Source organism: Mitsuaria chitosanitabida ATCC BAA-476 = NBRC 102408, assembly GCF_001598255.1.
Lineage (GTDB): Bacteria > Pseudomonadota > Gammaproteobacteria > Burkholderiales > Burkholderiaceae_C > Roseateles > Roseateles chitosanitabidus.
The window spans coordinates 113,176-199,690 of record NZ_BCYP01000024.1; the positions used below are offsets into that span (position 1 = coordinate 113,176).

General features: G+C 70.5%; 67 protein-coding genes, 3 tRNA genes and 1 pseudogene (1 of these 71 cut by a window edge). 44 read left to right on the forward strand and 27 right to left on the reverse strand.

Annotation, left to right across the window (positions count from 1 at the left end; translation table 11 throughout):
- Together MCHT01_RS16270 and MCHT01_RS16275 are read left to right on the forward strand one after the other, a co-directional pair.
- On the forward strand, nt 1-383 hold the 3' portion of the coding sequence (locus MCHT01_RS16270; RefSeq protein ID WP_067066436.1) for a lysoplasmalogenase. Its footprint begins 304 nt before the window's first position; the window shows 383 of its 687 coding nt (coding positions 305-687); the start codon falls outside the window, past its left edge; its stop codon occupies nt 381-383.
- Nucleotides 380-3,046, forward strand: coding sequence for a class-II aminoacyl-tRNA synthetase family protein (locus MCHT01_RS16275; protein WP_067066438.1), 2,667 nt, complete (start codon nt 380-382; stop codon nt 3,044-3,046). Before MCHT01_RS16270 ends, MCHT01_RS16275 begins: the two co-directional genes overlap by 4 nt.
- A gap of 126 nt (nt 3,047-3,172) precedes the next feature.
- On the opposite strand, the gene MCHT01_RS16280 is transcribed toward MCHT01_RS16275, so the two are convergent.
- From MCHT01_RS16280 to MCHT01_RS16305, 6 genes are all read right to left on the reverse strand, one after another.
- A complete protein-coding gene (locus MCHT01_RS16280; RefSeq protein WP_067066439.1) occupies nt 3,173-4,000 on the reverse strand; it encodes a LytR/AlgR family response regulator transcription factor in 828 nt (275 codons plus the stop codon).
- Between the two features lie 11 nt (nt 4,001-4,011).
- On the reverse strand, nt 4,012-4,482 hold the full coding sequence (locus tag MCHT01_RS16285; RefSeq protein ID WP_067066441.1) for a hypothetical protein: 471 nt from the start codon (nt 4,480-4,482) through the stop codon (nt 4,012-4,014).
- The gene (locus tag MCHT01_RS16290) at nt 4,479-5,990 is read right to left on the reverse strand and encodes a sensor histidine kinase (RefSeq protein ID WP_067066442.1); all 1,512 of its coding nucleotides are present in this window, start codon (nt 5,988-5,990) and stop codon (nt 4,479-4,481) included. The genes MCHT01_RS16285 and MCHT01_RS16290 overlap by 4 nt, the downstream gene beginning before the upstream one ends.
- 272 nt (nt 5,991-6,262) lie before the next feature.
- Nucleotides 6,263-6,832, reverse strand: a complete 570-nt coding sequence (locus MCHT01_RS16295) for a YceI family protein (RefSeq protein ID WP_067066444.1) — start codon at nt 6,830-6,832, stop codon at nt 6,263-6,265.
- A gap of 94 nt (nt 6,833-6,926) precedes the next feature.
- Nucleotides 6,927-7,499, reverse strand: a complete 573-nt coding sequence (locus MCHT01_RS16300; protein ID WP_067066569.1) for a YceI family protein — start codon at nt 7,497-7,499, stop codon at nt 6,927-6,929.
- A 178-nt stretch (nt 7,500-7,677) separates the two neighbouring features.
- Complete coding sequence (locus MCHT01_RS16305; RefSeq protein ID WP_067066571.1) at nt 7,678-8,223, reverse strand: cytochrome b; 546 nt, start codon at nt 8,221-8,223, stop codon at nt 7,678-7,680.
- A gap of 365 nt (nt 8,224-8,588) precedes the next feature.
- Here MCHT01_RS16305 and MCHT01_RS16310 point away from each other — a divergent pair, with 365 nt between their 5' ends.
- The 5 genes from MCHT01_RS16310 (at nt 8,589) to MCHT01_RS16330 (ending at nt 18,756) form a co-directional block, all read left to right on the forward strand.
- The gene (locus MCHT01_RS16310; protein WP_067066446.1) at nt 8,589-9,167 is read left to right on the forward strand and encodes an HD domain-containing protein; all 579 of its coding nucleotides are present in this window, start codon (nt 8,589-8,591) and stop codon (nt 9,165-9,167) included.
- 347 nt (nt 9,168-9,514) lie between these two features.
- Complete coding sequence (locus MCHT01_RS16315; RefSeq protein WP_067066447.1) at nt 9,515-11,350, forward strand: ATP-binding response regulator; 1,836 nt, start codon at nt 9,515-9,517, stop codon at nt 11,348-11,350.
- The gene (locus MCHT01_RS16320; RefSeq protein WP_067066449.1) at nt 11,310-15,473 is read left to right on the forward strand and encodes an alpha/beta fold hydrolase; all 4,164 of its coding nucleotides are present in this window, start codon (nt 11,310-11,312) and stop codon (nt 15,471-15,473) included. The genes MCHT01_RS16315 and MCHT01_RS16320 overlap by 41 nt, the downstream gene beginning before the upstream one ends.
- A complete protein-coding gene (locus MCHT01_RS16325) occupies nt 15,470-17,215 on the forward strand; it encodes an alkaline phosphatase D family protein (protein WP_067066451.1) in 1,746 nt (581 codons plus the stop codon). Before MCHT01_RS16320 ends, MCHT01_RS16325 begins: the two co-directional genes overlap by 4 nt.
- Entirely contained in the window at nt 17,212-18,756 is a 1,545-nt protein-coding gene (locus tag MCHT01_RS16330; RefSeq protein WP_067066452.1) for a CYTH domain-containing protein, read from the forward strand. The genes MCHT01_RS16325 and MCHT01_RS16330 overlap by 4 nt, the downstream gene beginning before the upstream one ends.
- A gap of 55 nt (nt 18,757-18,811) precedes the next feature.
- Here the strand turns inward: MCHT01_RS16330 and MCHT01_RS16335 are convergent, their stop codons facing one another.
- From MCHT01_RS16335 to MCHT01_RS16345, 3 genes are all read right to left on the reverse strand, one after another.
- Nucleotides 18,812-19,546, reverse strand: a complete 735-nt coding sequence (locus MCHT01_RS16335) for a site-2 protease family protein (protein ID WP_067066454.1) — start codon at nt 19,544-19,546, stop codon at nt 18,812-18,814.
- Between the two features lie 16 nt (nt 19,547-19,562).
- Nucleotides 19,563-20,477, reverse strand: a complete 915-nt coding sequence (locus tag MCHT01_RS16340) for a DUF2167 domain-containing protein (protein ID WP_067066456.1) — start codon at nt 20,475-20,477, stop codon at nt 19,563-19,565.
- 234 nt (nt 20,478-20,711) lie between these two features.
- On the reverse strand, nt 20,712-24,272 hold the full coding sequence (locus tag MCHT01_RS16345) for an indolepyruvate ferredoxin oxidoreductase family protein (RefSeq protein WP_067066458.1): 3,561 nt from the start codon (nt 24,270-24,272) through the stop codon (nt 20,712-20,714).
- 194 nt (nt 24,273-24,466) lie between these two features.
- Between MCHT01_RS16345 and MCHT01_RS16350 the strand changes: the two genes are divergently transcribed.
- The 7 genes from MCHT01_RS16350 (at nt 24,467) to MCHT01_RS16380 (ending at nt 30,839) form a co-directional block, all read left to right on the forward strand.
- Nucleotides 24,467-25,039 carry an Lrp/AsnC family transcriptional regulator gene (locus tag MCHT01_RS16350; protein ID WP_084452789.1) on the forward strand — a complete coding sequence of 191 codons (573 nt, stop codon included), beginning with the start codon at nt 24,467-24,469 and terminating at the stop codon, nt 25,037-25,039.
- A 330-nt stretch (nt 25,040-25,369) separates the two neighbouring features.
- Nucleotides 25,370-26,254: an EamA family transporter gene (locus tag MCHT01_RS16355; RefSeq protein WP_067066461.1), complete on the forward strand. Its 885-nt coding sequence runs from the start codon at nt 25,370-25,372 to the stop codon at nt 26,252-26,254.
- The gene (locus tag MCHT01_RS16360; RefSeq protein ID WP_067066462.1) at nt 26,254-27,057 is read left to right on the forward strand and encodes a zinc metalloprotease; all 804 of its coding nucleotides are present in this window, start codon (nt 26,254-26,256) and stop codon (nt 27,055-27,057) included. The genes MCHT01_RS16355 and MCHT01_RS16360 overlap by 1 nt, the downstream gene beginning before the upstream one ends.
- Before the next feature lie 142 nt (nt 27,058-27,199).
- Entirely contained in the window at nt 27,200-27,958 is a 759-nt protein-coding gene (locus MCHT01_RS16365) for a hypothetical protein (protein WP_148661565.1), read from the forward strand.
- A gap of 194 nt (nt 27,959-28,152) precedes the next feature.
- Entirely contained in the window at nt 28,153-29,496 is a 1,344-nt protein-coding gene (locus tag MCHT01_RS16370; RefSeq protein ID WP_067066466.1) for a glycoside hydrolase family 18 protein, read from the forward strand.
- A gap of 76 nt (nt 29,497-29,572) precedes the next feature.
- A complete protein-coding gene (locus MCHT01_RS16375; protein ID WP_084452792.1) occupies nt 29,573-30,013 on the forward strand; it encodes a methylglyoxal synthase in 441 nt (146 codons plus the stop codon).
- A 100-nt stretch (nt 30,014-30,113) separates the two neighbouring features.
- The gene (locus tag MCHT01_RS16380) at nt 30,114-30,839 is read left to right on the forward strand and encodes a YciI family protein (RefSeq protein WP_067066467.1); all 726 of its coding nucleotides are present in this window, start codon (nt 30,114-30,116) and stop codon (nt 30,837-30,839) included.
- A gap of 27 nt (nt 30,840-30,866) precedes the next feature.
- Here the strand turns inward: MCHT01_RS16380 and MCHT01_RS16385 are convergent, their stop codons facing one another.
- A complete protein-coding gene (locus MCHT01_RS16385; RefSeq protein WP_067066469.1) occupies nt 30,867-32,366 on the reverse strand; it encodes a M28 family peptidase in 1,500 nt (499 codons plus the stop codon).
- 74 nt (nt 32,367-32,440) lie between these two features.
- Nucleotides 32,441-33,112: a dienelactone hydrolase family protein gene (locus MCHT01_RS16390; protein ID WP_067066471.1), complete on the reverse strand. Its 672-nt coding sequence runs from the start codon at nt 33,110-33,112 to the stop codon at nt 32,441-32,443.
- A gap of 72 nt (nt 33,113-33,184) precedes the next feature.
- Between MCHT01_RS16390 and MCHT01_RS16395 the strand changes: the two genes are divergently transcribed.
- Nucleotides 33,185-34,138: a DUF2157 domain-containing protein gene (locus tag MCHT01_RS16395; protein ID WP_169806148.1), complete on the forward strand. Its 954-nt coding sequence runs from the start codon at nt 33,185-33,187 to the stop codon at nt 34,136-34,138.
- The gene (locus MCHT01_RS16400; protein ID WP_067066474.1) at nt 34,135-35,874 is read left to right on the forward strand and encodes a GDYXXLXY domain-containing protein; all 1,740 of its coding nucleotides are present in this window, start codon (nt 34,135-34,137) and stop codon (nt 35,872-35,874) included. The genes MCHT01_RS16395 and MCHT01_RS16400 overlap by 4 nt, the downstream gene beginning before the upstream one ends.
- Before the next feature lie 167 nt (nt 35,875-36,041).
- Here MCHT01_RS16400 and MCHT01_RS16405 read toward each other — a convergent pair whose 3' ends face one another.
- A complete protein-coding gene (locus tag MCHT01_RS16405; RefSeq protein ID WP_067066476.1) occupies nt 36,042-36,311 on the reverse strand; it encodes a hypothetical protein in 270 nt (89 codons plus the stop codon).
- 11 nt (nt 36,312-36,322) lie between these two features.
- Here MCHT01_RS16405 and MCHT01_RS16410 point away from each other — a divergent pair, with 11 nt between their 5' ends.
- Nucleotides 36,323-36,604, forward strand: a complete 282-nt coding sequence (locus tag MCHT01_RS16410) for a DUF427 domain-containing protein (RefSeq protein ID WP_067066478.1) — start codon at nt 36,323-36,325, stop codon at nt 36,602-36,604.
- Nucleotides 36,605-36,677: 73 nt separating this feature from the next.
- On the opposite strand, the gene mltA is transcribed toward MCHT01_RS16410, so the two are convergent.
- From mltA to apaG, 3 genes are all read right to left on the reverse strand, one after another.
- A complete protein-coding gene (gene mltA / locus MCHT01_RS16415; RefSeq protein ID WP_067066479.1) occupies nt 36,678-37,787 on the reverse strand; it encodes a murein transglycosylase A in 1,110 nt (369 codons plus the stop codon).
- Nucleotides 37,788-38,130: 343 nt separating this feature from the next.
- Complete coding sequence (gene tlpB / locus MCHT01_RS16420) at nt 38,131-40,161, reverse strand: transporter-like protein TlpB (RefSeq protein WP_067066481.1); 2,031 nt, start codon at nt 40,159-40,161, stop codon at nt 38,131-38,133.
- Nucleotides 40,161-40,535 (reverse strand): Co2+/Mg2+ efflux facilitator ApaG/CorD, encoded by a 375-nt coding sequence (gene apaG / locus MCHT01_RS16425; protein ID WP_067066483.1) that lies wholly within the window; start codon nt 40,533-40,535, stop codon nt 40,161-40,163. Before apaG ends, tlpB begins: the two co-directional genes overlap by 1 nt.
- Nucleotides 40,536-40,616: 81 nt before the next feature.
- Here apaG and MCHT01_RS16430 point away from each other — a divergent pair, with 81 nt between their 5' ends.
- From MCHT01_RS16430 to MCHT01_RS16445, 4 genes are all read left to right on the forward strand, one after another.
- A complete protein-coding gene (locus MCHT01_RS16430) occupies nt 40,617-41,489 on the forward strand; it encodes a substrate-binding periplasmic protein (protein ID WP_067066484.1) in 873 nt (290 codons plus the stop codon).
- A 77-nt stretch (nt 41,490-41,566) separates the two neighbouring features.
- Nucleotides 41,567-42,253: a ribulose-phosphate 3-epimerase gene (rpe, locus tag MCHT01_RS16435; RefSeq protein WP_067066486.1), complete on the forward strand. Its 687-nt coding sequence runs from the start codon at nt 41,567-41,569 to the stop codon at nt 42,251-42,253.
- 26 nt (nt 42,254-42,279) lie between these two features.
- The gene (locus tag MCHT01_RS16440; protein WP_084452797.1) at nt 42,280-42,756 is read left to right on the forward strand and encodes a low molecular weight protein-tyrosine-phosphatase; all 477 of its coding nucleotides are present in this window, start codon (nt 42,280-42,282) and stop codon (nt 42,754-42,756) included.
- Between the two features lie 107 nt (nt 42,757-42,863).
- Nucleotides 42,864-43,472, forward strand: coding sequence for a DNA-3-methyladenine glycosylase I (locus tag MCHT01_RS16445; RefSeq protein ID WP_067066493.1), 609 nt, complete (start codon nt 42,864-42,866; stop codon nt 43,470-43,472).
- Between the two features lie 47 nt (nt 43,473-43,519).
- Here MCHT01_RS16445 and MCHT01_RS16450 read toward each other — a convergent pair whose 3' ends face one another.
- The 4 genes from MCHT01_RS16450 to MCHT01_RS16465 form a co-directional block, all read right to left on the reverse strand.
- Entirely contained in the window at nt 43,520-46,660 is a 3,141-nt protein-coding gene (locus MCHT01_RS16450) for an efflux RND transporter permease subunit (RefSeq protein ID WP_067066495.1), read from the reverse strand.
- Between the two features lie 45 nt (nt 46,661-46,705).
- Nucleotides 46,706-48,022 (reverse strand): efflux RND transporter periplasmic adaptor subunit, encoded by a 1,317-nt coding sequence (locus MCHT01_RS16455; RefSeq protein WP_067066497.1) that lies wholly within the window; start codon nt 48,020-48,022, stop codon nt 46,706-46,708.
- A 184-nt stretch (nt 48,023-48,206) separates the two neighbouring features.
- On the reverse strand, nt 48,207-49,169 hold the full coding sequence (locus MCHT01_RS16460; RefSeq protein WP_174549062.1) for a pseudouridine-5'-phosphate glycosidase: 963 nt from the start codon (nt 49,167-49,169) through the stop codon (nt 48,207-48,209).
- An 88-nt stretch (nt 49,170-49,257) separates the two neighbouring features.
- On the reverse strand, nt 49,258-50,376 hold the full coding sequence (locus MCHT01_RS16465) for a carbohydrate kinase (protein ID WP_067066498.1): 1,119 nt from the start codon (nt 50,374-50,376) through the stop codon (nt 49,258-49,260).
- 289 nt (nt 50,377-50,665) lie between these two features.
- On the opposite strand from MCHT01_RS16465, the gene MCHT01_RS16470 reads away from it, so the two are divergent.
- Nucleotides 50,666-52,216 (forward strand): methyl-accepting chemotaxis protein, encoded by a 1,551-nt coding sequence (locus MCHT01_RS16470; RefSeq protein ID WP_067066507.1) that lies wholly within the window; start codon nt 50,666-50,668, stop codon nt 52,214-52,216.
- Between the two features lie 79 nt (nt 52,217-52,295).
- Here the strand turns inward: MCHT01_RS16470 and exaC are convergent, their stop codons facing one another.
- Nucleotides 52,296-53,816 carry an acetaldehyde dehydrogenase ExaC gene (gene exaC, locus MCHT01_RS16475; protein ID WP_067066509.1) on the reverse strand — a complete coding sequence of 507 codons (1,521 nt, stop codon included), beginning with the start codon at nt 53,814-53,816 and terminating at the stop codon, nt 52,296-52,298.
- A 291-nt stretch (nt 53,817-54,107) separates the two neighbouring features.
- Here exaC and MCHT01_RS27845 point away from each other — a divergent pair, with 291 nt between their 5' ends.
- A complete protein-coding gene (locus MCHT01_RS27845; protein WP_084452799.1) occupies nt 54,108-56,252 on the forward strand; it encodes a sigma-54-dependent Fis family transcriptional regulator in 2,145 nt (714 codons plus the stop codon).
- Nucleotides 56,253-56,421: 169 nt separating this feature from the next.
- On the opposite strand, the gene MCHT01_RS16485 is transcribed toward MCHT01_RS27845, so the two are convergent.
- On the reverse strand, nt 56,422-57,417 hold the full coding sequence (locus MCHT01_RS16485) for an endonuclease/exonuclease/phosphatase family protein (protein ID WP_067066512.1): 996 nt from the start codon (nt 57,415-57,417) through the stop codon (nt 56,422-56,424).
- A gap of 12 nt (nt 57,418-57,429) precedes the next feature.
- A complete protein-coding gene (locus MCHT01_RS16490; RefSeq protein WP_067066514.1) occupies nt 57,430-57,879 on the reverse strand; it encodes a hypothetical protein in 450 nt (149 codons plus the stop codon).
- Between the two features lie 226 nt (nt 57,880-58,105).
- Between MCHT01_RS16490 and MCHT01_RS16495 the strand changes: the two are divergent.
- A pseudogene (locus MCHT01_RS16495) lies at nt 58,106-59,545 on the forward strand (aminotransferase-like domain-containing protein).
- On the opposite strand, the gene MCHT01_RS16500 reads toward MCHT01_RS16495, so the two are convergent.
- From MCHT01_RS16500 to MCHT01_RS16510, 3 genes are all read right to left on the reverse strand, one after another.
- Nucleotides 59,467-60,537: a sensor domain-containing diguanylate cyclase gene (locus tag MCHT01_RS16500; RefSeq protein WP_067066515.1), complete on the reverse strand. Its 1,071-nt coding sequence runs from the start codon at nt 60,535-60,537 to the stop codon at nt 59,467-59,469. The pseudogene MCHT01_RS16495 and the gene MCHT01_RS16500 overlap by 79 nt on opposite strands.
- Before the next feature lie 97 nt (nt 60,538-60,634).
- A complete protein-coding gene (locus MCHT01_RS16505) occupies nt 60,635-61,546 on the reverse strand; it encodes a bestrophin family protein (RefSeq protein ID WP_067066517.1) in 912 nt (303 codons plus the stop codon).
- Between the two features lie 13 nt (nt 61,547-61,559).
- Entirely contained in the window at nt 61,560-63,860 is a 2,301-nt protein-coding gene (locus MCHT01_RS16510; RefSeq protein ID WP_067066518.1) for an FdhF/YdeP family oxidoreductase, read from the reverse strand.
- Between the two features lie 342 nt (nt 63,861-64,202).
- On the opposite strand from MCHT01_RS16510, the gene MCHT01_RS16515 reads away from it, so the two are divergent.
- Both MCHT01_RS16515 and gph read left to right on the forward strand, forming a co-directional pair.
- On the forward strand, nt 64,203-65,153 hold the full coding sequence (locus tag MCHT01_RS16515) for a MoeA family protein (RefSeq protein WP_067066519.1): 951 nt from the start codon (nt 64,203-64,205) through the stop codon (nt 65,151-65,153).
- Between the two features lie 23 nt (nt 65,154-65,176).
- Nucleotides 65,177-65,836, forward strand: coding sequence for a phosphoglycolate phosphatase (gene gph / locus MCHT01_RS16520; protein WP_067066520.1), 660 nt, complete (start codon nt 65,177-65,179; stop codon nt 65,834-65,836).
- Between the two features lie 68 nt (nt 65,837-65,904).
- Here the strand turns inward: gph and MCHT01_RS16525 are convergent, their stop codons facing one another.
- Nucleotides 65,905-66,546: a chalcone isomerase family protein gene (locus MCHT01_RS16525; RefSeq protein ID WP_420541800.1), complete on the reverse strand. Its 642-nt coding sequence runs from the start codon at nt 66,544-66,546 to the stop codon at nt 65,905-65,907.
- A gap of 377 nt (nt 66,547-66,923) precedes the next feature.
- Here MCHT01_RS16525 and trpE point away from each other — a divergent pair, with 377 nt between their 5' ends.
- From trpE to MCHT01_RS16600, 15 genes are all read left to right on the forward strand, one after another.
- Complete coding sequence (gene trpE, locus MCHT01_RS16530) at nt 66,924-68,408, forward strand: anthranilate synthase component I (RefSeq protein WP_067066522.1); 1,485 nt, start codon at nt 66,924-66,926, stop codon at nt 68,406-68,408.
- A 20-nt stretch (nt 68,409-68,428) separates the two neighbouring features.
- The gene (locus MCHT01_RS16535) at nt 68,429-69,013 is read left to right on the forward strand and encodes an anthranilate synthase component II (protein WP_067066523.1); all 585 of its coding nucleotides are present in this window, start codon (nt 68,429-68,431) and stop codon (nt 69,011-69,013) included.
- Nucleotides 69,010-70,089: a low-specificity L-threonine aldolase gene (gene ltaE / locus MCHT01_RS16540; RefSeq protein WP_245643354.1), complete on the forward strand. Its 1,080-nt coding sequence runs from the start codon at nt 69,010-69,012 to the stop codon at nt 70,087-70,089. The genes MCHT01_RS16535 and ltaE overlap by 4 nt, the downstream gene beginning before the upstream one ends.
- 12 nt (nt 70,090-70,101) lie before the next feature.
- Nucleotides 70,102-71,142 carry an anthranilate phosphoribosyltransferase gene (trpD, locus tag MCHT01_RS16545; protein WP_067066524.1) on the forward strand — a complete coding sequence of 347 codons (1,041 nt, stop codon included), beginning with the start codon at nt 70,102-70,104 and terminating at the stop codon, nt 71,140-71,142.
- Nucleotides 71,143-71,221: 79 nt separating this feature from the next.
- Nucleotides 71,222-72,013 carry an indole-3-glycerol phosphate synthase TrpC gene (gene trpC, locus MCHT01_RS16550; protein WP_067066525.1) on the forward strand — a complete coding sequence of 264 codons (792 nt, stop codon included), beginning with the start codon at nt 71,222-71,224 and terminating at the stop codon, nt 72,011-72,013.
- The gene (locus tag MCHT01_RS16555; protein ID WP_067066526.1) at nt 72,013-72,714 is read left to right on the forward strand and encodes a uracil-DNA glycosylase; all 702 of its coding nucleotides are present in this window, start codon (nt 72,013-72,015) and stop codon (nt 72,712-72,714) included. Before trpC ends, MCHT01_RS16555 begins: the two co-directional genes overlap by 1 nt.
- A 250-nt stretch (nt 72,715-72,964) precedes the next feature.
- On the forward strand, nt 72,965-73,909 hold the full coding sequence (locus MCHT01_RS16560; RefSeq protein ID WP_067066528.1) for a glucosamine kinase nucleotide-binding domain-containing protein: 945 nt from the start codon (nt 72,965-72,967) through the stop codon (nt 73,907-73,909).
- 16 nt (nt 73,910-73,925) lie between these two features.
- A complete protein-coding gene (locus tag MCHT01_RS16565) occupies nt 73,926-74,669 on the forward strand; it encodes a GntR family transcriptional regulator (protein ID WP_067066530.1) in 744 nt (247 codons plus the stop codon).
- Complete coding sequence (gene nagA, locus MCHT01_RS16570; RefSeq protein ID WP_067066532.1) at nt 74,666-75,805, forward strand: N-acetylglucosamine-6-phosphate deacetylase; 1,140 nt, start codon at nt 74,666-74,668, stop codon at nt 75,803-75,805. The genes MCHT01_RS16565 and nagA overlap by 4 nt, the downstream gene beginning before the upstream one ends.
- Nucleotides 75,795-76,805 carry an SIS domain-containing protein gene (locus MCHT01_RS16575; RefSeq protein WP_067066534.1) on the forward strand — a complete coding sequence of 337 codons (1,011 nt, stop codon included), beginning with the start codon at nt 75,795-75,797 and terminating at the stop codon, nt 76,803-76,805. Before nagA ends, MCHT01_RS16575 begins: the two co-directional genes overlap by 11 nt.
- Nucleotides 76,806-76,925: 120 nt before the next feature.
- Nucleotides 76,926-78,407, forward strand: coding sequence for a beta-N-acetylhexosaminidase (gene nagZ / locus MCHT01_RS16580; RefSeq protein WP_067066536.1), 1,482 nt, complete (start codon nt 76,926-76,928; stop codon nt 78,405-78,407).
- A 53-nt stretch (nt 78,408-78,460) separates the two neighbouring features.
- Entirely contained in the window at nt 78,461-79,792 is a 1,332-nt protein-coding gene (locus tag MCHT01_RS16585; protein ID WP_067066537.1) for an MFS transporter, read from the forward strand.
- An 11-nt stretch (nt 79,793-79,803) separates the two neighbouring features.
- Nucleotides 79,804-80,760, forward strand: a complete 957-nt coding sequence (locus MCHT01_RS16590) for a glycoside hydrolase family 16 protein (RefSeq protein WP_067066539.1) — start codon at nt 79,804-79,806, stop codon at nt 80,758-80,760.
- Between the two features lie 109 nt (nt 80,761-80,869).
- Nucleotides 80,870-81,946, forward strand: coding sequence for an acyltransferase family protein (locus MCHT01_RS16595; protein ID WP_067066540.1), 1,077 nt, complete (start codon nt 80,870-80,872; stop codon nt 81,944-81,946).
- A gap of 143 nt (nt 81,947-82,089) precedes the next feature.
- Entirely contained in the window at nt 82,090-82,797 is a 708-nt protein-coding gene (locus MCHT01_RS16600) for a DUF6445 family protein (RefSeq protein WP_218017908.1), read from the forward strand.
- Nucleotides 82,798-82,921: 124 nt separating this feature from the next.
- On the opposite strand, the gene MCHT01_RS16605 is transcribed toward MCHT01_RS16600, so the two are convergent.
- Entirely contained in the window at nt 82,922-85,549 is a 2,628-nt protein-coding gene (locus tag MCHT01_RS16605; protein WP_067066542.1) for a TonB-dependent receptor, read from the reverse strand.
- A 507-nt stretch (nt 85,550-86,056) separates the two neighbouring features.
- On the opposite strand from MCHT01_RS16605, the gene MCHT01_RS16610 reads away from it, so the two are divergent.
- The 3 genes from MCHT01_RS16610 to MCHT01_RS16620 all read left to right on the forward strand — a co-directional run bounded on the left by MCHT01_RS16610 (nt 86,057) and on the right by MCHT01_RS16620 (nt 86,445).
- Nucleotides 86,057-86,142, forward strand: a tRNA-Tyr gene (locus tag MCHT01_RS16610).
- Between the two features lie 83 nt (nt 86,143-86,225).
- Nucleotides 86,226-86,299: transfer RNA gene (locus MCHT01_RS16615), tRNA-Gly, on the forward strand.
- 71 nt (nt 86,300-86,370) lie between these two features.
- Nucleotides 86,371-86,445, forward strand: a tRNA-Thr gene (locus MCHT01_RS16620).
- Nucleotides 86,446-86,515 lie beyond the last annotated feature (70 nt).

Below are 86,515 nucleotides of genomic sequence, written 5' to 3' on the forward strand. Positions count from 1 at the left end.
ACATCGTCGGCTTCTGCACGCGGGTGCGCCTGGGCGCGATCCGCTGGCCCTTCCTGATGTTCGGCGTGATCGCCGCGATGGTGCTGGGCCGTCTGTGGCCCAACGTGCCCGCCGCGCTGCAGGCGCCGGTGGTCGTCTACGTGGTGTGCCTGGCGTCCATGGCCGCGCAGGCCTGGGCCTGGTGGCGCGCCAGCACCGGCGCGCCCGACGAGCCGCTGGCCCGCTGGGCCGCCTGGGGCGGCACGCTGTTCGTGCTGTCCGACGCGATGCTGGCGATCAACAAGTTCGCCGGCCCGATGGAGATGGCCAGCTTCTGGGTCCTGGCCAGCTACTGGCCGGCGCAGTGGTGTATCGCCAGCAGCCTGGGACGGGCGCGCGCATGAAGTTCGTCCTGCCGTCCCGCGCGTCATCCTTCGGCGCGCTCGCCATCAGCCTGGCCTGCACCGTCGCGGGCCTGTGGCTGTCGCGCCATTACCCGATCGAACCCATCGCCATGACGGCGCTGTGGGCGGCCATCGCCGTGGCCGGCTTCTTCGGGTGGCAGGTGCTGCCGCTGCTGGTGCCCGCCCTGGTGCCCGTCATCGGCTTCGCGCCCTGGACCGGCTGGATCACCTTCGAGGAGCTGGACCTGCTGGTGCTGGCCGTCGCCGCGGGCGGTTACGCGGCGCTGGCGCTGACCGTGTCCTCGCACAAGCCGGTGCCCTGGCGCTACCGCGCGCTGCGCTGGCGCGCGGCGGTGCGCGTGCTGCTGGCGGTGTTCGGGCTGTCGGTCGGCATCGCCGTCTGGCGTGGCTTCGAGCAGGCCGGCGGCCTGCAGTTCGGGTTCTGGCAGGGCTTCCAGGAACCGATGAACAGCCTGCGTGCCGGCAAGAGCTTCGCGCTGGTGCTGCTGCTGCTGCCGCTGTGGCAGAAGGCCTCCGACCTGCGGCCCTCCGCGGTGCAGCGCCTGGCGCGCACGGCCTGGGTGGTCGCGCTGCTGCTGACCTCGCTGGGCGCGCTGTGGGAGCGCTGGGTCTACACCGGCCTGGCCGATTTCTCGACGGACTACCGCACCACCTCCTGGTTCTGGGAAATGAATGTCGGCGGCGCCTCGCTGGACGGCGCGCTCGCGCTGGGCGTGCCCTTCGCGCTGCTGTGGGCGCTGCGGGAGCGGCGCGCCGGCCGCTTCGTCGTCGCGCTGGGGGTGCTGCTGCTGTCCTTCTACGCCTGCCTGACGACCTTCTCCCGCGGCGTCTACCTGGCCATCCCCATCGGCATGGCGCTGTGCGCGCTGCTGTGGGCCGCGCAACGCCGGCTGGGCCTGGACGCGCCGCGCGCCGACGGCTCGCCGGCCTACGTCTATCCGCGCGTCGAGCCGTCGCTGCCGCTGGCCTGGTCGGCCGGCGTGCTGGCGGGCACCGCGGCGGCGGCCTGGATGCTGTTCGGCATCGGCGGGTATCGCGCGATGCTGGCGCTGGCCGGCAGCGTCGCGGTGCTGCTCGCGATGCCGCATGCGCGCGCCGCCTGGCCGCGCGGGCAGACGCGCGCGCTGCTGGTCCTGGCGCCGCTGCCGGCCTTGCTGGTGGCCCTGGTCGGCGGCCTGCTGATCGACGTGCTGCCCAAGGGCGCCTACCTGATCGACGGGATGCTGGTGCTGCTCGGCCTGGGACTCGGATGGCGCTGGCGCGGCGGACTGACGCAGCCCTGGCAGGCCTTCGCGCTGGCGGCGGTCTGGATGGCGACGCTGGCGGGTGCCGGCCTGGTCGCGGCGCACTGGGGCGGCCGCCGGGACCTGGGGCCCGCCGCCGCGATGCTGGCCGTGCTGGCAGCGGCCTGGGTCGCGACGCAGTGGTCGCCGCGCGTGGGCAGCGACCTGCGGACCGCCGGCTGGCGCATCCGCGGCCTGTTGTGGACCGCTTGCCTGCTGGTCTGCGCGGTGGTCGCCGCCCTGAGCGGCGGCGCCTACATCGGTCAACGCATGTCGACCGGCCAGCAGGATTTCGAGGGCCGTCTCGAGCACTGGCGCATCGGCCTGGGCCTGCTGCACTCGATGGACGAGTGGCTGCTGGGCAAGGGCAGCGGCCGCTTCCCGGCGAGCTTCGCCAACGGCGGCCCCTTCGACCAGCGCGTCGGCGAGCTCCGCCTCAACGCGCCGCGCAGCGAGCCCGGACCGGCGCCCGCCGGCATGCCGGCCATCGAGCCCTTCCCGGGACCGACCATCACCCTCACCAGCGGCCTGCACGACATGGGCAACGGCGAGATGTTCCGCCTCAGCCAGCGCGTGCCGGCGGTGGCGGGCGACGTCGGCGCGACGGTGGTGCTGCGCACCCCCTTCAAGTCGCGACTGCGCGTGGAGATCTGCGAGAAGTTCCTGCTCTATCCGCTGCGCTGCATCGACCGCGAGGCCGACGTGCAGCCGCAAGGCGGCGCCTGGCAGACGCTGAACCTGACCCTGGGCCGCGCGCCCGAGGGTTTCGGCGGTCCGGCCTGGGCCCCGCGTCGGCTGATCGCCTCGGTGACGCAGAACTGGCGTGGCGGGGTCTTGGAGATCGCCTCGATCAACCTGGTCGACAGCGTCCATGGTCCGCTGATCCGCAACGGCGACTTCAGCGACGGTCTGGGGCGCTGGTTCTTCTCCAGCGACCGTTTCCACATGCCCTTCCACATGAAGAGCCTGCCGGCGCACGTGCTCTTCGAGCAAGGCCTGTTCGGTCTGGCGCTGTGGATCGCGCTGCTGGTGACGGCGCTGTGGCGCTGCGCCCTGGGCGCCGCGCGGCGGCATCCGCTGGCGCCGGCGGTGGCGGGCGGCCTGCTGGCCTTCCTGGTCGTCGGCCTGTTCGACAGCCTGATCGACGCCCCGCGGATCGCCTTCCTCTTCTACGCGCTGCTCGCGCTGGCGCTGGGCCTGCGGACCCCGTCACGCAAGCCCATCCGCGAAGGCGAGGGCGATTCCTCGCTCGGCATCGAGACCGAGTTGCCGGAGCTGGACTCCGACCTGGACGATGCCCCCGAAGTCCGCCGCGCCATGGAAGCCGCCGGCATCACGAGACCCGCGCCGCTCCGATAAGTGACGAGCCAGCCGCCCCCACGCAACGCGGCCGCGGATCGGGTGTCGGGCTGGGCGCAGACCGGAGCCATAGCAGCGCTATGGCGAGGATCTGCAACACCGCCCGCCACCCGATCCGCGGTCGCGTTACATGCCTTTGAAGAGGTGGGTGTAGCTGCGGCTGACCTCCAGCTTCTCGTCGAGTCCACGCACGCCCACCAGCTGGCGGCCGCGGAAGTCGCGGCTGATGCCGTTGATCGCCTTCACGTTCACCAGCGTCGAGCGGTGGATCTGCCAGAACAGCTGCGGGTCCAGCTCGTCCACGAGTTCCTTGATCGGCTTGCGGATCAAGGCCTCGACCGTCGAGGTCTGCACGCGGGTGTACTTCTCGTCGCTGATGAAGAACAGCACGTCCTCCACCGGGATCATCTGGATGGTCTGGCCCACCGAGGCCTGGATCCACTGCAGGTACTTGGGCGCGCCGCCCGTGTTGTTCACCCGCGCCGACAGCGAGTGCAGCAGCTGCTGCAGCGTGCCGTTGCTCGGGCCCTCGGGCTCGACCTCGCCCGCCCGCTGGGCCAGGCGCTTCTTGATGCGCTCCACGGTGACCAGCAGGCGGTCCCGCTCGGCGGGCTTGAGCACGTAGTCGCACACGCCCTGCTCGAAGGCCTCGACCGCGTATTGGTCGTAGGCGGTGATGAAGACGATCTCGGGCAGGGCCCAGTCGTCGTCGTCGGGCAGCTGGGCGATCTGCTTGGCGGCCTCGACGCCGGTCAGGCCCGGCATGCGGATGTCGAGGAAGACCAGGTCGGGCTTGTGTTCCTTGACCAGCTCGACGGCCTCCAGGCCGTTCTTGGCCTCGGCGACGATCTGCAGGTCGGGCCAGACCTCGGCGATGCGGCTGCGCAGCTGTTCGCGCATCAGGCGTTCGTCGTCGGCCAGGACGGCGCGGGGGGCGGAGGTGGTGTCGCTCATGGGGGGCGATGTTAGGTCAGCGAGGGCTCGGTCGGCGCGGCCGGTCCGGCCGCCAGCGAGGGGGAGGTGGCCTGGGTCGCCGCGGGGGTCGGGGCGACCGGCTTGCGCGGCTTGTCGCGCACCAGCAGCCAGACGATCAGGCCGACGAAGATCGCCGGCGCGCCTAGCACCGCGCCCACGCTCAGCAGGGCCACGATGCCGGCCAGCAGCAGGCCGCCCAGGATCAGCAGCGGCAGGCCCAGGCCCAGCAGCAGCACCAGCGGCACCACCAGGCACATCACCAGGAAGGCGATCATGAGGCCCAGGCCCGCGCCGAAGGCATCGGCCAGGTCCATGCCGGACCACATGAAGTCGTTGCCGTCGATGGTCAGGTGGCCATGCGGCAAGTCGGAGAGGAAGCCCAGCACGCTGAAGCCCAGGATGGACGAGAAGGCCATCATCGCGAGCCCCAGGACGAGGACGATCTTGAACAGCGTTTTCATGCGTGTGCTCCTTGTTCCTGCGCTTGATGGGCCGTCCGGTACGGGACGGTGATGGTGACGACGGTGCCGCTGGGCTGGTTCTCCGCCACGGTGAGGCTGGCGGTCCGGCCGTAGAGCAGGGTCAGGCGTTCGCGGATGTTGGCCAGGCCCACGCCGGTGCCGGAGGTCGCCGCGCGGCCGAAGCCCAGGCCGGTGTCGGCGACGGTGACCTGCAGCTTGCCGTGCACGATCTCGGCCTTCAGCGTCAGGCTGCCGCCCTCCGCCTTGGGCTCCAGGCCGTGCTTGATGGCGTTCTCGACCAGGCTCTGGATCATCATGGGCGGGAACTCCGCCGAGAGCAGGCCGTCGGGCACGTCGATGCGGCTGACCAGGCGCTCCTCCATGCGGACCTGCAGGATCTCCAGATAGGGCCGGATCACGGCCATCTCGCGGCCCAGGTCGCGCACGCCGGTGGCGTTGGTCTCGCGCATGGTGGGCATGGAGGCCCGCAGCAGCGCGATCAGGTTCTTCTGCATCTGCGAGGCGCGCGGCGGGTCGGTCTCGATCAGGTGGTCGATGGAGGCCAGGGTGTTGAACAGGAAGTGGGGCTCGACCTGGGCCTGCATCGCGGCCATCCGGGCCTCGACGACCTGGCGGCGCAGCGACTCGGCCTCGGCGGTCTCGGTGGCCTTGGCGGCCTTGACCTCCGCCTGGAGCCGGCCCTTGTAGGTCGCCTTGATCAGCGCGGAGGCCAGCACGATCAGCACCGCCAGCTTGTCCAGGAAATCGCCCAGGTGCACGGTGCGGTAGCGGGTCTTGCGCGAGGTCTCGCGCTGCGCCTGCTCCAGTTCCTGGCGCGCCTCGTCGGCATCGGCCTTGGCCTGGCGGGCGTCTTCGGCGGCTTCCTCGAGGGCGCGCTTGGCTTCCTCGACCGCGGACCGCACCGCTTCGCGCTGCTTCTCATTGGGCAGCCGGATGTCGAGGGAAGGCAGGCCGGTGGCGTCGGTCGCGTCCGCGTCCGAGGCGGCGGACGCGGCGCTGGCGGCCGTCATGCCGGGCGCGCTGCGCGGCAGGATGCGCACGCCGCGGCTGTCGATCTGGACCTCGTAGCGCAGGCCGTTGACGTCGACGATGGAGCGGCTGTCGGACCCGGCCTTGGCGGCTTCCTTGGCGGCCTGCTTGGCCGCTTCCTTGGCCTTCTCGATCCGCGCGCTGCGGGCGTCGTCGTCGGTGTCGTCCGAATCCTCGGACTTCTGGGCCTTGCGCTCCTTGCGCAGGTCCTTGGGCGCGGCGGGCTTGGAGTGGATGGTCTCGGTGGTCTCGACCGGCAGCTGCCAGCTGAAGGAGAAGGGCGGCAGCGTCTGCAGGATGTTGGCGCCGATGATCAGCAGCACCGCCAGCAGCGAGAAGCGCTTCCAGGTGATGGTCACCAGCCAGCTGCCGTAGGCGTGGAAGCCATGTTCGGCCGCCTTCATGAAGGCTTGCCAGCGCTGGCGCAGGGGCGTGGGGGAGGGGATCGGCGCGTTCATGGGGGGACCTGTCGTATGGCTTCGCACTGTACGCAAGTCCCTCCGGCGCCCAGGCGGCCCGGCGACGCGCCGTGCGGTCGGCGGGATGGACTGCAGTGATCGGCGACAGGCCGGAAGGCCCGCCGGATCCCGGTGGCCGGGGCGCCCGGCCGGGCCGGGAATCCGTCACGGCCGGCGGTCACGCGCCGCGCGGCCGGCCCTCATGCGAAAGGCCCGCCGAGGCGGGCCTTTCATCGGGCGTCGGGATCGCATGGATCCCGCGGCGTCGGGGCTTACTGCTTGATCGCCTCGACCTGGATCACGACCTTGACGTCCTTGGGGAAGCCATAGGCCACGCCGTAGTCGGCGCCGAACTGGGTGCGGTCGAAGGTGGTCTCGAAGTCGCCGCCGCAGACTTCACGCTTGAGCATCGGGTTCTCGTAGCAGTTGAAGTTGTCGGCCTTCAGCGTCACGGGCGCGGTCTTGCCCTTGAGCGTCAGCTCGCCGTCGATCGACGAGACCTTGTCGCCGGTGAAGTTGAACTTCGTGCTGACGAACTTGGCGGTCGGGAACTTGGCGGCGTCGAAGATCTCGGCGCTCTTCAGGTGGCCGTCGAACTTGGAGAAGCCGGTGTTGATGCTGTCCATGTTGATGGTGATCTCGACCTTGCCGGTCTTGGCCGCCTTGTCCAGCTGCACGGTGCCTTCCTTCTTGTCGAAGCGGCCGCGGTTGGTCGAGGTGCCGAAGTGGCGCATCTCGAAGGTGGCGTAAGTGTGGGTCGGGTCGATCGCGTAGTTGGCGGCTTCGGCCTGGGCCAGGCCGGTCACGGCGATCAGGGAGGCCAGCAGCAGGGCTTTCTTCATGGTGGGTGGGTCCTGTTGGAACAGTGAGAGTGAGGAACGGTGGAACCGGGCGGACCCGGACCGGTTGGGGGGAACTTGTCGGGGCGAGGGCGGCTTACAGCGGGCCCATGCCGGTGATGGCGAGCTTGAACTTCACCTGCACGTCGTTGGCGACGATGGAGGTGTCCTTCCACTCGCCGTCACCGATCTTGAAGTCCAGGCGCTTCATCGCGAAGGCACCGGTGGCGGTGGTCGTGCCACCGGCCTGCGTCAGCGCGACCGGCACCACGGTGTCGTGCACCTGGCCCTTGATGCTCAGCTTGCCGGCGACCTCGAACTTGCCGCCGCCCAGCGCCTTGATGGACGTGCTCTGGAAGGTGGCGGTCGGGATCTTCTTGGTGTCGAACCAGTCCGGCTTGACCAGCTCCGCGTCGGTGGCGGCGTCGCCGATGGTGGCGCTGCCCAGCTCGATCGAGAAGCTCACCTTGCCGGCGGCCGCGTTCTTCGGATCGAAGGCCAGCTGGGCATCGAACTTCTTGAACTTGCCTTCGACCGGCACGCCCATCTGGCGGAAGGTGAAGCCGATGTCGCTCTGCGCGGGGATCAGCTTGGCGGCGGCGGCCGGGGCCGCCGCGGGCGCCGCCGTCGTCGTCGCGGCGGGCTTGGCCGCCGGCTTGGTCTGGGCCATCGCCGGCGCGGCCAGGATCAGCGCGGCGCTCAGCACCGACAGGGCGGTGACGGAGAAGTGGGTGGCCAGTCGTTTCGTCATGAGAGTCCTCTTCAATGCGGTGAGGTCTTGAGGGAGCGAGGCTCGCGTCGGGACGCGAGGGTCAGGTCTTGTCTGGGGTGATCCTGGAGCGCCGCGCTCAGGCGCGGCCCGGGAGCATGCGCTGGAGCAGGCCGTCCTTGTCGATGACGACGTGCTTGACCACGGCGCCGAGATGGGCAAGCACCAGCAGGCCCAGCCCGTAGGCGAAGAGGCCGTGCACTTCCTTGAGCGTGGCGGCCAGCGCCTTGTCCGGCGACACGAAGTCAGGCAGTTGCAGCACGCCGAACCACACGATCGGGAAGCCGGCCGCCGAGCTGTAGGCCCAGCCGCTCAGCGGCACCGCGAAGAAGGCGGCGTAGAGCAGCCAGTGCACCGCGTGGGCGCCGAACTTCTGCCAGCCGGGCATCGGCAGGTCCGCCGGCGGGCGATGCGACAGGCGCCACAGCAGCCGCAGCGCCGACAGCGCCAGGATGGTCACGCCGGCCCACTTGTGCCAGTTGAACAGCTTGAGCCGCGTCATCGAGAAGGGGAGGTCGGCCATGTACCAGCCCACCGAGAAGGTGCAGATGATCAGGATCGCCAGCAGCCAGTGGAAGCCCATGGCCAGGCCGTCGTAGCGGGTCTTGGCGGGCTTGCCGGTCATGACGGGGGGAACCGGCGGCGCGGCCTGGGCCGGCGCGGCGGCCGGGATCGGCTCGACGGGCGCGGGCGCGGCGGGGGCGACCGTCGCGGGCACCGGGCTGCCGGCGGGGAGAGAGGCGTTGTCGTCGATCGTGCTCATGGCGGGCTCGCGTCCTTGGGAGAAGTCCTGGGGCTGGCGGGAGATCCAGGGCGTCCGGAATGGGAGCAAGTGTCCGCGCGCCGCACACCCTGTCGGTTCACCGGAACTGAGGTTACTGTTCAGTCGATTTGAATGTAAACCCCTGGGACGCTTCACAGATCCGTCATGGCCCGCATCGAGACTGGCGGCCGCTCCGGTAGGGAGCCGAGAGTTCGGAAGGATTGGCCATGGACCTGATCGCCAAGATCGAGGCGCTGTTCGAGCGCCGCGGTCATCTGCAGTACGGCGACGAGCGTCGCGAACCCGTGACCGCGCTGGAGCACGCCTTGCAATGCGCCCAGTTGGCCGAGTGGGCGCATGCGGAGCATAGCCTCGTCGTGGCGGCGCTGCTGCACGACATCGGACAACTGATGGACGGCGCGCCGACGGCGCCGTTGCGGGACGACCAGCACGAGCTGACCGCGCTCCCCCTGCTGCGCGCGGGCGGCTGCGGCCCGGACGTGCTGGAGCCCATCCGGCTGCATGTCGCGGCCAAGCGCTACCTGGTCAGCACCGATCCCGCCTACGGTCCCAGCCTGTCCGACGCCTCGCGCCACAGCTTGGCGCTGCAGGGGGGGCCGATGAACGGCGAGGAGCGGACGATCTTCATGGCCCATCCGCATGCTGCCGCCTCGCTGCAGCTGCGCCGCTGGGACGACCTGGCCAAGCGGCCGGGCATGCGCACCCCGCCGCTGAGCTACTACCTGGCGCTGCTGGACGAGCTGCTGCGGGACACGCGTGTGCCGCGCCGGCTGAGCATCGCGTGAGTCCACCCCCGTCTCCCTCTTGAGGGGGATTCCGGCCATCGGGAGGCCTTTGCATACTGGCTCCCGATCGCGCGCTGCCTGGACCTCAGCGTCGTGATCAAGGGGAGGAGTGCTATGCCGACCTACCAAAGCCCATCAGGGCGGCGGTGGTCGGCATAGTTTTATCTGGCGCCGGCAACCTGCCGTGTCATCCGTGTCAGGCGCCACGCTCCCCTCGGGACGTGCTCACAGCTTGCGTGCCAACCGCCCTGGCGAGCGCCAGCCGTTCGCGGCCCCGCTTGGGGTGATCGGGGAGGGCGAGCTATATTGCCGGCCCAGTACAAGGTTTACAAAAAACATGCATTTCCATGCGCGGCAGCGGCCAGGCGCTGCCCCCTCCGGCCATGGCGGGTGAACGCAGCGCCGAACAGGCGAGCGTCGACCTCGAACTGCTGCGCCTGATCGGCAAGCAGGGCCGGCGCGTCCCCTATCCCGTGGGCATCGCGGCCTTCGCGCTGGCGCTGATGGCGTCCAACGTCGTGTCCGCGTGGATCGCCTTCGGCTGGCTGGCGCTGGCGTACACCGTGCTGGCCGCCCGCTGGGCCCTGCTGGGCCGTCTGCCGGAAATGCATCAGCGTCCGCTCGAGCAGCGCCTGAACTGGGCCGTCCTGCTGAGCCTGGTCAACGGCGTCACCTTCAGCCTGTCGCTGATCGTCGCGCCCCACTTCAGCGATTTCCAGCGCATGGTGCAGACCATCGTGCTGCTGGGCCTGTGCGCCGGGGCCGTGGCGACCACCGCCGGCCATCGCGTCGTGTTCCAGGTCTTCCTGTGGCCGGTGACGGTCGCCAACGCGCTGGCCTGGGGGCTGTTCCACGACTCGGGCGACTACCGCTGGCTCGACGGCCTGCTGGCCGCCTTGATCATCTTCTTCGGCGTGATCCTGACCGGCCTGGCGCGCGACACCTACCGCGTGTTCGCCGAGTCCGTCCTCATCCGCCTGCAGCAGATCAAGAGCAACCAGCAGCTGCGCGCCGCGCTGTCGCAGGCGGAATCGGCCATGGCGGCCAAGACGCGCTTCCTGGCCTCGGCCAGCCACGACCTGCGCCAGCCCATGCACACGCTGTCGCTGTTCGGCGCGGCGCTGGACAAGCGCCCGATGGACGACGAAGGCCGCGTCATCGTCACGCAGATGAACCTGGCGCTGCAGTCGCTGTCCTCGCAGATGGACGCGCTGCTGGACATCTCCAAGCTGGACGCCAACGTGGTGCCGGTGAACAACCAGGTCTTCGCGCTCCAGCCCTGGCTGGCGCGGTTGCAGCGGGAGTTCCAGCCGGTGGCCCTGCGCAAGCAGCTGCTGCTGCGCCTGGACTGCCCGCCCGAGGCCTGCGTCGAGAGCGACCCGGTGCTGCTCGAGCGTGTGGTGCGCAACCTGATCGACAACGCGATCAAGTACACGCAGCGCGGCGAGGTGGCCGTCGAGGTCAGCCGCGGCCAGGACGAGGACGTGTGGCGCCTGTCGGTGCGCGACACCGGCCTGGGCATCCCCGAGCACGAGCAGGCGCGCATCTTCGAGGAGTTCTATCAGGTCGGGAATCCCGAGCGCGACCGCGCCAAGGGTCTGGGCCTGGGGCTGTCCATCGTCACGCGTCTGGTGGACCTGCTGGACCTGCACCTGGCGCTGCGCTCGGCGCCGGGCCACGGCTCGAGCTTCATGCTGAACGTGACCGCCGCCGACATCAGCGCCGTGCGCCCCGACGCGGCGCCGCGCCACGGGCCCTCGCTGCCGCCGGTGCGGGTGCTGGTGATCGACGACGAGGAGCCGGTCCGCGTGGCCATGCACGCGCTGCTGAGCGCGCACGGCTGCCAGGTGCTGGTGGCCGGCTCGACGCGCGAGGGCCTGCTCAAGAGCATGGGTCAGCAGCCCGATCTGCTGCTGACCGACTTCCGGCTGCGCGGCGGCGAGGACGGCATCAGCGCCGTCCGCTCCCTGCGCAGCGCCTTCCCGGGCCTGCCGGCGCTGCTGATCAGCGGCGACACCGCGCCCGAACGCCTGCGTGACGCCCACCAGGCCGGACTGACCCTGCTGCACAAGCCGGTCACGGAGGAACAGCTGATTAACGCGATGCAGGCCGCGCTGGCCGAGCACCGCAGGGAGGGTTCCGATGTCACGTCCGTTCGAGGAGGCGCCGCCAGCCCGGCCTGATCGCGCCTCGTCTTCACCCCCCGCGCCGCCGGCCGATCCCGGCGGCGCGCGTCCGTTCGCCGCGCCCGACGCGGCCGATGCCTCCACACGCGCGCGCGCCTCGGCGTCGCGGGACGACGCGCGCCCCTTCGGCACGCGCTGGTTGTCGCGGCCGCTCGAGGACTGGATGGCCGAGCGCTACGCCGAGCCCGAGCCCGGCCCCGCGGCGGTCGACGTGCTGGTCGTGGGCAGCGGCTACGGCGGCGCGGCCGCGGCCCATGCGCTCGCCGGCCGGCGCGATGCCGAGGGGCGAGCGCAACGCCTGGTCGTGCTCGAGCGCGGCCGCGAGTACCTGCCGGGATCCTTCCCCAACCGCTTCGCCGAGCTGGCCGGCCACGTGCGCCTCGCCACGGCCGGCGGCGATTCGCCGGCGGGTCGGCGTGAAGGGCTCTTCGACCTGCGCATCGGCCCCGACGTCTGCGTCGCGCTGGGCAACGGTCTGGGCGGCGGCTCGCTGATCAACGCGGGCGTGATGGAGCGCCCCGATCCGGGCGTGTTCCGCGAGCCCGGCTGGCCCCAGGTCTTCCTGGACGAGGACCTGACGCCCTGGTTCGAGCGCGCCGAGCGCCACCTGGGCGTGCGCGACGCCGACGGCGACAACACCATCGAGCGCCTGCGCGGCCACAAGCCGCGCCGGTTGGAGGCGCTGCGCGCGCTGGATCCCGCGCGCACGCGGCCGGTGCGCATCCAGGTGGCCTTCGACGAACAGCCGCGCGGCGCGGCGGCCTGGGCGCATCGCGCCTGCACCGCCTGCGGCGACTGCGCCACCGGCTGCAACCACGAGGCCAAGCAGTCGCTGGACACCAGCCTGCTGCTGCAGGCCTGGCGCCAAGGCGCCGAGCTGGTCTGCGGCGCCAGCGTCGAGAGCCTGGAGGCGGTGCCCGGTGTCGGCTGGCGCGTCCGGGTGCAGCACACCGACGAGCTGCTGCGCGATCGACAGGGCGAGCCCTTCGAGGTCATCGCGCGCCGCGTGGTGCTGGCCGCGGGCAGCCTGGGATCGACCGAGATCCTGATGCGCTCGCGCGATCGCGGGCTACCGCTGTCGCGGATGCTGGGCCAGGCCTTCTCGGCCAACGGCGACGTGATCACCGTCGGCCACGACCTGCCGAAGGCGGTGCACGCCGTCGCCGACGAGCGCCAGCCGGCGCGCGCCCGCGAGGTCGGCCCCACCATCACCGCGATGCTGTCGGCGGGCACCGACCATGTGGTGCAGGACCTGGCGATCCCCGGCGCGCTGCGGCCGCTCTTCGAGGAGAGCTTCGCGCTGGCCGGCACGCTGGACGCGCTGAGCCGCGCCAATGCGGGGCCGCACGAGGAGCGCGAGGACTTCGACGACCCCTTCGCGGTGCGGCCCTCGGTGACCGACCGCTACCTGCCCATGGCCATCATCGGCCGCGACAGCGGCACCGGCCGGTTGACGCTGAAGGACGGCTGCGAGGAACCCGGCAGCCTGCAGGTCGCCTGGCCCGGGTTGCGCGACGAGCCCGCGGTGGCGCGCCGTCACGAGCTGCTCGAGCGCCGCCTGCGGCCGCTGGGCGCGCGGCTGCTGCGCAATCCGATGTGGCAGCTGCTGCCGCAGGAGATGGCCTTCCTGATGTCGGGCGCGCGCGGGCCGATGATCAGCGTGCATCCGCTGGGTGGCTGCTCGATGGGCGACATCGGCGCGGACGGCGTCGTCGATTCCCACGGACGCGTCTTCGCGGGCGAGGGCGTCGCGGTCCACGAGGGGCTGGTCGTGCTCGATGGCGCGATCGTGCCGACCTCGCTGGGCATCAATCCGGCGCTGACCATCAGCGCGCTCGCGGAGCGCGCGCTCGATCGGCTGGTGACGCTCTGGGGCCTGGACGGCGCCGCTCCCGCGCCGACGCGCCGGGAACGTGTGCGACCGCGCTTCAGCGATGTCGCGCGCGACGAGGCCGCCCCCGACTCGCCCACGATCGTCGAGGTGCGCGAGCGGCTGGGCGGCTTCGTGCGCTGGCCCGGCGCGACGGGCTCGCCGCTGAAGTACCTGGAGCTGTGCTTCGTCTATCAGCCCAAGGCGGTGGCCGAGCTGCTGCGGCCGGGGCCCGCGCGCAAGCTGGTCTCGGCGCCCGGCAGCATGCTGCGCGTGTTCGAGGCCCGCGAGACGCGGCCCGGGCACTTCGAGATCGTCGGCCCGCGCGCCGGCGACGGCCGCCTGTGGCCGCACGTCGAGCGCGGCGACGACAACGCGCTGTTCACCGTGCCCATCGTGGCGGGCGAGCTGGCGATCTTCCAGCGCGAGGCCTCCAGTCCGCTGCGACGCCACGCGCGCGGACTCTGGGCCTGGTTCATGAACCGCGGCCTGCGCGACAGCTGGCAGGGTCTGGTCGACTGGGCCGGCGGCCGCAGCGCGCCGAAGGCGCCGGGGGATCCGTCCTCGGGCGTGTGGGCCCGCATCGTCAACGCCTGGCATCTGTCGGGCCACGCGGGCGAGGCGCGCCTGATGCGCTACACCGTCCGCATCGACGACACGGCCGAGTTGCCCGCGTGGGCGCAAGGCCTGCGCCACAAGACGCTGGGCGGGTACAAGCGCATCAGCTACACGCGGCGCGGCAATCCGTGGGCGCAGCTGAGCCGCATGAAGCTCGAGCCGGTGGCCGGCCTAGCGCCGCCGCCGGGGGCGCGCGACATCCAGCTCGACCTGGACCTGCACCACCTCGCGCGCGAGCGCATGCCGCTGCTGCGCATCCGCCAGGCGCGCGACATCCCGTCGGGCGTGCGGGACGTCGGCGCGCTGATGGCCTACATCGCGCGCATGACCCTCGGTCTGCATGTGTGGACCTTCCGCAAGCCCGACACGCCGCCGCCGCGCCGCATCGACCGGCTGCCGGGCAGCGTGCCCGGCCTGCCCGAGCCCACCGTCATCGAGATGGCCACCGGCCGCTGGGGCGATGCCGGCGCGCAGCGCCAGGACCTGGACCGCCCCGCGCGCGACGACGACGACCGGCCGGTCATCGTCCGCCTGACCCGCTACGCGCGGACCGGCGGCACGCCGGTGCTCTTCCTCCACGGCTACAGCGCGAGCGGCACGACCTTCGCGCACCACTCGGTGCAGCCGGGGCCGGCCAAGCTGCTGTGGGACCAGGGCTACGACGTGTGGATCGTGGACATGCGCACCAGCGCCGGCCTGCCCACCGCGAAGCTGCCCTGGACCTTCGAGGAGGCCGCCTTCAACGACATCCCGCTGGCCGTCGACCGGGTGCTGCGCGAGACGGGTCGTGAGCGACTGCATGTCTTCGCGCACTGCATGGGCTCGGTGATGCTGCACATGGCGCTGCTGGAGCCGCGCGAGCAGCCCTGGGAGCGCTTCTACGCGCTGCGTCGCGGGCTGATGGGGAAGATCTCGAAGCTGGTGATCTCGCAGGTCACGCCGCTGATGGTGATGTCGCCGACGAACAGCCTGCGCGGCGTGCTGATGCAGTACCTGCGGCCCTACCTGCCGTTGCAGGACTTCGCCTTCCGGCCCGAGGGCCAGCCCTCGCTGCTCGACCAGGTGACCGACCGGCTGCTGTCCAGCCTGCCCTACCCGGACGCGGAGTTCGACATCGAGAACCCGCCCCCCTGGCCGATCTGGAAGATGAAGCGCACGCCCTGGACGGGGACGCGGCATCGGATGGACCTGCTCTACGGACGCGACTTCGCGATCACCAACGTCGACCAGCCGGTCTTCGATTTCATCGACGATCACTTCGGCCCGCTGAACATGGACACGGTGGCGCAGGCGGTGCACTTCGCGCGCTGTCACGAGATCACCGACTGGCAGGGCGCGAGCGTCTATCTGGACAGCCTGGCCAAGAGCCTGGCGATGCTCAAGTCCTTCCCGGTGCTGTCGCTGCACGGCGAGCAGAACGGCCTGTGCAGCGCCGACAGCGCCGAGCTGCTGGCCGACTACTACGCGCAGTCGGCCCCGGGCCGCTACCACTACCGCGTCATCGCGGGCCACGGCCATCAGGACTGCCTGATCGGCCGCGACATCGAGACCAAGGTCTTCCCCTACGTGCTGGCCTTCCTGGCCGACGAGCACGGCGATCGCGACGGGGCGCGGGAAGGAGAGGGCACATGAGCACGATCACCGCGCCGATGGTGGGCACGACCCTGCAGGCGCTGACGGCGCCGCCCGCGCGCGAGGTCGAACGGACCTTGCTGGTCTGCGCCGACGCGCCCTGGCATCGCGTTGAGCATGCCGCGCCCGAGGGCGACCGGGTGCCGCTGCTCAGCGCGCTGCGGCCGGAGCGCGGCTGGCCGCACTGGCTGCTGCGCGTGCCGATGCGGTGGTGCGGCGACTCGCGCTTCGAGCGCCTGGCCGATGTCGACTGGCAGGTCGAGGCCTTCGTGCCGCCCGCGCTGGGACAGCCGGGCGAGCCCTGGCGCTTCTCGCTCGACGTGACGCGCTTCCCGCCGCCCGCGCCGCGCGCGGGTCGCGCGGCGCCCGAGGACCTGCCCCTCGAGATGAACGGGCTTCTGCTGCTCGGGCTCTATCTGGAGCCGCGCGCCGTCGCGATGGAAGGCGAGCGCCAGGGCGTCATGCACGAGCTCGACCGCGAGGAACTGCGCCAGCAGGTCGACGGGGCGCTGGAGGAACTGCTCGCGCTGCCGCCGCATCGCTGGGCGCACGGCTTCGTGCCCTCGCCGGGCGAGCCCGACGCGCAGGACCGCGCGGCGGCGCAGGCCGATGGCGCGGAAGAGGCCGAGGGCGTGTGCTTCGTCGTGGCCGCCTGCCAGTACCCGCCGGGCATCCTGGACGTCAGCCCCGGCTGCGAGCTGGACCCGGCGCAGGCCGGACCCGCGCTGGCCGCGATGGCCCGCATGCACCGCTTCGCGCGCTCGACGACGCTGGGGCGGCGTTGCTCGCTGGTGCTGTTCGCGGGCGATCAGATCTACGCCGACGCGAGCGGCGGGCTGGCCGACTCGCGCAGCGGCGTCGAGCGGTACGCCCGCAGCTACAACGAGTTCAAGGCCGGTCCGGCGCGCCTGCTGCCGCCGACGGTGGCCCGCGTGGTCCATGGCATCGACGATCACGAGATCATCGACAACTGGGAGCCCGGCCATCGCGACGGCAACGGGCCCTGGTTCCAGGTGGCGCGCCAGGCGGCCTGGGATCACCGCTGGGAGGCCGGCGCGCGCGTCGGCGGCCCCGAGACCCTGTGGCACGACTTCGACTGGCGCGGCGCGTCCTTCTTCATCGCCGACGCGCGCTGCGAGCGCGAGGCCCGGCGCGTCGCGAACTGGTCGACGGCGCGGATGTGGTCCGCGGTGCAGCGCGACGCCTTCGCCGAGTGGCTGGGCCGCAGCGCGGGCCGGCGGCGCTTCATGCTGTGCGGCTCGCTGCCGTTGCCGCGGCGACGCACGACGGCGGAGCATCCGGCCAGCAGCCTGCGCTCCGACGCCTGGGACGGCTACCCGCACAGCCTGCACGAGCTGCTCGGCGAGATCTGGCGCGCGCGCGCCGCCGGGCTGACCTTCCTGTCCGGCGACGAGCACCGCTCGGGCTGGGTGAGCGCCGAGATCTCGGCGGTCGACGGCGAGGCCGCGCCGGTGCGCATCCACTCGGTCCACAGCTCCGCGCTCTATGCGCCGTGGCCGTTCGCGATCACGGCCGCGGAGGAACTCGCCGCGCCGGAGGCCTTCGAGTTCGACGGACCCGACGGGCGGCGCCTGCGCTGCGTGGTCAGCGCCTGGGACGATCACCCCGGCGACGGCTTCGCGGTGCTGCGCGTGCGAGGGAGTGCGGTGGAGCTGTGGTTCGATCGGGCAGGGGCGCCGGTGGACGATGGGGAAACCCCCCATGCGACACTCCCCCGATGAACGAAATCGAGCTCCGCTTCCAGATCCCCGAATCGCAATGGCCGGCCGTGCGGCGCTGGGTCGCGGGGGATGCCCGGTCCACCCCGGTACAGGAGCGGCTGCAGGCCTCCTACTTCGACACCGTGGATCGCGACCTGGCCCATGCGGGCTTCGCGCTGCGCCTGCGTCGCGAGGGCGAGGTCTGGGTGCAGACGCTCAAGGGCGCCGCGCCCGACGGCATGACGCGCCTGGAGCACAACGTGCCGCTGGGCGCCGAGGCGCCCACGCTCGACGTGGCCCGTCACGCGGACCATCCCGCCGGACAGGCGCTGCAGCAGCTGCTGGCCCGACTGCCCGAGGGCGCGCTGCAGCCGCTGTTCCGCACCGACATCACCCGGCTCTCGCGCTCGATGCGCACGAAGTTCGGCACGGTCGAGCTGGCGCTCGATCACGGCGCGCTGCTCGCCGGCGAGGGCGACACGCTGCGTTCGACGCCGGTGTCCGAAGTGGAGATCGAGCTCAAGAGCGGCGAGGCCCGCGCGGTGCTGGAAGTCGCGCGCCAATGGGCGGTCGAGCGCTTCGGCCTGACGCTGGAGCTGCGCACCAAGGCGCTGCGCGGCGACCTGCTCGCGCGCCAGCTGGATTGCGCGCCGGTCTCGGTCTCGTCCGCCCTTCACTGGACCGGCGACATGAGCCGCGACGACGCGCTGCACGTGCTGCTGCGCGAGTCGCTGGAGCCCATCGTCGGCAACGCCTCGCAGATCGCCAGCGGCCGCCACCAGCCGGAGCACCTGCATCAGCTGCGCGTCGGTCTGCGTCGCCTGCGCGCGGGTCTGCGCCTGCTGGCCGAGGACGGGGACGTCGCGCTGCAGGCGCTCGCGGACGGCGCGGGCGCGCTGTCGCGCGACCTCACCGTGGCCCGCGACGCCGATGCCCAGGCGGAAGCCGCGTGGCGCGTGGCGATGCTCGCCGCGTGGCACGCCGAGCGGCCGTCGGCCGCCGTGGAGTCCGGGACCGCTCGACCCGTCGACGTCGCCGCGCTGCTGCACGCGAGGAACGTGCAGGGCTGGATGCTCGCGATCATCGGCTGGCTGGCCCGCCCGGCGCCCGAGACGCACGAGGACCTGGCCATCGTCCACGCGCGCATCGACGCGTGGCGCGCCGCGGCCGACCAGCAGATCAAGCGCTTCGATCGACTCGACACCGAGGGGCGACATCATCTGCGCCGTCGCCTGCGCAAGATCCGTCTGGCGCTCGAGCTCGCGATCGCGCTGCCGGGCGGCGCCGCCGGCGCTCGTCTCTCGAAGAAGGCCTTGGCGTCGCGCGGGCGGCTGCTCGCGCAGGTGCACGAGGCGCAGCAGAGGCTGGGCGCGCTGAACGATCTGGAGGTCGGACTCGCCGAGGCGCGCGAGCAGCTCGCGCTGGCCATGGCCCGGGGCGACGTGCCTGCCGCCGCGCAGGCGGGCTTCGCGCTGGGCTATCTGCGGCCGCGTCAGGCGCAGGCGCTGGAGAAGGCGGCCAAGGCCGTCGGCCGCGTCAAGCCGGTCGGCCGCAAGGGCTGATCCCGGACACCATCGACGGGCGCGCGCCGCGTCGACGGTCCCCGGGAGGGGCGCGTCAGGCGCCGCCGCGGAGGTGACGCAGGCCGCCGAGCATCTCGTGCACGTCGTGCGTCATGACGGCGAGGAAGGCCGCCAGGCCGATGTAGTAGGCGGCGTACTCCCACTTCACGCGGGTCGGGACCGCATAGTAGGTGAGGGCCTCCTCCGAATCGGCCCGGTACTTCCAGGCCTTCATCAGCTGCGGCGCGGCCAGCAGCGCGATCACCAGCAGCATCGGGCTGGGCCGGTACAGGAACAGCGCGATCAGCACCGGCACGCCCGCGAACCAGATCCGCGGCGACAGCACCGCGGTGATGCGGCCGCCGTCGAAGGGCGACAGCGGGATCAGGTTGAACAGGTTCAGGAAGAAGCCGGCGTAGGACACGGCCAACAGCCAGTCCAGGTCCCAGCTGCGCGCCAGCAGGTAGCAGACGGTGGCGCCCACGGTGCCCAGCAGCGGCCCGCCCAGGCCGACGTAGGCCTCGGTCTGCGCGTCGTGCGGCATCTGCTTGAGCTCCACCCAGGCACCGACGAAGGGGATGAAGGTCGGCAGTCCGACGTTCAAGCCCTTCTGGCGCGCCGCGATGAAGTGCCCCATCTCGTGCACGAACAGCAGCGCGATGAAGCCCACCGCGTAGCGCCAGCCGAAGATCCAGGCATAGACCAGCACCGACAGCAGCATGGTCCCGCCGCTGAACAGCAGCTTGCCGAACTTGGCGCCGGAGAAGAGCAGCAGCAAGAGCTTGATCATGTCGGGCGCCGTCCGGTCAGACCGTCTCTTCGCTCTTCTTGCGACCGAAGAACTTCATGATCGCGCCGCCGAAGCCGACCACCGCCAGCACGATGATCTTGGCGAACTTCAGGAAGAAGGCGCCGATCACCGCCAGCAGGCCCAGCTTCTTCGCGCCCACGCCCAGCACCAGCGCGGCCAGGCCGTACTCGGCGACATGGTCGGTGCTGGCGTTGAAGTCGGCGTAGCGCTTGCCGTTGTCGAACTCCAGCGCGCCCAGCAGCTGCTGCGCGTCGGCCTTGTACTTGGGCAGGTCGTCCAGGCCGGTGACCAGGTTCAGGCTCATGTAGCCCTCGCGGCCCAGGGCGTAGGTGTTGTAGTTGACGCCGGCCGGCTCGTTGGCCGGCGCGCCCACTTCGCGCGACTTCATCGCCCAGACCAGGCGGTGCGTGTCGGCCGCGTAGGTCGGCTCCTGCGCCCAGCCGGTGATCTCCAGCGCGCGGCCGCCCATCTTCTTGCGCTCCTCGTTGCTGGCCTCGGTGCCTTCCTTGAAGCTCTTGAGCATGTCGGCGGCGTCCCAGTGCTTGGCGTCGTCGTCCTTGATGTAGCCGGACTTCTCGAAGCGCATCGTCACGAACCAGTCGCCGTCGCCGCGCGGGAACACGATGCCGGCCAGGTCGCTGTAGTCGCCGGGGTTGCCCATCGCGTGCATCAGCTTGGCGGCGTGCGGCTGCGGGATGTAGACCTTGCCCTCGGGCAGGTGCAGCACGGCCTGGCCGGACAGCTTCACGTCCTGCGGACCCTTGACGATGTCGTTCTGGGCGGCGGCGATGACCTGGGCGAACTCGTTGTCGCCGGCCTGGGCCGAGGCGCCGGTGGCAGCCAGCAAGGAGGCGCCGAGCGCCAGGGCGCCGGCCAGGGTCCGCATCCAGCGGAAGGGGGTGGTGGTCATTGGAGTTCTCTCCCTCGAAAAGCCCCCGGGGGTGGGGCATGTATGGCCTCTGCGCGGGCCGAAGGGTGCGAGTCTATCGATGCGAGCCGCAGGGAAAACCTCGGTTCCCCCAACAGAGGGTCACCGGATCCGCACGGATCGCCCCAATGAGACACGGCCCGCCCGGAGATCCGGAGCGGGCCGTGGGGACCCCCGTCGCACGCGCCGCGTGGCGCGTCGGTGCTGCCGTACGGCTTACGCCGCGTCCTGCCAGCGCTTGGTCAGCTGGGCCCACTTCAGGCGGGCCGCCTTGACGTTGCGCTCCTTCACGTGGCCGTAGCCGCGGATGTCCTCGGGGATGCGGGCCAGGTCGACCGCCACCGGCAGGCGATCGGCGCTCAGGCCCTTGGCGAGCACGGCCTCGATGGTCGCGCGGTAGTCGACGATCAGCTGGCGCTCCATCTTGCGTTCCTCGGTGCGACCGAAGGGATCGAAGGCGGTGCCGCGCAGGCCCTTCATCTTGGCCAGCACGCCCATCGCCGGACGGATCCAGGCGCCGAAGGGCCGCTTCTGCGCCTCGCCCTTGTCGTTGGTCTTGGCCAGCATCGGCGGGGCCAGGTGATGCACGACCTTGAAGTCGCCCTCGAACTGCGCCTTGATGCCTTCCAGGAACTTCGGATCGGTGTGCAGGCGCGCGACTTCGTACTCGTCCTTGTAGGCCATCAGCTTGAACAGATAGCGCGCGACCGACTCGGTCAGGCGGGTGCTGTTCAGCGGGGCTTCCGCGGCGCGGACCTTCTCGACGAAGGCGCGGTACTGGTCGGCGTAGGCCGAGTCCTGGTAGCCGATGAGGAACTCGACGCGCTTGGCGATCAGCTCGTCCACGCCCTGGCGCTTGACGAAGTTGATCACCTGCTGCGCGGCGAACAGCGACTTCACCGCGGCCAGGTCATGGGCGCAGCGACGGCCCCATTCGAAGGCCGCCTTGTTGTTGTCGACCTGCACGCCGTTGAGCTCGATGGCGCGCATCAGCGCGGCGTGGCTCAGCGGGACGCGACCCTTCTGCCAGGCGAAGCCCAGCATCAGCGGGTTGGTGTACAGCGAGTCGCCCAGCAGCTTCACCGCGACCTCTTCCGCGTCGAACATGCCGACGTGCTCGTTGCCCACGGCCTTGGCGATCGCGGCCTCGCAGGCGTGGCCCGGGAAGGACCAGTCGGCGTTGTTGACCAGGGTCGCGGTGGGGGAGCCGTGCGTGTTCAGCGCGACATAGCTGCGGCCCTCACGCATCACGGCCAGCGTCGTCTTGTTGGCGGCGACGATGGAATCGCAGGCGATGACCAGGTCCGCCTCGGCGGTGCCGACCTTGGTGCAGTAGATCGCGTCCGGGCTGTTGGCGATCTGGATGTGGCTCCAGGTCGCGCCGCCCTTCTGCGCCAGGCCCGCGGCGTCCTGCGTGATGATGCCCTTGCCTTCCAGATGCGCGGCCATGCCCAGCAACTGGCCGATGGTGATCACGCCGGTGCCGCCGACGCCGGCCACGACGATGCCCCAGGCCTCGATCGCGTTGGGCACGGTGGGCTGCGGGATCGCGGGGAGCGAGGCGTCGAAGGGGCTGACGCGCTTGTCCTTCTTGGGCTTCTTGAGTTCGCCGCCCTCGATGGTGACGAAGCTCGGGCAGAAGCCCTTCACGCAGCTGAAGTCCTTGTTGCAGGTGTTCTGGTTGATCTGGCGCTTGCGGCCGAAGTCGGTCTCCAGCGGCTCCACCGACAGGCAGTTGGACTGCACCGAGCAGTCGCCACAGCCCTCGCAGACCAGCTCGTTGATGACGGTGCGCTTGGCCGGATCGACCATCTTGCCGCGCTTGCGGCGGCGGCGCTTCTCGGTCGCGCAGGTCTGGTCGTAGATGATGACCGTGGTGCCGGGGATCTCGCGGAACTGGCGCTGCAGCGCATCCAGCTCGTCGCGGTGATGCACGGTGACGCCGGCCGCCAGCGGCTTGCCGTCGTACTTCTCGGGCTCGTCGGTGACGATGATCAGCTTGGCCACGCCTTCGCTGATCAGGCTGTTCATGATCTGCGTGACGCTGTGGCCCTCGGGGCGCTCGCCGACCTGCTGACCGCCGGTCATCGCGACCGCGTCGTTGTAGAGCACCTTGTAGGTGATGTTCACGCCCGAGGCGATGGACTGGCGGATCGCGAGGATGCCGCTGTGGAAGTAGGTGCCGTCGCCGAGGTTGCTGAAGATGTGCTGCTCGGTGGTGAACGGGGCCTGACCGACCCAGGGCACGCCCTCGCCGCCCATCTGGGTGAAGGTGGCCGTGTTGCGGCCGGGCATCCAGGTGACCATGTAATGGCAGCCGATGCCGCCCACCGCGCGCGAGCCGTCAGGCACGCGGGTGCTGGTGTTGTGCGGGCAGCCGGAGCAGAACCACGGCGTGCGGTCCGCGCCGCCGGCGGTCTTCTCTTCCGACTTGAGCGACTGCTCCTTCGCGTCGATCAGCGCCACGCGCGCTTCCAGTCGCGCCGCGGTGTCCGCGTCCACGCCCAGCTTCTTGAGCCGCTTGGCGATGGCGCGCGCGATGATGGCCGGCGTCAGGTCGGCCTGCGGGCGCAGCAGCCAGTTGGTGCTGGGATTCGGACGCGACCATTCGCCGCCGCTCTGGTCGCCTTCGGTCTCGTCGAACTTGCCCAGCACGTTGGGGCGCACGTCGGGACGCCAGTTGTACAGCTCTTCCTTGAGCTGGTACTCGATCATCTGGCGCTTCTCCTCGATGACGAGGATCTCCTGCAGGCCCTGCGCGAAGTCGCGGGTGATGGTCGCTTCCAGCGGCCACACCACGTTGACCTTGTGCAGCCGGATGCCCAGGCGGCGGCAGGCGTCGTCGTCCAGTCCCAGGTCGTGCAGCGCCTGGCGCGTGTCGTTCCAGGCCTTGCCGGAGGCGATCAGGCCGATGCGGTCGTTGGGGGTGGAGATGACGTTGTGGTTCAGCTTGTTGGCGCGGACGTAGGCCAGCGCGGCGTACCACTTGAAGTCCATCATCCGAGCTTCCTGATCCAGCGGCGGATCGGGCCAGCGGATGTGCAGGCCGCCCGGGGGCATCTCGAAGTCCTCGGGCATGAGGATCTGGACGCGGTCCGGGTCGACGCTGACGCTGCTCGAGGACTCGACGATCTCCTGGATGGTCTTCATGCCGGACCACAGGCCGGAGAAGCGGCTCATCGCGAAGGCGTGCAGGCCCATGTCCAGGATTTCCTGGACGCTGCTGGGGAAGAAGACCGGGAAGCCGACCGCCTTGAAGACGTGGTCGCTCTGGTGCGCGGCGGTGGAGCTCTTGGCGATGTGGTCGTCGGCGGCGATGGCGATGACGCCGCCGTGCTTGGAGGTGCCGGCCATGTTGGCGTGCTTGAACACGTCGATGGAGCGGTCCACGCCGGGGCCCTTCCCGTACCACATGCCGAAGACGCCGTCGAACTTGTTCTTCTCGGGGAACAGGTCCAGTTGCTGCGTGCCCCAGACGGCGGTGGCGCCGAGTTCCTCGTTCACGCCGGGCTGGAAGACGATGTTCTGCTTGGCCAGGTGCTTCTTGGCGGCCATCAGCGCCTGGTCGTAGCCGCCCAGCGGGGAGCCGCGGTAGCCGGAGATGAAGCCCGCCGTGTTGAGACCGGCGATGGCGTCGCGGGTGCGCTGCAGCATCGGCAGGCGGACCAGCGCCTGGACGCCGCTCATGAAGGCGCGGCCCTCGTCGAGTGCGTACTTGTCGTCCAGCGTGACCTTTTCTAGCGCACGCAGGATGTGTTCGGGCAAGGGGGCGTTCATGCGGGGAGTCTCCTGATGGGTGGCTGACCTCGGTCCCCGCTTGTGACGGGGCCGTGTGCCTTGGCTGCCGACGCGTCGAGTATGGCGCCGTGAGTCCAGTGTAGGAAACAAGCCCGGGCGAGTGCTTGCTTGTTCTGCCCCGGCGGATGTCGTTTGAGCAAGAATCTTTCCCAGAACATCGACACGGAGACGAAATGGCATCGAAAAATGTGGCTTCAGGGAAAACCATGAGGCGCCCGGCGGGATCGCCGCCGGTCGAGGAGGCGGACGAGGGCGGCCCGGCGGGGGGCGAGCTGGACCGGTATCACGTGGCCATCCTGGCGGAGCTGCAGCGCGAGGCGCGGCTGTCGAATGCGGAGCTGGCGGCGCGGATCGGGCTGTCTCCGGCGCCGACGTGGCGGCGGGTCAGGTGGCTGGAGGAGCAGGGGTTCATCACGGGTTATCGGGCGGTGATCGATCGGCGGCGCTTGGGGCTGGGAGTGCTGGCCTTCGTGCGGGTGGATGCGGATCGGAACAACGGGTCGGCGACCAAGGAGCTGGAGGAGGCGATCCGGCAATTGCCCGAGGTGATCGCGTGTCACTACATCAGCGGGGCGGGGACCTTCGAGCTGGAGGTGATGGCGACGGATCTGGATGCGTTCAGCCGGTTCTCGATCGATACGCTGCTGAATCTGCCGAATGTGAAGGACATCCATACGAGCTTCTCGCTGGGGGAGGTGAAGGCGGGCGGGGCCTTGCCATTGGGGCATTTGAAGCCGAAGGGGTAGCGCGCTCGGTGGCCGGTGGCCCCCTCGCCCACGGAGTGGGAGAGGGCGGGGGGTGAGGGCCGTCGCAGGCTGCGGAGCGTCAATCGCAGGGGCTTTGCTTCGACGGGGGCTCTGGTCTGCGCCGGCCCTCACCCCAACCCCTCTCCCGCAAGCGGGCGAGGGGCAAGAAGACTCCCTCGCCCGCATAGCGGGAGAGGGATTCAAGGACACCGAGCGCCTTGGCGCTCGGCACTTCCGCTGTACTGGTCGCCCTCGCATCCCCCTGTACGGGGCGCTAACCGCGACCCGCTGGCATAGTCGGCGATCCCCCTCGCATCCGCTCCGGCCGCCATGACGCTTCCGCTCCGCCACTTTCTGCTCGCGCTGTCCGTGGTCGCCATCTGGGGCAGCAACTTCGTCGTCATCCGCTGGGGCCTGAACGCCTTCCCGCCGCTGCTCTTCGCGGCGCTGCGCTTCACCTTCGCCGCGATCCCGGCCATCTTCCTGCTCCCCAAACCCAAGATCGGCTGGCGCAACCTCGCGGCCTACGGTGGCTTCGTCGGCGTCGGCCAGTTCGGCCTGCTCTACCTGGCGATGCGCTCCGAGATCTCCCCCGGCCTCGCCTCGCTCGTGATCCAGACGCAGGTCTTCTTCACGCTGCTGCTGGCCATGCGCATGAGCGGCGAACGCGTCCAGGGCTTCCAGTGGCTGGCGCTCGCGATGGCCGCGGGCGGCATCGGCATCATCGCGTCGCACACCGACGGCTCCACCACGGTCCTGGGCCTGGCGATGGTCCTGGTGGCCGCCTTCAGCTGGTCCAGCGGCAACATCGTCGGCAAGCGCGCCGGCGCGGTGAACATGCTGGCTTACGTCGTCTGGAGTAGCGTCTTCGCCGCCCCGCCGCTGTTCGCGCTCTCGCTGATCGTCGAGGGGCCCCAGCAAATGGGCGAGGCGCTGCGCCACGCCGGCCTCGGCGCCTGGGCCGCCGTGCTGTGGCAATCGGTGGGCAACACGATCTTCGGCTACGGCGCGTGGAGCTGGCTGCTGTCGCGCCACCCGGCCGCGACCATCGTGCCGATGGCGCTGCTGGTCCCCGTCTTCGGCATGAGCTGCTCCGCGCTGCTGCTCGGCGAGGGCCTGCCCGGCTGGAAGCTGATGGCCGCCGCGCTGGTGATGAGCGGCCTGGCGGTCAACCTGCTGTGGCCGCGCGTGCGCGGCGTGTTGCGAGCCGCGTGATGACGCGCCGCGAGGCCGCCCCGTCTCCGGATTCGTCGACGCGCCGGTCGCTCGCCGGTCTGGCGGCGCGCAGCGCCTTGGCCGCCTTGATCGCGTTCGTCGCCTTCATCCTGGCCGCGGTGATGCTGCTGCTCGTTCCCACGAGCGCGAGCGCCCAGCTCGTGCCGCCCGAGAAGACCGAGCCACGCCAGCCCACGCTGCCCGCTCTCCGCGACCAGGAGATCGCCCAATGCCTGCCCGGCGAGATCCGCACCTGGGGCGATGGCCGCGATCGCCCGATCGCCACGCGCGCGCTGCGCTTCGCCTATCGGCATGAGGCCGCGCCGCCCTGGTTCAGCGAGGGGCAAGTCCTGACCCTCGTGCGCCAGTCCGCGCAAGCCTGGTCCGCTTGCGGCCTGCGCCTGGACGTGATCGCCGTGCCGCGCGGCCAGGTCCCGCCCGAGGACGCGATCCAGGTCCTCTGGAGCGACGCCGGCAGCCGCGGCCAGTTCGCGCTGGCCAACGTGACGGCCCGCAGCCTGTCCATCAGCCCCGGCCTCTTCGCGCTGCTGCGCGAGCGCAACCCCAAGTACCCCGCCGACCAGACGCTGCAGATGGTGCTGTCGCACGAGATGGGCCATTTCCTCGGGCTGATGGCGCACTCGCGGCGCTGCGTGGACACCATGTCCTACTACGACAACGGCAAGGGCGAGCGCTGCGCGCTGCGCGATCCGAAGAGCTGGGGCTCGGTGATCGAGTACCGGTCCATGCTGCCCACCGCCTGCGACATCGATCGCTGCAAGGCGCTCAACGCGCCGCGCTGAGCGCGCCGACCGCTGATCGCTGATCGCTGATCGCTGATCGCTGATCGCTGACCGCGCGGCGGCTCATGCGGCTCCCGCGAATCGCGCGAAGCGTCGCGGCCAGGGTGGCGCGGGCCACGGCACGCGGCGTATGCTGCCCCGCATGCATGCCCATCGCCGCCTCCCTCGCCGTCGCTTCTCGTCGCTCGGGGCGCTGATCGCCGCCGTGGCCCTGGCGCCGTCGCTGGCCTTCGCCGCCGGCCCGAAGCAGAACCTGCAGGTCGAGCTGCGCTGGGTCGAGTCCGAGCTCAGCCCCGCCGCCGTGTCCGGCATCCGCGATGGCGGCACGGTGGTGAGCACCGGCGGCAGCGTGTCCTCGCGCGGCGGGGTGACGCTCTCGACCGAGAACCGCGAGCAACGCCAGCAGCTGTTCCCGCGCATGCTGGTGCTCAACGGCTCGCAGGCCTCGTTCACGATGACCGAGACCACGCCGGTCCAGTGGGTGGACGTGGCCGTCGACCGGCAGCAGGGCGCGCAGGACCGGGTGGTCGTGGTGCCGCGTCAGGGCGTGTCGGAGCGGGTGCGCGGCTTCAGCGTCAAGCCGAACTGGCCGGGCGGCCGCAGCCCGGTCAATGTCGAGGTCCGCGCCACCGACCAGTCGCAACAGCCGCAGGGCCAGTACGGCGCGCAGTACGGCACCGCCGGGATGGGCTCGGCGGGCTACGGCACGTCGACCGTCGACCCGCAGCAGCGACCGTCCACCGACGTGCTGAGCACCGTGCAGGCGCCGCTGGGCGTGTGGGTCACCATCGCCCGTACCGGCAACGCGGCGATGCCGTCGCCGCGCGGTACCTACAGCACCCGCGACGCCGAAGTGCAGCGGCTGCGGGAACTCCAGTTGCGGGTCGACGTGGCGCCCTGAGCGGTCGGACTCCACCTCGCCGAGCCAGCCTGCCGCCAAGCCACCGAGCCATCGCATCGCCGCGTGATCCGCGGATCGGCGAAAGTGGCTCCATAGAGGTAGCTTCGTTTTCTCCTGATCAGTCGAATTGGTATTTGACTGGTGTTGACATCGCCAAGCTTCCGTTAAGCTGCGGCGTCCTTTGGAGGCCCCGCATGTCCGTTCGAGTCCTGTCCCGAGTCGCCGTCGCGCTGTCCGTCCTGTCGGTCGGCGCCGCCTTTGCCGCCGATGCCCCGGCCGCCGCCGCGAAGCCCGCCGCCACCGCGGCCGAAACCCCCGGCTATCCGCTCTTCGGTGGCCGTCCGGTCGAGTTCGAACGCGCGGGCGGCAAGATCGTCGGCATGTACGTGCCCAACTGGGAGCCGGTCGACCTGATCGAGCGCGTGCCGCCGCAGAACCTGACCCACGTGCTCTACGCCTTCCTGCGCCTGTGCGGCCCGGGTCAGCTGGAGAAGGACGCCGCCAAGTGCGTCGGCAAGAAGGACTTCGAGATCGGCACCGGCCCCATCGACGAGCGCTTCAACGAGGCCTTCCAGCGCTACAAGCAGCGCGCGCCGCATCTGAAGATCGTCGCGTCGGTGGGCGGCTGGGGCGGGTCTGACCCGATCTTCCACCTGGCCAACGACGCCTCGCGGCGCGCGGTCTTCGCGGCCTCTGCGCAGCGCTTCCTGCGCGACCACCCGGCCTTCGACGGCATCGACATCGACTGGGAACACCCCGGCAACAACGGCGCGGCCAATGGCGTGCAGCTGGGCAGCTCGCAGGACGGGCAGGGCTATGCGGACCTGATGGCCGACATGCGCCGCGCGCTGGACGCGCTGACCGCCGAGACCGGCCGCCCGTACCTGCTGACGACCGCCGTGAATCCGATGTCGCCCATCGTCGACCGGATCAATTTCAAGCAAGCCGCGGGGCCGCTGGATCTGGTCTTCATGATGAGCTACGACTTCTACGGCAACTGGTCGCCGGTGGCCGGCCATCACACCGCGCTGCGCAGCTCGGCGCCGGAGGCCGACGACAGCCTGGAGCGCGCCGTCCGCAACCTCACGAGGGCCGGCGTGCCGGCGGGCAAGCTGGTGGCCGGCGTCGCCGGCTATGGCCGCGGCTTCACCGGCGTGACCGCGACCCGGGCCGGGACCGCCAAGACCGGGGCCTACCCGGGCAGCGACGGCTCGCAGGGCTATCGCGAGTTCGCCGGCCGTCTGATCGACGCGCAGGGTAGGGGCCGCCAGGGCTACGAGGTCCGCTTCGACGCCGTGACCCAGTCCTGGTCGCTCTACAACCCCAAGCTCCAGCTCTGGTTGGGTTACGACGACCCGCGCGCCGTGCTGGCCAAGGGCCGCTTCGTGCGCGATCACGGCCTGGCCGGCGTCTTCGCCTGGGAGCTCAGCCAGGACAACGGCGACCTGTTGAACGCGATGAATCGCGGCGTCGGGAATCTGGTCCTCGCGCCGGCGTCGACGACCGCCAAGCCCAAGGCCGCCGCGGCCAAGCCGTGAGCGCGGCGGGGCGGGCTCGCGCAGAAAGAACCGTCGCCGTAACCCGGGCGGCATCGTCGCCACCTACCATCGCGTCATGACTGCTCCGATCGCCTCCACCGCCTCCGACGAGGTCCCCGTCACCCCGGTCTCCACCGGTCCGCTGCGCATCGCCCTGATCGCCCACGACGGGAAGAAGGACGAGATGGTGGTGCTCGCCAACGAGTTCGCCGGCTTCCTCTCGGGCTGCGAGCTCGTCGCCACGGGCACCACCGGGGCGCGGCTGAACGCGGAGGTCGGCCTGACGGTCGAGCGCATGCTGTCCGGCCCGCATGGCGGCGACCTGCAGATCGGCGCGCGGCTGGCCGTGGGCGGCGTGGACGCGGTCGTGTTCCTGCGCGACCCGATGACCCCGCAGCCGCATGAACCCGACATCAACGCGCTGGTGCGCGCCTGCGACGTGCACGACGTCGCCTGCGCCACCAACGTCGCGAGCGCGCGCCTGATGCTGCGCTCGCTGCAGGCCCTGCACGGCTGAGGGCCGCGGCGCGACGGCCCGTCGCGCGGGAGTAGAGTCGTCGGATCGCGGCCTTCGCGCCTCCTCGGCGCGGACGGTCTCGCGGCCCAAGGAGACTCCCATGCAACGACGCTCCCTGATCGCTGTCGCGGCCGGCCTGTCGGCGCTTCCCGCGCTGTCCGCCTTGCCCGTCTCGATGGCCCGCGCGCAGTCCGGCAAGCCGGACGCGACCCCCGCCGGCGCGCGGTCCTCGTTCGCCGCGGACACCACCTTCTTCATCTTCCTGGAAACCGGCCGTCCGGTGCCCGAGGACAAGGCCGCCGTCGAGGCCATGCAGCGCGGCCACCTGGACAACTTCAAGCGCCTGTTCGGCGAAGGCAAGCTGCTGTCGGCCGGGCCGCTGCGCGACCCGTCGCGGGCGAAACGCGGCATCGTCGTCGTGAAGGCGCCGAGCCGGCAGGTGCTGATGAACTACTTCGAGCCCGACGCGTATGTCCGCGAGGGCTACATGACGGTCGATGCACAAGCGGCGGTGGTGCACCAGGGGCTGAACCACACCGGCATCGATCCCGAGGCGGGCATCGAGGAGCACCGGATCGTGCTGCTGTCGCGCGCGGAGGAGAAGGACAAGGCGGACGTGCCGGTGTTCCTGCAGCGCGCGCTGGACGAGGGCGTGATCGGGGCGTGGTACTCGCTGGAGGACGGGCCGGTCGGCGAAGTGCTCTTCATGCGCGGCACGGACGAGACCGCGCTGCGCAAGGCGATGGTCGAGTACCCCGGGCTGTCGGATCAGCGGGTGACCATGAAGATCTGGTCGCAGTGGCTGGGGAAGGGCGTCTTGAAGTGAGCGGGTTGAGGTGAGGGTCTTCTTCTCTCAGCGCGACAACGGCAGCGGGAAGCTCGCCAGGCTCGCGTGTCCGGACTTCGAGAGGGCCTGCACGCCGAAGATCAGGTTGTCCTTGGACAGCGGCAGCGTCACCGTGGTCACGTTGCCCACGTCCTTCGCGCCTTCCCAGCCCTGGGACTCGCTGCGGCGCCAGACGACGCGGTAGCCGGCCAGCTCCGGATCGGTGCTCGCCGTCCACAGCAGCGTGGTGTCGTTGGTCAGCTCGCGCGCGTCGATGCGCGCGCCCTTGACCGGTGCTGGCGCCCAGGCCAGCGTGGCCAGGCCGATCAGGTTGATCCGGGCCACGTCCGCGACGTAGCGGTAGTCCACGAACTCCGGCAGGTCGCCGTAGACGACGCCGTTCTCCGTCCGCAGGTTCTGATGCTGATGGCGGAAGTCCTCGAAGGGCTCGGAGAAGCGCACCGCGGCGTAGCCGCGCTCGAGGAAGGGCAGGTGGTCGCCACCGCGCAGGTAGCGGTCGCGACGCTGGATCAGATCCACGTGGAAACCGGGCAGATTGCGCTCGCCCTCGGCCTTCAGATGGCGACCGAACTGCTGCGTCGGCAGGTCCTCGCCGCCACCCGCGACGGCCAGCGGTTGCAGCTGCGCGCGGATCGCGGCATTGGTCCTGGCCTCGTCCTCGGTCGCCGGGCTGTTGCTGTTCGCGTTGACCAGCAGCCGCAGCAGCGGATCGAAGCCGTCCGCGAACAGGCGCAGGCGCTTCGGGTCGTACTCGCCCTTGTCGCCACGCGAGCTGCCGACGATGTCATTGGTGATCATCCCTTCGACATTGAGGCCTTGCGCGCGCGCGCGTCGGGCCCAGTGCCGCGCACCGAGCAGCCCCTGCTCCTCGCCCGGCACCGCCATGAACACGAGCGTCGCGTCGTAGCGCTGCGCCGCCATCGCGCAGGCCATGGCCATCACGGCCGCGGTGCCGGAGGCGTCATCGTTCGCGCCGGGCGCCTCGCCGCTCGCGTCCATCACGTCGCTGTTGCGCGAGTCGTAATGCCCGCTCACCACCAGCACCCGCTCGCGCGGCGTGCCCGCCGAGGCGCCCGGCAGCGTGGCCACCACGTTCACCAGCTCGGTGGGCTGCGGCAGGCGCGGGCCGGGCGGTTCGATGAAGGCGTCCATCGTCACTTGCAGCCGGCCGCCGGTGCGGGCGCTGCAGTCCTTGAGCTGTTGCTCGATCCAGCGCCGCGTGGCGCCGATGCCGCGCGTCTCGCTCTTCGTGTCCGACGCCGTGTGGCGCGTGCCGAAGGCGGCCAGCTTGCGGATGGTCTGCTCGATGCGCTCGGCGGAGATGTCGGCCAGCAGGGGCGCCACGCGCGGATCGAGCGGCGCGGGCGCCGTCTCGGCCGCCGCGCGGGCCGTCGCCGTCGAGGGGGCCGACGCGGGGCCCGACGAGGACCTGACCTGCGCGCAAGCGCCCAGGGTCAGCAGGGCGGCGCTCAGTGCGATGACGGTGGGGACGTGGTGACGGTGCATGGTCGGCCCGGTGGGTACAGCGCGGTGATGGACGGAACGATTCGGCGCCGGCGAGGCGCCGGGACGGCCAGGGCTCAGCCCAGGTGCTTCTTCAGGAAGTCGAGGGTGCGGGTCCACGCCAGCGCGGCGGCGTCCGCGTCGTAGACCTCGGGGCGGGTCTTGTTGGAGAACGCGTGATCGGCGACGTAACGGTGGATGACCGGGTGATGGCCGCCGGCCTTCATGCGGGCCTCGAGCGCGTCGACCTTCTCCGGCGTGCACCAGTCGTCGCGCGTGGCGAAGTGGCCGAGGAAGGGCGCCTCGATCTTGGCCGGATCGGCGAACTCGGCCGGCGGGATGCCGTAGTAGCAGACCGCCGCCTGCAGGTCCCGGATGAACACGCCCGAGGTGATCGTCAGCGCGCCGCCCATGCAGTAGCCCATCACCCCGACCTTGCCGCAGCCCAGCTCGTCGCGCAGATAGTTGAGCGCGCCCTGCAGGTCCTGCGTCGTGGCATCGGCGAAGTCCAGGCCGTTCATCATGTGGCTGGCCTCGTCCGCGTCGGCGGCGATGCGGCCGCGATACAGGTCGGGCGCCAGCGCGGTGATGCCGGCGGTCGCCAACTGCTCGGCGATGTCCTTGATGTGGGGCTTCAGCCCCCACCATTCCTGGATCAGGATCATGCCGGGGGCGCCCTGGCCGCCGCCGGCGAGGTAGCCGCTGGTGGTGCCGCCGTCCGGGCGGGCGAACTCGATCATCTGACCCATGTTGAACTCCTTCGTATCATCGACGCCCTCAAGGCCGTCGCGACGAGCGGTCGCATCCTGAGGGAGGAATCTGTGAGTCTGCACGAGCAGTTGTACCAATGGACGGCCCGTCAGGGCCTGGATGCGAGCAGCGCACGCCGCTTGCGCGATCTCAGCGGCCTGGATGATCCCCCCGTCGATCCCTGGACCTGGTTGCGCCGCGGCACGGGCGCGCTGGCGGCAGGGTTGATCGGTTTCGGCGTGATCCTGTGGATCGCCGCGAACTGGGGCGAGGTCAGCCGGCTGATGCGCTTCGCGCTGATCGAGGCCCTCTTCGTCGCCAGCCTGGCCGGTGCCGCCCTCCGCGCCGCCTGGCGGGCGCCCCTGGGCCTGCTGGCCTTCCTCACGCTGGGCGGGCTGCTGGCCTTCTACGGCCAGACCTACCAGACCGGCGCCGATCCCTGGCAGCTCTTCGCCGTGTGGGCGCTGCTGGGCCTGCCCATCGCCTGGGCGGCGCGCTCGGACCTGATGTGGACGCCCTGGACCATGGTGGTGGCGACCGCGATCGGCCTGTGGATCCAGACCTTCGCCGACCATGGGTGGCGCATCGATGCGCGGACCCTGCCGGTGCATGCGATCGGCATCGCCGCCTACGCGCTGCTGTGCGTGGCCATGGCGCTGCGTCCCGGCGCGACGCCGCGGTCCTGGGCCTGGCGCGCGGCCGTGCTGTCGGCGGTGGTCGCGATGTCGGCCATCGGATTGGGTGGGCTCTTCGCTCGCCATGTGGAGGGCCAGTTCTGGCTGGCGCTGGCCGCCATCGCAGCCGGTCTCGCGCTCAACTGGCGCCGAGCCGAGGTCTTCGCGCTGAGCGCCTTCGCCCTGGCGTTCGACACGCTGATCGTGTGCGGTGTCGGCCGCGTTGTCCTCGAGGTCATGCGCTTCGACCTTGGCGGGTTGTTCCTGATGGGGCTGGTGGCCTGCGGCGTGCTCGCGGCGAGTGTCAGCCTGATCATGCGGCGCATGCGCGCGGTGGGAGTCGGCGCATGAGCCCGATCGACACGACCCCGTCCGACCTGACGCCACCGGGCCCGGCGGCCGCGGCGATCGCCGATTCGCCGACGACCGCCGTCGCCAGCGCCGATTGGCGCGCGCGGGCCCGCGCCGAAGGCCTCGCGCCGCCCGAGGACGGCGCGCCCGCCCGGCCCTGGCCCGTGGTGGTGCTGACCGCGCTGGGCGCGTGGCTGGCGGTACCGCCCTTCCTGATCCTGTTCTTCATGCTGTTCGGCCAGACCTTCGAGCATGGCCTGATGCCCTACATCGAGGGCGTGGGCCTGGGCGCGGTCGCCGTGGTGCTGCTGCGCGGGCGCGGGACCCCGCTGTTCCTGGAGCAGGTGGCGGTGCCATTGCTGCTGACCGGTCTGGCGAGCCTGGGCTACGCGCTGGTGCGCGACCTCCCGGCGATCGCGGTGGAGCTGGTCGGGCTGGCCATCGCGGCCGGCCTCATCGTGCTGCTGCGGGCGAGCTGGCTGCGCCTGCTGCTGGGCCTGGCGGCCGCGCTGCTGACCGGCGCGCTCTACAGCGAGCTGCTGATGAGCGACCTGGGCGACTTCTGGCGCCGCATGGACGGCCCGAACTGGGCCGTGGCCACGCTGATGCTGGCCACCGGCGCGGCGATGCTGGCCTGGCAGCGCGCGATCGGCGGGGCGGCGCGCGGCGCCGCGGTGGCCGCCGCGCTGGAACCGGTGCTCGCCGGCTGGTGGATCGCGGTGCTGGGCGTGCTGGTGCTGCTGGCGGGCAGGTCCTCGCTGGTGCTGGGCGCGATGCCGGTCTTCGACGCCATCGCCAGCGGCGGCCGTCCGTTCGCGCCCTGGTTGCCGCTGAACGCCGCCATGGGCGTGTCGGCGGCGCTGGCGCTGATGTCGGGGGGGCGTCTGGTCGCCCGCTGGGCCTGGGCGCGGACCTGGCGGCTGGCACCGCCGCTGCTGTTGCTGACGGGGCTCGCGGCGCTGATGCCCTCGCTCGGCGGCTGCCTCGCGGTGCTGGCCCTGATGCTGGCGACGAAGCGTCATCGGCTCGCGGCGCTCGCCGGCGCGGCGACGCTGTTGGTGCTGGGCTCGTTCTACTACGAGCTGCAATGGCGCCTGGCCGACAAGGCGCTGGTGCTGATCGTCGTGGGGGCGCTGCTCGCGGGCTGGGCGCGCTGGGTGGCGTGGCGGCCGGCGGCGCCCGCGAGCGAGGGCTCCTCCGGCGGGCCGGTGGACGAAACCGCTCGACGCGCCGGGATGGTCGCGGTCAGCCTGCTGGCGCTCGCGGGACTGGCCTCGCTGCTGCTGGTCGATGACTCGATCGCGCGCAAGCAGCGCCTGATCTCGATGGGGCGCTCGATCTACGTGAAGCTGGCGCCGGCCGATCCGCGCTCGCTGATCCAGGGCGACTTCATGCGACTGAACTACGACCTGCCCGGCGTGGGCTGGCGGGGCCGGGACGAGACCGATGCGCCCTGGCTCTGGGGGGCTCGCCCCCGGGTGGCGGTGATGGTCGATGCCGTGGGGGTGGCGCGGCAGGCCAGGCTGCTCGCGCCCGGAGAGTCCCCGCCGGCCGGCGCGCTGGTGCTGACGCTCACGCCCAAGGACGGTGGCTGGACCTTCGTGTCGGACGCCTGGTTCTTCAAGGAGGGCGAGGGCGCCCGCTGGCAGGCGGCACGGTATGGGGAGTTCCGCGTCGACGAGAACGGCCGGGCACTGCTGGTCGGGCTCGTGGGGGAGGACCTGCAGCCGCTGTGAGCGCCGCGGATGTCGCGGGCGCGGGGCCCGCTCAGGCCGACAGGATCTCAGGTGGCTCGGGACTCGCGTGCGCCTCGTCCGGGCCCCAGCCCTCGATTTATGAGCGCCAATCGCCTCACGGGTCTTAATCGCCTCAGGAAGTGAGTCGATTAAGGCCGGCAATCGCCTCACACATCGCCGAGCCCCTCCGGCTCGCCACCGTCGATCAGCAGGTCGATCAGTTCGCGGAGGAAGGCGAGGGCCTCTTCGGCGGTGGCAAAGTAGTACTCCCCGCCGAGGTCGGCCGGGTGGCCGTCCGGTCCGACGTGGACCACCGACCATCCCTCCGCCCCGCCGCCGATCGCGCAGATGCCGAAACTGCCCGGCGCGAGGTCGCGCGCGGAACCGGCGGTGATGAAGATGTCCTTGCCCCGATGGGCGTAATAGCGTTTGAGCACGAGGAGTTGGAATGAAAGCGATCTGGAACGGCGTGGTCATCGCCGAAAGCGACGACACCGTGGTCGTGGAAGGGAATCACTACTTCCCGATGGCCGCGCTCAAGCGCGAGTACACGACCTTCAGCAACCACCGCACGAGCTGTCCCTGGAAGGGGCAGGCGAGCTACTTTAGCCTGCTGGTCAACGGCGACATGAACCCCGACGCCGTCTGGTACTACCCCGAGCCCTACGAAGCCGCCGCCGAGATCAAGGATCGCGTCGCCTTCTGGAAAGGCGTCCAGGTCAGCGAGTGAGGGCCGCGTCGCCGCCCCATCGGCGGTCGCGCCGGGATCACGACGGCCCGGTGCCGGGCGCCGCGCGACCCGCTCAGCGGGCGCCCTGAGCGCCGGGTGCGGCGGCCACCGCGCCGGCGCCCTCCCGCGGCCACAGCGCCCACAGCCGCAGCGGCTGCTTCATGCGGCCCGCCTGCTGCTCGGCCTGGTCGCCCCAGCCCCAGAAGAAGTCGGCCCGCACGGCGCCGACGATGGCGCTGCCGGTGTCCTGCGCCATCACCAGCCGCCGCAGCGGCGTGGTCGACAGCGGCTCCGTCGTGTCCAGCCAGACCGGCGTGCCGTAGGGGATGCTCGCCTTGTCCACCGCGATCGAGCGCCCCGGCGTCAGCGGCACGCCCTGGCCGCCGCGCGGCCCCACGGCCAGATCGGGCAGCGGCTCTTCGCGGAAGAAGACGTAGCGCGGGTTGGCCCACAGCGCTTCCTTGAGTCGCTGCGGATTGCGCCGCGCCCAGTCCTTGATGCCGGGCCAGGAGGCCTCGGTCGGACGCAGCTCCCCTTGCGCGACCAGCCACTGGCCCATCGACCGGTAGGGCTGCTCGTTGTGCGCCGCGAAGGACAGCCGCACCCAGCGGCTGCCGCCGTTGGGTTCGGTGATGCGCAGCCGGCCGCTGCCCTGGATCTGCATCACGAGCGCATCCACCGGGTCCTGCACCCAGGCCAGGCTCGAACGGCCGAACGCCGCGTTGGACTCGATCTGCTGGCGCGTGTCGTAGGGCTTGCGCTGCGCCAGGTCCTGCGGCGGCGCCAGCAGCGGCACGCGGAACTCGCCTTGGGACGATCGGCGGGCCTCCAGCTGCGGCTCGTAGTAGCCGGTCACGATGCCTTCGCGCTGGCCCTCGGGCGTCTCGATGCGGTAGGGCTGCAGCGTCTTCATCAGCCAGGCCATCGCCTCCCAGTCGTCGCCGGGACGCAAGGTCCGCGCCTGCGCGCAGACGCCGGCCCAGCCGGGCATGGGCTTGTCGCAGCCGCGCAGCAGGGCGGGCCACCACTCGAGCGCGCGATCCTGACCCCAGCCGGGCAGCTCGTTCCACTCGGCGGCGATCCAGCGCGACCGCTCGCGCTGCAGCACGCGGCGACCGGCGGTGTCGTCCTCGCCGTTGAGCAGCTTCTCCGGATCGACCGTCGATCGCGGCGCCGCGGCCATGGGCGGCCGGGCGGCAGGCGGGGCGGATCCGGTGGCCCCGCCGGATCCCGCGCTGGTCCCGGCGGCCGGCGCCCTGGGGGAAGCCCCCGGTTCCCGGACCGTCTGCGGACCGCCGCAACCGGCGAGCGCGCCTAGAATCGCCAGCGCCGCGCTCCAGCGGCGAGTCCTGCAACGAAGAGCACCACGACACATCATGGGCGTGATTTTGCTGGAGGCGCTCGGCGCCCTTGCGCTGCTGATCTTCATCGTCTGGTGGACGATGTTCTCGGGCCGCAAGGGTGGCGAACGGCCGGACGACCGCGACGCCGCCTGAGCGGCGCTCCCGTCGGCGACACCGTTCCGCTCATCCCTTGGGCGGGATCAGGAAGCTCAGCGGCTGACGGCGCATGCGCGTCCACACCGCCGCGCGCACGCGCTTCTGGTCGGCCAGGCGGATGCCGCGCGAGCGCAACGCCACCTTGAACGCCAGGTAGAAGCTGACCCCCACGTTCAGCACGCCGGTGCCCAGGATGCTGATCACGCACAGCCAGAAGGGCCAGTGCTTGAGCACGTCCCAGCCCAGCGCGCCCGCCGCCGCGGCCAGCTGGCCGGTGGACAGCGTCACGTGCCTGACCTCGACCGGCAGCCCGAAGAAGCCCAGCAATGCCGGCACCAGGCCCAGCATCAGACCCAGGCTGATGTTGGCGGTCAGGCCGGAGATGTTGTCCCGCCACCAGCGCGACCAGCGCCGCGCGCGGTTCGGGCCGAGCGTCGCGACGATGCGCGGGTTCCAGGCGATGGCGCTGTCCAGCCGATGGAAGACGAACCAGTTCTCGACCCAGCCCGCGATCAGGCTGGACGCGAAGAGCAGCCCCCCGGTGAAGGCGGCGAAGAACAGCGACGGGCCCAGCACCGTCAGCGAGTGCAGCACGTACTCGGCCTCCTTCACGCCCACCAGCGGCCGGCCCAGCGCCAGCCAGGCGGCCAGCTGCACCACCAGCACCATCGGCGCGGCCAGCGCCAGGTTGCCGATGATCCCCGCCGTCTGCGAGCGGAAGAGATGCGCCACCTCGTCCACGAAGGACTGCAGGCCGGCGTCGCTGTCGATGTGGCGCAGCTTGTCGGCCAGCGCCGGCGCGGTCATCGCCGGCTGCTTGGTCGCCACCGTCCAGTGCAGCAGCAGGATGAGCACGAAGCTCACCGCGTAGTTCACGCCGGCCCAGAAGCCGCCCCAGAAGGCGGACAGACCGATCGCCATGATGGCGAATTTCAGGAAGGTCGTGCCCGCGATCACCAGCCCGCCGCCGCCCGCGCGGCGCAGCATGTCGCCGTACTCCTCGCGGTTGCGGGTGATGTAGTGCTCGCCGGTCTCGGCGCTGCGCTCGGCGACCTTGCGCGCCAGCAGCGAGTAATGCTTCGCGAACAGCGTGGGGATGCTGCGCCGCTCATGCACGACCGACACCAGGCCGGCGACCAGGCGCAGCAGCTCGCGCTGCGGGTGATCGGCCAGCAGCACGGCCAGCAGGTCCTCGACGCGGCGCAGCCGCGCCTGCATCTGCTCGACGCCGAACATCAGGTCCACCGAGACGCCGTGCTCCTCGAGATGCTCCGGCACCGAGCGCACCGCGGCGCGGCATTCGTCCAGCAGGCCGCGCAGGTACTGCAGCGCGGCGGGCAGGGCGGCCCGGTCCTGCTCGACCAGCGCGTGCTCCACGCGCTCCCAGGCCGTGGCCAGGTTGCGGAAGGGGCGGCTGGCCAGGCGCTTGGGATCCATGCGCACGCGCAGCGCGCCGGACAGGCCGGCCGAGCGCACCGCGCTGATCAGCACGGTGATCGCGGCGCGCATCTCCTCGCGCCAGTCGCCGTCGGGCGCGTCGGCGAAGAGCAGGCTCAGGCGCCGCAGCAGGTCGTCGTCGACGGCGTTGATCCACTGTTCGTCGCTCTCGTGGGGGAACAGCAGCTCGAAGAGCTCGGCCAGCTCGCGGGTATCGGCCGTCTGGGGCAGGACGAGGCGGCGCAGCCGGCCGAGGAACTCGCCCCACAGGGCCATTCGGGGCGCGAAGCCCACTTCGGCGAAGAGGCCGATGGCGTCGACGTCGGCCCAGACGCTGGCGATGACCGCGGCGAAGGGCTTCGCGTGCTCGGGGTTGCGCTCCAGCAGGTTGAGCAGGTACTTGAGCCGGCGCACCGGCAGCGGCGTCGCGGTCGCGGGCTGCGTGTCCGTCGTCGGCGTGCCGGCGGCGCGGTCGTCCTTGACGTCCTTCGCGTCCTTGATCGGGGCGTGGCGCAGCCACTCGATCAGCCGCACCAGCCAGAGATTGCGCTCGGCCAGCGGCGCTTGCGGATGCGCCGCGTTGAGCAGCGCGGTGAGGTCCCAGCCGTGTCGACGCGCCATCAGTGCAGGCTGCCCGTGTCGGCCAGGAGGAACTCGGGGACCTCGGCCTCGAAGACCTCGGCGTGCTCGGTGACGCACAGGAAGCGGCCGCTCATCGTGCCGTGGCGGGTCGGGATCTGCGCCCAGGAGCTGTACTGGAAGCGCTCGCCCGGGGCCAGCAGCGGCTGGTGGCCGACGACGGCCAGGCCGTGGACTTCCTGCTCGCCGCCGTTGGCGTCGACGATCAGCCAGTGGCGGCCGATCAGCTGGGCGGTCACGTCACCGCGGTTCTCGATGGTGATCGTGTAGGTGAACGCGTATTCGTCGCGGTCCGGGACGGTCTGCTCGGCCAGCGGCTGGACGGCCACGCTGCAGTGGAAATGCGGATGTGCCATCGGCGGATTCTAGGCGCGGGGTCGGCTATGCTGGCTGCCGCACATGACCGGGTCGCGTCACGCCGACGGCCCGCATCCCCGATGGAGACAAGCGAAGGACACCTGTCCGCCTTCCCGCCGGCCGCCATCGCGCGCCGCGCGGCGCTCATGGCCCTGACCGCCGGACTGGCCGGCTGGCGTCCCGCGCTCGCGGCCACGCCGCCCGCGCAGACGCCGCCATCGCCGCAGCCCGCCACTCCCCCATCGACCGCCGCCTCGACCGGTCCGCTGACGCTGCGCAGCGCGGCCCAGGCCGGCGTGCCGGTCAAGTACGCCTTCGACGACCCCCAGCGCCCCGGCCTGTGCGCCGAGATCGCCGCCGCCGTGCAGCGCGTCGATCCCGACCTGCGCATCGAGGGCCTGGACCAGGCGCTCCCGCTGCGGCGCCTGGAGCTGATGCTGGGCAACGGCGACCTGGACGTCTTCTTCTGCCTGCTCAACTCGGAGCAGCGCCGCGCCCACATGCGCTTCCTGCCGGTGCCGCTGTACCGCGTCAACCACGTGGTGGCCATGCGCGCCGGCGACGCCCGCATGCCCAAGGGCTGGGACGAGTTGCGCAAGCTCGCGCGCAAGGAGCCGCTGCTGCTGGCGCAGGGCACCAAGCTGGCCTCGACGCTGCAGCGCGCCGACGTCGCCTTCACCGAGACGGCCCGCAATGACCGCGACGCGCTGATGATGCTGGTGCGCGGCCGCACCGCCGCGGTCTACGGGCAGGACCTGAACCTGCGCCTGGCGGCGCGCAGCGCCGGGCTGGACCAGCAGGTGCGCATCAGCACGCAGGTCTTCGAGGAGGACGTCCAGTACGCCGTGGTCTCGCGCCGCCTGCCCGACGCCGTCGCCGACCGGCTGACCGACCGGCTCAAGCAGCTGGTCGCTTCCGGCGAGATCGCACGCCTGGCGGAGCGCTATCGCTGAGCGGCGCCCCGCGCGCGCGGCGGGCTTCCTACAATCGCGGTCTTTCCCCCTGCCCGCGGCCGAGCCGCCCGCCCGCCATGAACCCGCCCGACTACCGCATCGCCCCCAGCATCCTGTCCGCCGACTTCGCCAACCTGGGCGCGGAGGTCCGCAACGTGCTGGCCGCCGGCGCGGACTGGATCCACTTCGACGTGATGGACAACCATTACGTGCCCAACCTGACCTTCGGCCCGATGGTCTGCGAGGCGCTGAAGAAGCATGCGGTCAAGCCCGACGGCACCCCGGCCCCGATCGACGTCCACCTGATGGTGCAGCCGGTCGACGCCCTGGCCCAGGCCTTCTGCCGCGCGGGCGCGGACCTGGTCAGCTTCCACCCGGAGGCCAGCCAGCACGTGGACCGCACGCTGCAGCTGATCAAGGGCGAGGGCGCCAAGGCCGGTCTGGTCTTCAACCCCGCCACGCCGCTGGACGTGCTGGAGTGGGTCATCGACAAGGTCGACCTGGTGCTGATCATGAGCGTCAACCCCGGCTTCGGCGGCCAGAGCTTCATCCCCGGCGCGCTCAAGAAGCTGCAGCAGGCCAAGCAGATGATCCTGGCCTCGGGCCGCGACATCCGCCTGGAGATCGACGGCGGCGTGAAGGTCGACAACATCCGCGAGATCGCGGACGCGGGCGCCGACACCTTCGTCGCCGGCTCGGCCATCTTCGGCAAGCCCGACTACCAGAGCGTCATCGACGCGATGCGCGCCGAGCTGGCGCGCTGACCGGTCTCCGCTGCCGAAGCGCCCCGGTGACACGCGTCCTGCTCGTCTGCGCGGCCAACCTGTGCCGCTCCCCGATGGCCGAGGCCGTGCTGCGCGCGCGCGCCGGCGAGCTGGGCCTGACCGAGGTCGCCTCGGCCGGTGTGTTCGCGTCCTCGCGCGCGCACCCGGTCGACAAGCGGGCCGCGACCGTGCTCGCGCAGCGCGGCTATCAGCTGGATCGCCGGTGGCGCTCGCGCAAGGTGGTCGCCGAGGACTTCGACCGGCACGACCTCATCCTGGCCATGGACCGCAAGGTGCTGCAGGCGCTGCGGACCTCGCGGCCGGCGATCTCGCCGGCGCGGCTGGGGCTGTTCCTCTCCGGCATGACCGGGCTGGGCCTGGACGAGGTGCCCGACCCCTACTACGGCGCCGGCAACGCCTTCGTGCACGTGCTCGACCTGATCGAGGCCCGTGCCCACACCTGGCCCGGCGATCCCGCCGTGTTCCACCGCGACGAGCGCTGAGCGCCCGTCCGCCGCGCCCGTGACGGGACGCGGGCCATCCTCCTGACACGGGCGGTCGCGCGAGGCGCCAGAATCGCGCGTCCCGATGAGCGCCTGGGAGGGCGACGATGAGCGAACGACTGGCACAGGGCCCCGACGGCCAATGGCGCTGCAAGTGGTGCGAGGCCCCCGGCTTCGACGCCTACCGCGACTATCACGACACCGAGTGGGGCTACCCGGTCCATGAGGACCGCCGGCTGTTCGAGAAGCTCTGCCTGGAGGGATTCCAGTCGGGGCTGTCGTGGCGGACCATCCTGGCCAAGCGCGAGAACTTCCGCAAGGCCTTCAAACAGTTCGAGATCGCCAAGGTCGCGAAGTTCAAGGAGGCCGACGTCGAGCGGCTGCTCGCGGACGAGGGCATCGTCCGCCATCGCGGCAAGATCGAGGCGGCCATCCACAACGCGGCGCGCGCGCTGGAGCTGCAGCGCGAGGCCGGCTCGCTGGCCGCGTTCTTCTGGCGCTTCGAGGAGCCCGACGCCGGCGGCGACGTGCGGCCCACCTCGGAGACCTCCATCCGGCTCTCCAAGGAGCTGAAGAAGCGCGGCTGGAAGTTCGTCGGTCCGACGACGGTCTATGCCTTCATGCAGGCGATGGGGCTGATCAACGACCACGCGCCCGGATGCATCGGACGCGCGACGGTCCGGCAGCGGCGCGAGGCCTTCCAGCCGCCGCGCTGAGCGGCGCCGGGCGCGCGGCGATCCGTCCCGGACCGCCGCCTCGCCCCTCAGTCCGCGTGTCCCGGCGTCGGCTGCGCGCCGGCCACCGGATGCTCGGTCAGGCGCGTGTGCGCGACCTCGCGGGTGTCCGGCCCCTTGCCGCTGAAGCGGTCCAGCGCCAGATAGATCACGGGGGTGATGTAGAGCGTCACCGCCTGCGACAGGATCAGGCCGCCCACGACGGCCAGGCCCAGCGGCTGGCGCAGCTCGGCGCCGGCGCCCAGGCCCAGCGCGATCGGCAACGCCCCCATCAGCGCGGCCAGCGTGGTCATCATGATCGGACGGAAGCGCAGGATGCAGGCCTCGCGGATCGCCTCGGCCGGCGCCATGCCGCCGTTGCGCTGCGCGTCCAGCGCGAAGTCGATCATCATGATCGCGTTCTTCTTCACGATGCCCACCAGCATCAGGATGCCGATCGTCGCGATGATGGTCAGCTCCATGCCCGCCAGCTGCAGCGTCAGCAGCGCGCCCACCGCCGCCGAGGGCAGCCCCGCCAGGATGGTCAGCGGGTGGATGTAGCTCTCGTAGAGCACGCCCAGCAGCACGTAGATCACCGCGATCGCCAGCACGATCAGCAAGACCTGGCCCCCCTGCGAGTCCTTGAACACCGCCGCGTCGCCGCCGTAGCTGGTGATGATGGACGGCGGCAGGGCGATCTCCTTGGTGAACTGGTCGATCTTGCCGGTGGCCACGCCCAGCGGCGCGTCGGGCGCGAGGTTGAAGCTCAGCGTCACCGCCTGCAGCTGGCCCTGGTGGTTGACCGCCGTCGGGCCCAGTTCGCGCTTGACGGTGGCGAAGGCGGTCAGCGGCACCAGGGTGCTGTTCTTGCCGCGCAGGTAGATCTTGTCGAAGGCGTCCTCGCTGAGGCGGTCGCCGTCCACCGCTTCCATGATCACCTGGTAGGTGTTGCTCTCCGCGTAGATGCTGGAGACCTGCCGCTCGCCGAAGGCCGAGTACAGCGCGTTGCGCAGGTCCTGCATCTGCACGCCCAGCAGCGTGGCGCGCTCGCGGTCGATGACCAGGTTGGCCTGCAGGCCGCGCAGCTGGGAGTCGCTGGTCACGTCGCGGAACACCGGGTCGTTGCGCAGCTTGGCCTGCAGCTTCTCGGCCCAGGTGTTGAGCTCGCCCGCGCTGACCGACTGCAGCGTGAACTGGTAGCGGCTCTTGGACTGCCGGCCGCCGAGCTGCAGGTTCTGCACCGGCCGCAGGTAGACGGCGATGCCCGGCACCGCGCGCAGCCGCTTGCGCAGCTGCTCCAGCACCTGCGGCATGGGCACGCGCTCGGCGCGCGGCTTGAGGTTGATGAACAGCCGGCCGGTGTTGACGTTGCCGCCCCCGCCGCCGCCGCCCACGGCCGCCGCGACCGAGGCCACCGACGGGTCGTTCTTGACGATCTCGGCGACGCGCTCCTGCAGCACGGTCATCGCGGCGAAGGAGATGTCCTCCGAGGCCTCGGTGCTGGCCTGGATCTGGCCGATGTCCTCTTCCGGGAAGAAGCCCTTGGGGATGGCGACCCACAGCCAGGCGCTGGCCACGAAGCTGGCGATCGCCACCAGGCCGATCACCCAGCGGTGGCGCAAGGCCCAGTCCAGCGAGCCGGTGTACTTGCCCAGCACCCAGCCGAAGCCGGCCTCGAAGGTGCGGCCCAGCGCGTTCTCGCGCACGTCGTGGTGACTGCTCAGGAAGCGGCTGCACAGCATGGGCACCAGGGTCAGCGACACGCCGGCCGAGACCATGATGGCCAGCGACACGACCACCGCGAACTCGTGGAACAGCAGGCCGATCACGCCGGGCATGAAGAAGATCGGGATCAGCACGGCCACCAGCGAGATCGAGATCGACATGATGGTGAAGGCCATCTCGCGCGCGCCGCGGATGGCGGCGTCGAAGGGCGCCATGCCGTCCTCGACGTGGCGGTAGATGTTCTCCAGCATCACGATGGCGTCGTCGACCACCAGGCCCACCGCCAGCGTGATGCCCAGCAGCGAGATGTTGTCCAGGCTGTAGCCCAGCGCGAACAGCAGCGTCACCGCGCCGATCAGCGAGATGGGCAGGGACAGCGTCGGGATCAGCGTCGCCACCATGCGGCGCAGGAACAGGAAGATCACCATCACCACCAGCGCGACGGTCAGCGCCAGGGTGAAGTACACGTCGTGCAGCGACTCGCGGATGGAGACCGAGCGGTCGTTCAGCGTGCTCATCTGCACCGAGGCCGGCAGCTGCGCGGCGAAGCGCGGCAGCATGGCCTTGACCGAGTCCACCACCTTCACCGTGTTGGCGTCGGGCTGGCGCTGCACGGCCAGCACGATGGAGCGTTCCCCGTTGAAGTTGGAGAAGGACTTGACCGTCTCGTAGCTGTCCTCGACGTCCGCCACGTCGCGCAGGAAGACCGGCGCGCCGTTGCGCGTGGCGACCACGATGCCGCCGAAGGCGTTGGCGTCGCGCAGCTGCTTGTTGGCCTGGATGGTCAGGGTCTGGCGCGTCCCGTCCAGGGTGCCGACGGGGGTGTTGGCGTTGGCGCCCTTGACCGCGGCCTGCAGCTCGTCGAGCGTGATGTTGCGCTGCTGGAGCAGCTCGTTGCGCGCCTTGATGCGCACCGCGAAGCGCTTCTGGCCGTAGATCGACACCTGCGCCACGCCGTCGATGGTCGACAGGCTGGGGGTGATCAGGTTCTCGGCGTAGTCGTTGAGGTCGGACAGGTTGATGGACGGGGACGTCAGCGCCACCAGCAGCACCGGCGCGTCGGCCGGGTTGACCTTGCGGTAGGACGGCGGGGTCGTCATCTCCACCGGCAGCGCGCGCAGCGAGCGGAACAGCGCGGCCTGCACGTCGACCGCGGCGGCGTCGATGTCGCGCGAGGGATCGAACTCCAGCGTCAGCGAGCTGTTGCCCAGCGTGTTGGTCGAGGAGATCGTGGTGATGCCGGCGATGGTGGAGAACTGCTTCTCGAGCGGCAGCGCCACCGACGAGGCCATGGTCTCGGGGCTGGCGCCCGGCAGCACGGCCTGGACGTTGATGACCGGGGTGTTGAAGCTGGGCAGCGCGGCGACCGGGATGCGGCTCCAGGCCGCCAGGCCGGCGACGACCAGCGCGATGTTCAGCAGCACGGTCATGACCGGCCGCCGGATGAAGAGTTCGGTGAGATTCATGTCAGCGTCCGCGGCGAGGGCAGGGGCGAGGCCGGAGGGCCGGGATCAGGGCGCGGCCACGCCGACGGCGTTGCCGCCGCCTTGGCCCGCTGGACCTGCTTCGGCGGCCGACGCGGCCGCCAGCTTCGCGGCGGCGGCGGGATTCACCGCGGCCGGCTGGGTGCGCACGGGGCTGCCCGGGCGCAGGTTCTGCTTGCCGTCCAGGACGACCTGGGCGCCCTCGTCGACGCCGTCCACCACGGCCATCTCGCCGAAGGTGTAGCGGACCTTGACCGGCTTGATCAGCGCGGTCTTGTCGGGACCGACGACATAGACCTGCCGGTCGCTGCCGCGCAGGATGATCGCGGCCTGCGGGATCACGATGGCGCCGGCCATGCTGCGCAGCGTCATGCGCACGCGCAGGTACTGACCGGGCCAGAGCTTCTGCGCCTCGTTCTGGAACTCGGCCTTGAGCTTGATGGTGCCGGTGGTCGCGTCGACCAGGTTGTCCACGAAGATCAGCTTGCCGCGGGCGACGGACTCGACCGCCTTGCCGCCCTTGACGTCCTTGCGCGAGGGGCCGCCCTCGATGGTGGGCAGCACGACCTGCACGTCCAGCGGCGTGGCCTTGGCGCCGTCGGTGCCGGGGCGCATCGCGTCGAGCACCGGGGCCAGCTCGGTCTCCGGCAGGCTGAAGGCGATGGCGATCGGGTCGATCTGGACGATGTTGACCAGCGGCGTGGCGGTGGCGCTGGCCTGCACCAGGCTGCCCGGCCAGACGTTGACCGCGCCGGCGCGGCCGGCGAAGGGCGCGCGGATCTCGTTGTAGCTCAGCGCCACCTCGGCCGACTGCACGGCGGCGGCGTCGGCGTCGATCAGGCTGCGGCCGGACTGGAGGTTGGCCAGCGCGGTGTCCACGGCGCTCTGCGCGACGAAGTTCTGCGCCAGCAACTCCTTGGCGCGGTCGTACTGGCGCTGCAAGTCGGAGAGATTGGCCTTGTCGCGGGCGAGCTGGGCGCGCGCCTTGTCGAGGTTGGCGCGATCGGCGCGCTCGTCGAAGCGGAACAGCACTTGGCCCTTGGTGACGGTCTGGCCGTCCTTGACCAGCACGTCGCGCACGGTGGAGGTGGTCTGGGCGCGGATGTCGACCTGGTTGATCGGGGTGACGGTGCCGGAGGCCTCGACGGTGACGGGCACGTCCTTGCGCTGCGCGGTGACCACGCCCACCAGCTGCGTGCCGCCCGGGGCCGAGGCCCCGCCCGCGCCGGCCGACGCGGCGGCGGCGTCACCGCCATGCGCGGCGGACCGCGACTTCCACCACCAGCCGCCACCGGCGATCAGCAACAAGACGATCAGGGACAGGACGACAGGCTGGCGGCGCATGCTTTTCACTTTTCCAACGACGGGTCGCGAAGGCGAGAGGGCGGGCCGGAAGCTTAGGTCGCGCTCCTGCGACGAATGTTTCGTTCAGGTTAATGCGACGTAGGGATGAGAGAAAGCTGTGCGATAGGAACGTGGACGCGCGAATGCGGGGCGGGAATACCCGCTGACGGCCACGCTCCCGCCCTCACCCCTCCCTGAGCGCCTTCGCCAGCGCCGCCCCCACGACGGCGTTGTGCTTCACCAGCGCGATGTTGGTGACCAGGCTGTCGCCGCCGCTCAGGTCCTTGATCCGGGCCAGCAGGTAGGGCGTGACCGCCTTGCCGCTGATGCCCTGCTCGCTCGCCTCGGCCAGCGCCTGCGCGATGTAGCCGTCGATGCGTGCCTTGGGCATCGCCTGCTCGGCCGGCACCGGGTTGCTGATGACGGCGCCGCCGCCCAGGCCCAGCGTCCACTTGGTCCGCAGGAAGCGCGCCTGATCGGCCGCGCCGTCGATGCGGAAGTCCGCCTTCAAGCCGCTGTCGCGCGTGTAGAAGGCTGCGAAGTTCTCCTGACCCACGGACAGCACGGGCACGCCGTGAGTTTCCAGGTACTCCAGCGTCAAGGCCAGGTCGAGGATGCTCTTGGCGCCGGCGCAGACCACGGCCACCGGCGTGCGGGCCAGCTCCTGCAGGTCGGCGGAGATGTCGAAGGAGGTCTCCGCGCCGCGATGCACGCCGCCGATGCCACCGGTGACGAAGACCTCGATGCCGGCCAGCTGCGCGCAGATCATGGTCGCGGCCACGGTGGTGGCGCCGACGCGGCCGGTCGACAGCGCGAAGGGCAGGTCGCGGCGGCTGAGCTTCATCGCCTCCGGCGACTGGCCCAGCAGCTCGAGCTGCTCGTCGTTCAGGCCGATGCGGATCTTCCCGTCCAGCACCGCGATGGTCGCGGGGACCGCACCGTGCGCGCGCACGATGGCCTCGACCTCGCGCGCCGTCTGCACGTTCTGCGGATAGGGCATGCCGTGGGAAATGATGGTCGATTCCAGCGCGACCAGCGGTTTGCCCTCGGCGCGCGCGGCGGCGACTTCGGGCGAGAAGTCGATCAGGTTCTGCTCGATCAGCGATTGCAGATGGGCCGAGGCGTGGATGGGGTGGAGGGTGCTCATGGGACTTCTCTCTCTCGGTGAATCGGTGGGGCGTGGATCTCGGGGATCTCGTGGGGCGCGCGCGGGTCGGCGGTGAACCGGTCGCGGATCAGACGGGCGGGGCGAGCAGGGCGGGGCTCAGCGCCTCGCTGACGGTGGCGTCGCTCTGCAGCGTGAGCGCGGCCAGCTTCAGGCCGAGCGCGCAGGCGGCGCGCAGGTCGTCGGGATCGCGATGCAGGGCGGCGGCGATGCCGGCGGTCATCGCGTCCCCGGCGCCGGTGACCTCGCGGACGCTGCGCGGATCGAGGTCAGGCGGCGCCATCGTCGCGAACTCGTCGCCCTCGCTGAAGCGCAGGCCGCGGGCGCCGTCGCTCATGACCAGGCGTTTCAGGCCGGCCTCCCGCAGCTGGCGCCAGGCGGCGCGCAGCGCGCTCTCGCTGCCGAGCTTGCGACCGGTGAGCGCCTGCAGCTCGCCGCGGTTGAGCACCAGCAGCTCGACGCCGCGCAGGTCCTCGCCGAGGTGGGCCATCTTGGGTTCGGAGACCGCGACCAGCAGCAGCGACTGGCCGCGCACGCGCGCCTCGGCCCGCAGCTCGTCCAGCGTCTGTCGCGAGAGGTTCAGGTCGGCGACGACCCAGCGCGCGGCCGCGCGATGCGGGGCGGTCTGACGCAGGAACATCGGATCGAGTCGATCGGTCAGGGCCATGTCGGCCAAGGCGATCAGCAGCTCGCCGCGCGGGTCCAGCACGGCGGTGTAGCTGCCGGTGGGCGCATCGGCGGCCTGCAGGCAGCCGGCGCAATCGACGCCCAGGGCCTGCAGCTGCGCCAGCAGCGCCTGGCCCGCCGCGTCGCGGCCGACGGCGGTGAGGAAGTGCACCGGCAGGCCCAGGCGGGCGAGGTTCTCCGCGATGTTGCGGGCGACGCCTCCGGGGGACTCGTGCTGGCGCGCGGGATTGGAGCTGCCCATCTGGAGCTCGCCGAGGCCGCGCAGCTTGCGGTCGAGGTTGGTGCCGCCCAGGCAGACGATGGGCTGGCGCTGGGGCAGCACGTAGGCGCGGCCGAGGATGCGGCCCTCCTTCGTGAGCTGCGCCAGGTGGCCGGCGACGGCCGAGCGCGACAGGCCGAGTTGGTCGGCCAGGTCCTGTTGGCTGATGAAGGGATTGGCCTCGACCAGCGACAGCAACTGGTGCTTGGACGACAGGTCCCGGGGTTCCTTGGGCGATGACATGGCGCGGATTCTAGGGAGTCGATCTGAATCACGCAAACAATTGTTCATAAGACAAACAATAGTTTGTCATCGGGCGGGGGCCGGGGCCGAGGTCGGCCTTGTCCCGCATGCCCTCGGATCGGCGTGTCGCCCTGGCACAGGAATTCCCGAAGTCGTCATCCGTCAGTCAATTGATGCGATGACTCGCGCGAATAGCGAACATTGCCTACGCTTCAGTCGCCCCCCAGATCGGCCGCCACGCCGGCGGGGGCGACATCCCCAGTCAGGCGAATCACCAGGAGGACGCCCCATGCGGAAGAACTTGCCCGTCACCCAGCGCCAGTACGACTTCCCTGCCGATGCCACCTTGATGTCGACGACCGACACGAAGAGCCGGGTCACCTACGCCAACGCGGCCTTCGTCGAGGCCAGCGGCTTCCAGCCGGAGGAACTGCTGGGGCAGCCGCACAACATCGTGCGCCATCCCGACATGCCGCCCGAGGCCTTCGGCGACCTGTGGCGCACGCTGCAGGGCGGCGAGTCCTGGACCGGGCTGGTGAAGAACCGGCGCAAGGACGGGGACCATTACTGGGTCCGCGCCAACGCCACGCCGGTGATGCGCAACGGCAAGCCGGTGGCCTACATGTCGGTCCGCACCCGGCCCTCGGCCGAGGAGATCGCCGGCGCGGAGCGCCTCTATGCGGACATGCGGGAGGGCCGGGCCGCGCATCTGCGGCTCCACAAGGGCGTGCTGCTGCGCACGGGCGTCATGGCCTGGACGACGCTGCTCAAGACCCTGCCGGCGCGCTGGCGCATCCGACTGCCGGTGCTGGTGCTGACGGCGGCGGCCATCGCCTCGGCGCTGATGAGCGCCGCGTCGCTCACCGCGGCGGCGGGCTGGGTGGCCGGTTTCGTCGCGGTGTCGCTGCTCGCGATGTGGTTCCTGGAGGTGCAGATCGTCGGTCCGCTGGAGGCGCTCGCGCGCCAGGCATGCCGCGTGGCCAGCGGCGACACGCGGGACTCGCTGCAGCTGGACCGGGTCGACGAGATCGGCATGGCGCTGCGGTCGCTCAACCAGCTGGGCCTGATGTTCCGGTGGGTGATCGACGACGTCGCCGCGCAGGTGGTGACGGTGCAGTCCTCGAGTGGCGACATCCTCACCGGCAACAACGAGATCAGCGCGCGGACGGAGCAGGCCTCGGCGAGCTTGCAGGAGACGGCGGCCTCGATGGAGCAGATGAGCGCCACGGTCAGGAGCAACGCCGATGCGGCGCGTCAGGCCGAGGATCTGGCCGCCGGCGCGAGCGTGGCCGCGGCCCAGGGCGGCCAGGTGGTGCGCAACGTCAACGAGACGATGGTCGGGATCACCGCGTCCAGCAAGCGGATCGGCGACATCATCGGGGTCATCGACGGGATCGCGTTCCAGACCAACATCCTGGCGCTGAACGCGGCGGTGGAAGCGGCCCGCGCGGGCGAACAGGGCCGGGGTTTCGCGGTGGTGGCGAGCGAAGTGCGCTCGCTGGCGCAGCGCAGCGCGTCGGCGGCCAAGGAGATCAAGCAGCTGATCGGGGAGAGCGTCGAGCGGGTGGAGGCCGGCGGCCGGCAGGTCGACGAAGCCGGCAGGGCGATGCAGGACATCGTGGATCAGGTGACCCGGGTGTCGGCGCTGATCTCGACGATCGGCAATGCCACCCGCGAACAGGCGGCGGGGATCTCGCAGGTCAGCCAGGCGGTGAGCGAGCTGGATCGGACGACGCAGCAGAACGCGGCCCTGGTCCAGCGGTCGGCGGGGGCCAGCGATTCGCTGGAGAAGCAGGCCACGCAGCTGGTGCAGGCGGTGGCCGTGTTCAGGATGGGGTGAGGCGCGTCACCCCCTCTCCCGCTGCGCGGGAGAGGGGCAGGGGTGAGGGCCGCCGATCACAGCGAGCCTCCCCCTTCCATCAATAGAACCCCAACGCCTTCGGCGAGTAGCTCACCAGCAGGTTCTTCGTCTGCTGGTAGTGGTCCAGCATCATCTTGTGGGTCTCGCGGCCGATGCCCGATTCCTTGTAGCCGCCGAAGGTCGCATGCGCCGGATACGCGTGATAGCAATTGGTCCACACGCGGCCGGCCTTGATCCCCTTGCCCATGCGGAACGCCGTGTTCATGTCCCGCGACCACACGCCCGCGCCCAGCCCGTAAGGCGTGTCATTGGCGATGCGCAGCGCTTCCTCCTCCGTCTTGAAGGTCGTCACCGCCAGCACCGGCCCGAAGATCTCCTCGCGGAAGATCCGCATGTCGTTGTGGCCCTTGAACAGCGTCGGCTGGATGTAATACCCGCCGGCCAGATCGCCACCCAGTTCCGCGCGGCCGCCGCCGATCAGGCACTGCGCGCCCTCCTGCTTGCCGATCTCCAGATAGGACAGGATCTTGTCGAGCTGCATCGACGAGGCCTGCGCGCCCATCATGGTCTCGGTGTCCAGCGGGTTGCCCTGCTTGATCGCCTTCACCCGGTCGATCGCGCGGGCGATGAACTTGTCGTAGATGGACTCGTGGATCAGCGCCCGCGACGGGCAGGTGCAGACCTCGCCCTGGTTGAACGCGAACAGCACCAGCCCTTCGATGGCCTTGTCGAAGAGCTCGTCGTCCTGCGCCGCGATGTCGGGGAAGAACACGTTGGGGCTCTTGCCGCCGAGCTCCAGCGTCGCCGGGATCAGGTTGGTCGCCGCGGCCTGCGCGATGACGCGACCCGTGGCCGTCGAGCCCGTGAACGCGACCTTGGCGATGCGCTTGCTCTGCGCCAGCGGCATGCCCGCTTCCTTGCCGTAGCCGTTGACGATGTTCAGCACGCCCGGCGGCAGCAGGTCGGCGATCAGCTCGGCCAGCACGAGGATGCTGACGGGCGTCGACTCCGCCGGCTTGAGCACCACCGCGTTGCCCGCGCCCAGTGCCGGCGCCAGCTTCCAGGCCGCCATCAGGATGGGGAAGTTCCAGGGAATGATCTGGCCGACCACGCCCAGCGGCTCATGGAAGTGGTACGCGACGGTGTGGGCGTCGATCTCGCTGAGCGCGCCTTCCTGCGCGCGCAGGCAGCCGGCGAAGTAGCGGAAGTGGTCGACGGCCAGCGGCAGGTCGGCATTGAGCGTCTCGCGCATGGGCTTGCCGTTGTCGACGGTCTCGGCGTAGGCCAGCAGTTCCAGGTTCTGCTCGATCCGGTCGGCGATGCGCAGCAGCACGTTGGCGCGCTCGCCGGCGGAGGTGGCGCCCCAGCGGTCGGCCGCGGCATGCGCGGCGTCCAGCGCCAGCTCGATGTCGGCGGCGGTCGAGCGCGCCGCCTGCGTGAACACCTGGCCGGTGATGGGCGTGATGACGTCGAAGTACTGCCCCTCGCGCGGCGCGGTCCACTGGCCGCCGATGAAGTTGTCGTAGCGCTTCTTGAACTGCAGCGGCGCGCCGGCGGCATTGGGCTTGGCGTAGATCATCGTTGTCTCCTGTCTGTCTCTGGGGTGGATGGACGCCGGTTGCATTGCACGGGCCGTGCCAGCGCCGCGCTTGCGCGGGAAGCCCCCACAAGGCGGCGCAAAGCCTCTTCCCAAGCCGCAAGAACGCCGTCAGGATCGCTCCACAGACTGGCTCGGCACCGCCGCGACGGCACAGGTGTTCCGGAATGGAACACCTGCGACGCGGAATCCGGCTCGAAGCGCGGGACACATCGTCGCGCGAGCGGACACAGGGCACGGGTCGAGCGAGAGAACGCCCCAGGAGACAAGGCGATGGTGAAAACCCCGAGTGGCGCGATGCTCGCGCCTCGACTGCTGCGCGCGGCGCGGCGCGAGTTGCTGGACACCGGCCGGCTCAGCGTCGAGACGCTGGACGAAGGCCTGAGCCGGAGCTGGCTGCGCAGCCGCGATTTCGGCCTGAGCCCGGTGGGCCGGCCGCCCGGCGCGCCGCACGCGTCGGGCGCCCAGCTGCGCCGCGCGCTGGACCGGCAGCATGAGCTGGTCGCCCATGCGCGGCCGGTGATGGAAGACCTGTTCGAGCAGACCCGCGATGGCGAGGGCCTGGTGATCCTGGCGGACGCGCAGGGCATGCTGCTGCAGGCGCTGGGGGACGGTCGCTTCGTCGACCGCGCGGAGCGGGTCGCCCTGCGGCCCGGCGCGATCTGGGACGAGCGCTGGCGCGGCACGAACGCGATCGGCACGGCGCTGGCGGAGCAGCGGCCGGTGGCCGTGCTCGGCGGCGAGCACTTCCTGGAACGCAACGCCTTCCTCAGCTGCACCGCGGCGCCGATCCGCGACCCGCAGGGGCGGGTGCTGGGCGTGCTGGACCTGTCGGGCGAGCAGCGCGGCTTCCAGCGGCACACGCTGGCGCTGGTGCGCTCGGCGGCGCGCATGGTGGAGCACCGGCTGTTCCAGACGCGGCACGCCGACGGCTTGCGGCTGCAGCTGCATGTGCAGCCGGAGGGGCTGGGCACGCCGACGGAGGGGCTGCTCGCGCTGAGCGAGGACGGCTGGATCCTGGGCTGCAACGCCGCGGCGCAGGCCTGGCTGGGGCCGGAGGCGACGCGACCGAGCCCGCTCGAGGCGGTGCTGCCGGTGCGGCTCGCGCAGCTGATGGCCTGGGCGCGCCAGGGCGGGGAGGGCGCGCGGCTGCTGCATCGCGAGGACGGGCCGCCACTGTGGCTGCGGGTCCGCGTCCCGGGCGAGCGTGTCGTCGTCGCGCGCGGGCCGGGGTCGGAGCAGGCCTCGACCTCGACCTCGACCTCGACTTTGATGCCGGAGCCGGAGCCGGAGCCGATGCCAATACCGATGTCGATGCCGCCGACGGTCGGCGCGTCATCGGCACCGACCTTGGCACATCTGGACGATGCCTTGCAGCCGCTGGACCTTGGCGACGCCACGATGCATCAGGCGGTGGCGCGCGCGCGTCGCGTGCTGGACAAGCCGATCGCGCTGCTGCTGCAGGGCGAGTCGGGCGTGGGCAAGGATCTCTTCGCGCGCGCCGTCCACGACAGCGGGCAACGTCGTGATCGTCCCTTCATCGCGGTGAACTGCGCGGCGCTGCCGGAGTCGCTGATCGAATCCGAGCTCTTCGGCTACCGGCCGGGCGCCTTCACCGGTGCGTCGCGCGAGGGCGCGCCCGGCCGGCTGCGCGAGGCGCATGGCGGGACCCTGTTCCTCGACGAGATCGGCGACATGCCGCTGGCGATGCAGGCGCGCCTGCTGCGCGTGCTGCAGGACCGGCAGGTGCAGCCGCTGGGCGGTGGGCCGTCGGTGTCGGTGGACTTCCAGCTCATCTGTGCCAGCCACCGGCCGCTGCGCCAGCTGGTCGCGCAAGGGCAGTTCCGGGAGGACCTCTACTACCGGCTCAACGGCCTGACGCTGTGCCTGCCGCCGCTGCGCGAGCGCCAGGACCTGCCGCTGCTGATCGATCGGCTGCTCGCGGGGCTGGAGCCGGCGCGGCGGGTGGCGCTGGATCCGGTCCTGTATCGCGAGCTGGCGGGCTACGCCTGGCCGGGCAACATCCGGCAGCTGGAGCAGGTGCTGCGCATCGCCTGCGCGCTGATGGAGCCCGGCGAATCGGTGATCCGCCGCGGGCATCTGCCGGATGACCTGATCGAGGAGCTGGATCAGCAGACCGCCAGCCCGGACCGGGCGCATGGCGACGAGTCGATCTCACGGCCCGAGGTGCCCGCCATGTCGGGCGACACGCGGGCCGGGACCACGGCGGGTGCCGGCGCCCATGCCGGCACCGGCAGGGACGCGTCGTCGTCGGCCAGGACGCCGCCGATGCTGCGCGAGCAATCGAGGGCCCATGCGCGGCGCGTGCTCGAGGACTGCGGCGGCAACCATTCCGAGGCGGCGCGGCGGCTGGGGATCGGCCGCAACACGCTGTACCGGCTGCTGCGACAGGCCTGAGCGCGCGCCGCGAGCGATGGGTTGTAGGTCAACGCCCGACACGCGCATCAGCGATACGCCCGCCCGGCGATGCGGCGAACGCGGCTGGGCGAGGCCCGCCGCGATCCCTACAGTACGACTCATGCGGTCCAGGTTTTGGTGGTGGACCCGCAGAGGCGCAAGCCGGACGTCAATGGGTAAGGCGGACATTCGCAAGGATGTCCGCCTTCGTCTTTTGGGGCGGCGGCCCGATGCGTTCGAAGGTGCCGAGGATGGGCAGGTGGTCGAAGACGAGCTTTCCGGCCGGCAGGCCGGGGTGGGACGCGGGAAGCGGCACCGCCCGGGTCTGTTCCTCGTTCAGGCGCCATCCTGATCGCCCGAAGAGCAGGGCCGAGGACACCATCAGCTGATCGAAGGTCCGCCATCCGGAGACCTTGCCGGCGCGATGGATGTAGGTGCCGGGATCGCTCAGGCGTCGGTCGGGCGTGTCGTTCGGGAATGCGCTCAGGTGGCGCCAGAACGGGTTGAAGAGCAGCCGCCCGTTCTGCCGGACGCGCTCACGGTCGCGCGTGGCGAGCAGGAAGCGTTCGAGGCCGTCATCGAAAGGCTCGTCGTTGTAGTCGCCGAGCAGCACGATGTTGGCGTCCGGATGCGGGCCCAGGTGCTCCTCGTCCAACCAGTCCCGGAGGAAGGCGGCGATGTGCGTGCGCTCCGGATCGCGCTGATCCATGTGCAGACGGCTCGGCCAATGCGAGGCGATGAGCTCCAGTGGGGGGCTGTCGTCCGTCAGCTGGGCGGTGAAGTGCATCCCTGCCTTGACGAAGGTGCCACGGACCTTGTCGACGAGCGGGCTTCGGAAACCGACCTGTATCCGTCCCTTGCGGCCGAGGATGCAGAGCGAGAAATGGCTCTTGCCCGCCGTCTGGAAAGCTGGAAACCAGGCGAACCCGACGCGAGCCGTCGGGCAGGCGTCGCGCAGGCCTTGCACGCTGCTCGGCGCCATCTCGCCGAGGACGACGAGGTCCGCCCGCAGGTCCTCGACGAGATGAAGGAGGACTGCCGCGGCGGCCGCGAAGTCGTCGGCCGTTGCCCGGTCGGGATCCCGGACGGGCGAGAGACCGGTGTTCCACCAGACGATGCGGACGTTCCGCTGCTCCGGACCGGAAGAGACGTGATCGTGCGTCATGTCGTGCCCGTCTCAAAGCAGCATCAGGTCGCGGATCGCCTTCCCGGCGAGGGCGGAGCCCATGACCTCGCAGAGATGCTCCTCCAGCGCGTCGAGATCGCAGTAGAGCGCCACGTAGTTGAGCGACAGGTGGTAGGGCAGTCCGCCGTCACGCGCCGGCTCGCCTCGGGCCACGACCGTGCCCCTGGCGGGATTCGTGACGCTGCGCAGGACGATGCGCGTCGTGAGCATCACGTCCCCCTGCGGATCATCGAAGCTCTCGCAATCGTCCTTGTCGAAGTACAGCTCCACCTTGCCGCCGGTCTCCTTGAGCAGCGCGTTGTTGAGGGTCGCGAAGAGCCGGGCGATCTGCTGCCTCTCGGACTCCGCCTCATGGGCGCGCTCCAGCCCTTGGCGGATCACCTGGCCGAAGTTGCGGCGGACCGGGAGGCCCGGATCGATCTCGAGTTCGTCGTGTGTCATGACTGCTGAACCACCCTCTGCAACGGTGCCTTCAACCCCGCCGAATCCCCACGACCGGCGCCCGCCCCACCGCGGCTTCCGCGGGGGGAGCCGGTCACTCTACGCGGCGGAATGTCCCGCGCCCACCGACTTGGCAACCCTCGATCGGTGGACTTTCGCGCCGCACTGCCGCCCATAAACTAGCGCACCTACCGAGACCTGCCATCGCTGCGTCCGGAGTACCTTCATGAAGCTCTACGAGAAGCTCGCCGACGACATCGAGCGCCAGATCCGCGGCGGCGTCTTCCGCCACGGCGACCGGCTGCAATCGGTCCGCCAGACCAGCCAGCAGCGCCAGCTCAGCGTCACCACCGTGCTGCGCGCCTACCTGCTGCTCGAGAGCCGCGGGCTCGTGGTCAGCAAGCCGCAATCGGGCTACTTCGTCCAGCTGCGGCCCGGCAGCGCGGCCGCCGACGCGGCTGCCGACGCGGTCGAGGCCATCGCCACGCCCAAGCCGATCGCGCTGTCCTCGTCGGTCGACGTGTCGCGGCTGGTGCTCTCCACGCTGCGCTCCATCGCCGCGCACGACGCGGTCCCGCTCGGCTCGCCCTATCCGGACACGGGCACCTTCCCGCTGGAGAAGCTCAACCGCTACGCCTACGCGGCGGGCCAGGACCCGTCGCTGCGCCCGCTGCAGGACGGTCTGCCCCCCGGTCATCCGCAGCTGATCCGCCAGATCGCCAAGCGCTACCTGGACAAGGGCCAGGCCGTCGACGCGGCCGAGATCCTCGTCACCATGGGCGCGACCGAGGCCATCAACCTCTGCCTGCAGGCGGTGGCCAAGCCCGGCGACGTGATCGCCGTCGAGTCGCCGACCTTCTAAGCGATGCTCCACGCGATCGAGCGCATGGGCATGCGGGCCATCGAGATCCCCACGCATCCCGAGCTCGGCCTGGACGTGGACGCGCTCGCGCGCATCGCCGCGACCCAGCCGATCGCCGCCTGCATGGTGATGCCCAACTTCCACAATCCGCTGGGCTTCGTCATGCCCGACGAGCGCAAGCGCGCGCTGGTCGAGCTGGCCGCCCGGCTGGACATGCCGCTGATCGAGAACGGTGTCTACAACGAGCTCTATTACGGCGACGCGCCACCGCGCACGCTCAAGTCCTACGACCGCCAGGGCCTGGTGCTGCACTGCGGCACCTTCTCCAAGACGCTCACCTCGATCTACCGCATCGGCTGGGCGCTGCCGGGCCGCTACCGGGACCAGGTCGAGAAGCTGAAGTTCCTGAACACGCTGACCACGCCGCCGCTGCCGCAGGTGGCGATCGCGCGCTTCCTGGAGCGCGACGGCTACGAGGCCCATCTGCGCCGCCTGCGCAAGGCCTACGCGCAGCAGGGCAGCCTGATGCGGGCCATCGTGCTGCGCTTCTTCCCGGCGGGGACGCGGGCGTCGACGCCGCAGGGCGGCTACGTGCTCTGGATCGAGCTGCCCGAGGCCGTCGACGCGATGCGCCTGTACGAGCTGGCGCTGGCGCGCGGCATCACCATCGGACCGGGCTACATGTTCTCGGTCTCCAACAGCTACCGGCACTTCATCCGGCTGAACTACAGCACGCCCTGGTCGCCGGCGATCGAGCAGGCGGTCATCACGGTCGGCAAGCTCGCCGCGGACTGCCTGCGCTGAGGCGCCGACGCCGCGCGCTTGCGCACGTACATCGCCTCGTCCGCCGCGAGCACCAGCCGCTGCGCCGACAGCCCGTGCGCCGCGCTGGTCGCGATGCCGACGCTCGCATCGACGCGGACCTCGGTACCGTCCGGCAGGGCGATGGGCTGGCGCAGCTGCGCCAGCAGGCGCGTCACGACGACGCGGGCGGCGGGCTCGTCGTCGACGCCGGCCAGGAACCAGGCGAACTCGTCGCCGCCCAGCCGCGCCACCGAGTCGTTCCCGCGCAGCTCGCGTGCCAGCCGGTCGCCGATGGCGCGCAGCACCACGTCGCCCGCGTCGTGACCGTGCCGGTCGTTGATCGGCTTGAAGCCGTCCAGGTCCAGGTAGCAGACGGTCAGGCCGCGCCGCCCCTCGTCCTGGCGTCGCGCCTGGGCGGCCGCCTGCCGCAGCAGTTCCTCGAAGAGCCGCCGGTTCGCCAATCCCGTCAGCGGGTCGTGCAGCGCCTCGTGCTGGGCGCGTTCCTCGCTGTGCTTGAGCTGGTCGATGTCGACGACCATCCAGAGGAACTCCGCGTCGCTGAGCACCGCGGCGCTCAGGTCCACCCACAGGTCCGCGCCGCCGCGCGTGCGCATCCGCAGCTGCGCGTGGAAGCGCCCGTCGCGCCGCACCGCCTCGTAGCCGAGCCGGCCGACGCGCTCGAAGGTCTCGTCGTCGGGATAGAGCAGCCGCATGGACGCGCCCTCGACCATGCCCTCGTCGTAGCCGAGGATGCGATGGATGGCCGGGTTGGCCCAGAGGATGCGGCGGTCCTTGACCCGCACCATGCCCACCAGGTTGTTGTTGAGCAGCAGCGCCTGCTCGCGCGCCAGACGCTCCACATGCGCCTGGGCCGCGCGGCGGTGGCGATCCTGCACGCCCGCGTGGATCGCGGCGGCCAGGCCCAGGATCCCTAGCGCCGCGATGCACAGCGGATGCGTCGTCAGGGTGAGGTCGAGCAGCGTGGGCGTCATGGCGGACTCCGGGAGGGCGGGAATTGGAGGGGGCACAGCCTGCGGCGGCGGGGGCGACGCCGGGCGAGGCGCAAGAGGCGTGGAGGCGATCCGGTGATCAGGTCAGCTGGTAGGCGGCGTTGGGCACGACGGGCTCGGGCGGCTCGCGGCCGCACAGCGCCAGCACCGAGCGCTCGATGCCGCGCGCGATCGCGTCCAGCGCCAGCGCGTTGGGGGCGGGGCCGAAGGGTTCGCAGACCTCGTTGGCGACGGCCTCCAGCGCGATCAGCGTGTAGCTCAGGAAGACGCACAGCAGCGGCGTGAAGAACTCCGTCGCGTCGACCAGGCCGAAGGGCAGCAGCACGCAGTAGGTGTAGACGGTGCGGTGCAGCAGCACGCCGTAGGCATAGGGGATGGGGGTGGAGGCGATGCGCTCGCAGCCGCCGATGGCCTTGCCGATCTCGGTGAGCTGGGCATCCAGCGTCCAGAAGCGCACGTCGCTGAGCCGTCCCTGGTCCTGCAGCGCGCACAGGCGCTCGCGCACCGCGTGCAGCGCGGCGGTCGAGGGCTGCGGGTCGCGGCGCAGCAGGAAGGCCTGGCGGCGGCCGACGAGGCGGATCAGGTCCTCGTCCGGATCGGTGCGGCGCAGCTCGTGCTTGAGCGCGTAGACCGCGGCCAGCAGCTGGTGCGCGACGGGCTCGACGGGCGCCGGATCGCGCAGGTAGCAGCGCAGCTCGGACACCAGCGCCCGCGACGCGATCAGCAGGTTGCCCCACAGGTGGCGCGCCTCGTTGAAGCGCTCGTAGCTGGCGTTGTTGCGGAAGCCCAGGAAGATGGCCAGCGTCAGGCCGAAGGGCGTGAGCAGCGTCGCGTTCAGAGGGATCTTCTCGCCGAGGATCCGGCCCTGCGAGACCACGGCCAGCACGCTCACCGCCGCCATGAAGCCCAGCTGCGGCAGGATCGCCGGCAGCACCGAGCCGTGCCACACGAACAGCAGTCGGAACCAGCTCTGCTTGGGGCGGACGATCATCGGCTCAGTCTCCTCAGACGGGCGTTGCCGCTGCCGGAGCCGCCTTGACCAGCCGGACCGGGATGGACTTGTACGACGGCGTCCCGCTCTCCTCGTCGATGTCGTCCAGCGGCGCGAGCACGTTGGCCTCCGGGTAGTAGGCCGCGACGGAGCCGCGCGCGATCTCGTACTCGATCACGGTGATGCCGGGCAGGCGCAGCGCGCGGCCGTCGGCCAGGGTCTCGATGTCGACGAGGTCCCCGTGCGCCAGGCCCTGCGCGGCGAGGTCCTCCGGATGCATGAACAGCACGTCGCGCCGGCCGAAGACGCCGCGGTAGCGGTCGTCCAGCCCGTAGACCGTGGTGTTGTACTGGTCGTGGCTGCGGATGGTGACCAGCCGCAGCGCGTCCTCGGCCCAGGGCTGGTAGCGCTCGCGCACGCCGCGGAAGACCGAGAACATCGCCTTGCCCGTCGGCGTGGGCCAGACGCGCTCGGTCGGCGGCAAGGGCATGCGGAAGCCGCCGGGCACGCGGATGCGGGCGTTGTAGTCGTCGAAGCCGGGCAGGGTGCGTTCGATCAGGTCACGGATGCGGTCGTAGTCCTCGATCAGCGACAGCCAGTCGACGCGGCTCGCCGGCAGCGTCGCGCGCGCCAGCCCGGCGACGATGGCGGGCTCCGAGCGCAGTTGCGCCGACGCCGGGCGCAGACGGCCCGCCGACGCGTGGACCATGGACATCGAGTCCTCCACGGTGATGGACTGCGCGCCGGTGGCCTGCACGTCGAGCTCGGTGCGGCCGAGCACCGGCAGCAGATAGGTCTCCTGGCCGACCAGCAGATGCGACCGGTTGAGCTTGGTGCCGAGGTGGACGCTGAGCTCGAGCGACCGCATCGCCGGATAGCAGCGCTCGGGATCCGGCAGCGAGACGGCGAAGTTGCCGCCCAGGCAGATCAGCGCCTTCGCCTGGCCGGCCTCCATCGCCCGGATCGCGCGGACCGCGTCATGGCCGTGCTCGCGCGGCGGCGTGAAGCCGAAGACCTGCTCCAGGCGGTCGAGGAACTCGGCGGCCGGCTTCTCGGTGATGCCCACCGTGCGGTTGCCCTGCACGTTGGAGTGACCGCGCAGCGGGCAGATGCCGGCGCCGGGCTTGCCGATGTTGCCGCGCATCAGCAGCAGGTCCGCGATCAGGCGCACGTTGGCGGTGCCGGTGTTGTGCTGGGTGACGCCCATGCCGTAGCAGACGATGGTCGCCTTGGACTTGGCGTAGGCCTGGGCGACCTGCTCCAGCGCGATGCGCCGCAGGCCGCTCTCCTGGACGATGTCGGCCCAGGACGTCGCGTGCAACTCCTCGACCAGTGCGTCGAAGCCCTGCGTGTGCTCGGCGATGAAGGCGCGATCGAGCACGCCGCCGCCCTGGCCATTCCCGGCGTCCAGCGCCAGCAGCGCCTTCATGACGCCCTTGAGCGCCGCCGCGTCGCCGCCGGCCCGCACCTGCAGATAGGTCGAGGCGATGTCGGTGGACCCGTAGGTCGCCATCTCCACGACGTTCTGCGGATCGGCGAAGCGCTCCAGCGCGCGCTCGCGCAGCGGGTTGAACACGATGATGGGCACGCCGCGCCGGGCCGCCTCGTGCAGCGTGCCCATCATCCGCGGGTGGTTGGTGCCGGGGTTGTGGCCGATGGAGAGGATCAGCTCGGTCTCGTCGAAATCGGCCAGCGACACCGTGCCCTTGCCGATGCCGATGGACTGCGGCAGGCCGACGCTGGTGGCCTCGTGGCACATGTTGGAGCAGTCGGGGAAGTTGTTGGTGCCGTACTCGCGGGCGAAGAGCTGGAACAGGTAGGCGGCCTCGTTGGAGGCGCGGCCGGAGGTGTAGAACTCGACGCGGTCCGGCGAGTCCATGGCGCGCAGGCGCTCGCCGATGCGGGCGAAGGCCTCGTCCCAGCCGACCGGCAGGAACTTGTCCGACGCGGCGTCGTAGCGCAGGGGATCCGTGAGGCGGCCGAGGTTCTCCAGCGTGTAGTCGGACATCGCCAGCAGCTCGGTCACGGTGTGCCGGGCGAAGAACTCGGGCGTGACGCGCTTGCTGGTGGCCTCCCAGGTGACGGCCTTGGCGCCGTTCTCGCAGAACTGGAAGGTGGACTTGTGCTCCTTGTCGGGCCAGGCGCACCCGGGGCAATCGAAGCCGCTGGGCTGGTTGGTCCGCATCAGGACGATGGGCGCGGTGACGATCTCCATCTGCTGGCGCACCGCCTTGGCGGTGGCCTGCAACGCCCCCCAACCACCGGCCGGACCGTCGTAGGGGCGGATGCCGGGAACTTCGCGACGCTTGCTCATGGGGGGACCTCGGGATCGGTGAAGGAGGGAAGGAGACGATGGCCCGCATGGTGCGGTCGATCGGGCCGTCGCGGAGAGCACAGATGGCCGCCGCGTCGGAGAACACAGTTCATGGTCGGCGCCCCGCGCCCTCTCCGCCATCGGCGGGGATCGCCGTGTCCATCGGACTTCTCCGACGACGGCCTCGGGGGCGTCCGAGCGTCCTGACGGCCGAGATCCCTGTCCCGTGGTCCCGCGCGACTGTGCGCTGACGATCGGCCGCCGACTGTGCTCTTTGGAAGCGGAACGGCGTCCCCATCATTCAGCAACCGCCATATCCAAAGGCCCCGAGCCGCCTCTCCCATGCTGGTTGCCGAAGACCTCCCCGAGTGCCGCGCGATGCCCGGCCGCGTCCACACCGTGCAGCAGATGCGTCATGCGCAGCTGAAGCTGATCGCCCCTGCCGCGCCGCCGGCGACCCACCAGGAACTGCCGCTGACCGCCGCGATCGGTCATGTGCTGGCGCGCCGCACCCTGGTCGCGGACACGAACGGCCGCAGCCATGCGCTGGAGGCGGGGACCCGGCTGGACTGGTATCACCTGCCGCGCCTGGCCGCCCAGGGGCAGGCGACCTTGCCGGTGTTCCTGCCGCTGCACGTGGGTCTGGTCGTCATGCGGTCGCGCGCCGCGGGGCCTTGCGGCGACGAGGAGCGCGCCGGGCTGGCGTTGGTGATGGAGGCGCTCGGGCAACTGGGGGCGAGCTCGGTCGTCGCGGTGGCATCGGGGGAGGCGCGATCCGAGGCCCCGGCGTTGCGGCGCGCCGCGCGGCATTGCGACCTGCTCGTCGTGATCGACACCGGCGCGGCGGACGGGCACTCGCTCCGCGCCGGTGGCCCCGGACGTGGCGGACGAGGAGACGCGCGCGCGGCGACGGGCCTGCCGATGCCGGCGATGCTGGCCGTCGACGGCCGGCCCTGCGTGGTGCTGCCGTACGACTGGCGCGAGGCGCTGGGCGCGTTCGTGGCCTTCGTCGCGCCGCTGGTGCGGCGGATGCAGGGGCGGACCGAGGAGATCGCGCCGCTGCGCACCGCGCTGGACGCCGGGCTGGGCGCGCAGCCGATCGGTCGTTTGCTGACCTGCGTCAGCGCGTCCGGCCACGGCGACGCGGTGCGCGTGCGGCCGGTGTCCCCCGCCGCGGGCCCGTTGCCGCGGCGCCTGGACGGGATCGCCGGCATCGCGTGGGCCGCGGACGAGCTCCAGAGCGAGATGGGCCGCGCGGTGGCCTACCTGCCGCTGATCGAGTCCCTGCATTGAGCGCGCGGCTACGATGCCGCCCCATGACCGCGCTCTCTCCCCGCCCCACCGCCTTCATGATCGACCTCGACGGCACGCTCGTCGACACGCTCGGTGACTTCGTCGCCGTGCTGAACCGGGTGCTGTCCGACCTGGCCCTGCCCGCCGTCGATCGCGGCTTCGTCGAGCACACGATCGGGCAGGGCAGCGAGCACCTGATCCGCAGCGTCCTCACCGAGGTCGGCGCGCCGCAGGCGCTGTACGAGGAAGCCTGGGCGCTCTACCAGCGTCATTACGAGACGCTCAACGGCACGCATGCCGAGGTCTATCCGGGGGTGATCGAGGGGCTGGAGGCGCTGCGCGCGCTGGGCCTGCCGATGGCCTGCCTGACCAACAAGCCGGCGGCCTTCGCGCGCGAGCTGCTCAAGCGCAAGGGACTCGATCGCTACTTCGACCGCGTCTTCGGCGGCGACGACTTCGAGCGCAAGAAACCCGATCCGCTGCCGCTGATCAAGACCTGCGAGGCGCTGGGCTCGGTGCCCGGGACGACCTGGATGGTGGGCGACTCCAGCAACGACGCGCGCGCCGCGCGGGCCGCCGGCTGCCCGATCGCGCTGGTGAGCTACGGCTACAACCACGGTCAGCCGATCGCCGACGTGCCAGCGCAGCGCCACATCGACCGGATCGACGAGCTGCTGCGCTGAGGCCGCGTCGCGGCCTGGTCAGGAAGAGGGGGCGCGACGGCGAGACCGCCGCGCGACGGCGGGGCCGCCTACTTGCTGCCGCCCATCAGGGCCGTCTTGAGGCTGTTGTCGGCGGGGGACTTGCCGATCCAGATCTTCAGCAGGGCGTTGAAGAACTCGGGTTCCTTGATCGGCTCGCCCGGCACCACCGCGCCGTTGACGAAGATCACCGTGCCGGTGCCCGGGATGTAGTCCACGCCGAAGCTCTCGCCGCTCTTGAGCTTCTTCTTCTGCACGAAGATCTCCGACATGCGCAGCACGCCGTTGATCGAGCGACCGAACTCGTCGCGCGTGGTGTTCTGCTCCATGCCCTTGGTGAAGAGCTTGCCCAGCTCCTCGCCGTCGATGTCGCGCAGCATCTGGATGTGCATGCGCTTGGGACCGGTGTTGGCCAGGATCGCCTCGGGCGTGGTCGCCTTGGCGTTCATGTACAGGCCGGCCGTGTAGACCTTGAAGATCGCCTTGTAGCGGATGCCGGCGCCGTTGAGGCCCAGCTTCTGGCCGGCGACCTCGACCGTGGCCGGGTACTTCACGCCGGCGAGTTCCACCGGCGCGGCGGTGTCCGCCGAGGTGGACGATCCCTGCGCCGCCACGGGCAGCGCGGTGGACAGCGACACCGCCGACAGGGCGGCGGCGCTCAGGACCGCGAGGACATTGCGCTTGGACATCATGTCTCCTTCCCTCGTGGAGGATCGACCGGCTCCCATGCCGGTTCTGGCCGCGCAGTATCCGCCAACCGCACGGGGCCGGGACATCCGGGATCGTCCTGCTACACTGCGCCGCACCATGTTCATCACGCGCAAGCACATCAAGGGGTCGAACGACCGGGGAGCCTGGCCCTGGCGATCCTGGCACGACTTCACCTGAAGCCGCCTGCTGCTTGCCACCCGCCGTCCACCCTCTCTCCCCGGACGCGGGACACCGTCACATTTCCTCTGCACCCTACCGGATGGGGCAGGTCCAACAGGCGACCTGAGACTGCGCTTGCGCGCGTCGCGTCACGTGTTCACCACGGACCGCGCGCCGCAATCACGAGAGGTTTGACGACGTGATCACCGAACTGGAATTCCAAAGCCTGGCCGCCGACGGCTACAACCGCATCCCCCTCCTCAGCGAAGCCTTCGCCGACCTCGAGACGCCGCTGTCGCTGTATCTCAAGCTCTGCGCCGGCAACGGCCCCGGCCGCCACAGCTTCCTGCTGGAATCGGTCGTGGGGGGCGAGCGCTTCGGCCGCTACTCCTTCATCGGCCTGCCGGCCCGCACCGTCCTCAAGAGCGAGGGCACGACCATCCGCGTCATCCGCGACGGCGCGGTGATCGAGACCCACGAGGGCGATCCGCTCGCCTTCATCGAGTCCTACCAGCAGCGCTTCAAGGTCGCGCTGCGGCCCGGCATGCCGCGTTTCTGCGGCGGTCTGGCCGGCTACTTCGGCTACGACGCGGTGCGCTACATCGAGCCGCGCCTGGCCGACTCCACGCCCGAGGGCGGCCTGCCCACGCCCGACGTGATGCTGCTGCAGTGCGAGGAACTCGCCGTCATCGACAACCTGTCGGGCAAGCTGTACCTGATCGTCTACGCGGACCCGTCGCAGCCCGAGGCCTACTTCCGCGCCAAGAAGCGGCTCACCGAGCTCAAGGACAAGCTGAGCTACTCCGTGGCCGCGCCGCGCGTGGCTCGCGGCCAGGCGCATCCGGTGGAGCGCGAGTTCGCCAAGGCCGACTTCCTGGCGTCCGTCGACAAGGCCAAGGCGTACATCGCCTCCGGCGACTGCATGCAGATCGTCTTCGGCCAGCGCCTGAAGAAGCGCTACACCGAGTCGCCGCTGAGCCTGTACCGCGCGCTGCGCTCGCTCAACCCCAGCCCCTACATGTACTTCTACGACATGGGGGACTTCCAGATCGTCGGCGCCTCGCCCGAGATCCTGGTGCGACAGGAGCAGACGCCCGATGGCCGCAAGGTCACCATCCGCCCGCTGGCCGGCACGCGTCCGCGCGGCGGCACGCCGGAGCAGGACCAGGCGCTGGAAGTCGAGCTCAAGGCCGATCCGAAGGAGCGCGCCGAGCACCTGATGCTGATCGACCTGGCGCGCAACGACATCGGCCGCATCGCGCAGACGGGTAGCGTCAAGGTCACCGACGCCTTCGCGGTGGAGCGCTACTCGCATGTGATGCACATCGTCAGCAACGTCGAGGGCATCCTCAAGCCGGGCGTCGGCAACATGGACGTGTTCCGCGCCAGCTTCCCGGCGGGCACCCTGTCGGGCGCGCCCAAGATCCGCGCGATGGAGATCATCGACACGCTGGAGCCGGTCAAGCGCGGCATCTACGGCGGCGCCTGCGGCTACCTGAGCTTCGGCGGCGACATGGACCTGGCCATCGCGATCCGCACCGGCGTGGTCATGGACCAGGTGCTGTACGTGCAGGCGGCGGCGGGCATCGTGGCCGATTCGGTGCCCGAGCTTGAATGGAAGGAAACCGAGGCCAAGGCGCGCGCGCTGCTGCGCGCCGCGGAGCTGGTCGAAGAAGGTTTCTGAGGCTGAGGACGGAGAACGACATGCTGCTGATGATCGACAACTACGACAGCTTCACCTTCAACCTGGTGCAGTACTTCGCCGAGCTTGGCGCCGACGTGAAGACGGTGCGCAACGACCAGATCACGCTGGACGAGATCGCGGCGCTCAAGCCGACCCATCTGGTGCTCTCGCCCGGTCCCTGCACGCCCAAGGAAGCGGGCGTGTGCGTGCCCGCGATCCAGCGCTTCATCGGCCAGCTGCCCATCCTGGGCGTGTGCCTGGGCCACCAGAGCATCGGTGCCGCGCTGGGCGGGAACATCATCCGCGCCAAGGTGCAGATGCATGGCAAGTCCTCGACCATCGCCACCGACCGGCAAGGCGTGTTCACTGGACTGCCGGAACGCTTCGACGTGATCCGCTATCACTCGTTGGCGATCGAGGAGTCCTCGCTGCCCGCCGAGCTGGAGATCAGCGCCCGCACCGACGACGGCGAGATCATGGGCGTGCGCCACCGCGCGCTGGCCGGGACCGCGACGCCGCTGGAGGGCGTGCAGTTCCACCCTGAATCCATCCTGTCCGAGCACGGTCACGCGATGCTCAAGAACTTCCTGGAGTTGGCGCGATGAATGCAACCACGAATGCGGCGGTGAACATGGACCGCGCGAAGGTCGTCGACCTGCGCAGCGACACCGTCACCCAGCCGACCGCCGCGATGCGCGCGGCGATGGCCGCGGCCCCGCTGGGCGACGACGTCTTCGGCGATGACCCCAGCGTCAACGCGCTGCAGACGGCGCTGGCGGAGCGGCTGGGCTTCGAGGCCGGGCTGTTCATGCCGACCGGCACGCAGAGCAATCTGGCCGCGCTGATGGCGCATTGCGAGCGCGGCGACGAGTACATCGTCGGCCAGTACGCCCACACCTATCGCTGGGAGGGCGGCGGTGCGGCGGTGCTGGGATCGATCCAGCCGCAGCCGCTGAATCACGCGGCCGACGGCTCGCTGCCGCTGGCCGACATCGAAGCCAACATCAAGCCCGATGACCCGCACTTCGCGCGGACGCGCTTGCTGGCGCTGGAGAACACCATCGGCGGGAAGGTTCTGCCCATGGGCTATCTGGCCCAGGCCTCCGAGCTGGCCCAGCGCCACGGCCTGTCGCGGCATCTCGACGGCGCGCGGCTGTTCAACGCGGCGGTCGCCGTGGCGGCCGCCGAGGGCGGCGATCCCTATGCGGCCGCGAAGCGCATCTGCTCCCACTTCGACAGCGTGTCGGTGTGCTTCTCCAAGGGCTTGGGCGCGCCGGCGGGCTCCATGCTGTGCGGCTCGCGCGAGCTGATCCGGCGCGCGCGGCGCGCTCGCAAGATGCTCGGTGGCGCGATGCGGCAGACGGGTGTGCTCGCGGCGGCGGCGCATCATGCGCTGGACCATCACGTCGCGCGACTGGGCGAGGATCACGTGCTCGCGACGCGTCTGGCCGCGGGGCTGCAAGGGCTGCCCGGTCTGACGGTGGAGGCGCCGCAGACCAACATGGTGTTCTGCGATGTGGACAAGGAGATCGCGACCCAGCTGGTCGCGCATCTGAAGCGCGAGGGCGTGTTGTCGACGGGGCTCTACAAGCTGCGCTTCGTGACCCACCTCGACGTGGATGCCGAGGGCGTCGACCGCGCGATCGCGGCGACGCGCCGCTTCTTCCAAGCCCAGGCCTGATCGGAGACCGCCATGCCCATCACCGACAACGAAGCCCTCGTCCGCGTCATCGAGCATCGCGAGATCTTCCATGACGAGATGCTGGCGCTGATGCGCCGGATCATGAGCGGCGAGATCTCGCCCGTGACCGCGGCGGCCATCCTGATCGGCCTGCGCGTCAAGAAAGAGACCATCGGCGAGATCACCGCCGCCGCGCAGGTGATGCGCGAGTTCTCGGTGAAGGTGCCGATCGCGCCGGGGCCGCACCTGGTCGACGTCGTCGGCACCGGCGGCGACGGCGCGCACACCTTCAACATCTCGACCTGCTCGATGTTCGTCGCGGCCGCGGCGGGCGCGCAGGTGGCCAAGCACGGCAACCGCAGCGTGTCCTCGAAGACCGGCAGCGCCGATGTCCTCGAGGCGCTGGGCGTCACGCTGTCGCTGCCGCCGCAGGCGGTGGCGCAGTGCGTGGAGCAGACCGGCATCGGTTTCATGTTCGCGCCCAACCACCATCCGGCGATGAAGAACATCGCGCCCGTCCGCAAGGAGCTGGGCGTGCGCACCATCTTCAACATCCTGGGCCCGCTGACCAATCCGGCGGGCGCGCCCAACATCCTGATGGGCGTGTTCCATCCGGACCTGGTGGGCATCCAGGTCCGCGTGATGCAGCGCCTGGGCGCGGAGCACGCGGTCGTGGTGTACGGGAAGGACGGGATGGACGAGATCTCGCTGGGCGCGGCCACGATGGTGGGCGAGCTCAAGAACGGCGAGATCCGCGAGTACGAGATCCATCCCGAGGACTTCGGCATGCCCATGGTCGCGAGCCGCAACCTGCGGGTGAGCGGACCGGAGGAGAGCCGCAAGATCCTGCTGGGCGTGCTGGGCAACGAGCCCGGCGCGGCGCGCGACATCGTGCTGCTGAACGCCGGCGCGACGCTGTATGCGGCCAATGTGGTCGAGTCCATCGCCGACGGCATCGCGAAGGCGCGTGTGGCGATCGAGTCCGGCGCGGCGCGCGCCAAGCTCGACCAGTTCGTCGCCGAGACGCAGCGGCAAGCCGCGGCGCAGTCCTGATCAGGCGACGGCGCGAGGTCCTGAGCGACCTTCGCGCCTTCGTCGCCGGCGCTGACGCCGGAGAAGAAGTGAGAGAGCCATGTCCGACATCCTGGATCGCATCAACGCCGTGAAGCGTCAAGAGGTCGCGGCGGCGCAGGCCAAGCTGCCGCTGGCCGCGCTGCGCGCCGAGGCCGAGTCCCGCGCCGAGCCGACGCGCGGTTTCGTGAACGCGCTGCGCGCCAAGATCGCGGCGGGCCGCAGCGGCGTGATCGCCGAGGTGAAGAAGGCCAGTCCGAGCAAGGGCGTGCTGCGCGCGGACTTCCGTCCGGCCGAGATCGCCCGCAGCTACGAGCAGCACGGCGCCGCCTGCCTCAGCGTGCTGACCGATGCGCCGCATTTCCAGGGCTCGGTCGAGTACCTGCAGCAAGCCCGCGCGGCCTGCGCGCTGCCGGTGCTGCGCAAGGATTTCATGATCGACGCGTACCAGGTCTATGAGGCCCGCGCGATGGGCGCGGACTGCATCCTGCTGATCGCCGCCAGCCTGGACGATGGGCAGATGGCGGAGCTCGAGGACTGCGCGCTCGGGCTCGGACTCGACGTGCTGGTCGAGGTCCATGACGGCGTGGAGCTGGAGCGTGCGCTGCGCCTGAAGACGCCGATGGTGGGCATCAACAACCGCAACCTCAAGACCTTCGAGGTGACGCTGGACACGACGCTGGGACTGCTCAAGCAGGTGCCGGCGGACCGGCTGCTGGTGACGGAGTCCGGCATCCTCGGCCCGGCCGACGTGGCCCGCATGCGCGAGGCGCAGGTCAACGCGTTCCTCGTCGGCGAGGCCTTCATGCGCGCGCCCGATCCGGGCGCGGCACTCGCGGCGCTGTTCAACTGATGGGCGCGAGCTTCTCTTCCATCGATTGGCAGGTCGGTGACGGCTGGCAGCCGCTGATCGACGCGTGGCGCGCGGGCGCCGACGGGCAGCGCATCGAGGCGCTGCTGAAGGCGCGCGTCGCGGAGGGGGCGGTGATCTATCCGCCCGATCCGTTGCGGGCGCTGCGACTGACGCCGCTCACGAATGCGAAGGTGGTCATCGTCGGCCAGGACCCGTATCACGGGCCCGGTCAGGCCGAGGGCCTCGCGTTCTCCGTGCCCATCGGGCAGAAGCTCCCACCGTCGCTGCGCAACATCTTCAAGGAGCTGCTGCGTGACCTGGGGCAGCAGCCGGCGATGTCCGGCCACCTCGTCGAATGGGCCGAGCGCGGCGTGCTGTTGCTCAACACCAGCCTCACCGTCGAGGACGGTGCCGCCGCCTCCCATGCGAAGAAGGGCTGGGAGTCGCTGACCGACGCCCTCATCGCGGCGACGGCGCGGGATCCGGCCCCCAAGGTCTATCTGCTCTGGGGCGCCCACGCGCAAGCGAAGGCGCCGCTGATCGAGTCGGCCGGGCAGGGGCATCTGGTGCTCCAGTCCAACCACCCCTCGCCCTTGTCGGCGACGCGCGGGCCCGTGCCCTTCATCGGCTGCGGCCACTTCTCCACCGCGCGCGAGTGGCTCGCGGGGAAGGGCGTCGCGCTGTCCTGGGCCCTCGACTGAGCCGCGCCGAGCGCCCGTCGCTCGCCGCCACCTCGGCTGCTCCTTGAGCGCGCCGCACCGCCCGCCGCGGCATGTGGCTTGCGCTTACGGAATCCTCCGGATTCACCAGGTCGACATCACTGGTACGGTTGTGGTCCCCCTCCGCCGAGCGCGGTGGCGTCAGGCCCGCGGGCCAGTTCTGCATCAGGGTTAAGTCCAGTGCGCTACCAATTGACGCTCCGCGTTTTTTGGTACTAAACTGGTATTAATCATGAACGCCCTCTCCCTGGCGGACGCCTGGTCCGCTCCCCTGCAGCCGCGCTTCGCGGTCGTCCGCTTCCTCGTGGGAGTGGATGGCGGTGGCACCGGCACGCGGGTCCGCCTCAGCGACGTCCACGGACGTCTGCTCGGCCAAGGGTGGGCGGGTCCGTCGGCGCTCGGACAAGGCATCGCGCAAGCGTGGCGCCACATCCAGATGGCCGTCCAGGAAGCGGCCGCGAAGGCCGGCATCGAACGCCTCCCGCTCGGCGAGACCGCCATCGGCCTGGGCCTCTCCGGCGCCGGCGTGGCCGCGCAGGCGCAGGCCTTCGTCGCCCAGCAGCCGGGCTACGCGCACGTCGCGCTCGTCAACGACGGCACCACCTCGGTGATCGGCGCGCACGCGGGTCAGCCCGGTGGCGTGATCGCGGCGGGCACGGGCACGGTGGGCGAGGCGCTGCGCGCCGACGGCTCGCTGGTCTGTGTCAGCGGCTGGGGCTGGATCGGCGGCGACGAGGGCTCCGGCGCGTGGCTGGGCATCCAGGCCATGCGCATCGCGCAGAAGGCCATGGACGGCCGCGCCGATGCGGGCGCGCTGGCGCAAGCCGTGTGGGGCGCCGCGGGCGCGACGCACGAGCAGGACCGCGACGCGATCAACGCCTGGGTCGCCCAGGCCGGCCAGCACGCCTATGCGCAGCTGGCCCCGCTCGTCTTCGAGCATTCGGAATCGGATCCCGCGGCCGGCGCGCTGGTCGCGCAGGCGGTGGCGGAGCTGGAGCAGCTCGCCCTCGCGCTGGACCCCTCGCAGCAGCTGCCGCTGTCGCTGGCGGGGTCCGTGGCGCAGCGGCTCGCCGCGCTTTTCTCAGGCAACATTCGGGCCCGTTGCGTGTCGCCTCAAGGCGACTCGGCCGACGGCGCGCTGCGGCTGGTCCGCGGCGCTCTCTCCGAAACACGTTGAGAAGAAGAGACGCCCGATGAGCACCAAGCTGCCCTTCCAGTTCAAGCCCGATTCCGCCGCCGCCTCGCCGCTGTACATGCAGCTGGCCCACAAGCTGGCCCAGGCGATCCGCGAAGGCCAGTACCAGGCCGACGAAGCGCTGCCGTCCGAACGCGTCCTGTCCGAGTCCCTCGACCTCTCGCGCGTGACCGCGCGCAAGGCCATCGACCGACTCGTCGAGCAAGGCCTGATCGTGCGCAAGCGCGGCTCCGGCAACTACATCGCGCCCAAGCTCGAGCAACCGCTGTCGCGCCTGACCAGCTTCTCCGAGGAACTGCATCAGCGCGGCTTCAAGCCGAGCAGCCGCTGGCTCACCCGCGGCTTCGCCATGGCCGCGCCGGACGAGCAGCTCTCGCTGGGCCTGACCACGGGTCAACGCGTCGCGCGCCTGGAGCGCCTGCGCCTGGCCGACGCCGTCGTCATGGCCTATGAGCTGTCCGTGCTGCCCGAGGCCGTGCTGCCCGAGCCGCAGAAGGTCGAGTCCTCGCTGTACGAGCACCTCGCCCAACACGGGGGCGCGCCGGTGCGCGCGCTGCAGCACATCCGCGCCATCAATGCGGACTCGCGCCTGGCCGGCCTGCTGGAAGTCCCGGTGGGACAGGCGGTGCTCTTCATCACGCGGGTGGGCTACCTCGACCAGGGTCAGGCCGTGGAGCTGACCCATTCCTATTGCCGCAGCGACTACTACGACTTCGTCGCGGAGATGAGGCGCGACGGATGACGGCCAAGCACATCGACGGATTCATCCTGACACCCAGCGGTTTCATCCGCGGTGTGCTTGAACATCAAGACGGTCGCATCCTCCGCATCGACGGCCATGCAACCTCCGAGTACGAGGTCCGCCACGGCGCGCAAGACCTGCCCCTGATCCTCCCCGGCTTCATCGACACGCATGTGCACGGCGGCGCCGGCCGCGACACGATGGAAGGCGGCGACGCGGCGATCGCGCTCGCCAAGCTGCATGTGCGCCACGGCACGACCTCGCTGCTGGCCACCACGATGACGGCGCCGCTGGACGAGATCCGCCATGCGCTGGACGCGCTCACCACGCTCTGTCGCGAGCGCCCCGCCGGCGCGGCCCGGGTGCTGGGCGTGCATCTCGAAGGCCCGTACATCAACCCTGGAAAGCTCGGCGCGCAGCCGGACTTCCCCCGCAGCGCCACGCTGGACGAGATCCGCGCGCTGCACGCGATCGCGCCGATCCGGCTGATCACGCTGGCGCCGGAGGTGCCGGGCAATCTGGACCTCGTCGCCGCGCTGCGCGCCGACGGCTTCCAGGTCCAGATCGGTCACACGCTGGGCACCTACGAGGACGGCGTGGCCGCGCTGGCCCGCGGCGCCGGCGGCTTCACCCATCTGTTCAACGCGATGACCGGCTTGCACCACCGCGAGCCCGGCATGGTGGGCGCCGCGCTCGCCCATGCGCAGTACGCCGAGGTCATTCCCGATCTGCTGCATGTGCACCCCGGCGCGATCCGCGTCGCGCTGCGCAGCATTCCCTGCCTGTTCTGCGTCACCGACTCGACCGCGGCGGCCGGCATGCCCGACGGCGAGTACCGCCTGGGCCGCCACCGCGTCACCAAGTGCCTGGGCGGCGTGCGCCTGCCCGACGGCACGCTGGCCGGCTCGACGCTGACCATGGACCAGGCGCTGCGCAACCTGGTGCTGAAACTCGGCCTGGAGATCGAGGACGCGTCGCGGCGCGTCTCGACCCACGCCGCCGATTACCTGGGTCTGGACGACCGGGGCCGACTGGCTCCGGGCGCCTGGGCCGACTTTGTCGTCATGGACCGTGGCTTGCAGTTGCAACGCGTGGTCGTCGAAGGAGAAGCAATTGACCTCGCGAATGCTGGATGAGGCGCTGAGCGCGCCGCAAGTGGTGGCCCGTCAACTGGCCGCCGATCAGAACGCCTACGCCGCCCTGGGCGCCGCGCTGCGCGAGCAGCCGCCGACCTCGCTGCTGACCATCGCGCGCGGCAGCTCGGACCACGCCTCGCATTACCTCGCCTACCTGGTGATGGCGCGCCTGGGCCGCCTGGTGACCTCGCTGCCGATGTCGCTGATCACGCTCTATCAAAGCAAGATCGAGAGCAAGGGGCTGGTGTCGCTGGCCTTCTCGCAATCGGGCCAGAGCCCCGACCTGGTCTCGCCGACGCAGTACTTCCGCGCCAACGGCGCCCGCACCGTGGCCTTCGTGAACGCGGACGGCTCGCCGCTGGAAGCGGCCGCCGAGCACGTCTTCCGCCTGCATGCGGGCGTGGAGCAGAGCGTGGCCGCGACCAAGAGCTACATCGCGCAGCTGGTGGCCGGCGCGCGCGTGGTCTCCGCCTGGCAAGGCGACGAGGACCTGGCCGCCGCGCTGCAGACCCTGCCGCAGGCGCTCGAGGAAGCCGCCAAGCAGCGCTGGGACGTGGCCGTCGAGGCGCTCAAGAACGCGGACAAGCTGTTCGTCATCGGCCGCGGCACCTCGCTGCCGATCGCGCTGGAAGCGGCGCTGAAGTTCAAGGAGACCTGCGGCATCCAGGCCGAGGCCTTCTCCGGCGCCGAGGTCAAGCACGGCCCGATGGCGCTGGTGGAAGAGGGCTATCCGCTGCTGGTGTTCGCGCCGCGCGGCCCGGCCCAGGCCGGCCTGCTGGCCCTGGCCGAAGAGATGCGCGGCCGTGGCGCGCGCGTGCTGCTGGCCGCGCCGGCCGGCACGCCCGGCGCCGAGCTGCCGCTGACCTGCACCGGCAACGAGGACCTGGATCCGATCGCCGCGGTGCAGAGCTTCTATCCGATGGTCGAGGCGCTGGCGCAGGCCCGCGGCCTGAACCCGGACCAGCCGCGCCATCTGGCCAAGGTCACCAAGACGCATTGATCGCGTCGGGGGCGCGGCCCTCGACCCCCTGATGTCGTGCGGCCCGACGCGATCGGGTCCCACGATGCTTCTTCGAATCCCCAGCCGCCGACCCCGCGGGCCAGGCAACAAGAGAACGACATGAGCGAGACAGCATTCCATCCGGGCCGGCTGGTGATGGTGGACATCCAGGGCAAGACGCTGGACGCGACCACCGCGGCGTTCCTGCGCGACAACCAGATCCGCGCGGTCTGCCTGTTCCGCAAGAACCTGGGCACCGAGGCCGAGGTCCGCCAGCTGACGCGCGATCTGCGCGAGGCCATGGGCCCCGACGCGCTGATCGGTCTCGATCAGGAAGGCGGCTCGGTGGTGCGCGCGACCTTCCTGCCGCAGCCGCCGTCGGCGATGGCGCTGGGCGCCGCGGGCGACGAGGCGCTGGCCGAGTCGGTCGGTGCCGCCGTGGCGCGCGGGCTGCGCGGCATCGGCATCAACTGGAACTTCGCGCCGGTCACCGACATCAACAACAACGCCGCCAATCCGGTGATCGCCGAGCGCAGCTTCGGCGAGACCGCCGAGACGGTGACGCGCCTGGCCGGTGCCTGGATGCGCGGCTCGCTGGCGGCCGGCGTGGCCTGCTGCATCAAGCACTTCCCCGGCCACGGCGACACGCATGTCGATTCGCACCTGGACCTGCCGACGGTCGACAAGACCCGGGCGGAGCTGGACGCGCTGGAGCTCAAGCCCTTCAAGGCGCTGCGCGACGCGGCGCCGTCGATGATGACGGCCCACATCGTCTACCCGCGCATCGACCCGCAGTACCCGGCCACCTTGTCCAAGACCATCCTCGGCGGCATCCTGCGCGAGGAGTACGGCTACGACGGCGTCGTGATCACCGACGCGCTGATGATGAAGGCCATCGCCGAGCGCTACGGCTACGCCAAGGCGGCGGTGCTGGCGATCGACGCCGGCGCCGACATGATCCTGGCGCAGGGCTCGCTCGACGAGCAGGCGCAAGCCATCCACGCGCTGCAGGACGCGCTGAACCGCGGCGGGCTCAAGGTCGAGCGCTGCCGCGAGGCGGCCGCCCGCCTGGACAAGCTGGCGCGCGACTACCCGGTGCGCTTCGACGACTACCAGGGCGCCGCCCGCGACGCCGACGACGCGCTGATGCGCCGCGCCTGGGCCGCGGGCCTGAGCGCGCTGCGCGGCGCGACGGCCCCGGCCGTGGACCGCCCGCTGCGCGTGCTGGTGCAGGACGAGGTGCCGACCGACGGCGTGTCCGAGGCCGGCCCGACCGGCGCGCAGGTGCGCGCGCTGTTCGAGGGCTTCGCCGACGTGGAGTTCGTGTCGCTGGGCGACATCGCCGCGCTGGACTGGGCGAACGTGCCTGCCGACGGGCGCTTCAACATCGTGGCCTCGACGCACCGCGCGCGCTATGGCGCGCAGGCCGGTGGCTGGCAACCGGATCTGCACCTGGTGCTGTGGAATCCGTTCCAGTCGCTGGACGTGGCCGCGCCGACCGTGATCAGCTGGGGCTACGCCGACGGCGCGCTGGCCGCGCTGGGCGACTGGCTGCAAGGCCGCGGCGTCGCGGGCGGCCACGCTCCCGTGACCCTGAACTGACCCGGCGTCGGCCAGCGCCGCCGACGCACCGCATCGATCCGAGGGCCTCCCCCATGAGCCAGTCGCAGATTCCCGCCGCCGCCGACGCGGCCGCCGAGCGCAGCCCGATGCGCTGGGTGCCCAGCCTGTACTTCATGCAGGGCACGCAGTTCTTCGTGGTCATGATGCTGGCGAGCTTCGTGTTCAAGAACATGGGCGTGTCCAACGACCAGATCGCCCGCTGGACCAGCGTGCTGGGCACGGCCTGGGCGATCAAGCCGCTGTGGAGCCCCTTCCTGGAGCTGATGCGCCACAAGAAGACCATCGTGGTGGCGATGCAGGGCCTGGCCGCGATCCTCGTGGCGGTGCTGGCGCTGACCTTGCAGACGCCGTGGTGGTTCGTGCTGGCGCTGTGCGTGTTCTTCCTCTGCGCCTACGCCTCGGCCACCCACGACATCGCCTGCGACGGCCTGTACATGGGCGCGCTCGACTCGACCCGCCAGGCCCGCTACGCCGGCTGGCAGGGCGCGTTCTTCAACGGCGCGCGCTTCTTCATGGTCGGCGTGGTGCTCAAGATCGCCGGCGTGCTGGAGGCCCCGATGGGCGTGGCCAACGCCTGGACCACCGTCTTCGTCGGTCTCGCCGTGCTGATGGCGGTACTGGCCGCCTACAACGCCTATTCGCTGCCCGGCAAGCTCAGCGCCGAGCACAGCGACCTGCAGGCCTCGGCCATCTGGGAGACGACGCGCGAGATCGTGATCGACTTCTTCAGGAAGCCCGGCATCTGGATGGCGGTGCTGTTCATCGTGCTGTTCCGATTCGCCGAGGGTCAGGTGCAGACCATCGGACCGTTGTTCCTCATCGAGGCGCGCGACAAGGGCGGGCTGGGCCTGACGACCAGCCAGGTGGCGGACGTCTACGGCTGGGTGGGAACCGTGGCGTTCCTCGTGGGCAGCGTGCTGGGGGGCTACTTCACGGCCTGGCTGTCGCTGCGCCGCGCGATGCCCGTCCTGCTCCTGGCGATGTCGGTGCCCAACGCCACCTTCTACTACCTGGCCGCCACGCTGCCCTCGGACATGTGGCACATCGGCGGCGCGGTGTTCGTGGAGATGTTCGGCTACGGCTTCGGCTTCGTCGGGATGATCCTGTACATCATGCAGGCCGTGGCCCCCGGCAAGTTCCAGACGGCGCACTACGCGCTGGGCTCGGGCGTCATGCAGCTGGGCTTCATCCTGTCGCGCAGCATCAGCGGCGACATCCAGGTGGCCGTCGGCTACGAGCACTTCTTCCTGTGGACGCTGTTCTGCGGCGTGCCGGTGCTGCTGCTGCTGCCCTTCGTCCGCATCCCCGGCAAGCCGCCCGCGGCCGCCGAGCCGGTGCCCCAGCCCGCCGAGAGCACGACCTGACCCCGCCGCCGATGGCGATCACCGACATGACGAGCTTCACGTCCCCCTCCTCGACGCGACGCCTGGCGATCGCGTTCGCCAGCCTGGCGCTGTCCCTGGTCGCCGCGCCGGCGGCGCTGGCGGCCGCGCCCGCCTTCTTCTTCGACGACTTCAGCTATCCGGACGCCGCCGCGATGTTCCAGCAGGGCTGGACGGCGCGCAGCGCGTCGGGCCATCCCGGCATCCCCGGCGCGCGCTGGGCGCCGGAGGGCCTGAGCGTGGTCGACGGCAAGCTGCGTCTGCGTGGCGCCACCGACGGCACCGGCCCCGGCACGACGCAGGCCCAGGTCTGCCACCAGCGCAAGTACCTGGCCGGCACCTACGCCGCCCGCATCCGCTTCAGCGACACGCCGGTCAGCGGCGCCGACGGCGATCCGGTGATCCAGACCTTCTACGCGGTCAGCCCGCTGAAGCACGACTTCGATCCCGAGTTCAGCGAGCTCGATTGGGAGTACCTGCCCAACGGTGGCTGGGGCAGCGACAAGACCCGGATCTACGGCATCACCTGGCAGACGGTGCGCCTCGATCCCTGGCTGGCCTTCAACCAGCAGCACGAGGAGTTCACGGCGCTCGGCATGGCCGGCCGCGACTGGCACACGCTGGTGATGCAGGTCGCCGACGGCCGCACGCACTGGTTCCTGGACGGTCGCAAGATCGACCAGCACGGCGGCCGCAACTACCCGGTCGTGCCGATGTCGATCAACTTCAACCTGTGGTTCTCGCCCGAGGGTCCGCTGCCCCAAGGCCCGGCCGGCGGTCCGCCGCGGGTCTACGAGCAGGACGTCGACTGGGTCTTCCATGCCAAGGACACGGTGCTGAGCCCGGCCGAGGTGGAGCGGCAGGTCACCCGCTGGCGTCAGCGCGGCATCGCGCGCCTGGACCAGGTGCCGGCCGCGCAGCCCGCGCTCGAGAGCCGCTGCGACTTCTGAGCCCCCGGGCCCCGTCCTCACGTCGCCTCGCGCGACATCGACGGGGCCCCATCGTCCATGCCCCGGCGGCGCCTCGACGGCGCCGCGACTTCTCCGAATTGCCGCTGACATGACCTCGACTCCCAAACAGCGCATCGCGTCGGTCGACGCGTTGCGCGGTCTCGCCGTGGCGGCGATGCTGCTGGTCAACAACCCGGGCGACTGGGGCCATGTCTACGCGCCGCTCGAGCACGCCGCCTGGAACGGCTGGACGCCGACCGACCTGGTCTTCCCGTTCTTCCTCTTCATCGTGGGCGTGTCTCTGTCGCTGGCGATGGGCGCGCGCATCGCGTCCGGCGACGGCGCGGCCCTGCGCGGCACCGTGGTCAACCGCGCGCTGCGCATCCTGGTGCTGGGCCTGGTGCTGCACGCGCTGGCCTGGTGGCTGATGGACAAGCCGGCCTTCCGCATTCCCGGGGTGCTGCAGCGCATCGGGCTGTGCTTCGGCCTGGTGGGGCTGATCGCGATCCAGTGGCGCGCGCGCGGGCAGTGGATCTGGCTGGCGGCCTTGCTGCTGGGCTACGGCGCGCTGCTGCTCTGGGGCGGGCCGCTGGACAAGGCCGGCAACATCGCGAGTCGGGTCGATGCCTGGCTGCTCGGCCCGCACGGCTATGAGTGGGACGCGGCGACCCGCCTTGGCCATGACCCCGAGGGCATCGTCGCCACGCTGGGCGCGCTCGCGACCACGCTGCTGGGCTGGCGATGCGGCGAGGCACTGCGGGCCGGCGCGCTCCGGCGGCTCGCGCTCATCGGCGTCGTCGCGGCGCTCGCGGGCTTCGCGCTCGACGCGAGCGGCCTGATGCCGATCAACAAGAACCTCTGGACGCCGGCCTTCGTGCTGTGGACCGGTGGCCTGGCGGCGCTGGCGCTACTCGCCGCGCACGGTCTGATCGATCGCGCCGGCTGGCCGCCCCTGTTCCGGAGCTTCGGTGTCAACGCGATCGCCGCGTACGCCGGCGCCTGGATGTGCACCGTCTTCCTCGAGGGCTTCCACTGGATGGGCCCCGTCTATGCGCACGGCTTCGGCTGGCTGGAGCCGATCGTCGGTCCGGAAGGGCGCTCGCTGGCCTTCGCGCTGGTGTTCGTCGGCGTGTGGTGGGGGATCGTCAAGGTGCTGGAGCGCCGCCGGATCTTCATCAAGGTCTGACCCTCGGCCGCCGGGGCCCCGAGATCGCCCCGGAGCCGAAGGCCTCCCGGGTCCGGCTCGATCAAGAAAGCGCGCGCGAGACGCCCGCATCGCGGCGATTCCCGATGGCGCCTGATCCCTCGTCCACCGGACAATCGACGCCCATGAGCTCGCCGTATTCCGTCCGCATGCCGCCGGAGGTCCAGTCCGTCCGCGTCGGTGACCATTCGGTCGTCTTCATCGACGACTTCCTCGAGGATCCGCTGGCGCTGGTCGAGGCCGCGGCCGCGAGCCGCTTCGAGCGGTGCGCCGGACTGGCGGAGCGCAAGGGCTATCCCGGCATCCGAGCGCAGGCGCCGGCCGAGTACTCGGCCCAGTTGGTCGAGCTGATGGATCCGCTCATCAAGATCAATTTCGGCGTTCCGGAGGAACTGGGCGCGCGCAAGAGCCCCTGTTCGTTTTCGCTGACGACGGTGCCGCCGCACGAGCTCGGCGAGCTGCAGCGCATTCCGCACTTCGACGCCAGCGGGCCCAACTACATGGCCGTGCTGCTCTACCTCTGCGACGGCCGACATGGGGGCACCGGGTTCTATCGCCACAAGGCGACGGGCCTGCAGCGCATCACGCGCGAGAACGTCGATCGCTACCAGGACGCCTGCTACGGCGAGCTCGACCGGCAACCACCGCCGCCCCGCTACTTCGACGACTCGAGCGAGCACTTCGAGTTCCTCGGCATGATCCCGGCGAAGTTCAATCGCGTGGTGATCTATCCCGGCTCGCTGCTGCACACGGCCTGCGTCAATCCGGGGCTGAGCGTCAGCGACGACCCGCGCCAGGGCCGCTTGACGGTCAACACCTTCTTCGATTTCTGATCCTCCGACGCCGCGGTCGAGCCCGCGGCCAGGCCGTCGATCACGCTGACCGCCGCGCCCACCGGACGACAGACGAAAAAAAGCCCGGCTCTCGCCGGGCTTTCGCGTTTCGGAACGGGTCCGATCAGAACTTGGCGTTCAGGCCGACACGGTAGGTCGTCTCGCCCATGAAGGACCAGGCCGGGTAGCCTTCCTTCAGCGAGTTCTTCACCGTCGTGTTCTTGCCCGCGGCGCCGTACTGGATGTCGTCCTGCTTGAGCAGGTTGATGGCATCGAAGGTCAGGCGCAGGTTGTCGGTGATGTTCCAGCCCAGGCTCAGGTCCAGGCTGCCGTACGAGTCGTGCATCCGGTTGCCGTAGTACTTGTCGCCTTCACGCACCATGTACTTCGAGCGCCAGTTGTAGGCCAGACGCGCCGAGTACACCGAGTTCTCCCAGTAGCCGACCAGGTTGACGTTGTGCTTCGAGGACAGCGTGAACACGTTCAGCTGGTCCTGGTAGCTCGTGCCCGGAGCGGTCGCGTCGGTGTAGGTGTAGTTCGCCACCACACCGAAGCCGTTGTTGAACGCGTGGTTGATCTGGGTCTCGATGCCGTTGATCTTGCCGCCGCCCGCGTTGACGAAGCGGTTGACCGTCCAGTTGTCCAGGCCGGTGTCCGGGCTGACCAGACCGATCTTCTGGTTGACCTGCGTGACCGTGGTGATGAAGTTGTCGATCTTCTTGTGGAAGAACGCCAGCGACACCAGGTTGCCGCGGTCGTAGTAGTACTCGATGCCCAGGTCGAACTGCTTGGAGGACATGGGCTTCAGGCCGATGTCGCCGTAGCTGATCGACTCGTTGCCCTGCACCTTGTCCTGCCAGCCCACGGTGCTGCCGCCGACGAACATGTTGTCGTAGTTCGGGCGGGTGATCGCCTTGGAGGCGGCGAAGCGCAGCAGCGTGTTGCGGTTCAGGTCATAGACCAGGTTCAGGCTGGGCAGGACGTCGTTGTAGCTGGCGTCCTTGGTCGACTTGCCGGTGCTCCAACCCTGGTTCTGCGGCACGTCGCCGGTGGCCAGCGGGGTGCCGTCGAAGGTGTAGGACGTCGCCGAGGCCTTCGTGCGGATGTAGCGCAGGCCGAAGTTGCCGTGCAGCGCATCCTTCTCGAAGTTGGCCATCGCGTACAGCGAGGTGTTCTTCTCCTTCAGCTGGCCGTAGTCGCCGCGCGACTGCACCCACTGGGCGACGTTCGAGTTCGCCAAGGCGAACATGGCGTCCAGGTTGGGTTTCGGAACGCTCCAGCCCGGCGTGCCCATCGGCATCGTGCCGCTGTACAGGCTGGACGTGGGGGCCGTGTTCGGCGTGGCGATGAAGATCGGGCGGAAGCCGTCCTTCTCGAAGGTGTGCTCCGTGGCGCGGGCGCCGAACTTGACGGACGTCAGCATGCCCCAGTCGACGTCGACGGTGGCGTCGGCCTGGACGAAGTTCTCCTTGTCCTTGTTCGGGCCGCGCGCGGTCGCCCAGGTCTCGGCGCTGGAGGTGGCCGGCAGCATGCTCAGGTCCACGCTCATGTCCTTGGCCGGGGTCACGACCATCTGCTTGCCGGTGGCGTCCGTCGAGCCGGCCCACTTGGGCAGGTTGCCGCCGAAGTAGCCGTAGTTGGCGGTCAGCGAGGTGCCGCCGTCCGCCTTGGTCGTGCCGCCCACGACGTCGACCTTGAAGCCGTCGCCCTTGAACGAGCCGTCCAGCACCAGCGATTCCGACGTCATCTTGGCCGCGCGGGCCCAGGTCTGCAGGAAGGTGTCGGTGGCGTTGGCCAGCGTGGTGTTGCTCTTCAGGCACAGACCCGTGTCGGGATTGCGCAGCGTGCAGGCGGTCTTGTCGGCGCCGGTGAACAGATAGTGCGTGGAGTTCAGCGCGTTCGCGTCGAACTGCAGGCGGTTGTAGTTCAGGCCGAGGTCGATGTTGGACGTGGGCTTGGCTTGCAGCGTGACGTTCAGCGCCGTGCGCTTGCGGTCCTGGATGAAGGTGCCGGGGGTGACGTCCTCGTTCCAGTTGCCGTCGGCTTCCAGGCCGCGGCGGGTGTAGTCACCCTTCTGGATGGCGCCGGAGATCAGCACGCCGAACTTTTTCTGGGAGTCCTTCCAGCTGTAGAGGCCGGAGGCTTCCTTGTCCCAGTCCTTGCTGACCGTGCCGCGACCGGCCTTCACGCTCAGGAAGCCGGAGTTGGCCGCCATGTCCAGCGGCTTGCGGGTGCGCACGATCACGGTGCCGCCGATGCCGCCTTCGGTCAGGTCGGCCTGCGAGGTCTTGTAGACCTCCATGCCGCCGATCAGCTCGGGCGGCAGCAGCGAGTAGTTGAACGAGCGGTCGATCGTCTTCTGGTCGTACCAGCCCGTGGACGCGACGGTCTGGCCGTTCAGCGTCGTGTAGGTCATCTGCGGGTCGGTGCCGCGGATGGAGACGGCGGCGCCCACGCCGAAGTCACGCGCCACGGCGATGCCGGGGATGCGGCCCAGCGCCTGGCCGACGTCGGCGTCGGGCAGCTTGCCCACGTCTTCCGCCGAGACGGCGTCGACCGTCGCGCTGGCGTTCTTCTTGATGTTGACCGCCGTCTGCAGCGACGCGCGGATGCCGGTGACGACGACCTGTTCCAGCTGCTGTCCGTCCGCCGGCTTGGCGGCCTGTTCGGTCTGTTGTGCCTGGACGGCGAAAGCCGCGCTCATCAGGGTGAGCGTGACGGCCGCCGCGATAGGGGTCTTGTTGACCTTCATGAACTGCTCCTCGAGTGGCCAGGGATCTGCTGGCCGGTGATGAAGACTTGGCACCCGAATCACGACACCCTTCGGCGGAGTGGCATGCAGCTGGCGCCCCCGAATACACCTCAAATGCAACCAATGCCATGCCACTATAACGGCCGGTAGTGCCACTTTGCTACCAGTTCCAAGGCCGTGTTTTCCCTGCTGTGGCGCTCCTGCGACCCCGATGAAAAGCGGCCTTCAGCCGTTCGTCATGGCCGCGCGACGGCGACCTGACGTGGCCGCTCCGATGAGACCACTTGGTCGCAAATTGGTATTAGGAGTGGACTGCGCATCTGCAGTCCGCAGGGTGCGGTACTGCACATTCGAGCTGTTGCAGGCAAGGTCTGGTTGATGTGACCGAGGGCGGGGCTCGCGGCTTGGTCTTGCCCGGTGGTGAAACGCCAATCGCACGCCCGGACGCTTCGACGCATTTTTTGTTTGCGTCAAAAAAGAACGGTGCTATAGTCGTGGGCTTGCCTCGGAGGGGTGGCCGAGTGGTTAAAGGCAGCAGACTGTAAATCTGCCCGCTTACGCGTACGCTGGTTCGAATCCAGCCTCCTCCACCAAGGCAAACATATACAGAGACCCGAAGCGGGTGGTGATCCACCCGCTTCGACGTCCCGGTAGATGTGAATTGGAAAACTCCCGGGCGGGAGTAGTTCAATGGTAGAACCTTAGCCTTCCAAGCTAATGACACGGGTTCGATTCCCGTTTCCCGCTCCAATGGAAGTTGAAGGTGTCGTGTCGAGAGATCGACACAGGATTGCTGATAAGGTCGCCAATCCTGTGTCGATGCCCATGTGGCTCAGTGGTAGAGCACTCCCTTGGTAAGGGAGAGGTCGCGCGTTCGATCCGCGCCATGGGCACCACCTCTTCTTCTATCCCGTTTCTTGATCTGATCGCCAGGAGCGCAAGATGGCAAAAGGCAAGTTTGAACGT

What these genes read in the sequence shown, in the direction of transcription:
- MCHT01_RS16275 (WP_067066438.1), top strand. Translation starts at nt 380, where the DNA reads ATGAAGTTCGTCCTGCCGTCCCGCGCGTCATCCTTCGGCGCGCTCGCC.
- MCHT01_RS16280 (WP_067066439.1), bottom strand. Translation starts at nt 4,000, where the DNA reads ATGAGCGACACCACCTCCGCCCCCCGCGCCGTCCTGGCCGACGACGAA.
- MCHT01_RS16285 (WP_067066441.1), bottom strand. Translation starts at nt 4,482, where the DNA reads ATGAAAACGCTGTTCAAGATCGTCCTCGTCCTGGGGCTCGCGATGATG.
- MCHT01_RS16290 (WP_067066442.1), bottom strand. Translation starts at nt 5,990, where the DNA reads ATGAACGCGCCGATCCCCTCCCCCACGCCCCTGCGCCAGCGCTGGCAA.
- MCHT01_RS16295 (WP_067066444.1), bottom strand. Translation starts at nt 6,832, where the DNA reads ATGAAGAAAGCCCTGCTGCTGGCCTCCCTGATCGCCGTGACCGGCCTG.
- MCHT01_RS16300 (WP_067066569.1), bottom strand. Translation starts at nt 7,499, where the DNA reads ATGGCCCAGACCAAGCCGGCGGCCAAGCCCGCCGCGACGACGACGGCG.
- MCHT01_RS16305 (WP_067066571.1), bottom strand. Translation starts at nt 8,223, where the DNA reads ATGACCGGCAAGCCCGCCAAGACCCGCTACGACGGCCTGGCCATGGGC.
- MCHT01_RS16310 (WP_067066446.1), top strand. Translation starts at nt 8,589, where the DNA reads ATGGACCTGATCGCCAAGATCGAGGCGCTGTTCGAGCGCCGCGGTCAT.
- MCHT01_RS16315 (WP_067066447.1), top strand. Translation starts at nt 9,515, where the DNA reads ATGCGCGGCAGCGGCCAGGCGCTGCCCCCTCCGGCCATGGCGGGTGAA.
- MCHT01_RS16320 (WP_067066449.1), top strand. Translation starts at nt 11,310, where the DNA reads ATGTCACGTCCGTTCGAGGAGGCGCCGCCAGCCCGGCCTGATCGCGCC.
- MCHT01_RS16325 (WP_067066451.1), top strand. Translation starts at nt 15,470, where the DNA reads ATGAGCACGATCACCGCGCCGATGGTGGGCACGACCCTGCAGGCGCTG.
- MCHT01_RS16330 (WP_067066452.1), top strand. Translation starts at nt 17,212, where the DNA reads ATGAACGAAATCGAGCTCCGCTTCCAGATCCCCGAATCGCAATGGCCG.
- MCHT01_RS16335 (WP_067066454.1), bottom strand. Translation starts at nt 19,546, where the DNA reads ATGATCAAGCTCTTGCTGCTGCTCTTCTCCGGCGCCAAGTTCGGCAAG.
- MCHT01_RS16340 (WP_067066456.1), bottom strand. Translation starts at nt 20,477, where the DNA reads ATGACCACCACCCCCTTCCGCTGGATGCGGACCCTGGCCGGCGCCCTG.
- MCHT01_RS16345 (WP_067066458.1), bottom strand. Translation starts at nt 24,272, where the DNA reads ATGAACGCCCCCTTGCCCGAACACATCCTGCGTGCGCTAGAAAAGGTC.
- MCHT01_RS16350 (WP_084452789.1), top strand. Translation starts at nt 24,467, where the DNA reads ATGGCATCGAAAAATGTGGCTTCAGGGAAAACCATGAGGCGCCCGGCG.
- MCHT01_RS16355 (WP_067066461.1), top strand. Translation starts at nt 25,370, where the DNA reads ATGACGCTTCCGCTCCGCCACTTTCTGCTCGCGCTGTCCGTGGTCGCC.
- MCHT01_RS16360 (WP_067066462.1), top strand. Translation starts at nt 26,254, where the DNA reads ATGACGCGCCGCGAGGCCGCCCCGTCTCCGGATTCGTCGACGCGCCGG.
- MCHT01_RS16365 (WP_148661565.1), top strand. Translation starts at nt 27,200, where the DNA reads ATGCATGCCCATCGCCGCCTCCCTCGCCGTCGCTTCTCGTCGCTCGGG.
- MCHT01_RS16370 (WP_067066466.1), top strand. Translation starts at nt 28,153, where the DNA reads ATGTCCGTTCGAGTCCTGTCCCGAGTCGCCGTCGCGCTGTCCGTCCTG.
- MCHT01_RS16375 (WP_084452792.1), top strand. Translation starts at nt 29,573, where the DNA reads ATGACTGCTCCGATCGCCTCCACCGCCTCCGACGAGGTCCCCGTCACC.
- MCHT01_RS16380 (WP_067066467.1), top strand. Translation starts at nt 30,114, where the DNA reads ATGCAACGACGCTCCCTGATCGCTGTCGCGGCCGGCCTGTCGGCGCTT.
- MCHT01_RS16385 (WP_067066469.1), bottom strand. Translation starts at nt 32,366, where the DNA reads ATGCACCGTCACCACGTCCCCACCGTCATCGCACTGAGCGCCGCCCTG.
- MCHT01_RS16390 (WP_067066471.1), bottom strand. Translation starts at nt 33,112, where the DNA reads ATGGGTCAGATGATCGAGTTCGCCCGCCCGGACGGCGGCACCACCAGC.
- MCHT01_RS16400 (WP_067066474.1), top strand. Translation starts at nt 34,135, where the DNA reads ATGAGCCCGATCGACACGACCCCGTCCGACCTGACGCCACCGGGCCCG.
- MCHT01_RS16410 (WP_067066478.1), top strand. Translation starts at nt 36,323, where the DNA reads ATGAAAGCGATCTGGAACGGCGTGGTCATCGCCGAAAGCGACGACACC.
- mltA (WP_067066479.1), bottom strand. Translation starts at nt 37,787, where the DNA reads ATGGCCGCGGCGCCGCGATCGACGGTCGATCCGGAGAAGCTGCTCAAC.
- tlpB (WP_067066481.1), bottom strand. Translation starts at nt 40,161, where the DNA reads ATGGCGCGTCGACACGGCTGGGACCTCACCGCGCTGCTCAACGCGGCG.
- apaG (WP_067066483.1), bottom strand. Translation starts at nt 40,535, where the DNA reads ATGGCACATCCGCATTTCCACTGCAGCGTGGCCGTCCAGCCGCTGGCC.
- MCHT01_RS16430 (WP_067066484.1), top strand. Translation starts at nt 40,617, where the DNA reads ATGGAGACAAGCGAAGGACACCTGTCCGCCTTCCCGCCGGCCGCCATC.
- rpe (WP_067066486.1), top strand. Translation starts at nt 41,567, where the DNA reads ATGAACCCGCCCGACTACCGCATCGCCCCCAGCATCCTGTCCGCCGAC.
- MCHT01_RS16445 (WP_067066493.1), top strand. Translation starts at nt 42,864, where the DNA reads ATGAGCGAACGACTGGCACAGGGCCCCGACGGCCAATGGCGCTGCAAG.
- MCHT01_RS16450 (WP_067066495.1), bottom strand. Translation starts at nt 46,660, where the DNA reads ATGAATCTCACCGAACTCTTCATCCGGCGGCCGGTCATGACCGTGCTG.
- MCHT01_RS16455 (WP_067066497.1), bottom strand. Translation starts at nt 48,022, where the DNA reads ATGCGCCGCCAGCCTGTCGTCCTGTCCCTGATCGTCTTGTTGCTGATC.
- MCHT01_RS16460 (WP_174549062.1), bottom strand. Translation starts at nt 49,169, where the DNA reads ATGAGCACCCTCCACCCCATCCACGCCTCGGCCCATCTGCAATCGCTG.
- MCHT01_RS16465 (WP_067066498.1), bottom strand. Translation starts at nt 50,376, where the DNA reads ATGTCATCGCCCAAGGAACCCCGGGACCTGTCGTCCAAGCACCAGTTG.
- MCHT01_RS16470 (WP_067066507.1), top strand. Translation starts at nt 50,666, where the DNA reads ATGCGGAAGAACTTGCCCGTCACCCAGCGCCAGTACGACTTCCCTGCC.
- exaC (WP_067066509.1), bottom strand. Translation starts at nt 53,816, where the DNA reads ATGATCTACGCCAAGCCCAATGCCGCCGGCGCGCCGCTGCAGTTCAAG.
- MCHT01_RS27845 (WP_084452799.1), top strand. Translation starts at nt 54,108, where the DNA reads ATGGTGAAAACCCCGAGTGGCGCGATGCTCGCGCCTCGACTGCTGCGC.
- MCHT01_RS16485 (WP_067066512.1), bottom strand. Translation starts at nt 57,417, where the DNA reads ATGACGCACGATCACGTCTCTTCCGGTCCGGAGCAGCGGAACGTCCGC.
- MCHT01_RS16490 (WP_067066514.1), bottom strand. Translation starts at nt 57,879, where the DNA reads ATGACACACGACGAACTCGAGATCGATCCGGGCCTCCCGGTCCGCCGC.
- MCHT01_RS16500 (WP_067066515.1), bottom strand. Translation starts at nt 60,537, where the DNA reads ATGACGCCCACGCTGCTCGACCTCACCCTGACGACGCATCCGCTGTGC.
- MCHT01_RS16505 (WP_067066517.1), bottom strand. Translation starts at nt 61,546, where the DNA reads ATGATCGTCCGCCCCAAGCAGAGCTGGTTCCGACTGCTGTTCGTGTGG.
- MCHT01_RS16510 (WP_067066518.1), bottom strand. Translation starts at nt 63,860, where the DNA reads ATGAGCAAGCGTCGCGAAGTTCCCGGCATCCGCCCCTACGACGGTCCG.
- MCHT01_RS16515 (WP_067066519.1), top strand. Translation starts at nt 64,203, where the DNA reads ATGCTGGTTGCCGAAGACCTCCCCGAGTGCCGCGCGATGCCCGGCCGC.
- gph (WP_067066520.1), top strand. Translation starts at nt 65,177, where the DNA reads ATGACCGCGCTCTCTCCCCGCCCCACCGCCTTCATGATCGACCTCGAC.
- MCHT01_RS16525 (WP_420541800.1), bottom strand. Translation starts at nt 66,546, where the DNA reads ATGATGTCCAAGCGCAATGTCCTCGCGGTCCTGAGCGCCGCCGCCCTG.
- MCHT01_RS16535 (WP_067066523.1), top strand. Translation starts at nt 68,429, where the DNA reads ATGCTGCTGATGATCGACAACTACGACAGCTTCACCTTCAACCTGGTG.
- ltaE (WP_245643354.1), top strand. Translation starts at nt 69,010, where the DNA reads ATGAATGCAACCACGAATGCGGCGGTGAACATGGACCGCGCGAAGGTC.
- trpD (WP_067066524.1), top strand. Translation starts at nt 70,102, where the DNA reads ATGCCCATCACCGACAACGAAGCCCTCGTCCGCGTCATCGAGCATCGC.
- trpC (WP_067066525.1), top strand. Translation starts at nt 71,222, where the DNA reads ATGTCCGACATCCTGGATCGCATCAACGCCGTGAAGCGTCAAGAGGTC.
- MCHT01_RS16555 (WP_067066526.1), top strand. Translation starts at nt 72,013, where the DNA reads ATGGGCGCGAGCTTCTCTTCCATCGATTGGCAGGTCGGTGACGGCTGG.
- MCHT01_RS16560 (WP_067066528.1), top strand. Translation starts at nt 72,965, where the DNA reads ATGAACGCCCTCTCCCTGGCGGACGCCTGGTCCGCTCCCCTGCAGCCG.
- MCHT01_RS16565 (WP_067066530.1), top strand. Translation starts at nt 73,926, where the DNA reads ATGAGCACCAAGCTGCCCTTCCAGTTCAAGCCCGATTCCGCCGCCGCC.
- nagA (WP_067066532.1), top strand. Translation starts at nt 74,666, where the DNA reads ATGACGGCCAAGCACATCGACGGATTCATCCTGACACCCAGCGGTTTC.
- MCHT01_RS16575 (WP_067066534.1), top strand. Translation starts at nt 75,795, where the DNA reads ATGCTGGATGAGGCGCTGAGCGCGCCGCAAGTGGTGGCCCGTCAACTG.
- nagZ (WP_067066536.1), top strand. Translation starts at nt 76,926, where the DNA reads ATGAGCGAGACAGCATTCCATCCGGGCCGGCTGGTGATGGTGGACATC.
- MCHT01_RS16585 (WP_067066537.1), top strand. Translation starts at nt 78,461, where the DNA reads ATGAGCCAGTCGCAGATTCCCGCCGCCGCCGACGCGGCCGCCGAGCGC.
- MCHT01_RS16590 (WP_067066539.1), top strand. Translation starts at nt 79,804, where the DNA reads ATGGCGATCACCGACATGACGAGCTTCACGTCCCCCTCCTCGACGCGA.
- MCHT01_RS16595 (WP_067066540.1), top strand. Translation starts at nt 80,870, where the DNA reads ATGACCTCGACTCCCAAACAGCGCATCGCGTCGGTCGACGCGTTGCGC.
- MCHT01_RS16600 (WP_218017908.1), top strand. Translation starts at nt 82,090, where the DNA reads ATGAGCTCGCCGTATTCCGTCCGCATGCCGCCGGAGGTCCAGTCCGTC.
- MCHT01_RS16605 (WP_067066542.1), bottom strand. Translation starts at nt 85,549, where the DNA reads ATGAAGGTCAACAAGACCCCTATCGCGGCGGCCGTCACGCTCACCCTG.